This is a genomic window from Chryseobacterium angstadtii, from assembly GCF_001045465.1.
GTDB lineage: Bacteria > Bacteroidota > Bacteroidia > Flavobacteriales > Weeksellaceae > Chryseobacterium > Chryseobacterium angstadtii.
The window spans coordinates 634,386-749,728 of the sequence record NZ_LFND01000001.1; the positions used below are offsets into that span (position 1 = coordinate 634,386).

General features: G+C 38.5%; 113 protein-coding genes (1 of these 113 only partly in view). 43 read left to right on the top strand and 70 right to left on the bottom strand.

What is annotated here, in order from left to right; translation table 11 throughout:
* The 17 genes from ACM46_RS02725 to ACM46_RS02785 form a co-directional block, all read right to left on the bottom strand.
* On the bottom strand, window positions 1-183 hold the beginning of the coding sequence (locus ACM46_RS02725) for an LpxL/LpxP family acyltransferase (RefSeq protein WP_048505066.1). Its footprint begins 867 nt before the window's first position; only the first 183 of its 1,050 coding nucleotides appear in the window; its start codon is at window positions 181-183; its stop codon lies beyond the left edge, outside the window.
* Window positions 173-925, bottom strand: coding sequence for an alpha/beta fold hydrolase (locus tag ACM46_RS02730; RefSeq protein WP_048505067.1), 753 nt, complete (start codon window positions 923-925; stop codon window positions 173-175). The genes ACM46_RS02725 and ACM46_RS02730 overlap by 11 nt, the downstream gene beginning before the upstream one ends.
* Complete coding sequence (locus ACM46_RS02735) at window positions 915-2,126, bottom strand: arginase family protein (protein ID WP_048505068.1); 1,212 nt, start codon at window positions 2,124-2,126, stop codon at window positions 915-917. The genes ACM46_RS02730 and ACM46_RS02735 overlap by 11 nt, the downstream gene beginning before the upstream one ends.
* A gap of 1 nt (window position 2,127) precedes the next feature.
* On the bottom strand, window positions 2,128-3,306 hold the full coding sequence (locus ACM46_RS02740) for a M50 family metallopeptidase (RefSeq protein WP_048505069.1): 1,179 nt from the start codon (window positions 3,304-3,306) through the stop codon (window positions 2,128-2,130).
* Between the two features lie 210 nt (window positions 3,307-3,516).
* Entirely contained in the window at window positions 3,517-3,654 is a 138-nt protein-coding gene (locus ACM46_RS23260) for a hypothetical protein (RefSeq protein ID WP_157859416.1), read from the bottom strand.
* A 67-nt stretch (window positions 3,655-3,721) separates the two neighbouring features.
* A complete protein-coding gene (locus ACM46_RS23265; RefSeq protein ID WP_157859417.1) occupies window positions 3,722-3,862 on the bottom strand; it encodes a hypothetical protein in 141 nt (46 codons plus the stop codon).
* A 59-nt stretch (window positions 3,863-3,921) separates the two neighbouring features.
* Window positions 3,922-4,059, bottom strand: a complete 138-nt coding sequence (locus ACM46_RS23270) for a hypothetical protein (protein WP_157859418.1) — start codon at window positions 4,057-4,059, stop codon at window positions 3,922-3,924.
* A 59-nt stretch (window positions 4,060-4,118) separates the two neighbouring features.
* Window positions 4,119-4,256 carry a hypothetical protein gene (locus ACM46_RS23275; RefSeq protein ID WP_157859419.1) on the bottom strand — a complete coding sequence of 46 codons (138 nt, stop codon included), beginning with the start codon at window positions 4,254-4,256 and terminating at the stop codon, window positions 4,119-4,121.
* Between the two features lie 252 nt (window positions 4,257-4,508).
* The gene (locus tag ACM46_RS02745) at window positions 4,509-4,802 is read right to left on the bottom strand and encodes an acyl carrier protein (protein WP_048505070.1); all 294 of its coding nucleotides are present in this window, start codon (window positions 4,800-4,802) and stop codon (window positions 4,509-4,511) included.
* Between the two features lie 4 nt (window positions 4,803-4,806).
* Window positions 4,807-6,024 carry a beta-ketoacyl-[acyl-carrier-protein] synthase family protein gene (locus ACM46_RS02750; protein WP_173426462.1) on the bottom strand — a complete coding sequence of 406 codons (1,218 nt, stop codon included), beginning with the start codon at window positions 6,022-6,024 and terminating at the stop codon, window positions 4,807-4,809.
* Between the two features lie 46 nt (window positions 6,025-6,070).
* Window positions 6,071-6,817 (bottom strand): SDR family NAD(P)-dependent oxidoreductase, encoded by a 747-nt coding sequence (locus ACM46_RS02755; protein ID WP_048505072.1) that lies wholly within the window; start codon window positions 6,815-6,817, stop codon window positions 6,071-6,073.
* Entirely contained in the window at window positions 6,814-7,998 is a 1,185-nt protein-coding gene (locus tag ACM46_RS02760; RefSeq protein WP_048505073.1) for a beta-ketoacyl synthase N-terminal-like domain-containing protein, read from the bottom strand. Before ACM46_RS02760 ends, ACM46_RS02755 begins: the two co-directional genes overlap by 4 nt.
* A gap of 7 nt (window positions 7,999-8,005) precedes the next feature.
* The gene (locus ACM46_RS02765; protein ID WP_083997320.1) at window positions 8,006-8,434 is read right to left on the bottom strand and encodes a 3-hydroxyacyl-ACP dehydratase FabZ family protein; all 429 of its coding nucleotides are present in this window, start codon (window positions 8,432-8,434) and stop codon (window positions 8,006-8,008) included.
* Between the two features lie 31 nt (window positions 8,435-8,465).
* Complete coding sequence (locus ACM46_RS02770; protein WP_048505075.1) at window positions 8,466-8,930, bottom strand: 4'-phosphopantetheinyl transferase family protein; 465 nt, start codon at window positions 8,928-8,930, stop codon at window positions 8,466-8,468.
* Complete coding sequence (locus ACM46_RS02775; protein WP_048505076.1) at window positions 8,905-10,293, bottom strand: AMP-binding protein; 1,389 nt, start codon at window positions 10,291-10,293, stop codon at window positions 8,905-8,907. The genes ACM46_RS02770 and ACM46_RS02775 overlap by 26 nt, the downstream gene beginning before the upstream one ends.
* Complete coding sequence (locus ACM46_RS02780) at window positions 10,293-10,706, bottom strand: hypothetical protein (protein WP_131707529.1); 414 nt, start codon at window positions 10,704-10,706, stop codon at window positions 10,293-10,295. Before ACM46_RS02780 ends, ACM46_RS02775 begins: the two co-directional genes overlap by 1 nt.
* 358 nt (window positions 10,707-11,064) lie before the next feature.
* Entirely contained in the window at window positions 11,065-12,834 is a 1,770-nt protein-coding gene (locus ACM46_RS02785) for a helix-turn-helix domain-containing protein (RefSeq protein WP_048505078.1), read from the bottom strand.
* A 386-nt stretch (window positions 12,835-13,220) separates the two neighbouring features.
* On the opposite strand from ACM46_RS02785, the gene ACM46_RS02790 reads away from it, so the two are divergent.
* The 6 genes from ACM46_RS02790 (at window position 13,221) to ACM46_RS02815 (ending at window position 24,201) form a co-directional block, all read left to right on the top strand.
* Window positions 13,221-15,398, top strand: coding sequence for a prolyl oligopeptidase family serine peptidase (locus ACM46_RS02790; RefSeq protein WP_048505079.1), 2,178 nt, complete (start codon window positions 13,221-13,223; stop codon window positions 15,396-15,398).
* A complete protein-coding gene (locus ACM46_RS02795; protein ID WP_048505080.1) occupies window positions 15,399-17,633 on the top strand; it encodes a lantibiotic dehydratase family protein in 2,235 nt (744 codons plus the stop codon).
* On the top strand, window positions 17,630-18,475 hold the full coding sequence (locus ACM46_RS02800) for a thiopeptide-type bacteriocin biosynthesis protein (protein WP_048505081.1): 846 nt from the start codon (window positions 17,630-17,632) through the stop codon (window positions 18,473-18,475). The genes ACM46_RS02795 and ACM46_RS02800 overlap by 4 nt, the downstream gene beginning before the upstream one ends.
* Before the next feature lie 472 nt (window positions 18,476-18,947).
* The gene (locus tag ACM46_RS02805) at window positions 18,948-21,770 is read left to right on the top strand and encodes a hypothetical protein (protein ID WP_131707530.1); all 2,823 of its coding nucleotides are present in this window, start codon (window positions 18,948-18,950) and stop codon (window positions 21,768-21,770) included.
* A gap of 5 nt (window positions 21,771-21,775) precedes the next feature.
* On the top strand, window positions 21,776-22,768 hold the full coding sequence (locus ACM46_RS02810; protein ID WP_048505083.1) for a hypothetical protein: 993 nt from the start codon (window positions 21,776-21,778) through the stop codon (window positions 22,766-22,768).
* 1,052 nt (window positions 22,769-23,820) lie between these two features.
* Window positions 23,821-24,201 carry a group III truncated hemoglobin gene (locus ACM46_RS02815; RefSeq protein ID WP_048505084.1) on the top strand — a complete coding sequence of 127 codons (381 nt, stop codon included), beginning with the start codon at window positions 23,821-23,823 and terminating at the stop codon, window positions 24,199-24,201.
* A 60-nt stretch (window positions 24,202-24,261) separates the two neighbouring features.
* On the opposite strand, the gene ACM46_RS02820 is transcribed toward ACM46_RS02815, so the two are convergent.
* The 9 genes from ACM46_RS02820 to hflX form a co-directional block, all read right to left on the bottom strand.
* Window positions 24,262-25,332, bottom strand: coding sequence for a calcium:cation antiporter (locus tag ACM46_RS02820; RefSeq protein WP_048505085.1), 1,071 nt, complete (start codon window positions 25,330-25,332; stop codon window positions 24,262-24,264).
* 386 nt (window positions 25,333-25,718) lie between these two features.
* A complete protein-coding gene (locus ACM46_RS02825) occupies window positions 25,719-26,057 on the bottom strand; it encodes a DUF6122 family protein (RefSeq protein ID WP_048505086.1) in 339 nt (112 codons plus the stop codon).
* 31 nt (window positions 26,058-26,088) lie between these two features.
* The gene (locus ACM46_RS02830; protein WP_048505087.1) at window positions 26,089-27,327 is read right to left on the bottom strand and encodes a hypothetical protein; all 1,239 of its coding nucleotides are present in this window, start codon (window positions 27,325-27,327) and stop codon (window positions 26,089-26,091) included.
* On the bottom strand, window positions 27,328-29,349 hold the full coding sequence (locus tag ACM46_RS02835) for a hypothetical protein (protein ID WP_048505088.1): 2,022 nt from the start codon (window positions 29,347-29,349) through the stop codon (window positions 27,328-27,330).
* 16 nt (window positions 29,350-29,365) lie between these two features.
* Window positions 29,366-30,034, bottom strand: coding sequence for a hypothetical protein (locus ACM46_RS02840; RefSeq protein ID WP_048505089.1), 669 nt, complete (start codon window positions 30,032-30,034; stop codon window positions 29,366-29,368).
* 88 nt (window positions 30,035-30,122) lie between these two features.
* Window positions 30,123-30,842, bottom strand: coding sequence for a DNA alkylation repair protein (locus ACM46_RS02845; RefSeq protein WP_048505090.1), 720 nt, complete (start codon window positions 30,840-30,842; stop codon window positions 30,123-30,125).
* An 18-nt stretch (window positions 30,843-30,860) separates the two neighbouring features.
* Window positions 30,861-32,147: a cation:proton antiporter gene (locus tag ACM46_RS02850; RefSeq protein ID WP_048505091.1), complete on the bottom strand. Its 1,287-nt coding sequence runs from the start codon at window positions 32,145-32,147 to the stop codon at window positions 30,861-30,863.
* 16 nt (window positions 32,148-32,163) lie between these two features.
* The gene (locus ACM46_RS02855) at window positions 32,164-32,799 is read right to left on the bottom strand and encodes a DUF4919 domain-containing protein (RefSeq protein WP_048505092.1); all 636 of its coding nucleotides are present in this window, start codon (window positions 32,797-32,799) and stop codon (window positions 32,164-32,166) included.
* Window positions 32,799-34,025 carry a GTPase HflX gene (gene hflX / locus ACM46_RS02860; protein ID WP_048505093.1) on the bottom strand — a complete coding sequence of 409 codons (1,227 nt, stop codon included), beginning with the start codon at window positions 34,023-34,025 and terminating at the stop codon, window positions 32,799-32,801. Before hflX ends, ACM46_RS02855 begins: the two co-directional genes overlap by 1 nt.
* A 206-nt stretch (window positions 34,026-34,231) precedes the next feature.
* Here hflX and ACM46_RS02865 point away from each other — a divergent pair, with 206 nt between their 5' ends.
* The 4 genes from ACM46_RS02865 (at window position 34,232) to ACM46_RS02880 (ending at window position 38,556) form a co-directional block, all read left to right on the top strand.
* On the top strand, window positions 34,232-34,939 hold the full coding sequence (locus ACM46_RS02865) for a LytR/AlgR family response regulator transcription factor (RefSeq protein ID WP_048505094.1): 708 nt from the start codon (window positions 34,232-34,234) through the stop codon (window positions 34,937-34,939).
* A 160-nt stretch (window positions 34,940-35,099) separates the two neighbouring features.
* Window positions 35,100-35,582: a T9SS type A sorting domain-containing protein gene (locus ACM46_RS02870; RefSeq protein WP_048505095.1), complete on the top strand. Its 483-nt coding sequence runs from the start codon at window positions 35,100-35,102 to the stop codon at window positions 35,580-35,582.
* A gap of 4 nt (window positions 35,583-35,586) precedes the next feature.
* On the top strand, window positions 35,587-38,133 hold the full coding sequence (locus tag ACM46_RS02875) for a beta strand repeat-containing protein (protein WP_048505096.1): 2,547 nt from the start codon (window positions 35,587-35,589) through the stop codon (window positions 38,131-38,133).
* Window positions 38,134-38,139: 6 nt separating this feature from the next.
* Window positions 38,140-38,556: a hypothetical protein gene (locus ACM46_RS02880; protein ID WP_048505097.1), complete on the top strand. Its 417-nt coding sequence runs from the start codon at window positions 38,140-38,142 to the stop codon at window positions 38,554-38,556.
* Window positions 38,557-38,633: 77 nt separating this feature from the next.
* On the opposite strand, the gene ACM46_RS02885 is transcribed toward ACM46_RS02880, so the two are convergent.
* Complete coding sequence (locus ACM46_RS02885; RefSeq protein WP_083997321.1) at window positions 38,634-39,068, bottom strand: META domain-containing protein; 435 nt, start codon at window positions 39,066-39,068, stop codon at window positions 38,634-38,636.
* An 86-nt stretch (window positions 39,069-39,154) separates the two neighbouring features.
* On the opposite strand from ACM46_RS02885, the gene ACM46_RS02890 reads away from it, so the two are divergent.
* Both ACM46_RS02890 and ACM46_RS02895 read left to right on the top strand, forming a co-directional pair.
* A complete protein-coding gene (locus tag ACM46_RS02890; RefSeq protein ID WP_048505098.1) occupies window positions 39,155-41,365 on the top strand; it encodes a S46 family peptidase in 2,211 nt (736 codons plus the stop codon).
* Between the two features lie 78 nt (window positions 41,366-41,443).
* Entirely contained in the window at window positions 41,444-41,914 is a 471-nt protein-coding gene (locus ACM46_RS02895) for a YdeI/OmpD-associated family protein (RefSeq protein WP_083997322.1), read from the top strand.
* A gap of 51 nt (window positions 41,915-41,965) precedes the next feature.
* Here the strand turns inward: ACM46_RS02895 and ACM46_RS22765 are convergent, their stop codons facing one another.
* The 10 genes from ACM46_RS22765 to ACM46_RS02940 all read right to left on the bottom strand — a co-directional run bounded on the left by ACM46_RS22765 (window position 41,966) and on the right by ACM46_RS02940 (window position 50,320).
* A complete protein-coding gene (locus ACM46_RS22765) occupies window positions 41,966-42,787 on the bottom strand; it encodes a hypothetical protein (protein WP_131707531.1) in 822 nt (273 codons plus the stop codon).
* Between the two features lie 78 nt (window positions 42,788-42,865).
* Window positions 42,866-43,441, bottom strand: coding sequence for a Crp/Fnr family transcriptional regulator (locus ACM46_RS02905; RefSeq protein WP_048505100.1), 576 nt, complete (start codon window positions 43,439-43,441; stop codon window positions 42,866-42,868).
* A gap of 148 nt (window positions 43,442-43,589) precedes the next feature.
* Entirely contained in the window at window positions 43,590-43,790 is a 201-nt protein-coding gene (locus tag ACM46_RS23175; RefSeq protein WP_131707532.1) for a bacteriocin-like protein, read from the bottom strand.
* Window positions 43,791-43,929: 139 nt separating this feature from the next.
* Complete coding sequence (locus ACM46_RS02910) at window positions 43,930-45,951, bottom strand: hypothetical protein (protein WP_131707533.1); 2,022 nt, start codon at window positions 45,949-45,951, stop codon at window positions 43,930-43,932.
* A 192-nt stretch (window positions 45,952-46,143) separates the two neighbouring features.
* Entirely contained in the window at window positions 46,144-47,190 is a 1,047-nt protein-coding gene (locus ACM46_RS02915) for an ATP-grasp domain-containing protein (protein WP_048505102.1), read from the bottom strand.
* Window positions 47,168-47,878: an NRDE family protein gene (locus tag ACM46_RS02920; RefSeq protein ID WP_048505103.1), complete on the bottom strand. Its 711-nt coding sequence runs from the start codon at window positions 47,876-47,878 to the stop codon at window positions 47,168-47,170. Before ACM46_RS02920 ends, ACM46_RS02915 begins: the two co-directional genes overlap by 23 nt.
* Complete coding sequence (locus ACM46_RS02925; protein ID WP_048505104.1) at window positions 47,866-48,354, bottom strand: DinB family protein; 489 nt, start codon at window positions 48,352-48,354, stop codon at window positions 47,866-47,868. The genes ACM46_RS02920 and ACM46_RS02925 overlap by 13 nt, the downstream gene beginning before the upstream one ends.
* Entirely contained in the window at window positions 48,355-48,747 is a 393-nt protein-coding gene (locus ACM46_RS02930) for a DoxX family protein (protein ID WP_048505105.1), read from the bottom strand.
* Window positions 48,748-48,961: 214 nt separating this feature from the next.
* Window positions 48,962-49,411 carry a YHS domain-containing (seleno)protein gene (locus ACM46_RS02935; RefSeq protein ID WP_053082661.1) on the bottom strand — a complete coding sequence of 150 codons (450 nt, stop codon included), beginning with the start codon at window positions 49,409-49,411 and terminating at the stop codon, window positions 48,962-48,964.
* Window positions 49,412-49,729: 318 nt separating this feature from the next.
* Window positions 49,730-50,320, bottom strand: coding sequence for a sigma-70 family RNA polymerase sigma factor (locus ACM46_RS02940; protein WP_048505106.1), 591 nt, complete (start codon window positions 50,318-50,320; stop codon window positions 49,730-49,732).
* A 380-nt stretch (window positions 50,321-50,700) separates the two neighbouring features.
* Between ACM46_RS02940 and ACM46_RS02945 the strand changes: the two genes are divergently transcribed.
* Window positions 50,701-51,924, top strand: a complete 1,224-nt coding sequence (locus ACM46_RS02945; RefSeq protein ID WP_048505107.1) for a spondin domain-containing protein — start codon at window positions 50,701-50,703, stop codon at window positions 51,922-51,924.
* Window positions 51,925-52,282: 358 nt separating this feature from the next.
* Here ACM46_RS02945 and ACM46_RS02950 read toward each other — a convergent pair whose 3' ends face one another.
* The 7 genes from ACM46_RS02950 to ACM46_RS02980 form a co-directional block, all read right to left on the bottom strand.
* Window positions 52,283-53,647 (bottom strand): T9SS type A sorting domain-containing protein, encoded by a 1,365-nt coding sequence (locus ACM46_RS02950; RefSeq protein WP_048505582.1) that lies wholly within the window; start codon window positions 53,645-53,647, stop codon window positions 52,283-52,285.
* A 2-nt stretch (window positions 53,648-53,649) separates the two neighbouring features.
* Window positions 53,650-54,147, bottom strand: coding sequence for a hypothetical protein (locus ACM46_RS02955; protein WP_048505108.1), 498 nt, complete (start codon window positions 54,145-54,147; stop codon window positions 53,650-53,652).
* A 381-nt stretch (window positions 54,148-54,528) separates the two neighbouring features.
* On the bottom strand, window positions 54,529-56,064 hold the full coding sequence (locus ACM46_RS02960; RefSeq protein ID WP_048505109.1) for a YifB family Mg chelatase-like AAA ATPase: 1,536 nt from the start codon (window positions 56,062-56,064) through the stop codon (window positions 54,529-54,531).
* 177 nt (window positions 56,065-56,241) lie between these two features.
* Window positions 56,242-57,204: a T9SS type A sorting domain-containing protein gene (locus tag ACM46_RS02965; protein ID WP_048505110.1), complete on the bottom strand. Its 963-nt coding sequence runs from the start codon at window positions 57,202-57,204 to the stop codon at window positions 56,242-56,244.
* A 40-nt stretch (window positions 57,205-57,244) separates the two neighbouring features.
* Window positions 57,245-58,636, bottom strand: coding sequence for an outer membrane beta-barrel protein (locus ACM46_RS02970; RefSeq protein ID WP_048505111.1), 1,392 nt, complete (start codon window positions 58,634-58,636; stop codon window positions 57,245-57,247).
* Complete coding sequence (locus ACM46_RS02975) at window positions 58,629-59,195, bottom strand: RNA polymerase sigma factor (protein WP_048505112.1); 567 nt, start codon at window positions 59,193-59,195, stop codon at window positions 58,629-58,631. Before ACM46_RS02975 ends, ACM46_RS02970 begins: the two co-directional genes overlap by 8 nt.
* Window positions 59,196-59,292: 97 nt before the next feature.
* Entirely contained in the window at window positions 59,293-59,868 is a 576-nt protein-coding gene (locus ACM46_RS02980) for a DUF4840 domain-containing protein (RefSeq protein ID WP_048505113.1), read from the bottom strand.
* 289 nt (window positions 59,869-60,157) lie between these two features.
* Here ACM46_RS02980 and ACM46_RS02985 point away from each other — a divergent pair, with 289 nt between their 5' ends.
* A complete protein-coding gene (locus tag ACM46_RS02985) occupies window positions 60,158-60,988 on the top strand; it encodes an AraC family transcriptional regulator (RefSeq protein ID WP_048505114.1) in 831 nt (276 codons plus the stop codon).
* A 64-nt stretch (window positions 60,989-61,052) separates the two neighbouring features.
* Window positions 61,053-61,682, top strand: a complete 630-nt coding sequence (locus ACM46_RS02990; RefSeq protein ID WP_048505115.1) for a DUF417 family protein — start codon at window positions 61,053-61,055, stop codon at window positions 61,680-61,682.
* 147 nt (window positions 61,683-61,829) lie between these two features.
* On the opposite strand, the gene ACM46_RS02995 is transcribed toward ACM46_RS02990, so the two are convergent.
* Window positions 61,830-63,311, bottom strand: a complete 1,482-nt coding sequence (locus ACM46_RS02995) for a hypothetical protein (RefSeq protein ID WP_048505116.1) — start codon at window positions 63,309-63,311, stop codon at window positions 61,830-61,832.
* 424 nt (window positions 63,312-63,735) lie between these two features.
* Here ACM46_RS02995 and ACM46_RS03000 point away from each other — a divergent pair, with 424 nt between their 5' ends.
* The 12 genes from ACM46_RS03000 to ACM46_RS03055 all read left to right on the top strand — a co-directional run bounded on the left by ACM46_RS03000 (window position 63,736) and on the right by ACM46_RS03055 (window position 73,400).
* Window positions 63,736-64,236: a hypothetical protein gene (locus ACM46_RS03000; RefSeq protein ID WP_048505117.1), complete on the top strand. Its 501-nt coding sequence runs from the start codon at window positions 63,736-63,738 to the stop codon at window positions 64,234-64,236.
* Between the two features lie 12 nt (window positions 64,237-64,248).
* Complete coding sequence (locus ACM46_RS03005) at window positions 64,249-64,893, top strand: hypothetical protein (protein ID WP_131707534.1); 645 nt, start codon at window positions 64,249-64,251, stop codon at window positions 64,891-64,893.
* A gap of 15 nt (window positions 64,894-64,908) precedes the next feature.
* On the top strand, window positions 64,909-65,682 hold the full coding sequence (locus ACM46_RS03010; RefSeq protein WP_048505119.1) for a sensor histidine kinase: 774 nt from the start codon (window positions 64,909-64,911) through the stop codon (window positions 65,680-65,682).
* Window positions 65,679-66,323 (top strand): response regulator transcription factor, encoded by a 645-nt coding sequence (locus ACM46_RS03015; RefSeq protein ID WP_048505120.1) that lies wholly within the window; start codon window positions 65,679-65,681, stop codon window positions 66,321-66,323. Before ACM46_RS03010 ends, ACM46_RS03015 begins: the two co-directional genes overlap by 4 nt.
* Before the next feature lie 783 nt (window positions 66,324-67,106).
* Complete coding sequence (locus ACM46_RS03020; protein WP_048505121.1) at window positions 67,107-67,952, top strand: caspase family protein; 846 nt, start codon at window positions 67,107-67,109, stop codon at window positions 67,950-67,952.
* A gap of 65 nt (window positions 67,953-68,017) precedes the next feature.
* Complete coding sequence (locus ACM46_RS03025) at window positions 68,018-69,028, top strand: trypsin-like serine peptidase (protein WP_048505122.1); 1,011 nt, start codon at window positions 68,018-68,020, stop codon at window positions 69,026-69,028.
* 184 nt (window positions 69,029-69,212) lie between these two features.
* Window positions 69,213-70,226, top strand: a complete 1,014-nt coding sequence (locus tag ACM46_RS03030; RefSeq protein WP_048505123.1) for a phosphotransferase — start codon at window positions 69,213-69,215, stop codon at window positions 70,224-70,226.
* Window positions 70,227-70,344: 118 nt separating this feature from the next.
* Window positions 70,345-71,382, top strand: coding sequence for an alpha/beta fold hydrolase (locus ACM46_RS03035; RefSeq protein ID WP_048505124.1), 1,038 nt, complete (start codon window positions 70,345-70,347; stop codon window positions 71,380-71,382).
* 117 nt (window positions 71,383-71,499) lie between these two features.
* Window positions 71,500-72,009 carry a hypothetical protein gene (locus tag ACM46_RS03040; RefSeq protein ID WP_048505125.1) on the top strand — a complete coding sequence of 170 codons (510 nt, stop codon included), beginning with the start codon at window positions 71,500-71,502 and terminating at the stop codon, window positions 72,007-72,009.
* Window positions 72,006-72,353, top strand: coding sequence for a tRNA-binding protein (locus tag ACM46_RS03045; RefSeq protein ID WP_048505126.1), 348 nt, complete (start codon window positions 72,006-72,008; stop codon window positions 72,351-72,353). Before ACM46_RS03040 ends, ACM46_RS03045 begins: the two co-directional genes overlap by 4 nt.
* Window positions 72,354-72,368: 15 nt before the next feature.
* The gene (locus ACM46_RS03050; protein ID WP_048505127.1) at window positions 72,369-73,070 is read left to right on the top strand and encodes a 3'-5' exonuclease; all 702 of its coding nucleotides are present in this window, start codon (window positions 72,369-72,371) and stop codon (window positions 73,068-73,070) included.
* A gap of 3 nt (window positions 73,071-73,073) precedes the next feature.
* A complete protein-coding gene (locus tag ACM46_RS03055; protein WP_048505128.1) occupies window positions 73,074-73,400 on the top strand; it encodes an SUF system Fe-S cluster assembly protein in 327 nt (108 codons plus the stop codon).
* Window positions 73,401-73,772: 372 nt separating this feature from the next.
* On the opposite strand, the gene ACM46_RS03060 is transcribed toward ACM46_RS03055, so the two are convergent.
* From ACM46_RS03060 to ACM46_RS03120, 13 genes are all read right to left on the bottom strand, one after another.
* The gene (locus tag ACM46_RS03060) at window positions 73,773-74,609 is read right to left on the bottom strand and encodes a sulfurtransferase (protein WP_048505129.1); all 837 of its coding nucleotides are present in this window, start codon (window positions 74,607-74,609) and stop codon (window positions 73,773-73,775) included.
* Window positions 74,610-74,805: 196 nt separating this feature from the next.
* Window positions 74,806-75,654 (bottom strand): hydroxymethylglutaryl-CoA lyase, encoded by an 849-nt coding sequence (locus ACM46_RS03065; RefSeq protein ID WP_048505130.1) that lies wholly within the window; start codon window positions 75,652-75,654, stop codon window positions 74,806-74,808.
* A gap of 387 nt (window positions 75,655-76,041) precedes the next feature.
* The gene (locus ACM46_RS03070; protein WP_048505131.1) at window positions 76,042-77,565 is read right to left on the bottom strand and encodes a TSUP family transporter; all 1,524 of its coding nucleotides are present in this window, start codon (window positions 77,563-77,565) and stop codon (window positions 76,042-76,044) included.
* Between the two features lie 6 nt (window positions 77,566-77,571).
* Entirely contained in the window at window positions 77,572-80,445 is a 2,874-nt protein-coding gene (locus ACM46_RS03075; protein WP_083997323.1) for a TonB-dependent receptor, read from the bottom strand.
* 138 nt (window positions 80,446-80,583) lie between these two features.
* Window positions 80,584-82,257: an NADPH-dependent assimilatory sulfite reductase hemoprotein subunit gene (locus ACM46_RS03080; RefSeq protein ID WP_048505132.1), complete on the bottom strand. Its 1,674-nt coding sequence runs from the start codon at window positions 82,255-82,257 to the stop codon at window positions 80,584-80,586.
* A gap of 21 nt (window positions 82,258-82,278) precedes the next feature.
* On the bottom strand, window positions 82,279-83,985 hold the full coding sequence (locus ACM46_RS03085) for a diflavin oxidoreductase (RefSeq protein WP_048505133.1): 1,707 nt from the start codon (window positions 83,983-83,985) through the stop codon (window positions 82,279-82,281).
* Entirely contained in the window at window positions 83,975-84,820 is an 846-nt protein-coding gene (gene cobA, locus ACM46_RS03090) for a uroporphyrinogen-III C-methyltransferase (protein WP_048505134.1), read from the bottom strand. The genes ACM46_RS03085 and cobA overlap by 11 nt, the downstream gene beginning before the upstream one ends.
* Before the next feature lie 23 nt (window positions 84,821-84,843).
* Window positions 84,844-85,755 carry a cysteine synthase A gene (cysK, locus tag ACM46_RS03095; RefSeq protein ID WP_048505135.1) on the bottom strand — a complete coding sequence of 304 codons (912 nt, stop codon included), beginning with the start codon at window positions 85,753-85,755 and terminating at the stop codon, window positions 84,844-84,846.
* 30 nt (window positions 85,756-85,785) lie between these two features.
* Window positions 85,786-86,616, bottom strand: a complete 831-nt coding sequence (epsC, locus tag ACM46_RS03100) for a serine O-acetyltransferase EpsC (protein ID WP_048505136.1) — start codon at window positions 86,614-86,616, stop codon at window positions 85,786-85,788.
* Between the two features lie 3 nt (window positions 86,617-86,619).
* Window positions 86,620-87,858, bottom strand: a complete 1,239-nt coding sequence (locus tag ACM46_RS03105; RefSeq protein WP_048505137.1) for a sulfate adenylyltransferase subunit 1 — start codon at window positions 87,856-87,858, stop codon at window positions 86,620-86,622.
* A 106-nt stretch (window positions 87,859-87,964) separates the two neighbouring features.
* Complete coding sequence (cysD, locus tag ACM46_RS03110; RefSeq protein WP_048505584.1) at window positions 87,965-88,873, bottom strand: sulfate adenylyltransferase subunit CysD; 909 nt, start codon at window positions 88,871-88,873, stop codon at window positions 87,965-87,967.
* A gap of 10 nt (window positions 88,874-88,883) precedes the next feature.
* Window positions 88,884-89,597, bottom strand: a complete 714-nt coding sequence (locus tag ACM46_RS03115; RefSeq protein ID WP_048505138.1) for a phosphoadenylyl-sulfate reductase — start codon at window positions 89,595-89,597, stop codon at window positions 88,884-88,886.
* An 81-nt stretch (window positions 89,598-89,678) separates the two neighbouring features.
* Window positions 89,679-90,098: an RrF2 family transcriptional regulator gene (locus tag ACM46_RS03120; RefSeq protein WP_048505139.1), complete on the bottom strand. Its 420-nt coding sequence runs from the start codon at window positions 90,096-90,098 to the stop codon at window positions 89,679-89,681.
* Window positions 90,099-90,254: 156 nt separating this feature from the next.
* On the opposite strand from ACM46_RS03120, the gene pepT reads away from it, so the two are divergent.
* The 6 genes from pepT to ACM46_RS03150 all read left to right on the top strand — a co-directional run bounded on the left by pepT (window position 90,255) and on the right by ACM46_RS03150 (window position 95,138).
* A complete protein-coding gene (gene pepT / locus ACM46_RS03125; protein ID WP_048505140.1) occupies window positions 90,255-91,502 on the top strand; it encodes a peptidase T in 1,248 nt (415 codons plus the stop codon).
* Between the two features lie 5 nt (window positions 91,503-91,507).
* Window positions 91,508-92,077, top strand: coding sequence for a hypothetical protein (locus ACM46_RS03130; protein WP_048505141.1), 570 nt, complete (start codon window positions 91,508-91,510; stop codon window positions 92,075-92,077).
* Window positions 92,078-92,250: 173 nt separating this feature from the next.
* Window positions 92,251-92,529 (top strand): hypothetical protein, encoded by a 279-nt coding sequence (locus ACM46_RS23550; protein ID WP_131707535.1) that lies wholly within the window; start codon window positions 92,251-92,253, stop codon window positions 92,527-92,529.
* A 147-nt stretch (window positions 92,530-92,676) separates the two neighbouring features.
* Window positions 92,677-93,273 (top strand): porin family protein, encoded by a 597-nt coding sequence (locus ACM46_RS03140; RefSeq protein ID WP_048505143.1) that lies wholly within the window; start codon window positions 92,677-92,679, stop codon window positions 93,271-93,273.
* Window positions 93,274-93,352: 79 nt separating this feature from the next.
* Window positions 93,353-94,414 carry a sensor histidine kinase gene (locus tag ACM46_RS03145; protein WP_048505144.1) on the top strand — a complete coding sequence of 354 codons (1,062 nt, stop codon included), beginning with the start codon at window positions 93,353-93,355 and terminating at the stop codon, window positions 94,412-94,414.
* Window positions 94,404-95,138, top strand: coding sequence for a LytR/AlgR family response regulator transcription factor (locus ACM46_RS03150; protein ID WP_048505145.1), 735 nt, complete (start codon window positions 94,404-94,406; stop codon window positions 95,136-95,138). The genes ACM46_RS03145 and ACM46_RS03150 overlap by 11 nt, the downstream gene beginning before the upstream one ends.
* Window positions 95,139-95,209: 71 nt before the next feature.
* Here ACM46_RS03150 and ACM46_RS03155 read toward each other — a convergent pair whose 3' ends face one another.
* Complete coding sequence (locus ACM46_RS03155) at window positions 95,210-96,112, bottom strand: DUF6268 family outer membrane beta-barrel protein (protein ID WP_048505146.1); 903 nt, start codon at window positions 96,110-96,112, stop codon at window positions 95,210-95,212.
* A gap of 226 nt (window positions 96,113-96,338) precedes the next feature.
* Between ACM46_RS03155 and ACM46_RS03160 the strand changes: the two genes are divergently transcribed.
* The gene (locus tag ACM46_RS03160; protein WP_157859421.1) at window positions 96,339-97,913 is read left to right on the top strand and encodes a DUF3472 domain-containing protein; all 1,575 of its coding nucleotides are present in this window, start codon (window positions 96,339-96,341) and stop codon (window positions 97,911-97,913) included.
* Between the two features lie 65 nt (window positions 97,914-97,978).
* Here ACM46_RS03160 and ACM46_RS03165 read toward each other — a convergent pair whose 3' ends face one another.
* From ACM46_RS03165 to ACM46_RS03185, 5 genes are all read right to left on the bottom strand, one after another.
* A complete protein-coding gene (locus ACM46_RS03165; RefSeq protein WP_048505147.1) occupies window positions 97,979-99,172 on the bottom strand; it encodes a multidrug effflux MFS transporter in 1,194 nt (397 codons plus the stop codon).
* A 123-nt stretch (window positions 99,173-99,295) separates the two neighbouring features.
* Window positions 99,296-100,168 (bottom strand): helix-turn-helix domain-containing protein, encoded by an 873-nt coding sequence (locus ACM46_RS03170; RefSeq protein WP_048505148.1) that lies wholly within the window; start codon window positions 100,166-100,168, stop codon window positions 99,296-99,298.
* Entirely contained in the window at window positions 100,165-100,617 is a 453-nt protein-coding gene (locus ACM46_RS03175; RefSeq protein WP_048505149.1) for a hypothetical protein, read from the bottom strand. The genes ACM46_RS03170 and ACM46_RS03175 overlap by 4 nt, the downstream gene beginning before the upstream one ends.
* A 329-nt stretch (window positions 100,618-100,946) precedes the next feature.
* Window positions 100,947-102,011, bottom strand: coding sequence for a thiamine-phosphate kinase (thiL, locus tag ACM46_RS03180; protein WP_048505150.1), 1,065 nt, complete (start codon window positions 102,009-102,011; stop codon window positions 100,947-100,949).
* A gap of 68 nt (window positions 102,012-102,079) precedes the next feature.
* Entirely contained in the window at window positions 102,080-102,574 is a 495-nt protein-coding gene (locus ACM46_RS03185; RefSeq protein WP_048505151.1) for an acyl-CoA thioesterase, read from the bottom strand.
* Window positions 102,575-102,803: 229 nt separating this feature from the next.
* Here ACM46_RS03185 and ACM46_RS03190 point away from each other — a divergent pair, with 229 nt between their 5' ends.
* The 5 genes from ACM46_RS03190 to ACM46_RS03210 are packed head-to-tail and all read left to right on the top strand — an operon-like array spanning window position 102,804 to window position 106,424.
* The gene (locus ACM46_RS03190) at window positions 102,804-104,012 is read left to right on the top strand and encodes a BaiN/RdsA family NAD(P)/FAD-dependent oxidoreductase (RefSeq protein ID WP_048505152.1); all 1,209 of its coding nucleotides are present in this window, start codon (window positions 102,804-102,806) and stop codon (window positions 104,010-104,012) included.
* A complete protein-coding gene (locus tag ACM46_RS03195; protein WP_048505153.1) occupies window positions 104,009-104,422 on the top strand; it encodes an energy transducer TonB in 414 nt (137 codons plus the stop codon). The genes ACM46_RS03190 and ACM46_RS03195 overlap by 4 nt, the downstream gene beginning before the upstream one ends.
* A 28-nt stretch (window positions 104,423-104,450) precedes the next feature.
* Entirely contained in the window at window positions 104,451-105,089 is a 639-nt protein-coding gene (locus ACM46_RS03200; protein WP_048505154.1) for a DUF2306 domain-containing protein, read from the top strand.
* A complete protein-coding gene (locus ACM46_RS03205) occupies window positions 105,086-106,003 on the top strand; it encodes a YARHG domain-containing protein (protein ID WP_048505155.1) in 918 nt (305 codons plus the stop codon). Before ACM46_RS03200 ends, ACM46_RS03205 begins: the two co-directional genes overlap by 4 nt.
* Window positions 106,004-106,013: 10 nt before the next feature.
* Window positions 106,014-106,424, top strand: coding sequence for an energy transducer TonB (locus ACM46_RS03210; RefSeq protein ID WP_131707536.1), 411 nt, complete (start codon window positions 106,014-106,016; stop codon window positions 106,422-106,424).
* Here the strand turns inward: ACM46_RS03210 and ACM46_RS03215 are convergent.
* The 3 genes from ACM46_RS03215 to ACM46_RS03225 form a co-directional block, all read right to left on the bottom strand.
* Entirely contained in the window at window positions 106,414-106,803 is a 390-nt protein-coding gene (locus ACM46_RS03215; protein ID WP_048505157.1) for a ribosomal maturation YjgA family protein, read from the bottom strand. The two genes, ACM46_RS03210 and ACM46_RS03215, sit on opposite strands and share 11 nt — an antisense overlap.
* 246 nt (window positions 106,804-107,049) lie before the next feature.
* On the bottom strand, window positions 107,050-107,709 hold the full coding sequence (locus tag ACM46_RS03220; protein ID WP_048505158.1) for a thioredoxin family protein: 660 nt from the start codon (window positions 107,707-107,709) through the stop codon (window positions 107,050-107,052).
* Between the two features lie 7 nt (window positions 107,710-107,716).
* Entirely contained in the window at window positions 107,717-108,205 is a 489-nt protein-coding gene (locus ACM46_RS03225; protein WP_048505159.1) for a TlpA family protein disulfide reductase, read from the bottom strand.
* A 278-nt stretch (window positions 108,206-108,483) separates the two neighbouring features.
* Here ACM46_RS03225 and ACM46_RS23280 point away from each other — a divergent pair, with 278 nt between their 5' ends.
* Together ACM46_RS23280 and ACM46_RS23285 are read left to right on the top strand one after the other, a co-directional pair.
* A complete protein-coding gene (locus ACM46_RS23280; protein WP_157859422.1) occupies window positions 108,484-108,645 on the top strand; it encodes a hypothetical protein in 162 nt (53 codons plus the stop codon).
* Window positions 108,646-108,693: 48 nt separating this feature from the next.
* Window positions 108,694-108,858, top strand: coding sequence for a hypothetical protein (locus tag ACM46_RS23285; RefSeq protein ID WP_157859423.1), 165 nt, complete (start codon window positions 108,694-108,696; stop codon window positions 108,856-108,858).
* Window positions 108,859-109,080: 222 nt separating this feature from the next.
* Here the strand turns inward: ACM46_RS23285 and mutS are convergent, their stop codons facing one another.
* On the bottom strand, window positions 109,081-111,669 hold the full coding sequence (mutS, locus tag ACM46_RS03230) for a DNA mismatch repair protein MutS (RefSeq protein WP_048505160.1): 2,589 nt from the start codon (window positions 111,667-111,669) through the stop codon (window positions 109,081-109,083).
* Window positions 111,670-112,085: 416 nt separating this feature from the next.
* Between mutS and ACM46_RS03235 the strand changes: the two genes are divergently transcribed.
* The gene (locus ACM46_RS03235) at window positions 112,086-112,616 is read left to right on the top strand and encodes a GNAT family N-acetyltransferase (RefSeq protein ID WP_048505161.1); all 531 of its coding nucleotides are present in this window, start codon (window positions 112,086-112,088) and stop codon (window positions 112,614-112,616) included.
* Between the two features lie 109 nt (window positions 112,617-112,725).
* On the opposite strand, the gene ACM46_RS03240 is transcribed toward ACM46_RS03235, so the two are convergent.
* Complete coding sequence (locus ACM46_RS03240; protein ID WP_048505162.1) at window positions 112,726-113,595, bottom strand: cupin-like domain-containing protein; 870 nt, start codon at window positions 113,593-113,595, stop codon at window positions 112,726-112,728.
* Between the two features lie 224 nt (window positions 113,596-113,819).
* Between ACM46_RS03240 and ACM46_RS03245 the strand changes: the two genes are divergently transcribed.
* Entirely contained in the window at window positions 113,820-114,698 is an 879-nt protein-coding gene (locus ACM46_RS03245) for a bestrophin family protein (protein ID WP_048505163.1), read from the top strand.
* 12 nt (window positions 114,699-114,710) lie between these two features.
* On the opposite strand, the gene ACM46_RS03250 is transcribed toward ACM46_RS03245, so the two are convergent.
* Window positions 114,711-115,310, bottom strand: a complete 600-nt coding sequence (locus ACM46_RS03250; RefSeq protein ID WP_048505164.1) for a hypothetical protein — start codon at window positions 115,308-115,310, stop codon at window positions 114,711-114,713.
* Window positions 115,311-115,343: the final 33 nt, after the last annotated feature.

A 115,343-nucleotide genomic window follows, 5' to 3' on the forward strand; every position in this document is an offset into this window, starting at 1 on the left:
AATATCCAGATAAAGCTCCCAGTGATCTTCTTTTGGGATTTCGGGCATAAAGCGGCTTAAATTGGCGGACATAAAGTGAAAATCCTTCGTCTGTTCCTCTTCTCTCTTTTTGATTTCTTTTTGTGCGATGACATCTTTTATAGATTTCCTTACTTCGTATACCCGGTTTATATTATTGTTCATGGTGCAGTGTTTTTTTGATTATCTCTATTGCTTTAGGGTTATTGTTGAGTGTAAAATGTCCAAAATCTTCATATTCTTTAAAATGACAGGACGGATATATCCTCAATATTTTTTTTCTGTACTCTTTTTTCAGGGTGACATCCTGCTTTCCCACGATGACCAGGGGATGTAGTCTTTTATTCACGATCTGAGTGGTTTCCGTAAGGTGCTTCAGCTGTTTGATAATCACCTCTCTGAGATTATTTCTCTTCACATAAAACAGAAACATAATCGCCAGAAACGGATTCTCTTTTCTTTCTTTTTCCGTGTAACAGTATTCTATCAGTTTCACCGAAAACTCGTTCAGATCTTTGCGTAAAATTTCCGCAAGGGAACGATAATACCGTAAATCTTCTTCTTCTACGTTGGGTGGTGTACCAATGAGAATCAGGTTTTTGATGTCATAGATCTCAGCCAGATACATGGCGACTTTACCGCCGTAGCTGCAACCGATGAGGAAAGTTTCTTTTTGCTCAAGCTGTTCAAGTTCGGTTTTCAGATTATCTACGAGCGTTGAAAAAAGGTCTTCCGATGCTGTTTTATTATCCAGATATCCGGGATAATCAATTAAAACCAGTTCATATCCTTCAAATTCCTCTTTTACATGTACAGTATCTGTCCAGTAAGAGCTGTCCATTCCCATCGGATTCAGAAAGACAATCCTTTTTGTATGGTGGCTGTTGTATCTTTCTTTAATCAGCATTTTTGCGGATGCTATTAATCAGATCGAACATCATCTGACAAACGATCTGCGGAGACTGGTCGTTGCTGTCCGGATACACCTCAACAATATCACAGCCTACGATGTCCTTATCTGTGAGAATATCACGGATCAGTTTCTGACACTCGTCAAACGTTAACCCGTTAATAACCGGTGTAGACGTATTATTAAAGAAAGTGGGATCCAGCACATCAAAATCAAAGGTCACGTAGAATTTTTTACCTGCCGGTATATTGGCCAGCGGAAGATTATTTTTCAGAGCCTTTTTTATTTCATGGGCCCAGATGATGGTTTGCTTTTCATTTGAACCCTGACGGTTATTTACAAGACCGCGGATCCCGAACTGAAACGCATGCTTTAACCCATCCTCAAAACATTTTGTCATAAAGTTCCCGTGATGGTGTACCGTATCTGTATTTCTGATGGTATCGTAGCTGGAAGTATAGGTATCCGTATGGGCGTCAAAATGCAATACGCAAAGATCGTCTCCATATTTATCTATAGCTCCTTTGATAAGCGGATAGCTTATTGAATGATCTCCTCCGATAAAGAAAGGAACCAAATGATCTTTTTTGAAACAGGTTCTGGAAATTTCATAGATCTTTTCATACATAAAGCCCGGGGATTCATGGGTATTGAAAAATATATTTCCAAAGTCGAAAAGTTCTCCCTCTTGTATGGCGGTCATCAGCTGAAGATAGTCTTCGTGCGTTCCTCCGAAAACATCCGGTTTTACCTGTGAAGTTGCAGACAGATCCACACCGTATTTTTTGGTATATGCCCGTAAGGAATTGGCTAACTGAGAGGACTGAATATTTTCTTTGTTCCCGATTCCAAGAGGCACGCCGATGAAGCCAAATGATTTTTTTGCAAGAGGAGCGGCCATGCTTTTATACGGAAGATTGAACAAATGAGGAGTATGTGGAGTGATTTGGGTAACGATATCCTTATAGTTGTTATCCAGAACAATATAGCTTTTGGCCGTGAGTGTTTTCAGAATACCGCCCAGGTCATCATTGATGTCTTCGAATCTTTCTTCCAGCTCACTATAAGGCTTTGGCTTTTTCAGGAAATCTATAATTTCAAAAATACGGTCTCCGCAAAGAAGCTTTTCGCCGGTAATGGAATTCACCAATTTATTTTCTTCTTTATGAACGTATGGATTGGTATGGAGTGTTTTCATATCAGTATATTTTTGATCTTACGGTTTTGTATAATGTTTTAAGAAGTTTGGTAAAATAAATCATCAGCAGGGTCAGAATGGCAAATTTGTAGACCAGCTTGAGGATAGAACAGGCATCCATATTCCCTACTTTAAGAATACTTCCGAAAGTATTGATGTAAGTTCCCAGGAAATTGAAAATCGCCAGAGCCAGCATTACATTAACGCCCACTTTGAGCACTGAATAAATAATAAGCGGCAGGCTGTAGGGATTCATGTATTTCCGTTCATCTTCAATAAAGAAAGAGGAAAGAGGCCTGATGATTTTTTTCATCCAGAATCTGATGCACATCTGGTATTTTTTACTGAGGTTGGGCAGATTGAACAGGTCACTGTAAAGCCAGTAGCCGTCAAACTTGAAAAACGGAAATAAATTAACAAGCATCGTAATTCCGTTGATAATAAATACATTGTGCAGCACATGCAGGACCTGATCATTAAGATCCAAATAGGTATAAGAGCAAAACAGCAGTACACCCAATATAGACTGGAAAAAAATTCCACCCAGATTCACCACTACTCTTTTGTATCTGCTCAAGGCCCACACATTCGTTACATCCGCATAAAAAACAGGGAATATAAGGTAGAGTCCAAAGCCTATTGAATAGGTTTTCTGCTTAAAGAACTGTGTTGCGGTAACATGCCCCAGCTCATGGATGATAAGGATAAAAAATAAGCAGAGATAGGTAACAAAATATACGCCCAGGGTATTGGTACAGTACTCTCCATTCATATCATGCTGTGGCAAAAATGCCAGTTTATAGAGATTGAAAAGAAGAAAGACTACCAGAACCGGCCAGAATACATAAGGCTTGATCAGGAATCTCAGAGCATCTGCTATTTTCTTATAATGTTTCGGAAAAAGGAGATCTACTTTGTACCACATAAAGGACAGGTTGTTCGCCTTTTCTTTTTTGAGCAACGGTGTTACAATATCCGTTATACTTTTCTGAAGCTCTTCCGGGGTTGAGGTAATTTCATGCTCTTGATGAAGCAGCTCACTGATTTCATCAAAAGTATGGCCTTCCTTCACCTTCAGAAAGATGGTATAGGTTACTTCATTTATTTCGTAGTATTTCTCGTTGATAATCAACAGATATCTCCCGTTATCTTTTATGATATCAAAATCACTTGTATTCATGTAATCAACAACTAAAATTTAAGTCTGAATTTTTATAAGGCTATGTGATCCTGGTGTTATATCAATGATGATCTTATGAATTGCAGGTCACTCAAAACATTCTATCCGAAGTTTTTTTCAATCTTGTTATCTGTATCACCTATTATGACGAGGTAATGATGGTAGAAAATGTAAGGCGGAGCTTCAGCCCCACCTTACAATAGATAGGTCTTAAACAGCTGATACTTCTAGTCTAACATCTGCTCTGTTTCCATTGCATCTGTCAATATCCAAAGAAACAACAGAAGTTTCGAATCTTTCTTCTAGCTCAACGATAGAGATAGAGTTAGTTAAATTCTTGTTTTCCATGAGAATTGAATTTTAAGGGTTAATACTTAATTTTTTTAATTACAAACGACTTTCGTCAGGTCTTCAATTACTTGATAACTGAAGCCTCTAATCTTACATCTGCTCTGTTATCGTTGCATCTGTCCATGTCTAAAGAAACAACCGAAGTTTCGAATCTTTCTTCAAGCTCAACGATAGAGATAGAATTAGTTAAATTCTTGTTTTCCATGAGAATTTAAATTTTAAGGGTTAATACCAGTTTTTTTTAATCAGAAGATTATGCTCATCTTAAATAGCAGAAGCCTCCAATCTTACGTCCGCTGTGTTACGGCTGCATCTTTCAGCATCCAGAGAAACAACAGAAGTTTCGAATCTTTCTTCTAACTCAACGATAGAGATAGAATTAGATAAATTCTTGTTTTCCATGAGAATTTAAATTTTAAGGGTTAGTACCAGTTTTTTTTAATCAGAAGATTATGGTCATCTTAAACAACAGAAGCCTCTAATCTTACGTCTGCTGTGTTACGGCTGCATCTTTCAGCATCCAGAGAAACAACAGAAGTTTCGAATCTTTCTTCCAGCTCAACGATAGAGATAGAATTAGTTAAATTTTTGTTTTTCATAAGAAATTAAATTTAAATGGGGTTAATAATATTTTTAGAACCAAACATGACTTGCAATAAGTCCTTCAATGATTAAATTGATGCATATCTATATCCGTCCCATGCTTCAAAAGCATAGAGAAATACAATTCCTGAAATATAAATGAGGGTCGTTTCTGTCTGCAGAAACATTGAATTTTGAGTTTCCTTCTTCAGCTCAATGAGTACACTGAATCTTTTCCGGAAGGAAAGGGTAAGAAAAGCAGTTCCGGTTTAGTCTTCTACCTTTTCTTCTATCAGATTTCCTTTTTCTATGACCAAATCTGCCAGGGAATTAATGTTCATGAACGTCTGCTCATTAAATTCCGAAGGATCTATATTGTACTTTTCAGACAGCACGGTGGCTATTTCCAGTACAACCAGCGAATCCTGGATGATTCCGCTTTCCGGATCGTCTTCACTTCCAAAAAGGCTTTTTTCGTTGTCTATCTGATCCGGTGTAAGGTCCAGCTTCAACACATCAATGATAATCTCTTTAATTTCTTTTTTGATTAAATCTGTTTCCATATTCTTAATTTTTTTGTAATATTAAACTTGTCATACATCCACCGAATGCAAATGAATTAGAGATGGCTGTATTGATTTTTTCTTTTATAGCTTTGCGGGGGATCATCACATTTTCAGGGGTATCTATGATGACATGATCATCCGGAAGTAAGTTGGGTGGAACAAAGGAATTGTTCATGGCCAATATGGTAAGGGCAGCTTCCATAGCTCCGGCAGCTCCCAGGCAATGCCCGGTCTGGCTTTTTGTAGAACTGATGAACAGGGTATCTTTTTTATCTCCCTCATCCAGCAGCCTGCCGATCCCAAGAAGTTCGCTCCCGTCATTCGTAGGGGTTGCGGTACCGTGAGCATTGATATAATCTACCTCATCGATGGTGATTCCGCCTCTTTGCAGAGCGCCATCCATGCAATTGTACACTGTGCTTCCGTCAGCTTTTAAAGCGGTAGGATGATGCGCCTCATTCATAAAGTAATAAGACAGGACTTCCGCATAGATTTCTTTGTTGTTTTCTACAGCATGATCGTAATCTTCAAGAATCAAAAATACAGACCCGTCCCCCAGCATCAGCCCGTCCCTTGTTTTGGAAAAAGGCGTACAATGCGTTTTAGACAGGGCGTGAAGGCAGTTGAATCCTGAAAAAGCGAGTTCTGAAAAAATATCAACTCCTCCTGCGATCACCGTTTTATATTTTCCGGTTTTGATAAGATCCAGCCCTCTCCCGATGGAATTGGCGCTGGCCGAACAGGCAGTGGAAATGGTAGAAGACTGGCCTCTGATTCCGAAATGCTTGCAGATATCCCCGGTAATAGTCTGTACGGAATGGGATGACAGACTAAGCAGATCATAGGTAAGCTCCCGGGTCGCAATAAATTCTTTATAGTATTCTGTAAAACTATGTCCGGAGCCAATTGATGAGCCGACAACCAGGGCAGCATTCTTCAGATCTTCCTTTGTAAGTCCCGCGTCTTCCACAGCCTCATTGATACTGTGAACAGCACAGCTGAACTGAATGGTCTTATCGTCTTTTGAAATTTCACTCAGGTATTCCTGATCTATACAGAAAGCGGTATCGTTTCTGTAAAACTTATGATTGACATCAAACCTCTCTATATTTCTTGTACAAAGCTCGTTATCCGTCAGAGCATTAATGTGGTCTTCCTTATTCTTTCCTAAAGAACTCAGCATTCCGATCCCTGTAACTACAACTCTTTTTTTATTCATTTCGCTCATATGGTCATAATAAATAGATTACTTACCCGTCTTAATTTTATCCTGTAATTCCTCCATCTACAATGATTTCCTGTCCGGTAAGGTATTCCGGAGAAGAACTTCCCAGATAGTAGGTAACATCCGCAATTTCTTCCGGCATTCCCATTCTTTTATAGATGCTGTTGTCTATTCTCATCTTCAGGTATTTTTCCGGAACATCATCTGTGCTTTCCGTACTTACGAAGCCCGGTGCCACAGAGTTTACAATGATTCCCATGCTTCCCACCTCTTTTACAATGGATTTCGAGAAACCTATGATGGCTCCTTTCGAGGCTGCATAAGGTGAATGTCCCGGGTTGCCCTTTGTTCCCGCAATAGAAGTGATGTTTACAATACGCCCTCCTTTGTTCCGGATAAATATGGGCAGTACTTCTCTCACCGCATTGACTACCGACATGAGGTTCATACCCAATATTTCCTGGAAATAATCATTGCTGCAGAACATAAAAGGTTTCAGTTTTCCGTGGCCGCCTACGTTATTGATTAGGGCTGATACGGAAGAAAAGTCTTCTTTGTTCTCTTTAAAAAGTCTTTTAACATCCGCTGCATCTGCCATATCACATTTGTAGCTTTTAGCCGGTGGGCAGCTGTAGTTCTCATTAATATGATCTACAAGTTCAAGTGCTTCTTTGTCACTGTTCTTATAAGTAAACAACACCTCACATCCTTCCTGCGCAAATTTCAGGGCTATGCTTTTCCCTATTCCTCTGGACCCGCCAGATATCAGTACTTTTTTTGCTGTCATTGGTATTTTTTTAATAGTAAAACTGTATTATTTCCGCCTAAGGAATAGTTGTGAACCAGTGTAAAGCTGCTTTCGTGGTCGGGAGATACACCCAGTGAAATATTATGGGGAATATCTTCTACACTTACATATTCCAACGGTCTGTAAGGTTCGGTAACAAACGGAGCGATAACATTCAGGTTGCTGAAACCTGACATTCCTTCTCCCAAAAGCAATTTGATATTGCTGTAATTGAATTTGTAAGGAAGCGGTTTTAATGCCATAAATTCATATTTTTTTATTTGCCACGGGAGACACGATGTACCCAGTATATTAATGGAGTCTTCTTCTTTGATCTCGTTGTCCTGCAATATCTTCTCTATGTTGAACTCAAGCTGTTCCGCATCTCTTTCGAAAATAGTATACGAAGAGGTCGTATCCATATAAGAATGATAATCCAGTATTTCACCGTATATTTTGGCATTTCTCTTCAGAGCAGATTCCAGGGTTTCTATCACGACAAATCCGGCAGATTCGCTGAAAATATTTTTATTGTCGGCGTTAATGATGTCTTCCTGCATGGAATCACCACCTGCTGCCACCGCTTTCTTTTTCTTTTCGAGATTAAAAAGAGTCAATTCCTTGATCTCATCCACGCCTCCGCAGACTACGATATCACAATGCTCATTTCTGATGAGGTCTATTCCGTACACCACACTTTCTTCTCCGTATACGAAAGAACTTGGTCCTTTTATTTTAAATGCTCTTGAAACATCTCCCAAAACACTGTTGGATGTTGCTTTAGAAAAATTAAACGGACTGAGTCTATCCGGTCCTTTCGTAAAAAGGGTGGTCAGAAAGTTCTGGATCTCGGCACTGGGTCCCAGCGTATTGGTGATGATTAATCCGGTATTTTCCAGCAGCTCACTTTCATACAAATCCGCATCGTGCAGTGCATTGATGCAGGCTTTCATAGCAATACTTGAAAGCTGATTAGGAAACGGGGCCTTCATAGGCAGATATTTACTGATATCTATCGTGGGAATCTGCCCGAAATAAATATCTCCTATGTCATACGTGGACCAGGAATGGCCACCTGAAAACGAGAAAGCCTTATTGGATATGCTGTCTGCAAAATCCTGGTTCTCCAATCCTTTTGGAGTAACGGCTCCCCAACCTGTAATAACGATTCTCTTTTCCAAAATTCTATTATTTTAAAACTAACTCTGCAAGGCAGACTACTTTATCTTCTAAAATCACTTCACATTCAAAGGTGTAAAACCCCATAATGATGGTCTTTAACTTTGCGGAGATCCTTAATCTTTGCTCCGGGTACACTTCATGGTTAAATGTTGTGTTTTTAATTTTGATGGCTCTACCAAGAATGGCGCCCGGAACTTTTGAATATTCAAGATTAAGGCGAATAAATAATCCACAAGTCTGAAACATTGTCTCTACCAGTATAACTCCCGGAGTTATCGGGTTTCCTTCAAAATGCCCTTTAAAAAAATAGCTGTCTTCTTTAAAAAATGCCTCTGAAATCAGATGGGTATTGGGTTCAAATTCAACTATTTTTTCTACCAGCAGCATGGGCGGTCTGTGCGGCAATAGTTGCGAAGGTGAAGGAAAATTTTTCATATATATATAATGGTATTAATTTTTTATGTTTTTATTTTTTATGACAAACTGCACAGGCATACTCATCATCAATATTAATCTCTTCAAAATACACCGATCCGATATCTATTTCACTTTGGTAAGCGTTGATCAGTTTCAGTTGTAACATTTTCACCAGTGCTTCCAGCTTTACCCAGTCGTTCACATGATACACCGGCATGATATGGCCATAAAGTCTGTTTATAAAGGAATAACATTTCTCACCGATTTCTCTTTTCCATTCAATATCTACCCCAATCGGTTTCCGGGAAACAGCACAGATCACCAGGTGACGGGAATGGGAAATACTTATATAATATTCCGAATCTTTAATAAAAGGTTCTCCGTTTTTTCCTTTTTCAATAATGGTTTTCTTTCCGAAAAAAGAATTCGCTAAATCCTCTGCAACCCCATTTTTTGTTTCATCTGCATATGTATATAAGAGGTGAATATCATTTGGTAAACTGATGACTTTCATTGTGCAGCATTACTTCAATATTATTCAGCATCCCGGAATCCATTCGAGGTGATAAAATGGAGCTGAAATCGGTATTGGGAAAATCTCTTTTGGAATTCACTACCAAATTGATGGACAGCCGGTCATTTTTCATCGCCGTATTCACTTTAAGAAGGCTTGGAATGTTATTAAAGAACAGATCCTGTATTTCAAAATCCCAAATCTCAAACGGACTAAAGTAATCCGAGTTCCTTCCGATGATATAAAATTTATCGTTTTCCGTGTATACCAGATCCGAGGTGAGCACTTTGCTCAGGTCTCCGGTATATTCGTTCCCATTCAGATATCCGTTAAATACCGAAGGGGTATTGATCGTAAGACTGTAAATATCTTTCTGATGGTAGGTGGTTACAAAAGCCTCTTTTTCCAGGGAGATATTTTCCAGAGGAACTCCCAGATAATTCGGTTCAAAATCTTCTTTTTCCAAGTAACTTATCTTATAAGTAGCCACTCTTGGTCCCGCTTCCGAAGTTCCATAGGTTTTGTAGTAGGAAGGAACAGGAAAGTTTCCGGTAAATTTCAGAAAACATGTTTTTCCTACATAGCCCCCTCCTATACTTATAAATTCAAGCGTTTTTCCGGCGTTGCCAAGTTTCACATTGTAGGCCAGCAAAGTCCTCAAAAGTGTTGGCGTGATAAAAAAATTGGTCACACTGTATTTTTCGATGTACGAAACCAGATTCAGAGCAATAAATTTATAAGATGACAGAATGAGGTTTCCTCCTGACAGCAGATGCGAAAAGAACTGCGCCACCAAAGCATATGAATAATACAACGGAAGGCATACAATACTGGTGTGGCCGCTGTTTATTCCCAAAGAATTTACATTCGATCTGATATTCTGCAATATACTGTCCGAAGAATGCATAATATATTTCCTGATCTTTGTGGTTCCGGAGCTCGACAATACCACGGAAGTATTTTTAAGCGGCTGATCCATATAATCATTCCTTATTAATATATTCCCGTATGGACTTTTGTGTATATCATGCTCAAAATCAAAGGGAATACAGGAATTGTCCTGTGTAATGATTGCATAAAAGAACGGAATTCCTTCCAGGTTTTCTTTCGTGCATTCAATCAGGAGCGCACAGCCTCCTTTCTTCAGGATCAATAAATAAAGTATAATTAAATTTACTGTATTACCCTGATAATCGATCACAAACAGCTTGTCTTCAAAATCAGTCCCTGAAAAATTCTTTTCCAAAGATTCCACTTCCAATAATATTTCAGAATACGTCATCTTCTTATTATTAAAATCAAGAATCCAGGAACCTGAATGGGTCAGCAGGCTGTTATGAATTTCATTCCACAGAGATCTCATCACCCCAGTTTTTGAAGTACGTTGGTAATAAACTGCTTATACTCGCTGCTGAAAGCTTTCTGTTCAAGAGTTACAGCCTGTTCTTCCAGCTCTTTTTTGTCGTGAAGGATATTTTGGGAAAAACCCAGCCCTTTTGGAATATTACTTTCGATAAGGTATCTCAGAAATACAACTTCATATCTGTTTTCTGCGTCTGCACTTTCTACTGCAGACATGATCTCTTTATTGAAAGTGGCAAGATACTGTATCTTTTTCAGCGGACTGATAACGGTCTTCGCTCTATACGCATTGGCTACAGCATTAAATGAAGCATTTAAGCAGTTACCTTTATCCAGGTTTTCAGCCGAAGCAATAAATTTTTTGATTTCTTTTTTATTGCCTTCTCTACAATTCATTAATAGATCTCTGATCATACGTAGATATTTTAAAATTAGACATCTTTTACTTAAAGCAGGTGATTGGCTATTTGAGATTTTCCTGAAAAAGAACTTTCGTCATTAAAGGAGGCTTTCAAATTTTTCCGGAACTACTGTATTGATTTTTACAGTTTCGGGATCACCTATGCTGAGTTGCATTTTATATTTTTAAGTTTCCGTGTTGTTTCGATTGGAAAAGAAAAAATATTTGTGTGTTTCTCTGAGACAAACTTAGATAAGAATCGAACTCAAAAAAAACAATTGATGTCAGGATTTATAAATTCACGCTATGGATTTATAAATCTTTAAATTTTAAAACGTTGAATTACAGTGCATTATAGAATAAATGCAAAAATTAGGATGCCATTGCGTTTTCAATCTCTTTAATGTAAATTGAAGGTGTTGTACCCGTTTTTTTCTTGAATGCAGTCGCAAAAGCCTGGACATTATTATAGCCTAATTCGTCTGCAATGGCAGGAAGTTTATAAGATCTGAGCTTTTTGTCCTCCAATAACCTCTCTGAAACATAGTCTATACGCAGATCATTGAGGTAAGTGGTGAAGTTTTTTCCCTGTTGGGTATTGATTACTTCAGATAAATAGGCGGTATTGGTCTTTATTGTTTTTGCCAGACTGGCCAGTGTAATGCCTTTTTTAAGGAAATGTCCCTTGGATTCGAATGTATTGAGGTCTTTCAGGATAGATTTTGTAACGTCTTCAGATAAACTATTCCCGGATCTATCCCTCATTTCAACCAATATTTCCTCTGCTTCTTCTGCTTCCACTAATTCTTCTTCTTCCTCTTCTTCCTCTATCTGAGGCAGAATTTCTTCCCTCACAATTTCATGTTTCTGATTTTCAACAGATTCCATATGTTTTTTCTCAATGGAATGAATCAGATCCTGGGCTATTTTTCTATATTCCTTCTCGGTTTTCTTGGATTTATAGTACAGGTAGATAAATAGGATAAGAATTAATCCAAGTACGCTTATAGAGGCATAGAGACCTGTTTTATTATTATTCAGATCCTTAATAATATTTTCTTTTTCACGCAGAAGATTGGGGGTATCGTATTTCTTAGGAAGTTCCGTAGACAGGTATTTAAACTGCTCATCGAGCTTTTTATCCACCTTTAAAAACCGGTCTATATAATAAAGCTGCTTCTGCGTATCATTATTTTCCTTGTAGTAATCAATAAGAAAAGTATATACATCCCTCAGATCCGGGAATGTAATATTGGTTTTCTCTACGTTGGCATCCAGTTTAGTGAAATACTCTACTGTTTTCTTCTTATCGTTCAGCCCTTCATAGGACTTTCCCAGGCTGTAAAGGACATAGTTGGCATTATTATCCTCAATACTGGAGAAATAATCATAGGATTTTGAGAACTCCTGAATGGCCTGTTCGTATTTTTTCTGTTTTAAATAAGAAAATCCTGACAGATATAAATACTGGCTATTACTATATTTATTTTGATTCTTAGCAGAATAGTCCAGCCCTTCTTTAATTAAAACATTCACAGAATCCAGCTGATCACTTTCTATATAACAGTTAATCAGATTAATACGCGTCTGATTATGCTCACTTTCGGAAAGTTCTTTGGAATCATAATAGTGTCTGAACATCTTGGCCGCTTCCACATTTCGCCCGATATGGCTGTTGATATAGGCAATATTAAGGTTGGCATAGGCAATAAGCTTCTGATCTTTTTGCTTCTGAGCATGTTTTAAGCTTATAATATAGTTGTCCAGAGCTGCTTTGAGGTTATCATTTTTATAGTACAAATTCCCCTTCATCCTGTAAGCAATAGCTTCATAGGAGCTTTCTTTAGCATTTTTTGTAACAATAAAAACACTGTCTATATACTTCATGGCCTGTGGAAAATCTTCATTAAAATGAACCAGAATATATCCTTCTGCCATCTGAAGATTATTTCTTTCAAGCTTTGCTTTCAGTAAATAATATTTTGCAATGATTTTAGATTCCTGAATTTTATCATTTTCATCATAATCATTAAACTTCTTTTTCAGCTCAGCATAGCCGAATCTTTTCAAAGAGTCGGGTAATTGTTTCTGAGCGTAAAAAAAATTTGCTGAAAGCAATAAAAAAGTAAATATCAATCTCATCACAGTAGTAGTTTTATGCAAATTTACATATTTCTTCTTCAAAAAACCAGGATTGAAAAAAAAACAAACCAAGCTTGCAATTAATTGAAAATAAATTAATTACAAAACCCAACACCATCATGAATTTATAAATCTATACTACACAGGCATGGTTGGTTTAAAAAAATATTCTTTTATTTGCTACAGATTACTAAAAATAAATTTCTAATGAAAAAACAAGACAAACAAGAGAAAAAATTATCGTTAAAAAAAATGCAAATCATGAAAGTTAACGATATGAGAATCATCAACGGAGGAGCCAGTGCAGGTGTAAATTGTGGAGGTGACGAGCCTCTTCCTACTCCTTTAAGACATACTTTTATAACTTCTTTAAGATAAGGATTTACATGAAGTATTCAATATTTATCATTATCTGTTCTTTTTCTACTTCTCTATCTGCCCAAAAAAACAATCCTGCTCCGTCTAAGCCTTCTACAGACGACTATTTCGGAACCAAGATTGTGGATGCATACAGAAACCTGGAAAATCTGGAAGACCCTCAAACCCTCAACTGGATGAAAACCCAGACGGCCTATACCAATGCCGCTCTGGATCTGATTCCCAAAAGAAATTATTTTTCAGCAAAAATGCTTGAATTTGATCAGAGGCAGGGATACTCCATATCCAATTTGGAAATAACAGATAATGGTAAATATTTTTATTTAAAAAAGAACAGCAACGAAAAAGTTGCAAAACTCTATTATCGCAAAGGAATCTCCGGAAAAGAAGAATTGCTTTACGATCCTTCCCAATATAAGAAGTCGGAAAAAAATCATGAATTTGTTATTAACTACCTGAATCCAAGCTGGGACGGCAGCAAAGTAGCCATTTCATTAGCTGAAAAAGGACAGGAGCTGGCAGAAGCCATCATTATGGATGTTGATAAAAAATACATCCATCCGGAAATTATCACTCAGATTGAACCTGTAAGCGCAGGAGGAATCAAGTGGCTGGATGACAACAGTGGATTTATCTATCTCCATTACCCTACTACAGACTCTAAATCACTCGATTTTTATAAAAATACAAGAACTGTTTTATATAAAATCGGGACTGATCCTAAAAATATAACCGATCTTTTCTCTGCCAAGAACAATCCGGATCTGAACATCACAGAAGATATATTTCCCATGATCCTGGATTTTGATAAAGATGACCGCTACTACATCGGCATGCTGGTAGATTACAATACATACAGAAAAACATACATCATCTCTAAAAAAGATCTGTTAAGCGGAAAAAAGAACTGGAAACCTTTTTCAGACCCTGGAGATAAAACCAAATCATTAGAAGAATCCAACAGTGATGTCTTCTTTTTGTCGAGCTATAACTCTTCCCTTAACAGTCTTTGTAAAACCAGCATCAGTGATCCCCGGTTCAAAAATCCGGAAGTTCTGATCCCTGAAAAAAAGGATGAGATCATTAAAAGCTATAGAATTACCAAAGACGGCATCTACTATACCACCACCAAAAACGGGGTGGAAGCCAAATTACATTTACTGAAGAACGGAAAGGATACGGAAATTCAACTTCCTTATTCATCCGGAAGCGTCGTTCTCCAATCCAAAGGGAAGGGCTTTTCTGATATCTGGGTGATTTGTTCCGGTTGGGCCAATGATAACCAAAGATTCAAATATGATCTGAAAACCAATATTTTTAAGCCGGAAGATCTTACACCGGTTACAGAATATCCTGAGTTCAAAGATATTATTGTAAAAGAGATTACCGTAAAATCAAGAGACGGAGAAGAGATTCCCGTTTCCCTGATCTATAATAAGAACATTAAAAAAGACGGTAAAAATCTCACCATGATAGACAGCTATGGATCTTACGGATATTCCATCAATCCTTTCTTTGCAAAAAAATATCTGTTATGGATCAGCCAGGGAGGAATGGTAGCTGTTGCGCATGTAAGAGGGGGTTCGGAAAAAGGTGAAAAATGGCGCCTGGCAGGCTATAAGGAAACCAAACCCAATACCTGGAGAGATCTGATAGACTGTACCGAGTTCTTAATTAATGAAAAATATACTTCAAAAGATAAAGTCGCACTCTGGGGAGCCAGCGCAGGAGGAATTACCGTAGGAAGAGCCATGACGGAAAGACCGGATCTATTTAAAGTAGTAGTCGCTGAAGTAGGCGTTATGAACCCTCTGAGAGATGAGACCACTCCTAATGCACAGCCGAAAGAATTCGGGACAGTAAAGGATCCTAAAGAATTTAAAGCCCTTCTTGAGATGGACTCTTATCATCATGTGGAAAAAGGGGTAAAATATCCCGCTACTTTTATTACCGGCGGAATCAATGACCAAAGGGTTACCGTATGGGAACCTGTGAAATTTGCGGCTGCATTAACGGCTGCCAGCACTTCCGGACTTCCTGTGATGTTAAAAATAGATTATGAAGGAGGTCATGCAGGGAATGTTCCTGCAGCACATCGCTATGCCAACATAGGAGATATGTTTGCCTTCGCTCTATGGCAGCTGGGCCATCCGGATTATCAGCCAAAACAAAATACAAAAAAGTAAATGTCCCGTTTTCCTTATCTTTTTTTTGACGAATTTGTAGTTCGAACCCCTCTGTTTTCATGTACGGATTTCCGGAGACATATGGGAAAAGATGAGACTCCGGAGACCACATTAAAAGAACTATATGCCAATCCTGTTTTTCAGGAAGCTATTTATCTGGCCTCTCCTTTCCTGCATGGAGAGCTGGTGAAGTGGCTCAGCACAGAACATCAATACGCTGTAAAAGAAGACCAGAAGCTAAAAAATACCCTGCTGAAATATTTTTGCCGTATAAGCACGCGCAGTACTCCGTTCGGATTGTTCTCCGGTGTTGGCCTGGGAAAATTTTCAGCATCACCAGATCCGCTGGATAAGGGAAACCATACCCAAAATTCATTAACTGAAGCCTGGTTAAGAGACACTAAACTGGATATGCATTTTCTGGTGTCCCTTGCTCAGCATTTTGTAAAAACCAGGGAAATAAGAGACCAGTTGCTGTTTTATCCTAATAACAGTATTTATAAAATCGGAAACAGGATCCGTTATATAGAATATCAATACACTCACGGGAAAAGGGATTATATCATCTCATCTGCCCCGCTTTCGGAAGAACTGCAACAGGTTCTGGAATTTTCCCGATCCGGAAAAACCATACACGAGATTGCAGAGATCCTGGTTAATGAAGAAATAACCAAAGAAGAAGCTCTAGAGTTTATTGAAGAGCTCATCGACAATCAATTGCTGGTAAGCCAGCTTGAACCGAATGTATCAGGAGCTGATTTTCTGGACCTGTTAATTTCAGTTTTAACCAAAATAAATGCCGGCGATGCTGCAACCGTTCTGAAGAACATCAAAGATAAGCTGGACAAGCTGGATCTTCATATCGGAAATCCGGCCACTCTTTATGCTGAAACGGAAGATCTGATCAAATCCTTTAATACTGAGTATGACAAGAAATTTCTTTTTCAGACGGATCTCTATTTCAAAAATGAGTTCTGCCTTTCTCCACACTGGAAAAAGGAACTGAAAAAAGCGATCTGCTTTTTAAATAAAATCACATTACCTCAGACCGAAACCACCTTTCAAAAATTTAAACAGGCATTTTCTGAACGATTTGAAGCCGAAGAAGTGCCGCTCCTGTATGTTCTGGACGCCGAAGTAGGAATAGGATACAGACAAGGTGTTTCCTCAAAAGGTCTTCATCCTTATTTGAATGATCTGAAATTTCCGGCTTCTACCAAAAAGCCAACCCGTAGCATTCATTTTAACTCCGTTTTTACCATTCTGAACGAAAAGTTGCAGGATGCCTTGTTGTTTCAGCGTGAAAAAATTGAATTATCTGATCAGGATTTCGAATCCTTTGAGGAAAACTGGAACGATCTGCCTGATACCCAATCTTTTTTAACAGAAATAATTTCAGAAGATCATCAGGAGAAAATATTTATCAACAGCAGTACCACATGCAGCGCTGCTAATTTTTTGGGACGGTTTCATTCGGAAAAATCCGGGATCCGCGATCTGACAAAAGCGATTGCCCGTAAAGAAAATGAGCTGAATTCCGAATGTATTCTTGCGGAAATCATTCACCTGCCGGAAGCCAGAATAGGCAACATCATCCGGAGACCATCATTACGGGAGTATGAAATTCCGTACTTAGCACAGTCTGCTCTGCCCGTGGAAAACCAGATTTCAGTGGACGACCTTTATATTTCGCTGAAAAATGACCAAATTGTTTTGCGTTCCAAAAGGCTGAATAGAGAAGTAAAACCTTATCTGACCAATGCCCATAATTATGCTTTTGAGACGCTTCCTGCCTATCACTTTTTATCTGATCTGTATTCTCAGAATATCAGAACCGGGATGTATTTTGATTGGGGCGGGCTGGAACATATATACCGTTTCTTGCCAAGAGTGGAATACGGAAATATTATCCTTTCAAAGGCCAGATGGAAAATAACGGACAAGGATATTTCGCATCTGCTTCCCTTAATTTCGGATAAAAATCATTTTTTAGCTGAATTAACAAAATGGAGAACCCAAACGAAAATTCCTGCATGGATACAATGGGCGCACTTTGACAATACACTGACTCTGCATCTGGACAATTATGAGATGGCTCAAATGTTCGTACAGATTGTCAAAACTGAAAAATCATTGCCTGTGGAGGAATTTTTATACCATGAAACGAATGATCATAAGCAGGAATTCATCTTTTCGCTGTATAAAGCCGAAACCTTAAAAAAACCGGAAGCATGATGAAGAGAAAATTTATTCCCGGCACCGAATGGCTGTATCTGAAAATATATACCGGTGTAAAAACGGCTGATATTATTCTGGAGGAAGCCATAACTCCTTTAACCGAAGCTCTTCAGGAAAGAAATCTGATTGCAGAATGGTTCTTTATCCGGTATCTGGACCCGAAACCTCACATCCGTTTAAGATTCAGACTCCACAGTGTCACAGACCATAATTCCGTGACTGAACTGATCAACAAAGCCTTGCAGAGCTATCTGGAAAGCGGCGAGATTTCATTAATACTGCATGATACCTATACAAGGGAAATTGAGCGTTATGGAGAAAATACAATAGAAGATGCTGAAAAATTATTTCATAGCAACAGTGAGCTTTCTTCGCAGTGTCTGCATTTTGACGATGAACAAAAAATCATTATCAGTCTTTTTCTGATCGACACCTACTTAACAACACTAGGACTAAATATTCAGGAAAAACTGGACTGGATTAAAGATTTCAACGAAGATTTTAAAGCTGAATTTAATGCAGATAAAGTTCTCAACAGCCAACTTGATAAAAAATACCGGGAATTGAAGCCTCAGTTTCTGAATTTTAACTCCTCTGATGAATATGTAAGCGAAAGAGAATTTATTATTTTAAACATTGAAAAAGACCGGGCTGTATTGGAACATATTCAACATCACGACAAAAACCAATCTCTGGGAATGCCTCTGAGAATATTTTTCCAGAGTATTTTCCACCTGAATATCAACAGGATTTTCGTTTCCAGCCAAAGGACATTTGAAATGATTATCTACGACTATCTGTTGAGGTATTATAAAACGAATTTCTGGATTGGTAAATAAATTACTCATTCGAAGAACTCCAATTACTGAGTCTAAAAAATAAATTTCTCCTTCAAATTCTTCGAAAATAATTTGCTGATTCCTGTGTAAATTATACAATCCGCTTTGGGTTATACTTATCTTTTAATAAAGTCAGTGGCATTTCTTCAAATGTCCCTTCATTTCGCTTGTTTATTGGAAGAATCTAAAGCATCCACTACAAATTGTTGAAAATCAATCCATAAGCAGGATCTAAATAAAGATAATCTGCTGGAAAATATCTTTTAGAAACAGTGGAAATACCGGAATATTTAAGGTGTTTTTCCTTTCCCTGCCTTTTATGTTATATGGATATTTGATAGATGATAAGCCATGAAAATATTTTGATTTTCAAAACCATGTATCCTGACAATTTTGGAACTGAGTAAGCTTTTGCTGAGTTGTCAGAGGTGAAATTGAGATGCAAAATTCTAACAAACTAAAAACAAAAGCCATGTCAGAACTATTAAAAATCTTTACAAAAAGGCCGGTAGAGCTTCTGAGCGCCAGCGATATTCAATCCTTTGGAATACAGTCACATCCCGAAAATTATCAATCGGAAAGGTTTAAAAACTGGAAAAAACTATGCAAAGAAAACAATAAGACTCAGTTAAGTCTGGAAATAAAGGAGTTCTTACAAGGCCGGGAATCTATCAAAAAGATGGAGGATCTGGGGAAAGAATGGACCAAAGCTATAACCGATTTTAGGTTATTGGGAAACAAAATTGATAAAAACAAAGCTTTCAGTATTATTAAGGAAGCAAGACTGGATATTGTTTTTGAAAAAGAGAAAAGCCTCTATTTTTTACAGCGAACGGCCCTTGCTGATACCATTTTATCTTTGGTTCAGGTAAAAAACCTGCGCTACCCTACCAACATAGACTACCTCTCCATTCTTGCACAAATGGACTTTGTGGACAAGTATTACAAAGATAATATGAGCTTGCCTGATAAGAATATCTCCAGATATTTTGAGAGACGCGTCTTAATTCCGTCATGCTTTTCAAAACTGGATCAATGTGATACGGAAAGACATTCTGAATTTCCTTTTCTGGAGGTTGGAAACCCATTACTAGAAACTAAAATCCCAGGATGTATCAATGACAAATGCAGTTGTAAACCCAATAATAATTGTGTTCCGCAAAGCAAGTGTTGCGCCAGGCCAAGAATTGATATTATCGACTTAATGGTCGTGAAAGATTACACCAAATGCTATCAGGCAGGAGATTTATCCTATATAAAAAATGTATTGGAAGGTGAAGAGTTGACAACTAAGCACAGACGTTTTGAAAAAACAGAAGAGTATACCGAAACCGAAGAAGAAATAAAACAGTTTGAAGAAAAATACCTCCAGACTGAGGATAAAGCTTCTCTGCAAAAAGAAGTAGAAAATATAGTGAAGCAGGATTCCGCTTTTGAGGCAGGAGTTACTGCCAATGCAGACTGGGGAACCTATAAAATACAGGCAGACTCCAAATACAGCACCAACCAGTCGAAATCACTGACGAATAAAGAAATCATCAATACTTCAAGAGGAGTTATAGATCAGGCTACTAAAAGGGTAGAAGAAAAAGTAAGAACGCTAACTTTCACCCGAAGAATTTTTGAAACAGAAGAAACCAATGAACATTCTTTTAATAATGTAAATGGAGCCAACATTTCGGGACAATATTTATATGTCAATAAATTATCCAGAGCCCAGGTGTACAACTACGGAAGAAAAGCGGTTATAGAACTTACATTGCCGGAACCTGCAGCTTTGTATAAAAAGCTTTTTGAGTCTGATTTCCAGGGCGTCTTGCCTGTAAAGCCTGCTGCCCTTGATGTAACAGCCCCAATGATCACCCCTGAAAATTATAAATCTTTAATTTCCAAATACAATCTGAAAGATGTTCCCGCTCCACCCAATTTTTTTATAGAAATAACTGTTCCTCTGGAAGGAGAACCGGGAGATCCTAAGGGAAAAAATAATAAATCCGGTTCCTGGACCTCTTCATTTCCGTGTATCATTCCGGCCAACTACGCAGGAATCAGTATGCGGGTGGTAAATATCCGTCTTAATTATAATGAAGGCGGAGGAGTATCTATTAATGCCAGTTTAGGGCCCAACGGAGACAGCATGTGGCATCAGGACGGAGGGCTGAACAATCTGGGGAATGTTGTTTCCCTTCCTGCTATCGAAGGGAATCATTCTGTGAATGTACATGCCTGGGATGTTACCAATTTCAAATGGGACCTGATTGTAAGATGTAAATTAAAAGATGAGGCTAAAGAACAATGGCAAACATCTGTTTTCTCCAAAATTACAGAAGTGTATGATAAGGCAATGGAGAAATACAATAAAGAGTGGGCAGATTACCAGAAAGCCAAAGAAGAATTCGACAAAAAAGAGGAAGAACTGAAAAGGGAACGGTATAACCAAAATCCTTTTATTCACAGAGAAATTGAGAAAATAGAATTGAAAAGAATGGTGATCAGTTATATATCCTGCCAGTTTTTCGACGGATTTGATGCGATGAAAAATAGAGTTGAACCTTGCGGGCATCCTCAAATGAACATCAAAGAAGCAGAACAGCAGGGGAATTTTATTCAGTTTTTTGAACAGGCTTTCAACTGGAACCTGATGATCTATATTTTCTACCCTTATTTTTGGGGCAAGAAATGCAGCTGGGCAGATCAGATGAAAGAAGAATCCAATGATTTGATTTTTAAAAAATTTTTAGAGGCAGGAAGCTGTAGAGTACTGGTTCCGATCAGGGACGGTTATTTTGATTATGTTTCTTATTTTCTGTCTTCAGGAGAAATCTGGGGAGGTACAGGTATTCCGCCATTGCCTAACGATCCGCATTATGTTTCCATTGCTCAGGAAATCAAAGAACAGAAAGAAAATTTCTATTCAGACAGAGAAGGAAGTCTTACCGTAACCAATGCATCCAATACAGTAGTGCTGAACAATAGTGATTATTACTGGGATTATGGTACATCCACGGCAAGCAGCCTCAAGATCAATGCAGATACAGACAGAGAAATCATCATAGACTGTAAAGTATACAGAATCGTAAATATTGTGGAAGATACTTCGGTTTCTGCTCATACTTCATGGATCATTACTCTGGAAAGAAATTATGAAGCCGCTACAGCTACTGATCTGAAATGGTCTACAGGAGCCATTTTTGTAGGAGCACCCTGGGAATTTGTAACGCCAACGACTTTAACTTTCCTAAGGGATAAATCCAAGTGTCTGCCATGCTATCCTTTAAAAGACTGTAAAGAATAAATATCATGGGCTACGAAACATTTGCCAACCCAAAAGGAGGGTATTCTGAACCGCTAAATGCAGCTCCGACGTATCAGACGACGCCTCAACCCAAACCCATGATTCCTCCGCCAAGAGGAACAGAAGGGGAATTTGTAGAGAAAAAAGTATATGAAGGCGTTGGAAAATTTCACGGAAATCATTTCAGAGGCTATTTCAGCTATATTGCCAACCCTTCCCATAGCCAGATTGTTGCGATGAACAAGTATTTATTCGATAATTTTTGTGCCGTATTTGCTCTTGCCAATGTGACGAAAGCAACTTTGGGAAAATATAAGTTTAAATCAAAATCAACTGTAGAATTTCAGATGGGGGGAACCATTACTCTGTTGGAAAAATTCCCCCAGCTGGAATTTATAGGCGGGCTCATTCATTCAGACTGGATTTCTATAGAAAAATCAGCAGATTCTTTAAGTTTTTATGGTTCTACTCTGAAACGGGAATGGATTCATAAACAGGAACGTGAACTGTTTTCAGACTTAGGGAAAATTGCCGCGGCATTGAATATTATTGACGTGAAAAAAGCGTTCGAAATTGTACAAAATTTAATTGAGGCTAATCAACATCATTTTCTGGCAGGCAGAAGATCATGGGCCGTAGGGTTCGACCGTTCTGTCAATCTATGGTTTATTGAGACCGTCGCTTTTGAAAGAAGCTCCGTCTGTGAATACAGTTTGCTGGATAAGTATGGAAATCTAAGGCAGATGATCATGGATATATGGATCTATCAGATCAATAATTATTTCAGGGTTTTAAAAAATACCACAGGAATAATGGCTCATATTACAGGATTTCCGGCAAAAGTAAACGGGAAAGTGATCAGCGAATATGCAGATTACAATTACAGTAAAAATGTGTTGTATAAAATTATCGAAGAAAAATCGGCTCCGGTTTTACTGAATACGCCATGGTATTCGAAATGTCTGAGCAGGCACCCGGGACTTACCAAAGATTTATAAAGATTTTTGTCCCTATGAAGGTGAATAATCATCTTTATGAAATCTTGCACAACATAGATTGAATATCAACAGAGTGTATATTTGAATGGTCAAGAAAATAACGAATAAAGAATACATTTACTTTGGCTTGAGCAAGGTGCATTGCTTTTGAATGCTTTAAAGTGTAATATCCACTACTTGATCTAACACTCAAACTTTCAGATCAAGTAGTGGATATTGCAAACTAATCTAGAATTACTCCGGTATTCTTCACTTTTAGCCTGGAAATATATCAATTTAACTCGGTATTTAATTCCCAATAAGCTTTTTCATTTCTTAACAGAATCTTACTCGGGGTTTGCTAAGGAGTGGGAATGAGATTTGGAGCAACTGTCACAGCACCACTTAAGCCCCCCACCAGCAGCCGTTTGCGCATCTGACATACTAAGGCCGCATTGTGATATTTTCCAATCTGTCGTATGCCAGCAACAAGTACCTCCTCCCTGTATGCTTTTTAATTGCGATCTCGTAAGTACTTCATGTGTACCTAATTGTAATGTTCTTAATTTTTTCATGATTAATAAATTTTATTTGATTATGTAAATTGTTTTACTATTTACAATGAAGTTACTATTCTTTGAGTAGACACATAGCTCCCCTATATATTCCTTCAATTTAAAGCGAGATAGGCAGCAGTTCCGGAATTTCTACAGTAGGTATGTAGATGACATAAGCAATCAATTCTGAGGATGCCTTTGTATTGTTTTTTAGAGATTTTTTTACAAAATGAAACTCTTAAACTTACTGTCAATTCTTGTAAAAATAAACAATTAAAATTCATAATAAAATACCCCATATGGGTTATTTTATGACATTCTGCATCTAAATAAGTTGTAGTATAGAAGAAAATTAATTTTCAGTACTTTATTACAAAACACAATTTTATAAATACAAATGATAAATGAAAAAATATATTATTCTTTTAAGCACCTTGTTAAATATAATTATCAAAACCTAAATATTATCAGCCTGCGGAATGAATTTTTACTATGATTTTGCAGTACATTTGAGATATGAAAAAATTGGAATCAAGAGAGGACATTGAGCATCTCGTCAATTCATTTTATGCGAAAGTAGTTAAAGATGAGACGATTGGATTTTTCTTTAATGATGTTGCGAAAGTAGACTGGGACAAGCACCTTCCTAAAATGTATTCATTCTGGGAATCTGTTCTGTTCGGACAGATGAGCTACAAAGGAAATCCAATGGGTGTTCATTTTCCGATTAACGAAATCAAAGCTATGGAACAGAAACATTTTGACCGATGGCTTGAACTGTGGAGAACCACCATTGAAGAGAATTTTGCCGGAGAAAATGCCGATATGGCCATTTACAAATCCGAGAATATTGCCAAACTAATGGCTTTTAAAATGGAACTGGCCAGAAGACTGTGATTTTTTGTAAAAAGTCGAATAGGCAAAAGGGCAAATTTGCTTTTTAGTGTTTAAGCTTTTCTAAGGAACTATTACCGTAAAGATATAGGCTGCAAGATTCACCAATAAAACGGTTCCATAGAGGATATTGGTTTTTCCGCGGCTGAGAGAAAGCATAACAATAAATACCGACAGGGAAAGCAGGATAATATCTTTTTTATCAAGACCCAATACCAGCGGAATATCGTACATGATGCATACGGTAGACACTGCCGGAATTGTTAAGCCTATACTGGCCAGCGCAGATCCCAATGCGAGATTTAAACTGGATTGAATCTGATTACTTCTTGCAGCACGGATAGCCGCCACCCCTTCAGGAAGAAGCACCACTCCAGCAATGATAACTCCCACCAGAGACTTAGGAGCGCCAATACTCTGTACCATATCTTCAATGGTTCCCGAAAGCCCTTTAGCCATTAATACAACAATGACAAGGCATACGACAAGAAAACCAAAGCTTACCAGGGTTTTTTGCAATGAAGGAATATAATGTTCTTCCGGATGCTCGTCCGGAACGATGAAGTAACTTCTGTGACGCACTGTCTGAACCATCAGGAATACACCATAGATGACAAGACAGGCAATAGAAATAAAGATAAGCTGGGCTTCGTTATAGAAAGGCCCGTTCACACTTGAAGTAAAATTGGGAAGAACCAGGGTAAGCACCAAAATAGAAACAATACTTACCAGATAAGTAGTGGCAGAAGTTCTTGCAAAGAACTGTTCATGGTATTTTACGCCACCTACCAGGATACAAATCCCCAAAATTCCGTTCAGGATAATCATGACGGCAGCAAAAACGGTATCTCTGGCCAGCGTGATCGCCTGATCTCCGCCGGCCACCATGAGCGAGATGATGAGCGCAACTTCAATGATCGTGATACAAAGGGCAAGGATAATGGTTCCGAAAGGCTCCCCTACTTTATGAGCCACCATTTCTGCGTGATGTACTGCGGATAAGACACTTCCGGTGAGCAGAATCCCTGCAATAATATCATAGAAAACCCCGCTTCCCATCAGTCCGGAAAAATAATATCCTACCGCCAGAACAGGAAAAATATACGTATAATGTAAAAGTTCTTTTAATCTCATAAAGTGACTACAAAATACAAAAAATCTATGATGTTTTAAATATCAAAAGAAAATATTAATAATATTTTAATGTCGTAAAGCAGGAAATCAGAAGGGAGAAATTATTCCAGTGATAAAGAATAAATACTACCTTTTTTACTTTTAAATCCTACTCTATTAATTTTTAGGCTGAGGTAAAGGCTAAGACTAAGGAATGTCAATGGTCAATTTTGCTACGCAAGTGAAGTGTGAAACGTTCCAATCCTGCACCTCGCAATTCGTATCCCGAAACCCTCAAACTCTCCGGCTCTCAAACCCGTATCCCGTACCCTAAAATCCTCCGACTCTCAAACCCTCAAACTCTCAAACCTGTATCTCATAACTTCCCTCTCCCATCTTCCCTTCTCTTAGTGAATCCAAAGGTTAAAATCCAGAAAATCCGTCAGCATATGAAACAAAAGCCCAACGGCAATAATTCTTATGTTTCCTTTAAAAAACAGCAGCAAAAAATACACCGCAATGGCATAATAGGAATGTAAAATATGTAATCCGATGCTATTTCTTGACGGATCGAAAATAGGATTGGCAAAAAGATGATCCAGATCTACAAGCATCGTTGCCAGCATAATGAAGTAAGCTTTTTTCCAGTTTTCGCGAAAAAAGATCAGGGCGATAAAAACCGGAAAAACCAGATGTAAAAAATAATGGGTGCCTGTTTTCAGCAATGCAATTTCGGATGGGCTCATTCAATACATATTTATTTTAGAATTGAAGATTCTACCATCTTAAAATGAGCGGCAGATCTCCTTTCTTAGCTTTAATTTTCACCCAGTAACGGTCTGCTTTGTTTCCATAAAACAGATAGTCTATGTCAGCAAGAACGGCTTTTTCTGTTGGCGTTAAACTACTTAAAGAAGACAACAGCAACGGATTATTTTGGATGAATATATAGTTTGCTTTGAGTTTTGGGGATAATGCAATTGGCTTTCGGGTAGATTTCACGATTAAGCCTTCCTTATTTCCCTCTATTCGATTAGGCTGAAAAGGAATTGCGGTAAACTGTTCCTGGGCGTTGATCCATTTTTTATGCAGAAAATAGTCACGGAGTTGTTCAGGATTCTGGCTTTGCAGCGCTATCACATATCCGGGCTGGATAATTTTCTGAAGAGTCTTTTTCTCAATTTCATTAAATTGGTCATCATACTCATAGCTGATAATGGTATCATTCACCTGTTCAAGATCAGCCGTTGCTTTGAAATGACTGATCTGAGCTGAATCCGCCAGGTTTTTACTGAAAAACCGGGTATAGTTTTTTACTTGATGAGCATTCAGTTCCGCTTCTAAAAAATGATTTCTTTTCCGGATTCCGGCCACAACGGAAGCAAAAGTTCCGGTTTCTGCTGTATTTTTTATTTCTATTTCATCAGCATTCAGATCTATCGCAAAATTCTGAATCTTATCTCCGGAAATAAAGGAAATACTGCCTAAAGATCCATCAATAAACCGATCTGACGTTAAACTATTTTTTTCGGAAGATTGAAAAAGGGATTGATTGATATTCTCAAAAGCTAATGCGGAAGTTCCCAAGATGCATTTTTCACCTTCTATTGTAATGAAAATCTGGTCTTTCTGGAAAATATTCTTCCCTTTGCGGATAAATTGATGATTTTTTAAATACGCTGAAAATTTTTGCGGGTCTTTGAGCTCAACCACGCTGTACCAGTCTGAGAAACGGGTATCTTTAAGGTGAAAAATCTGCAGAAAATCCGGAATCCTAATCCCGGAATCCTGTAATGAGATCTCTTTTTTATCTTTGGTTTTGCTTCCTGACCACTTCGAAGGATGGGCAATCAGGCTTGAAATATATTGTCTCGTTAATTTTTTCACATCAATTAAAACCACGACATCTGCATTTTTAGGAACAAACTTTAAGGTTTTGCTTTTATAAAAAAATACAAAATAGATCGCAGCTGCGAGCAAAAGAATTAACGGGACAATAAGTTTCTTTTTATTCATTTATAATATCTGAGGCTTTTTCTCGGCTTCTTTTATTTTAAAAATCTCATCAAACAGATCAAAGAAATACATCAGACTGTTTTCTGAAGAGTTTTTAATATTATAATCTATTTCTGTTTCTACACTTCCTCCTTTCACTTCAGTTTTATAATAGACTTCGCCTACGTTTTTTCTGAAAAGATCCAGTGTTTTTCTTTCGGAAGGGGTTTTAAATTCTTTTTCCAAACCAATTAAAAGCTTCTGCATATCCAGTCTTCCCGATAAAGGGTATTTCGCTGAATCTTTGGCCCATTGTTTAGAAATATCCGACTGGTTCTGAGGAATAATATTCTCCGTGGCACTTGTAAGATAAACAATCCCGTCTTTTACGGTAAAGTACAGCTGATCCATATATCCATCTCCTTTTTCATCCTTAAAAGAATAAAAATCGCCGGTTTTGGAGAAATTTTTGGCTAATTTTTTATTGCTGGCCAATACATTGAAAACACGGTTCCAATAGCCTTCATTTTCCGTTGCAAATGCGAAGGTAAAATTAGGAACAGCTACATCTTTTGTTTTCTTAACCTCCTTTTCATTATAGTCGTCATCGTATTCGTAGTCGGTGTAATCTACCTTTTTGGACTTTAATTCGTTCAGGACAAAAATTCCGTTTCCTGGTGCTATTTTGGTGATGGCTTCTTCATCCAGAATAATTTTCATGGTTTCCATCATCAGCTCCATCTCTTTTTTATAGTCGCTGTCTCCTGTCTGCTGAAACAGTTCGTATACCATATCAAAAGTTTTGGATCCGTTGATATTCATTACGTAATAGCCAATGCTTTTTTCATTGATAAGCGCTGCCAGCTTTTTGTTTTTCTTTCCTTTATATACAGATTCAACCGTTTTCTGAATGTCCGGAGTTTTATGCTGATAATTATTAACCAGTTTTACCTTGTCTTTGTCAAAATACAGATTGTAATATGAATTGGAATTATATGCATTTTTAAAGAACTGCCCGAATTCAAAACGCATCATCATTTTCCCGTAGATCCCGTCGTTCATCATTTTTCCGTAATCTGTATAGACATAAGCATCAGAATTCGGATCTCTGAAGCTCAGCATTGCTTTGGGAACTTCAATTTCTAAATTTGAGTTGAAATACAGATCAAAACGGTCTTCTGCCAATTTTTTCACGATTTTGAAATTTTCGATACGCATGGAATCCAGTTCCTTCTGGTATGCCGTATCTACTTCTGCTTCTGCATATTCCTCTTCTTTCGGGTATACTTCAGTTTCCCCTTCAGAATGCTGTGTATCTACATTTTCTTGCGGGTATTTATGATTCTTTTCCAGATATTTAATGTCCTTCTGAATTCTGGCGATTTCCTTATTGTTATCTTTGATATTTTCCTTTAAATATTTAATATCATCTTTCAGGCTCAGTATTTCTTCCTTGTAATCAAAAGGCTTTTCCGGCTCTACCGCATACGCACTGTCTACCGCCACTGCGGCACTGTCTGCAACCGCTACAGCACTGTCTACGGCAACTTCATCCCATTCCAGGCTTTTATACGGTTTGGTATAATTTACGAGGCTTAAAACAGCACGGTCGTTGTTCCAGGCAACAAAAATATTATCGTCTATATCAACGTAAGAATAATTCTTTTTCTTTGAAATTTCCTGTCCTTTTTTCTTGGTGGAATTGATAAACTCCTGAAACTTTTCTTTGTTATCTACAATAAAATGAGTCGTGTAAGTCTGTATTGAATCATTAAAACTGGCATAATGATATTGGGTAGCATCGTATTTAATTCCCGTTTTGGAATAATCATTCCAGGAAGATTTCTCTTTGTTCTTTTTGCTTAATTCGTGCAATAACGGATTAAGTTTCTGCCAGTTGATTTTTTGATTGAGCTGTTTCCCGTTGATTTCCATATAAAATACAGCATCGTTGGGAAGCTTCATACTTTTCTGTGCGAAAACAAGCATAAAACCAAAAAGTACGAAGGTAATTGTTTGTGTTTTTAAAAATATAGATTTCATGGTTGAATATTAGAATTTATTGAAATAATATGGTGTTTTGTAGTTGTTTCTTTTGAAAAATAAGGTCCAGAATATCTGCTTCCAGTTTCACCGCTTTTTTATTCGGTGCCAGTACGTAGGAAGTATTGGTCTGGGATTTTACGGTGCTTTCAAACTGCATTACAGAGGTATATCTTGCATTATTGAAGATCTCTTTATCTGCTTTTCCCATCTTGTCGTAATCTGCTTTGAAGGTATTGACCTTATTTCTGGTAAGCGATTTTTTCTCAAGATTCTGGCTGTAAATCTGTGTAGGAATCATTTTCCCCAGGATATTTTTAGCTTTAAGCTGCTCCAGTCCGGCATTAATATTTTCAATTTTTTTAAAATTACAGCTTAATTTGATAATGTAATTGTCAAAATCCATGGACGTTTTTACATTACTGATTCCCGGCGTAGCTTTGAAAATTCTGGCCGCTTCATTAATTTTATTCTCAATTTCGGATTTTTTGGGAACTTTTTTACCGTTAATGGTTTCCATTTTAGAGATAGAAGCCAGTCTTGTTTTGCTTTTACTGGCATTAAGAATAATGGTGTATTCCCCGGTTCCATCGGCTTTTACATTTACTTTATCCAGAATATCAAAACAGCTGGTAAGCCATAATAAAGGAAAAAGCAGTAGTGACAGCCTCAGAAAGTTTTTCATAATTGAGTTTTTAAGAAAGACAAAATTACTTAATTCTGTCCTGAAAATACTCAATACGGTGAGATATTTGTAGACAAAAACCCTTTTTTTAAACTCTTCCCTTCAGATAATCCTGTCTTAGGTCTTCATCCAGCTTTTCTATCGCATACCTCAGGGAAGTTCTCGGCATTTCCTGGTAATGCTGATTCAGAAAAGAGATCAATTCCGCTTCGTTTTTTTCGCCCATTTCCCGAAGCAGCCAGCCGTTTGCTTTGTGCATCAGATCATGGGGATGTTTCAGATTTTTGATCACCAGCTCTTTGGTCAGTTCAAAAGAACCCTTTTTTACATAATGCATGGTTCCTACCACGGCAATTCTTTTGTGCCACATTTCTTCGGAATCAGAAAGGTTTCTGAGCAGCTCCTCCTTATTATTTTCAAAGGCATACCGACCCAGAATTTTATAACAGCTTGAATCCACCAGATCCCAGTTGTTCACATAGGCAAGGTGATCCAGATAAAATTGAACAATTTCCTCTCTGAATGCTTTGTCTTTTGTTTTCTCAAACTTGGAGATCAGCATGAAAAGTGCGGTAAGCCTGTGTTCATGGTATTTTGAAGAAAGCAAAGTGCTAAGTTCCTCTAAACTTATTTTCGGATAATATTCTTTGGCTACCGATCTCTGATCCGGAACTTTTACTCCTAAAAACAAATCTCCTTCTCCATATTCTCCTTTACCTGTTTTGAAGAATCTCGGAAAAAATTCCGCCTTTTCAGGAATGGACAGTACGGCCAGTGCTTCCTGTATTTCTTTGATTATTGTTTTCATCTGGTGTTTTATTAGTCATTAAGCGTGTTCATCCAAAACTACAGTTTCCTTCTCTTCTTCCTCTTTTGCAATCGCTTTAGGGTTGGCTACTTTAGCTATCGTAAGTCCCTGAACGATAATAGAGAATACCACTACACAATAGGTGATACTCAAAATGATTTCGCTGTATTCACTTTTAGGAATAGACATCGCCAATGCAATGGAAACTCCTCCACGAATTCCTCCCCAGACCAGAACTTTTACCGTCTGCGGGCTGAATCTTGTTCTTAAAGACATGAATCTCGTAGGTACCCAGATAGAGATCAGGCGGGCAATCAGAACGACTGCAATGGCTAATAATCCCGGAACCATGAAGTGCTTCAGATCTTTGATCATTAAAAGCTCAAACCCTATAAAAAGGAATAATACGGCATTCAGAATTTCGTCAATAAGTTCCCAGAACTTAATCAGATAATCCTGTGTCACAGATTTCATTTTGAACCTTACATTGAAATTACCCATGAATAAACCTGCTGCTACCATCGTAAGCGGTCCGGAAATATGCATTTGTCTGGCAATAAGATATCCTCCCATCACTACGGAAAGGGTTACCAGAACAGAGATAATATAATCATCCACTTCACGCATCAGTCTGGAAGTTACCCAACCCAATACTACCCCGAGCATAATACCGCCTCCGGCTTCTTTCATGAGGAGCAGGGCAATGCTTTCCACACCCAGATCCACTTCTTTTCCAATGGCCAGCTGCAATACAACGGTGAAAACCACGACAGCCATACCATCATTGAAAAGCGATTCTCCGGCTACTTTGGTTTCCAGTGATTTGGAAACTTTGGCCTGTTTAAGAATACTGAGTACGGCAACAGGATCGGTAGGAGAAATCAATGCTCCAAAAACCAGACAGTAAATGAAGGGAAGATGAATTCCTAAAAATGGAAGTAGGTAAAACATTCCGAAACCTACTACAAAAGTAGAAATAACGACCCCGGCTGTTGAAAATATGACTACAGGCCTGAACTGTTCCTTCAGGTCATTGATATTAATATGAATTCCCCCTGCAAAGAGCAGGAAGTTAAGCATTGCTCCCATCAGAACTTCTGTGAAATCTATACTGTTCATTAACTTATTGAGATGCCCAAAGGTTCTTGGGAGCACCGTTTCGCCAAACATGACCAGAAAAATAGAAACAACGATGGCAATCACCATAATCCCGATGGTACTCGGAAGTTTCAAAAATCTGTAATTAAGATAGGCAAAAATTGATGCTAATACGATTAAGGCTGAAAATGAATAATATAACTCCACTAAGTTCTTTTTGTGATTAATTTAATAGGTCTAAATACAATATTTTAATATAAATTTTATGTCCGTCTTTTTCCCAGATATCAAACATTCCGTCTTTCGCGGCTTTTGATCCTCTTACATAGTCTTTTCCGACATTCAGAATGTTCAGAAGGATGTATTCATCTCCAACAGAATTCACCAGATAAGCTGTTTTCTCCGAGGTTCCGTCTCCGGAATTCTTGATTCCTTCAGTAAGAGCGCGGAACTGGCTCAGATGGTGCATAAAATTGTTCCCGTCTTTCTTGGAATCATAGGCTCTCAAAAGAACCAGAAGAATGTCCAGATTGGTAGGATCTTTATCATAGAGAATTTTCCCCTGTCTGATGCATTCATCAAAATTACTCTCTTTGAAAGCATCTGCCAGGCTTTTGAAACTGTCGTCCGAAGTTGAGATTCTGTCACCTTTGAAGTTTCTGCCATAGTACAGATACTGGGCTTCAATACTGTCCAGAGACTTTGGATATCCTTTGTACTTAAAAATCAGTTTCTCGTAATTGTAAGGAGAATCGGGCTTTTTAAGACTTTTTTCAATAGCTTTTAAATCAATTTTTGATTTCTGGCAGAACCCAAAAACCGAAAATAAAACCAATAACAGAAAAAATTGATATTTCATTAATTGTTGTTTTCTTCTTCCTCATCATTATCGAAATATTCGAAAAGGAAATCGTTGTATGGGAATCTGGAAATATGGATTTTCATTACCTCATCGTAAATCATTTTCTTCATTTCCGGGAAGTTTTCCTTCGTTAAAGCAGAAATGAAAACGGTAGGGTATTTAGATTTACCCATCCAGGTTTTTTTCCATTCTTCCAGAGAAACATTCTTTTTTGTAGAAGGCGTAAGATCATCGTCATCCTTTTTCTCGTAGCTGAAATCATCAATTTTGTTAAAAACCATGATCATTGGCTTCTGATGGGCATTGATCTCCATTAACGTATGATTCACAGATTCTACCTGATCTTCAAAACTTTCATGAGAGATATCCACAACATGAATGAGAAGATCTGCTTCACGCACCTCATCCAAAGTAGACTTAAAGGATTCTACAAGCTGTGTAGGAAGTTTTCTGATAAATCCTACGGTATCTGTAAGCAAAAACGGTAAATTTCCGATAACGACTTTTCTTACCGTAGTATCCAATGTGGCAAACAGTTTGTTTTCTGCGAAAACTTCAGATTTGGACAGCGCATTCATCAGCGTAGACTTTCCTACGTTGGTATAGCCTACCAAAGCGGCACGAACCACTTTTCCACGGTTGTTACGCTGGGTAGCCATTTGTTTATCGATGGTTTTCAGTTTGTCTTTTAACAGGGAAATCCTGTCACGGATGATACGGCGGTCAGTTTCAATTTCTGTTTCCCCGGGACCTCTCATCCCGATTCCCCCTTTCTGACGCTCAAGGTGAGTCCACATTCTGGTAAGACGCGGAAGAAGATACTGGTACTGGGCAAGTTCTACCTGAGTTCTCGCATAAGAAGTCTGGGCTCTCTGAGCGAAAATATCAAGGATAAGATTGGTTCTGTCCAGAATTTTCACTTCTATTTCTCTTTCGAGATTTTTAAGCTGGGAAGGAGATAATTCGTCATCGAAAATGATGGTTCCGATCTCGTTTTCCTTTACATATTCTTTTATTTCCTGTGCCTTTCCGCTTCCTATGAAAGTTTTGGAATCCGGCTGAGTTAATTTTTGAGTAAAACGTTTTTGCACCGTGGCACCTGCCGTGAAGGCCAAAAACTCCAGTTCATCCATATATTCCGTAAGCTTGTCCTCATCCTGATTTTGAGTAATAACCCCCACCAAAACTGCTTTTTCGTAATTATGTTGTTTCTTATCTAGCATTAATTTCTGTCTATGTTTGTGATTTTCACAAGATACCAATTTTCAGGAAAAAAAACAAAATCATTTTTCAATCTTCAGCACATTTTAATGTTAATTTAAGTTTACAATATCTCTTTTTTACAAAAAATTAATAACTTTATAAAGCTGATTTATAATTAATAAACACTAAAAGCCGTAAATCTCATAAAAAAACTAAGATCCAGACCATGATAACCCGTATTAAATGTATGATCATTGATGATGATGAACTGGACAGGCTGGTTCTTCAGCATCATATCAGACAATATGATAATATAGAGATTATTGCGTCTTTCAACTCGGCGGAAAAGGCGGTTCCTTACCTTGAATTTCCAATTGATCTTCTGATCTGTGAAACCCAGCTCAATGGCGTGAGCGGTATGGAATTCAGAAAACTGGCCCACAAGATTCCGGTCTGTATTTTTGTAAGCTCCCATACCGAATCCGCTGCAGAAGCTTTTGAAATCGGTGCACTGGATTTTGTTTTGAAACCCCTTAAAACAGAACGATTTCATCATGCTATGGAGAAAGTTTTCAATTTTTTTGAAATGAAAGAAAAATGCGACTGCTTTGATGCTCTACTTGGCGAAAACTGCATAAAAATAAAGGAAAACGGAAACGTTTCTCAGATCAGGCTTACCGATATCCTTTACCTTGAGGCTTTAAAAGACTACACCAGACTCATCACCTACGACAAAAAGCACTGCATCTTAGATTCACTAGGAAATCTTCTTCATAAAAGCTTTTTCGATTCTTTTGTAAGGATACACCGAAGCTACGCCGTACCCCGGCATTTCATCCGGGGGAAAAGCAGCCACGAGATTGAACTCATCCACCAAATTAAGCTTCCCATAGGCAGAACCTATAAAGAAAACCTCTCTTTTCTTGATCCTTAGCAGCTGAATACCAACATTTTTACCCAAAAAGGCCATTGGTCGATTTTTTCTGCCGTTAGTCTATTTTCCGTTTATCCGGTTGTGATATGTGGTAATTTAGTGTTCTCAAATTTTCGTTTGAAAGTTGGGGTAACCTATTAATAACCACAAAACCATTAACATGAAAAGAACATCTATTCACTGCTTCTTTCTCATTCTGTTTTCCTTTTCCGTCAGTAGTCTGAATGCTCAGTCTGCCGTTCTGGCCACGGGAGCAAATGCATCGGGAAGCAACGGCTCGGCTACCTACAGTGTCGGCCAAACCACCTACCTGTACAAGGGGACTAATGCCCAGGTACTTGAAGGTGTACAGCAGGCTTATGAAATTACAACACTGTCTGTCAGCGAAACCACATCAAAACAGGAAGGCATCCTACTCTATCCCAATCCTGTCCGAGATTATCTGTACATAGATTTCACTTCTACTCCTTACAAAGGATCAGAATATCAGCTGTTTGACGCTCAGGGCAAGCTGATCAAAAAAGACGAGATCTCACAATCCAGGTCTGAGCTCAATTTTTCTTCTCTCCCTTCCGCTGTTTATATCATCCGGATCAATCAGAACGGGGAAAACCTAAAAACATTTAAAATCATAAAAAAATAACACCATGAAAAAAATATTACTCATGCTGGGGATTATGCTAGGCCTCTTCACAGGGCATGCGCAGGCTCCGGAAAAAATGAGCTACCAGGCCGTTATGAGAAACGGATCAGGACAGCTGTTAGTCAATCAAAGCATTGCTGTTAAAGTAAGTGTTCTGCAAGGTTCTCCTGCGGGAACTTTAGTTTATTCTGAACGTTTAACGGGAAACACGAACGCCAATGGGCTCATCAGTATGGAAATAGGAACCGGCACTGTACTCTCCGGAACATTTTCAACCATCAACTGGCCATCAGGAAGCTATTATTTAAAAACAGAGACCGATCCGGCCGGAGGTACCAACTATACGATTGCAGGAACCAGCCAGCTATTAAGTGTTCCTTATGCCATGTATGCTAAATCTGCAGGAGGAACCGGAGGAAACTTCACCATTCCTTATGCCAATACAGTAAACAATGCCACCACTTTATTCTCCCTCATTAATGATGGAGACGGAACTTCTGTGGAAGGTGTAAATAATACAACAACCTCCAGCATTGCTTCAGTTCGCGGAATCGTGAGCAATACAGCACCGGGCGGTTTTTCAAGTGCCGTAAGAGGTATCAATAACGGAACCGGAGGCCTGGGAATCGGGATTTGGGGAAGCCAGGCCGGAAGCGGCTGGGGCGTTTATGGGGTTACACCCAATGGTCTCGGAGTTTACGGGAACTCATCAGCCTCCGGAACAGGAGTTTATGCGAACAGTAATACGGGAACCGGTCTTACAGCGACCAGTAACAATGGTGTTGCAGCCAGTATATCCATCTTCAATAATGCCAACAACAATAGTGTTCTCAATGCCAATACGGTTGGGAACGGAACAGTCATCAATGTTACTTCTTCCGGAAACGGAGCCGGTGTTTTCAGTTCTACAGGAAGCGGTTTTGCGGTACACGGTATCACCAGTGCACAGACCTCTGCGGGAATTATAGGAGATAATAGCGGAGCCGGAGAAGCGGTGGTAGGAAGAACAACCAGCGATATTGCAGGAGCAGTCGTAGGCCGTAATGACGGCGGAGGGTATGGAGTAAGAGGTTTCGTGGCTACCAATACAACGGGGACTTCAGTAGGTGTTTTCGGGCAGGTAGGACTTAATACAGGAAAAGGACGTGCAGGAAGATTTGAAAACGTTAATTCATCAAATGACTTCAATGCTTTTGAAGTGGAAACCAATGGTGCTGGAAATATCCCGGATAATACGGAAGGTAATGCCTCTTCATTTCTCGTGAACAATACCAACAGTGTAGGTGCTGCAGTAAGAGGTGAAGTGAAAACCATTTTTGGAAATTTCGGGGCAGCGGGAATTTTTGGAGTTTCTTCGGGAACCGGAGGTTTTGCCGGTCTGTTTCATGCTTCCAATCCATCCGGAAACGGAGCTGCACTGGTATCAATTACGGACGGAAACGGAAATGCTATCACAGCAAACGCCGGTAAAAACGGAAATGGGGTAGAAACGAATATTGACGGAAACGGAAATGCCTTATACGCCTGGGTTCCTTCTTTTGCCACCGGAAGAGCTGGAAGATTTAACATTTTTAACGATGCTAATACGAGTGACGTAATCACTGTGACCACAATAGGTAACGGAACTGCCGGAAACTTTAAAGTGGACAGAGTAACCGGAACCTCTCCTGCCGTAAAAGGAGAAGTAACTTCTCAGTTTGCCAATTTCGGCACTGCCGGGGTTTATGGTCTGTCGTCCGGAACAGGTGGTTTTGGTGGACTTTTCTATGCCAGTAATCCTGCCGGAAACGGACCTGCATTATTAGCCATAGCAGATGGAAACGGAAACGGGATTACCGCCAACGCTTCTAATGGTGGAGATGGCGTGGAGGCCACTGCAGACGGAACAGGATCTGCAATTTATGGCTGGGTTCCCAATTTCGGGACAGGAAGAGCGGGACGGTTCACAAATTTCAATACAGCCAACGGTCAAACTGTTCTGGATGTCCGTAATGACGGAACGGGTTCAGCAGCCTTAATAGACCACAGAGGTGCTTCAGGAAATATTTTGGTGATGAGAAGCGTAGGAACCAATGTAGCCCGAGTGAATAAATCCGGAACCGGTTTTTTCAACGGAGGAACTCAAAACAGCGGGGCTGACGTTGCAGAAGCATTTGATGTGGAAGGAAACACTTCGGAATATGAGCCGGGAGATATTTTAACAATCTCAACAGATTCAGACCGTACCGTAGAAAAATCATCAAAACCTTACTCAAGCCTCGTGGCAGGAGTATATGCAACGAAACCGGGTGTTCTTTTAACAGAAGAAAATATTGATTCTGATCTTACCGGAAAAGTGCCGATGGGAGTCATTGGGGTCATTCCTACAAAAGTATGTCTTGAAGGCGGAAAAATTAAAAGAGGAGATCTTTTGGTTACTTCATCCAAATCCGGAACTGCCATGAAAGCGAATCCTAAAAAAGTAAAAATAGGTCAGGTGATTGGAAAAGCGCTTCAGGATTACGATCAAGACTCAGTGGGTAAAATTAAAGTATTGGTAAACATAAAATAAAAGATCATGAAATCACTATATATCATTGCATTTTTAGTAGCAAGCATAAGTATTTGTGCCCAGGAAAGTAAAAAAGCCACAGAACCTGAAGACCAGTCACAAGTTGTGAAACAGCTCAGGGAAAAGGAAGCCCAGTATGCAAAAACAGCTCAGGAAAGTACTTCTAAAAAGCAGACCACAACAACGCTGGCTTCAGAACAAGGGCTGGAAGTGAAAAAACAGGAAACAAAAGCCCAGTCTTCACATTCGAATAATTCTTCGGGAAAATTACTTGCTAATACGGCAACTTTAGCTGAAGTTAAAGCTTCTATTCCCAATCGTAAAGCAGCCAATCCTGTTTCTCAAAATAATGCTAAAAGTGTACAGGGACTGCCGAATACGGCCACTCTGGAAGAAATAAAAAAAACAATTCCAAAAAACTGATAACCAAACCAGATTTCAAAAAGAAAGTCCGCCAAGCGCGGACTTTTTATATTTTACGATTCCTTGAAACTGTATTCTCAGTCCCAATCTGCTGCGACAAACTTCATGGAATTTCCGCTGTCATCCGACAAGGTCAGGAAATGGCCTTCCACGGAATATTTTGTCATTTTATTAAATTTTTGGATAAAAGCAGTTTCCAGATCCATATTTTCACAAGCTTTCATGGTACTTCCTACTCCGGAAATATTCACTTTCCCGTCTTTTTTAAATTCCGAACTGAAAAACATATTGTTGCATCCCATATAAGCTCCGCCTTTGATTTTCCCTTTCTCCATTTCCCCCGTCAGGTTGATTTCCGCCTTATTTTTAATCAGTGCATCTTTAGAAAAATTTCCGAAAGAAATCAGCATCCATTGTCTCTGAATATTTGGATTTTTTTCAGGAACAGAAGAGCAATTGATCACGGCTCCCAAAAGCAAAACTGTAAAAAATGATATAAGTATTTTTTTCATGCGGATAATCCTCCCATTTTCGTACCATTCCGGGACAGAATATCGTAAAAATTAGTAAATTAGCGACACAAAAATTATTATATAAAATGAAAAGACTATTTCTACTGTTCACCTTCTTATTGGGCTTTGCTCAAATGAGGGCGGATGAGGGGATGTGGCTGTTAATGCTCATCAAAAGACTTAACGGGGTCGATATGCAAAAAGAAGGATTGCATTTGACACCTGAAGAAATTTATTCGGTAAATAATTCAAGCTTAAAAGATGCTATCGTAAGCTTCGGAGGGTTCTGTACCGGGGAAATTGTTTCTGACAAAGGACTTATTTTCACTAACCACCACTGTGGTTACGGTGCTGTTGCCGCTGCTTCTACTCCGGAAAAAGATTATCTGAAAAACGGATTCTGGGCTATGAAGCAGAAAGACGAATTCAATGCAAAAGATCTTTATGTAAGATTTTTAGTAAGAATGGATGACGCTACGCAGAGAATCAATTCTAAACTGAATAACAATATGACCGGAGCAGAGAGAAAAGCAGTTATTGATGCTGAAACAAAAGCAATCCAGACTGAAAACTCTGAAAACGGAAAATATACTGTTGTGGTAAGAGATTTCTTCAACGGAAATGAGTTTTATTATTTCGTATATCAGGATTACAAAGATATCAGATTGGTAGGTGCACCTCCTTCATCATTAGGAAAATTCGGAGGAGATACAGACAACTGGGAATGGCCAAGACATACTGCTGACTTTACAGTATTCAGAGTTTACGGAGATGCAGCAGGAAACCCTGCAGAGTATGCTCCTGGAAATGTTCCGTTGAAGCCTAAGCACTTCCTTCCTGTTTCTCTTAAAGGAATTAAGCCTGGAGATTTCTCTATGATCCTTGGATATCCTGGAAGAACGAACCGTTACCTTACGTCTTACGGAATCCAGCAGATGGTGAACAAAGACTATCCGGCCTGGGTAGAAGCTTCTAAACTGGCAATGGATGTTATGAAAAAGTATATGGACAAAGATAAAGCGACTCAGCTTAATTATGCGTCTCAATATGCTTCTGTAGCGAACTACTGGAAAAACAGACAGGGAACTATTGATGCCGTGGAAAAAAACGGAACAATCTCTGACAAACAAAAGATCGAGGAAACTTACAGAAAATGGTCTATGATGTCTGAAAATACTGCTTATGATGGGGTATTAGAAAACATTGAAATGTATTACAAGCAGGTTTCCGAAAGAAATGTGGAAAGAAATTATGCTTCCCAGTTCTCGAGAAATGCAAAATATATTTCACTTGCTCTTCAGGTAGGATCTGTACTGAAAGCGTATGCTGCACAGGATATGCAGGGAAGACTTGCTATGAAGGCTAAAACTGAGGCAGCTATTAAAGCGGCTTATGAAAACTTCAACCCATCTCTTGAAGGGGAAATGCTGGCTTCTATGGCTAATCTTTACCAAAGCAGAGTAAAAAATAAGGATGTGGCTTCTGCTACTATCTTAGGATTGGATTCTAAAAACCTTTCTAACGTAGCTTATTCTTCTATCTTCGCGAATAAGACTTCTGCTACGAATTTCTTATTGAATCCTGATGCATTGAAACTTGATGCAGATCCGCTTTGGAAAATTGCCAACGGAATTGTTGCTGATCAGAAAATGAGTGTAGAAAGATATGCTCAGGTTGATGACAACTTCAGCAAAAACAACCGTCTTTTCCTGGCAGGATTGATGAAAGCTATGCCTGAGAAAAAATTCTATCCGGATGCTAACTCTACGATGAGATTAACTTACGGAACAGTAGATAAACTTCCTGTAAGAGATGACAGAAACTACTTCGGAGTTACTGATAACTATTATACAGATATGACCGGCCTTGTTGGAAAATACAAGAAAGGTGATGAGGAATTCGATCTTCCGCAAAGAGTGATTGATCTTTACAACCTTAAAGATTTCGGACAGTATGCTGATGCTGCAGGATATATGCCTGTCAACTTCCTTTCCAACAATGATATTACAGGTGGTAACTCCGGTTCCCCGGTAATTGACGGAGACGGAAACCTTATCGGTATTGCATTCGACGGAAACAGCGAAGCATTAAGCGGTGATATCGTATTTGAGCAGGAGTGGCAGAAAACGATCAACGTAGATGTACGTTTCGTTCTTTGGACTATTGACAAATATGCCGGAGCAAGAAGACTGATCGACGAATTAAAGCTTGTAAGAGGAGAAAACACTCCTGCTGATACCAAGACTAAAAATTCGGGGACTACTGAATTGCCTAAGAAAACAAAAAGCAAAAAATAATCTTTTCTGATCTATTTTTTAAAACCGTGAATATACGTTCACGGTTTTTTTTATTTTTGAATCATCAAATCCTACATCATGAAACCTATAGAATTCACAGCAATTATACAGCAAAATGGTGAAATGAATGCCGCTTTTGTAGATTTTCCTTTCTCTACGGAGGAAGTATTCGGTAAAAAAGGACAGGTAAGAATTAAAGCCACTTTTGACGCTAAAGTAGAATACCGCGGAAGTCTCGTTAAAATGAAATCCGACTGTCATCTTTTAGGCCTTACCCAGGAAGTACGAAAGCAGCTTGGGAAAAGTTTCGGGGAAGAAGTTTTTGTTTCTCTTATGGAAGACAAAGAGGAAAGAACAGTTGAAATTGCGGATGATATTGCTATTGTTTTCAATGAAAACCCTGAAGCGAAATCTCTGTTCGACAAAATGAGTTATACCCACAGAAAGGAATACATCCGCTGGATTGAAGAAGCTAAGAAACCGGAAACAAGGGAAAACAGAAAAATCAGAATGATAGAAATGATTCTGGATGGAAAAAAGGGAATTTAGAACAAAATCTAAACTCCCCTTATTTATACATATTTCCTTATCAATGTATTTTTACTGTATCGGTACAGCGGAAATAATATTCTCACCCCAGTTGGAACCTCCTAAACGATCAAGATATACGGAGTCACTTGGATTTCCTATTACTTCGGAATCTCCTACAATCAGCCAATAGGTTTTGGGATTTGGGGATTGATTGTTGATAACCAGCTGGCCGTTGGCAATATTATACTTTAAGGCTCCGCCGGAAACAGACCCCTGAAGCATCCCGCTTACTTTATCTGCTGTTCCTATAATATCCGGGCTTTTATTCAGCATCCACTGCGAATCTGAAAAAGTAGATCTGAACCAGATATAATCATCTCCATCTAAAACAGCCTGCTGATTGTTTACAGCCAACATATTTACCGTTACCAGCCATTTACCCGGAGGAAGTATGATGTTTGATCCTGTCTGATAATACCTGAGATCTGCTTTAAAAGGAAGATTATATCCATTTCCCATAGTGCCTACAACCAATTCAAGGCTCTGTCTTTTCCATGAACCTACTCCATTCTCATCTGAGGTAAGAACTTTACTTTTTCCCTGTAGCCCATCCGTTATTTTAATTCCTGCAACCGGGGACGCTGGTGTGCCTGATGTAGATATATCAAATTTCACCGATGGTGACAGGGTTCCCACTCCCACATTACCGGTTTTGGTTACGATAAAATCGTCGGAAATCTGATCAGCAGAAGGAATTCCGGACTGAGAATTGTTTTTGTTTCCGTCTACGTGAAAAGTTCCTTGTGGATTAGGAGTATTTATCCCTACCTGAGCTAATACATTTGAACTGATAAAAAAGAAATAAATTCCAAAGTGTTTTAAAAATGTCATGTGTGTCTTTATATTTTTGTTATTAAAAAAATCGGGACAAAAATAGGCTGACATTCAAAAGTACACAATGAACAAATGTTAATAAATTTGTCTCCTGATTCTGCTCAGTGCCTGTGGAGTTATCCCCAGATATGATGCAATATATTTTTGAGGAATTTCCTGGATCAGCGTAGGGTTTTCTTTTAGTAAATTTTCATAACGTTCTTTTGCAGAGAATCTTAGAAAGGTGTATAGTCTGTGAGACCTTTCAAGAAACAGCCTTTCATGGGCAATTCTACCAATGCGGTCTGCGGTACCTGTTTTTTTATAGATATCCTGCAGATCATCATAAGTAAATTGGTAAAGAATTATATCTGACAAAGCTTCTATTCCATAAAGTGAAGGGGTTCTGGTAAGGAATGATTCATCTGCTGAGAAAAACTTTTTTTCAAACATGAAATCGTAAGTAATATCATTGTCTTTGTCTTCTTCTGTGGGAATAAAAAATCTCAGCATTCCTTTAGATAAAAATGAGAGTAGATTTTCCTGTTCTCCCGGCGCAAGGAGAATATCTTTTTTCTTAAACCTTTTTTCAACCATTTTTGAGGCTATAATTTCCCAATCTGCTTCCGTGATTTCGAAATTGGCTCTCAGATATTCATATGCTTCTTCCATATCCTATTTGTGTGGTACAAAATTAAAAAGTATTAATCAATTTTATATCAACTATTCAGATTTTCATAGAAAAAAGACTTAAATATTATTAAAATAAAAACTGCCCCAAGCCAAAAAGCAAGGGGCAGTCTTAAAAGATTTTTTTACATTATTTTGAGAATAACGATGTAGACGGAGCTGTTGTAGTGGTCGTGGTGGTAGTTGTCGTAGTACCCGTACTTACTCCACAAGCGCTAGCGCATGCAGAAACAGAAGTATATTCTCCTTTGTACACGCTACCGCAATAGCATGCAAATCCACCGTTTACAGATCTCATGTTTTCTCTTGTTAATTTTTTCAGATTTTTCATATTTAATTTATTAATTCTTTTGGTCCCTACTCTATTAGCTTTTCGGGATTCGCTTTATTTCCCTAAATATAGAAATAATTTAAAGAAAACCCAAATTATAGATTGATTTTAAACAACTTATCAATTATAATCTGCTATTTTATGCAAACGGAGGATTCATACTGTTGACAATATTGGATGGTAAGCCTGAAACGCCAGCATATTTAACATTATTAACCAGAGACACACTGCCTGCTGAAGGAAAAACATAATTACCGGTAAAAACACAATTTTGAAATAGAGCATGAGTCAGGTGATCAATACTTCCCCCTTTCCATTCTACATTTTTAAACTGAATGTTGCACGAAGAGAACAGAGCATCAGCATTGTCAGTATTAAAATGATTTATATCCCCTCCATCCATAATAAGTGTTTCCAGATTCGCCCCACTGAATACAATTCTTCCATATCCAAAACAATCGGTCAAATATATATTAACCCTGCGGCTATAGACAGTGTGATTTATCGAGCTTAAATATACACATGTGGTAGCAGTGGCATTTGTTGTCAGCCTCCCGCTAATTTCTACATTTGTATTGTATTCCAATTGGTTAATATTATCCTTAATGATCAGTACAGCAGTATAATCGGTTGTTGGTTTGGCATTTAAAATCGTATCTGTGATTTTCAGATTTTTAATGTTAACATACTTTCTATTTAAAACACCTAAGAAAAAGCCGCGCACGATATCAGCATCTGTATTAATAATTGGGTTAATAATATTCAGGCTTTCGGGCAAAGTGAGTTGAGCGGTATATTCCGGAAGGTCAGATTTCCCCCAGGGAGTGGTATATGAAAATAAGTAAATATCTTTTTTGTTGACAGTGCCATCAACATCGTTGGCTGTAAAAACCGGATTATTAATATTAACAATTCCACCTAAGCTTGGAGTATCCAGCCTGATTCCAAAAAATATTCTTGCACTTCCATGAACTACCGGAGAATTCAGGGTAACATCATTTCCTGCAAATTGAAATGCAGCCGCGCTCTTTCCCGTTTTTACAATGGTATTATTTGCTGTAAATCTATCTGTCCAGTGATCATCTATCCCGTCTTCCCAAACGCCTCTGTTGATGGTAACATCCACGCTGTTTCTGCCAGTATATCCGTGCCTGCATTGTATTACATTTCCATCATTAATGACAACACCTATTGATTCATAGTTCGCGATACCGTAGCCAACCCCATCTTTCTTAAATCCTTCTATAAAAGGACTGTTAATAATAATATCAGCGCCTACTTTTATTTCTAATGCAACAAGCCCTACATTATTGGTTTTATTAATAATTCTTGGATTATTAAGAGTAACATTGTCTCTGCTTATCCATAAATAGTGGCTTTCCACATTTAGATTCACATCTGTTTCAATACTCAGGTTGTCGATAGTAATAGAATCTTCCAGGATATATTTAGTAACTGTCAGCTTTGCTTTATCAGTATATTCACAAACCAAAGGAGTCGTTAATTTTCCATCATTACTTCTTACAAACTCTCTTTTGGTGTAGGGATCATTGGGCGCACCATCACGTTCGATCAGGATCTCTTTAGAATCAAAATGGAGATTTGCGAAGCCTTCGTTAATAAAACCAACATCCAAGCTTCCTCTTTTCATATTATTAGTATTCCACGAACTTATATCTACTACTTCCCCTTCATTTTCCCGGGCAATCTTTATAAATACATCTTTGTTCTGATTCCCAAGAATAAACCGTCCGTCACATCTTCCACTGGTTTTAATCTCAAAGGACTGTTTTACAATAATTTTAAACTTATTTGGGATTGTCCAAAACAGATTATTGGCATTAGTGTAATTAAAATAAGATAAAACAAACTGCGTATCATCGTCCGTTCCATTTCCTCTCACTCCAAAATATCTGACATCCAGATCATGAGAGAAATTATGCTCCAGTTTAATTCCTCCGGTTTCAATAATACTTCCTCCATCATCTGTCCCCAATGCAGAAGACAAATGGTAAATAACAGGCCCCGGAGTATCCCTTTTTTCATAATATCCTAAAAGGCAAACCCCTTTATAAATACCATTTTGAAGATCTGCAACTTCTGACACCGACAGGTTTCTCATTTCTGTCATCGTGTTCTTTACTATACATGTAAAACTCATAAAAATATTTTTTTTGGTTAATTTCAGGACAAGAGTTGCCCTTTCACATGTAGCAAAAATCGCACAGTACAGCGACAAAACCCGACGTGTTTTATTTAAAAAATAATTAAAGTTTATCCAGGGTTTATGAAAACCCAGAGACGAGAGAAAACAGAAAATCCGTTAAATAATTGACTTATAAAGGTATTCGTTTCATACCGCGAAAGGATTAAACTCTTTCAACAATATCCAGCAGTCTTTGGTATTTGTAAAGTGATGCCCCATTTCTTTATTAATACTAGCAATTCTATACATATAGCCCCAATGTTCCATGATTTTTTTAATTCCGAAAAAGTAAGAATGCTTGGGATCATATATAAACGTAGGTTCAGATGCTGCTCCGTTTAATTCTATAATTTTAAAATTTTTCCCTGCTTCCAGTTCTTCCCATGTATTGAATTTAATATCAAACCGTCCATAATAAAATCCATCCAGAGACGAACATATTTCGTTAAATACGTCATTCAGCTTTTGTGATGTTTTCTCCGAAGCGTCATAGAATGTTGATCCGCGGGCGTGGTTTCCTATACTGCTTAAAATGATCCGTTCATTATTCTCAGGAATATAGTCTTTGTTGTAAACTCCGTTTTGAAAAATCTCAGGATAAAATTGATGGTAGCGGAGATTGTAAGCTATAAGTTCAGTTAAGGTCTGTCTTCCGTCTCCTCTAACTTCAATTCCTTTTTTCTCTACAATTCCACTGATAAATCCTTTTTTTTCGTTGGGAAATCTCACATAGAAAATGCCAATCTCATTAGGATAATCAATATACTCTTCCAAAAGCAGATCTTCTTTTCTAAAATTCTGAAGATATTTTTTTATGCATTGCCGGCTGTGTATCAATTCCACATTCCTACCCCTGCAGCCATTGTTTGGTTTTAGAATAACCGGATACTTCAGGCCGCCTGCTGACATGATGCTTTCTATTTTCTCCAAATCTATATCATCCTGAAGGAGAAAAGATTTCGCCCTGTACTCTTGCGGTAAGAGCTTATTAATGAAATTTTTATCTTCCAAAGTCATTCCCCCATGAAGAATTCCGGGATTGACGGCGTTAAAGAAACCGAAAGACCTGGATTTTATGCTGATCCAGGCATAATAGAAGATACACGGCAAATAAATAGCCCACATTGGCCAGAATTCCCAATGCGTCAATCGATACCATTTGTATTTCAGTTTAAACCAGATTTTTCTTTCCAATTTCTTGCTTTTGTAAAGTATTGTCTATCAAATCATAATATCTAAGCTCCCTATTCTCTGTAATCACCAGTTGAGTAATGCTTACAGTAACAAACTTCTCTTTTATGATCTCATTAATACCCGGTTCTTTCTCTATCTGATGCTCTTTATGAAAATTGAGCACCTCTTCATATCCCATGTTTCCGACGCTTTGAAAGCGGTTAAAATCCTGGATTCTGTCATATTCAATTTTATCATCATAAAGTGTTTTGGAGGATAATAAATGATTTTTATTTTCGTCCAAAGAGACTTCATACTTTTCATTGCCGTCCCAAAATAATCTGAATAATTTCCGTTCAGAGTACACCAAGAGCTGAAAAGGTTCAATTCCAGATAAATCGTAATTCCGGAAAGCATTTAAAAGATCTTTGGTTTTCATGAGATCCAAAAGCACAATTCCTCTGCTCTTTTTATAAGGAGGTTTACTTTCGTGATTCTTAAAAGCTCCGTTCAAAAGAATAGCCACATTTCCGTACTGATCTGTTACGAACCAGGTACCCGATGCTTTTCTGTCTTTCGGAAAATATAAAATATTCCCTTCTTCCTCCAAAAAATTGGGAAAGACGGCTTTTTCTCTAACCCTTCTTTCATCTCTGTTTGACGTAAAAATTATAGAATCTTCTGTTCTAAAAAAGCTTACTGTGCACATGCTATACGAAATTTTATAGTAGAAGGTGCCACTCCGAAATTTTCAGGAATATCCTGCCATTTAAATTCTTTGAGAGCAACCTTTATTAATGCCTGATGATGGATTCCATGTTCAAAACAATATAATAACTCCCTGAAATAGGTAGTTCTAAGTTGTTGTTCATTATTTTCATTGTCATTTAAGACACAAATTAATTCTCTGTCTTCTTTTCTGATCTCAGAGCTTATCCGGTTGATCGTCGAAAGCATTTCTTCCACACTTTCTTCCAAAATCAGTCTTCTTTTTCTATGATCAAAAGAAAATTTGCCTGAGGAATATCCTGCCAATAAAACCTCATACATTTCCAGGATATGCCTGATATGCTGTCCTATAGAACTGCCAAAAAGGTACTGGCTCTTCCGGGTATACAATTCGGGGGAAACCGGACCTAATATACGGCATAATTCTTTTAGGTTTTCTTCTATGCTATTTATCATTTAGTTGTTAGTTTTACTTTTTAAAAATAAAGAAAAGATCTGCCTTCTGTAGATGACAATCAGTAAAGCACAAAACAGAGCCGTAATTATGGCCAGATAAAACAGTTTTCCACCATCATTCTGTACCTCAATTCCCAGGTCTGTCAAATGACATTTGATAGCCCCAATCATTAATGCCAATCCTAATAAAGCTCCATAAGAGGTGGTTCTTGGTATCAATATAAAGACAGATGCGATGAGTTCCAAAATACCCATTGATATTCTTCCACAGGGTTCCATTCCCAGCTTTGAGAAAATATAAACAGATTCCGGAGCCCCGGAAAATTTGAAATAAAGGGTTTGCAGCATAATGGCTACAGGTACTAGTTTGATAATCCAGCTGATTGTTTTCATACTTTTGATTATTATTACACTGTTGGCAGGCTGCTACAGTGTATTTACATAAACTTAAATCAGATATGGATCCGGCAAAGTGTACACCTGCCGTAGTTTACCTGTTTCAGTCTCCTGATGAAATAAAAAATTATACGGTTATTGTTTGCATATGGGATGCTCCGGGATAATCTCTATCAGATCTTCGTTGAGAATTTTTATCTGATCGTAGGATTTACATTCCGGTCAGTTTTTTCCAGTTTTTGTTTGCTTTAATGATGAGATTTTTCTCATCCTTATTCCAACTCGGTAAGGTATTCGTAAACCATTTATTGTAAAAAAGATAGAGTTTTCCGTCCGTAATTTTGTAGGTTTTGGGATTGATTTCCATCTTTTCGCCGGTGTCTCCCATAGCAAAGGCACAATACCCTCCATACTGGGGAAGGTATTTATTTGGGTCTTTTTGAAACGCGGCTTTGTTTTGAGAACTGGCAAAATAATATTCTGCTCCCATATGCTTTACCTTATTCTTGGAAGAGCCTTCCTGTGGCTTACCGGAAAAATAACTTACTACATCGTATCCGTAATTAGCAATTCCGTTCTTATGATTAAGATGTTGTAAAGATTGAGCAAAAAATAAGCTGTTAACCAGCAAAAGAATGGGGAATAAAATTTTTGTCTTCACTGCCTTTTTTAGGCTTGGACGAAACAAAACGATATTCCTTACAAAATTTTATAAATTTTTTAGATTTTCTTTTATCCTGTTTTTTAAATCAGGAGATGCCTGAATAAATTCATCCGGAGAATCAGAATGAAAATGAAAATGCAGGACTTTATCCATGATTTTCGTTTGTTTTTGAAAATTTCTGCAACATTTACAAAAAACAAGATGGAACTTCATCTTCAACCGGGTTGAAAATGAGAGTGAGATTTCTTCAGATTTAACGATATTGAGAGAAGTCTCTTCGCAGTTATGTAGATAGTTATTTAAAAAATTCATACGTTACAGAGTTATTTCGTTTTTTTCCAGGCAACTTCTTAACAGTGTTTTGGCACGAAAAAGAAGAACCCAATAGTTTGACGAAGTAATATCAAATTCCTTACATATTTTTTCTGCATCTTCATCCAGCATATATTTGGCCACAAAAACCGATTTTAATTTGAAAGGCATTTTTTGAAGACAAAAATCCATGATTTTATAAAATTCTTTGCTTAAAATATACTCATCGGCACTTTCTGAAATGTAGTTTTTATTAATATTTTGTTTCCATCTTCCATAATTGGCTTCATTAAAAAAAGTATTTTCAAATGATGCTTCTGTCTGTCCCAAATACTCATCATAGCTTTGATTGCTGTTCCCTTTCTTTCTATAATAATCTACAATTTTATTTTTCAGGATGCTCGTAAGCCATGTTTTTACAGAAGATCTGTTTTCAAACTTTTCAATATTTTTATAAGCCGCTAAAAAAGTTTCCTGTACCATATCTTCTGCGTCTTCTTTGGAGTTTACTCTCATTATGGCAAAGCGATAAAGGAAATCGGCAAATGCATCAACCCACTGTTCCGGATTTAAACCTGAATCTTCTTTTTTCATTATTTGAAGAATGTATGTGTGCCACAAATATAACAGAAAAAGATGGGTATCATAAAAAAAAATATTAAATCCGGCTGTTGACCCTCTCCGGAAAAACGGAAATTAAACCCTCACTATTTAAATAAAAACTCAACAAATTCCGAGCCGGTAATAGAGCTGTCTTTTTCAATACATACAAAATTCGTCAGATTATTTTTTCTTTCTATTCTTAAACAATATTACCCTGCATAAGAACAGAAACAGATTGAATCCACTTTTAATCACAAATAAAACACACTGTATTTCAATTAATTACACTAAATAAGTAAAGTTTTTGTAAGAATTTCTCCAAAACTCCGACAATGCTTATGTAACAAATAGTAACAACAAAAATTTTATTTATGAAAAAAAGCTTATTCAAAACAGCGTCATTAGCAGCCGGAATAATATCTGTATTTACTCTTGCCTCTTGTAGTGACAATGACGGCGATATGATGGTAAACACTTCGGTTCAAAGAACGATTACTTTTGAAAACGTAGTTACAGTAAAAGACTTTGTAGAAAGCGGAAGCTTTCAGGGAACAGGAACTCCTGTCATTATGCCCGGGCAGTCAGTCTCCTTTACGTTCAGTGCAGGAAAAGCTCAATCCCTTATGTTTGCCACCATGTACGGAGCTTCTAAAGACTGGTTTTTCGCTTCAAAACAACCGGGGATTAAATTGTTTAATGATAATGGAACCGCCGTTACCGGTGATGTTTCTTCACAGGTTTTATTGTGGGACAACGGAACAAAAGACGATACCACAGGCCAGGCAGAAAGCAAACCCATTGCACAGGTTCCAAATGTTACCGCTTCTCAATTGATGAAACTGAACCTTGCCTACAACGACGCTACCTCCGAATTTACGCTGACTATTTCCAACAATTCGGGTGGAACAGCCAATGAAACTCCTTTTTCTCCGGGGACATGGGCCGTTTCAAATTATAACGGTTCTCAGCTTATCAACAGTGCTCCGTTTTTCACACCCAATGCTTTATCCAATCCGGAAATTACAGATATTGCCCAAATGGGAAGCATCACGAAAATGGTAGCCAAACTAAATGCGAATACAGGAATTATGACCGGACTTTCTCCTGCGGTCGTTGTAGTATATACCGGTGATAAAAATCCAATTTATGAATTGGGGCAGATGGATGCAGGAAAAGGATTAAAAGAAATTTCACAGTTTGGAAATGGGGCAATGCTCCAGACCAGTCTGAAATCTCTACCGAATGTAAAAGGGGTTTATATGGCAGGCAGTGCACCTGTAGCTCCGGGAAGTAAAATATCTACCCAATTTATGGCATCTCCGGGAGATAAAATTGCCTACGTAACGATGTTTGGTTTTTCAAACGACTGGTTTTATGCTAATGAACCAAGTCTTGACGCTTATTCAAAAGGAGATCTTACATCCAAAACTACTCTGTTTGATTCTGGAACCGGTGTTGACCAATATCCGGGTGCCGGAAATAAGCAGGCTTTATTCGGAGGAACACCACAGAGCGAAAGCAAAGCTATTTCAAAAGTTGGAAATATTTTCCCTGTTCCTGCTGTACAAAATGTGATAAAAGTAACGATTGATTAGTGATTTAAGAGGCTTTATATTCAAGTAAGTAAGATACCAGGCATTAAAATTGTCTGGTATTTTTATGAATACACATGAGCAAAATGAATGAAAGGAATCTTCTAGGGAAGAGTTTCCTATAGATTTTAAGAATTTAAAAAGGCTGTCAGTATTTGATATTTATCTAAGTTTTTTGTGAAATAAGGTGAAAAAGCAGATTTTCAGGAGCTGCAGGAATTGTCATAAATTTCTGAGGAAATGAGCTTTTTCACCTTTATTTTTTAATTTTTTTTTATTTTAATACAAAATGTTAAGAAAAAAAAACTCTTTCTCTTTTACATCTAATTAAAACGGTCATTGAATAAAAGGGCTCAACTATTTATTCTCTAATGATTTTCTGTGAAATAATCAGGTTTTTGTTTTCTTTTACGTTTAACAGATAAGTCCCTGCCGGAAAGTTTTTGATATCAACCTTTATGGTTTCTGAATCTCTTATTTCAAATTTTCCTGGAATTTTTTTCCCTGACGCATCATATAATTCAACCTGAATATCCTTTGCAAAGTCCTTTTTCCCATGAATATAAAATTCTCCGTCTGTAGGATTCGGGTAAATACTGAAACGCCTTTCCTCCGCTTTCACTTCTGAAAGGCCAAGAGTAGATTTACTCAGCGTCCAGGATACATTGGTAACATGCAGTGTACTGTGGTTATCCACTTTCAAAAGCGGGCTGTCATCTACCACAGAAAGTGTCAACGTATTATTCCCGTTATTGAGCTGCCCCGGAGTAATGGTAACGGAATTTCCCGTTGCTCCCAGCACCGTTCCGTTTAAAGTCCATTTATTGATCAGTGTATTGGGGATAGGAAGAATTTCATTAGCCGTAAAAGTAACATTGGCTGTAGCATCTACCGAAGTATTATTGGCCGGCGTATAGGAATCTACAGGAGACACCAGAGAATGAATTTTCTCAACAATCCCTTCTTTACATACGGAACAAAACTGCTGATTAAGGTATCTCATTTCACAGCTTTCATGAGGCCTGAACCAAGTTGGGCTTTCAGCATGAGGGTACACGCCTACTCCATTCAGTCCAACCCAGTTTTTCCATTTTATGGTAGCCGGGTTTGCATTTTGTGTCTTATTTATCTTCTCTGTCTGCTGATTCGGATCCCAGTATTCATCTGCTAAATCTCCAAAGGAATGCCCCAATTCATGCACCACAAGTTCATTGGCCGCTGTATTTAATGAAGCAAAAGCATATGTCCCGCCGCCGCCGCCATATTCCGGAGAATTACATAGTATATACGTAATATCGTAATCAGGAACATTGGCTGCCAAAACCTGTTCAACCAAATTCGTCGTATAACTGTATATAAGTCTGTGATAATAGAAATCGAAAGTAGATCCAAAATAATTATTAGGATTAGATACAGGAATTAAGGGCTCGGTGACATCCGTTGCAGTTCCCGGATGCTTTACTCCGGATTCCAAAGAAATCACTTTTACAGCGTAAGCATTAAAGTAGTTTTTATATTCCGTGTAAGGACTTTTTGTAAAAAGATAATTGACTGTATTTTGCGCTGAGGTAATAAAATCACCTTGCTGTGCATCGGTAAATCCGTCACCCAATATAGCCATGACAATTCGTTTGCTGTTGTCTCCGTTTTGTAAAACCGGAACTTTTTCGAACACTTGCGAAAAACAGCAGCTACTTATACAAAGGGAAAGTAAAATTTTTTTCATCATTATAATTTTTGAGTGAATAATACTTGTAATCCATCATCAGTTGCCTTTTCAACTTTTACCATCTGAATATTTTCAGAGTAGGAAAACCGGGCACTGAATTCCGCACTCTGAAGAGATATTTTACGTTTTGAAATACCTTCTTTTTCAAACACTTCTAATTCAGGATTAAAAGGATCTTTTACAAGTCGTTTGGCCACTTCTTTACCACCGGATTCTTCCAGTGTGATAATTAAATCTCCTTTCTGGATCTCTTTTCTTTGAAAGATATTGGCACGCTTTAATTTACCTCCCGTAATTTGGGTATTCTGAAGGGCAATTTTGGGATTTGCAGAAGGATCTTTCTCAGCTTTAAAGAATAAGTAAATAATACGATCGTTATTTACCACTGTTTTTTCTGAAGGCGATTGCCTTTTCAAGGTTAATTCATTTTCTGTTTGAAAACTACAGAATAGAAAAATGGGGACAACGAATACATTCAATAGATTTTTCATATACATTTTCTTTGGTGTGATTAAAGTTTTAAAGGTAGATAACACAATTCAGTAACGGGAGTTAAATAATGATCATTAAGCAATACATCAATTTTTCAATTCGAATGCCTTTGTAGATCATTATGTTAAATCTATCATTTAATACGAAATAACATGAAATCATATGCAATTATATGAAAAACACACAATAAAACAATCAAATATTTAACAATATTTAAAACAAAAATCTAAAATACCCATTATTGCTTATGATACAGATGATTTATTTAAACAAAATTCAATAATCGTGTTTTTATATCCGAAATTTCAAAAAAATCTTTGCTGAAGTTCCAAAAATTTGGATGTTATTTTATGAGGAAAATCGAAATAATAAGTAGCTCGTCCAGCTTAGGCATTCCAAAACTCACGGTCCAGGCTTCTGTATTGTATGGCTTCTGAAATATGGTGGGAAAGTATATTTTCGGATCCTTCCAGATCGGCTGCTGTTCTGGCCACTTTAAGGATACGGTCGTAGGCACGTGCGGAAAGATTCAGCTTTTCCATGGCCTGTTTGATGAGGTTAAAAGAAGTTTCATCCAAACTGCAGAAGGCTTCAATTTCTTTGGGTCCAATCTGAGCATTATAACTGATATTCAAATATTTGTAGCGTTCATTCTGAATATTGCGTGCTTTGAGTACACGCGCTCTGATGTCTGAACTTTGCTCTCCTTTTCTTCTTTCGGTGAGCTGATCAAATTCTACTTTCTGAACTTCAATATGAATGTCTATCCTGTCTAACAAAGGGCCTGACAGCTTACTCATATACCGCTGCATTTCGTAAACAGAAGAAGTATTTCCCGGATCATCCGGAAAAAATCCGCTGGGACTGGGGTTCATGGAGGCTATCAGCATAAAGCTTGCGGGATAATTAACGGTAAATCTGGCTCTTGAAATGGTCACTTCGCGGTCTTCAAGCGGCTGTCTCATCACTTCCAGAACGGTTCTTTTAAATTCCGGCATTTCATCGAGGAACAAAACGCCATTGTGGGCCAGTGAAATTTCTCCGGGTTGGGGATAGCTTCCTCCGCCTACCAGAGCTACATCTGAAATGGTATGATGTGGTGAACGAAATGGGCGCACGGTCATAAGGGATGTTTCTGCTCCCATTTTCCCTGCCACAGAATGAATTTTGGTTGTTTCCAGGGCTTCTTTCAATGTTAATGGCGGTAAAATTCCGGGAACTCTTTTAGCCAGCATTGTTTTTCCGCTTCCGGGCGGCCCGATTAAAATGATATTATGTCCTCCTGCTGCGGCCACTTCCATGGCTCTTTTTGCTGTTTCCTGTCCTTTAACTTCAGAAAAATCGAAAGGAAAATCGTTTATTTTTTCCTGAAATTCTTTCCGGGTGTCCAATATTACCCTTTTAATGGGCTTTCCTTCATTAAAGAAATCAATGACTTCTTTTATATTTCCAGCTCCATATACTTCAAGCTGATCTACAATAGCCGCTTCCCGCGTATTCTGTATAGGAAGAATAATGCCTTTGAATCCTTCTTCTCTGGCCTGAATGGCTATGGGAAGCACTCCTTTGATCGGCTGCAGGCTCCCATCCAGCGACAGTTCACCCATAATGATGTAATCCTGAATGTTGTCTGCAAGAATCTGGTCTGAGGCGGCTAAAATTCCTATGGCTATGCTGAGATCGTAAGCAGAGCCTTCTTTCCGCAAATCGGCCGGCGCCATGTTGATGGTGATTTTCTTTCCGGGAATTTTAAATCCTACATTTCTCAGTGCTGCCGAAATTCTGTAACTGCTTTCTTTAATGGCGTTATCGGGCAACCCCACCAGATGATAACCTACTCCACCTGTGTCTACATTGACTTCAATAATGATTGTTTGTGCCGCAACTCCATGGATTGCGCTTCCATAAATTTTTACCAGCATGATTGTGTTTTCCGTAAAAATAGAGAATATATTATTTTAAAAAACCGGCGTTTCAATGGACATAATTCCATTCATCAACAGGTTTGAAAAAAATTATCCCTAAAATGACAAACCGATACAGACTGTCTCTGTACCGGCTTATCGCGATTAAAAAAAACTAACTCGGGATGTGTTCTATTACTTTTTGATGAACTTGTTTTTGTAAGTGTTTCCTTCCGCATCTTTGGAAAGAATGATATAATTTCCGGGAACCAGGCGGCTTACATCTATTGGTTCGCTAAAGTGATGGCTGTTTTTCTGCAGCGCCACTTTTCCGGACATATCCATGATGGTTACCTCTTTATATTTTTTATCTGAATCTTTTCCGATGTAAAGCAGCTGTGTTGTAGGATTCGGATATATTTTAAGGGTATTTTCCTTACGTTTGGTTTCGCCTGTTCCCAGGGTGCAGTATTCAAAGTTTCCGAAATTCAGTTTTACAAAACTTCCTGTCCCTAAAAATTGACACATATCCGGGCAATACTCCGTACAGGCATAAAATCCAAATACTCCGGAATCTGTTGCCGTATAAGAATCTCCCACTACTCCGTTGATCACACATGGATCTCCGGGTGAAGGCGGCGGGCTATTTGGAATACATCTGTACCATACATGATTTCCGTAAAGATCAGGAAATATATCATCAAATCTCACCGATGCTCCGGCACAGACATTATATTCTCCTGCTCCCAGGTCCTCAAAAGTTCCGGGCGTGAAAGTACTCATCATAGCAGGAAGAGAATAAGCAAACCCGTCTGCCATAACTGCCGGACTCTCCGCAGTGCAGTCTCCATCATGAACTTCTACCTTAAAATAATAAAGCTGATCATCATTTCCGTTAATCGTCAATGTCTGTGAAGTCGCCCCGGGAATTGCGGTCCACGGATTGTTATTAGGAGTCTGCCAGGTCCATTGCTGTTTATACCATTGATAACTTCCGAATGCCTGTGTAGAAAGCACCTCTGTTTCGGTTTCACAGAATACAATTTTATCCTGGTATTGCGCGCCCAGTCTGGGACTGGTAATTGTAGGATTACACTGTGCTTTTATGCTCAGGATGCCCATGAGTGTAAAAGCCAAAAAAATTAGTTTGGTTTTCATATTTAAATATTTAATGGTTGGGTTTAGTCTTTTTAAGTGGTCAGTCCAGAAGCAGTCTGATGCCGAACTTCATATTAAAATTTAAAGGTTTTTCTTTATAAATGGTATTGAGCTGGCTGTCATTTTTGAAATGATACCCGATTCCCGGTTCTGCATAAATCCCAATTTTATCCACAACTTTCACCTGCAGCCCAAGAGCTGTATTAAGTGAAACCTGTACCGGTTTGGTATCGAGGCGTTCTTCCTGGGTATCCTGTATTTCATTATTAACGATATAAGTTGTTTTCAACTTTGCGGCGACTGCTTTTTCAGCAAGAACGCCTCCGGTTACATAGCCTGTAAAACGCCCTTTCTGAACTACATTATAATTGATCTGTACAGGAATTCCGATATAATGAACACTCTGATCACCTTTTATATAATCTGAATTGCTCCCTGAATGAAGCTCTGAAGTCAGTTTTGTATAGTTCACACCTGTTCCTATTCCCCATCTTTTTCCGAGACTGTAATACATGGACAGCCCAAAAGTAACCGGAATTTTATGTCTGATCCTCGCTTCAACTTCTTTGCTCTGGTTGGCTAGCAATACTGCCGTAAGCGGATCATCTGTTGTCCCTGCGCTCCAAACATCACTGAAGGCCATCGGAGTTCCGCTGATAGAGGCATATCCAGGAAGCTTTTGTTCGGAAGAACCTGAAGAAAAATTTCCTGTAAGCATACTCAGCATCCATTTTTCAGCCGTCCTTTTCTGATGTTTAGAACGTGTATTATCAGCATATTTTTCAGGAAGTTTCGTTTCTTCCGGATTAATGATTTCTTCTGAATTTTCTTTCTCTTTTAATTTTTCAATATTGAATGGAGAGATCGATAGGATTGGATTTTTTTTCTTTATCAGGTCTAATTTTTTCTCTTTTCCAACAGACTCCAAAATCCCTTGATTATCATTGTCAATTGTCTTTCCAAGAATATTTTTAAAGAAGGCATCAATGCTTGTTTTACCTGTCCGTATATTTTCTGAACTGCTGTATTTTTCATCCCCATTCTTGTCTATTGGATCACTAACAGCTACTATCTCTTCATGCTCTGTTCTGTTTTTTTCTGTAGCTTTAATCGATGTTGGCTTTTCTGTCTCTTTTACAATAGGAGTTCCGGATTTTTCGGCATTCATGTCAAACATGATCTTTCCTGTAAAGAATAAAAGAGCGAGTCCGGCTGCAATGCCTCCAACACGGAACCAAAGGGATTTTCTTTCCGCAGAGATGGCTCTATTTTCAGTATGATCAGCAGCCTCAGTCATCACCACTCCGGCCATTCCCTTTTCCTCATCCTCAGAAAAAAGTTCATTCTTAATATCATCCCACAGCCCATCCGGAACATCCTCTTCGTGGTCTTCCATCTTCCTGTGCAGATCATTTAGCCACCGATTATTCATATTGTGCTTTTTTTGACATTTTATATTCTTTAATTTTCTGGACCAGAAGTCCTTTTGCCCGATGAAACTGAGAAGCTGAGGAGTTCTCTGCAATTCCCAAAAGCCCCGCAATCTCCTTATGACTCTTCTTCTCAAATACAAACAGGTTGAAAACCATTCTGTAACCATCCGGAAGCGACCTGATCATTTTCATAATAACCGTCTGGGGAATTTCTTCCAGATCCGGTTCTTCATCATTGGGAATATCAGGAAACTCGGTCAGGTAAATATCTGCCGCAGGAACGGAATGCTGTTTGATATGTTTCAGCGCTTCATTAACCACAATCCGGATCATCCATGCTTTTAAAGAGCCGCTGCCCCTGTATTCAAAAGTTTCTATGGACCGGAACATTTTGATAAAACTGTTCTGCAGAACATCATTAACATCATCTTTTGCAGGAAGATAACGGGCGCAGACTCCGGCAAGGTTTCCGGAATAGGTTCCGAAAAACTCTTTCCAGGCAGCTTCTTCCTTCGTGAGAAGGCGTCTTACCAAAATCTGCTCGTAGTTTTCTTCCATGTATGGGTAAAATCCGGTTTAACGCCCGGTTAAAATTTTAAAGCAAAAATAGACCGCATTGGGCAAAACACAATCTATTGTTCATATTATCTATCAATTAATTCTTTATACAAAACGGGAAATTATAATAAATGGGTTCAAAAGGATTGAGAACAACATCATTCACCGTAATTTTTTCTGCTGCCAGAACAAACCTCAAGGAATGATCCAGCCCTATGAAATAACCGGTCTGCTTTGCTACAATGGCAACTACCGCTTTCTTAACCGTTCCATCTACCGGAATCTGAAGCTCAAGCTCCTTTGGCGCAAAAGTAAGCTCTACCCAATTTTTATCTGCATTCAAAACGGATGTGTATTTGATATTATATTTCACTTTTCCCATTGCTGTTAAGGCCGCCTGAGTTTTCACAGGATCTTTCACAACTGCCGTTACAATTTCTTTGATCGGAAATTCCTGAAAGGTGAGGGTATCTTTTTTTATTTTAAAGTCTACGATTTTCTCAGATCTGAATTGCCCCTGCACAGTGATCAGCCGTCCTTTGTAATTCCCGTTTACATCTTCAAGTTTTACAGGCGGTACTTCTATCCTGTCCTCATTGATGCATGAGAACAGGGAGAAGATAATGGATATCACCAAAACAGCAGTAATCACAAGTACTATTAAATTTTTCATTTCATTATTTTTTTAACATTAAACATTCATTGGATTGAGTACTCATCTATAAAATCCTGTTTTTGGAAAATCTTGCATAGAATTTTGAAAAAAGAATGAAATAATTTTGTAATGCGCTGATTTTGTGGTGATCTTTTTTTCTTTGAAATAAAAAACAATGAGACTTTTCTAACTATTTGTTTTTATGATAAGCCATCTTATCTATATCCAACTAAAAAAACAGACTCTGCTAATATGATTTTTAATAATCAGAAAAAACCTGCTGCTGAATATTTCCTATATTTATTCCATGCTAGTGCAAATACAATCCTATCCTTCATCTCATTTTCTTTCAGACTTTAGTACTGAGAATTATGGTGTGGTTTTATTAAATGGTTCCGGGATTTTTTCGGTAGATCAGATTAATTATTCTTATGAAAATTCTACGGTTCTTTTTCTTACGCCTTACCAAAAGCTAAAACTGATTGCAGAAAAAGATGAGGAAATTATGATCCTTTTCTTTCACGGAGATTATTACTGCATTGAATATCATAAAGAGGAAGTGGCCTGCAACGGACTTTTGTTCAACAATATTTATTTAAATCCGGGGATACGGCTCCCTGGTGAGCAATACGATTATATTCGTGGAATTTTCAATCATATAGAACGTGAGCTTTCGGAAAAACATCTCTTTTCGGAATCTATCATTAAAACATATATTCAGTTGATTCTTGCGATCTGCAGCAAGCAAAAAAGTGGTAATCCCAACGATCAGATTTCAGGCGGGCGGCTTTCCAACAAAAACGCAGCAGAATTTCAAAAAATGCTGGAGCTTCATTTTAAAGAAGAAAAAGAGCTTTCCTTTTACAGCAGCAAACTTAATATTACCAACAGCACCCTGAGCAAAGCGGTTAAAAAAGAATTTAATAAAACACCAAGTCAGCTTATTAATGAAAGAGTGACTTTAGAAGGCAAAAGGCTTCTTCATTTAACCTATCTTTCTGTAAAAGAAATTGCATCCGGGCTAGGGTTTCACGATGAGTTTTACTTCAGCAGGTATTTTAAAAAATCGGTAGGATGTTCTCCTAAAAAATACAGAGAGAAGGTAGGCATTTCCATTGTGGCAAAAATATCCATGTAATGTCCTGATATCTCTATTTTTAAGCGCCCTGCATCGGTATACCTTTGTAAAAAATAAAAATCCTATGCAGAATAATGCGATACTTAACTGCCTTGTGCTCTTAGATTCTTACTTCCTTAATTTTTTAAGAATTTCAATATTCATCGTTATGGCCTGGATCGGAGGGCTTAAAGCTTTTCAATATGAAGCAGACGGAATTGTTCCTTTCATTGCCAACAGTCCGTTTATGAGCTTTTTTTATAAAAATGCAGACCGTAAAGTGATTAACGAAAATCAAAAATCAGTTTCAGAATACACTTTGTATAAAAATCCGGAAGGTAAGACGGTACAAAAGAATATAGACTGGCAAACGGCCAATGGCACTTATATATTTTCCTATGGATTAGGAACCGTGATTGTCATCATTTCCATTCTGGTTCTGCTGGGAATATGGTTTCCTACAATAGGAGCTGTGGGTGGCGCTTTAACTTTCATTATGTCTTTCGTTACGCTTTCTTTTCTGATCACCACTCCAGAGGTGTATGTTCCGGATTTAGGCGGAGACTTCCCTACACCGCAGTATGGATTTCCTTATCTATCAGGAGCCGGACGTTTGGTGTTAAAAGATATCATCATGATGGCAGCCGGACTGGTATTGTTTTCAGACAGTTTAAAAAAAGTGATAAAAAGCAAAATTGTCTTATCAAATCATTAAAACTAAACATTTAGTTTTCAAATAATTAAACAGACTGAATAATCCTTTTGCTTTAAATCTCTTAATTTTACACTTAAATTAATATCATGAGTAAGGCCCGGAAATTTCCGGGCCTTACTTATTTAAAGAATTAAGATATAAGGAGAATTACGGACAACCATATATAGTCTGTTTAAAGCTTCCGCTCACCCCATCCGAAGTTCCTACTTCATGCTGAACCGTAAAGGAAGACAATGCCGCTGTTGCACGGGTATTGGTATTGTACATTCCCATATGTCTTTCTACCCTTTTCTGATTGGTATTGGATCGGCATTCATAAACATCCGGAAGATAAATAGGATCCATGCAATAACTGGAGTTGAACGAAAGATCATACTGTCCCTGATACAGTGTACCCTGTAAAAATTTGACACAAAGGGTGGTGCTCTTATCTTTTCTTCTGTTCCAGTTTCCATTCTTGTCAATATGATGCAACTCTGTCCATCCGGCCAGGGACGATCTATTTCCTCCTAAACCAAAAGGAAAAGGAGACCAGTTATAATAATCTATTTTTCCACGAAGTACATTGGAAGAATTAATCACCATATCCTGTAATCCACCCTTTGTAGCCATCGAACAGGATTGTCCCCATCCTTTCACGTAGACGTTGTAGGTATGAACCACATTCCATGTGCTTGCATTACTGTATGGACTGATTGATTTTACTTTTACCGTAGGATGGTAAACGGTATTTGCACCCGGATACACATGCTCTACGGTCGGTAAAATGTACTGATTAGGAGCAAGTGTAAATTCAGCAGCAGCATTGGTTCCGTCATTAAATTCAATCCTGTATTTTGCCTGCTGAGGAACTAGCGCACGGCTCAATGTAAAACCTTCAAATTTTACTTTCCCGGGACTAGAGCAGGTAAACTCTTCATAAATGGTTCCGCTTAATCTGAAAAGCTGAACAGGCACCGGAGTTCCTCTTATCCCTTTGGCATTTGCAAAATCAATGGTTCCAAACTCTCTATAAATGTTTTTTGCGGAAGAAACAGAAATAATTTCCCGGACAGGATCCAGTGCTATGATTTGCTCTATTGAAGGATTGCTGCCAAGCAATTCCACTTTTTTCAACATTTCAGCCCGGTCGGCCTTTACGGAAACAATAAATTCGGGATTGAGATATTTTACCACATAATTTCCTACTTTCACCTCTCTGTTTACATTTAAAATGGAGCGTAAAATTGGGGATGTAATCCAGTGTTCCTCCGGAATTTCCTGATAGGAGCTCCAGCCTATAGCATTCTGCTGTTCAAATTTCGCAAAAGCCTCGGCCCGCAACGAATTTAAACCTAAATTTTGTTCTGCTTCCAGAAGAAGATCATCTTCACTTCTTTCATCATCAGGAGCCGCAGCTACTTCAGCCAGATAATCGTAGTAACAATAAAACTGGGCTTCGTCTTTGAAGTCAAGCATTCCATTATTGAGTGTTGGGCTGGAGCAAGACATTGATACCTTTGATGAGGCACTTTTTAAGGGTTGCTCATGATCTGTTTTTTTAGCCTGCTGAAGTTCATCTTCACAACCTGAGAGAAAAAACAATGAACACAGTACAATAAGATACTGCCTTTTTAAAATCTTTTTCATATAAAATATTCTTTTTGCCTGAAATTACTTTTTCGTACAGACAGCCGCAATCAGGAATTATTAAGTGTGTAAAGACTATGGATAAGTGTAAGGAAAATAAGGCTAGCCGTACTTATGCTTTTTTCTATTTTACAACAATAAAGCCTGTGTAAAGAGATTCATTACCCGCTAAAAGATTATTTTTTCACCAGATTTCCAGCAAAGAAGGCCATGAAAGGAGGTTGAACAAAAGAAGATATATCTTACTGAATACCAAAACAAATGTTGTAAATTTATTCAAAGTAAAAACAGTGTTTTCCCCCTTTTACAGAGTTGGACAGTTCCCTAATTTTGCTTTATAAAATTAAAAACTAAAAAAATGAAAACTCCCTTATTATTTAGAAATCTAAGTTCGCTTTTTGTCTTACTTATTTTAAGTTTTTGCATGTTAAGCTGCACACGCTGCTCCGAACCCCCTAAAGAACCCGTAAATGACAGTTATAAAAAGAAACTGATCAGCTACAAGGAAGGTAAAGTACTCTATGATGAATATTCCAGAACGAATAACATTATTCTTACCAAATACAGAAACGGGCAGCCCGATTCAAGATGGTACTGGTTTTCGGTGGATGAACTGGAAGGCTATATTAAATACGTAAAAGAAAACGCCAAAAAACAGAAGCTGAAAAACCCGGGAATCAGAATTTATATGGGAAAATATCCTGTGGACCATCCTAAAAGCAAAATGGCAAAACCCGAATATGCCGGATATCAGACTATATTCTTAGTTCCTACTGCCCAAAATGTAAAAAAAGACAGCACAAGAGTGATGTCCAGAGCAATGAGATCTACAGATGAAAACTCAGATGTAAAGGAGGGTATGCAATCTCTGAATATGACCAATCTGGCACCTCCTCCTAATGTATCCACCGCTTCCATGCAGTAAAAACAGAAAACCATGAACTGGAATATAGAAATCGGGAAACAAATATCCCTGGTCATACCCATTATAGTAATGGTTTTAATGGCTGTTAAATTCAGGAAAATAGGGAAAGAAAATTTCTTTTTCATCATAGGATATACTGTCCTTTCCCTGATTGATATTTTCTGCTATTTCTATTTCAGTTCTACCCATCGGTCTACGGATATCTTTTATGTGATCGGCTTTTTAATGATCGCGTTCTTTTTGTACCTTTTGTATTATTATCAATTGTTACACTGGCCGGTCCTTAAAAAAATACAGTCTGTTCTTCTGGTATTATTTGTAATTAATATCGGGGTGATGTTTTATATTGAGGACGATCTTCTGCATCATTTTTCATTTAATATGCTGTATGTTGATATTCTCCTGCTGATATTTTCCATTATTCTATTTTTATATCAAACCTTTAATTCAGATAAAGTACTGGAAATTACCAATTACCTGCCCTTTTGGATCTCGGTGGCTTTACTGATTCTTTTTATCGGAAGCATTCCGATCTTATATTTCAGAACGAAGGTCTCCCAGCCGATTTATTTCTTCATATTATTTATGTTGAATCTGATCAGTAATACCATACTTATGCTGGGGTTAATCTGGAATAAACAGGATAATCAGAAATAAATACCACTTTAAACTATGGAAGAAGAAAATAATTTAGTCATTACTTTTACCATTACTTTACTTATCGTTGTTTTGACAATGATTTTCATCTACGTGGTTTTTATCAAAAAGAAAACAACCCTTCTGATTGCCCAAAAAGAAAAAGATATGCGGTTCGAAAAAGAGCTCGCCACCTCGCAGGTTGAAATAAAAGAACAGACCCTGAACTATATCGGGCAGGAATTACATGATGATGTGGGCCAGAAGCTGTCTGTAGTCCGTTTACGCCAAAATCAACTCGTTTCCAAGCTGAAAAACTCGGAAAAGGAAGAGCTTAATGAACTGAGTGAATTATTGGGCGAATGCATTCAGGATATCAGAAATCTATCTAAAACACTGATTACCGAACAGATTATTCATTTTGGTCTGGTAGAATCCATTGAGAGGGAAGTACAGCGGATCCGGAAATTAAAGCTGTTAAAAATAGATTTCATCACCCAGAAACAGGATGTAGATATTACGCCCAAACACGGTCTTATTCTTTTCCGGATTATTCAGGAAAGTATCAACAATATACTGAAGCATTCCAGAGCAAAAAATGTATCTATCCGGATAGAAGATGATCATGATATTTTACGCATTCATATTTCCGATAACGGAAAAGGATTCAATACCAGCAAGATACAGGACGGATCTGGGTTAAAAAACATGGAGCTCAGGGCCAAGCTTATCCGTGCAGAATTTTCCATCCAGTCTGAACTCGACAAAGGAACACAAACCTCGATAATTTATTACAAACACTTACTATGAAAACAATTCCCATAGCTATTGTAGATGATCATACTTTAATGTCTAAAGCATTGGAAAACATGATCATGGAGAACCCTCAATACAGTGTGATCATGAATCATCCCAATGGTGAAGATTTCATTGCCGCACTGGAAAAAGCTTCAGAATTACCCGCTGTAGTCCTGATGGATATTAATATGCCTTATAAAAATGGTATAGAAACCACAGAATGGCTCACTGAGCACCACCCTAACATTAAAGTCATTGCCCTCACTATGGAAGATGACGAAAAAGTACTCATCAAAATGCTGAAAGCAGGCGCAAAAGGCTATCTTCTCAAAGATATGCAGCCTTCCATTCTCTTTCAGGCCATAGATACGGTATTTGATAAGGGTAGCTTTTATACGGATTTTGTCGCGCAGAAACTGTTGAAAGTAAAAACAGAAGATCTGAAAACTGCTTCTCTCCTTTCCGAACTAAAAGACAGGGAAAAAGAATTCATCAGACTGGCCTGCAGTGAACTCACCTATAAAGAAATAGCCGATAAAATGTGTCTGAGTCCCAAAACTATAGACGGTTACAGAGATTCCGTTTTCACAAAACTGGAAATAAAAAACAGGGTTGGTCTGGTTCTTTTTGCCCTGAAACATGATCTGTGCTGATCTGATTCTTTTAAAATTATTATAGTCCAAAACCATCATAACTCAATCACTTGTCCGGTAGATTTTTACAATTTACCGGATTTTTTGTTTTTCCTGCCTTAGTCTTTAAAAATAATTACAAAGGCAGAAGAAAAAAGCTTGACTATTTCTTCATGTTTAGCCCCATTCTAAATTAAATTCCGGATAAGAAGCAGCATTCAATAATTCATTTATTAAAACGCTATTATTTATCGCAAGGGCAGACAAAGGTTTTTACTTTTTTGAATGTTTTTTAAAGATAAACAAAGCCACTTCGTTTATTAAAGTAATACGAAATTGAGTATTATTTTAATCCTTAAAACCTGGCCAAGGATATTAAAGAGAACAATAGCTGCTCAGCTTCAGCTTCCACCCGCAATCTATTCATTTTCTTACCCTAAACACATAGAAACATCAACGCAATCATCCGTGTCAATTTGCGGTAATCTATAAAACGCTCTATTCATCAATAGGAGCGGGCTTCAGCCCGCTTACATAAGAATCCGTATTCATCCGGCTTTAGCCAAACCTTAAATTTGATACGAATCTCACAAATAACACAATCATCTGTGAAAATCTGCGTATTCCGTGATTAAAAAATCCATTCAACATCCCACAAAAGGTGTTTTTCCTACCACAGAATTAGGCTTTTGCCTCTGTTTTCATTGTCCTGAATAGCAGAATTTTGTCCTGTAAAAATAACCCATGAAGGCCGAACCCGAAAAGCCAAGAAAAGAGTAGGGAAAACTTAAAAAACTAATAGAAATGAAAAAAGCACTTGTAGTAGGGATTAACGACTATGCTCCTATCGGATCCGGAGGACCGGACTTAAATGGATGTGTAAACGATGCCCGAGATATGGCCAACACGCTGGTAATTTGCGGATTTACACCTGCAAAAATTAGAATCCTTACCAATCAGAATGCCACCAGAGCCAATATATTAAATTATCTGAAAACATTGGTAAACAGTAGTGTAAAAGGAGATTCACTGGTCTTTTATTATTCAGGGCACGGAACAAGAGTGGCCAATATAGGAACAGATCTGGAAATAGACGGCCTGGATGAAGCCATTTGCCCACACGATTATGCAAGCGCAGGCGTGATCCGTGATGACGATTTTAAAGCGGTACTCAGCAAGTTGAAAGCCGGCGTGAACCTGGAAGTGATTTTCGATTGCTGCCATTCAGGTACCGGAACCAGAAAAATGGATCTTGGGCTGGATCTGGAGCTTTCTTACGAAGCTGCCCGTTTCATTCCGCCTATGCTGGAGGATGAATTTTATATGACTTATGCCAGTGAAATGCAGACTTCTAAAAGTGCTAAAAAATCGGCCGCCCTTACGAAAGCGTTGGTTCCCGTTACCGGAATGAATCATACGTTGTGGGCTGCGTCCAAAGACAATCAGGTATCTATGGAAGGAAACATGAATGGCCAGATAAGAGGCTATTTTACCTACCATTTCTGTAAAATCCTTCGGGCAACCAACGGCAATATTGTCAGAAAAACACTCGACAAACAGATTGCGACAGCCTTAGCTGCGATGGGAGCTGCCCAAATCAACCAGACAGAAAGCATGACAGCAGAATTCTCTCAAAAGATATTCTCCTAAACAATACTGGCGGAATCCGAAAAGCCATCCAAAGAGTAGGAAAAACTGACTAAAAACTAATCATCATGTCTAAAACTGAAAGTAATCAACCTATGACGGCAGAAGAAGTATCAAGACTTAAAACCGTTAAAGCAAAATCAACCGAAAAATTGGCAAATGCCGAAAAACAAGCCAGCCAGGGCCCTGCCATGGAAACCATTGACGGACGTTCTTTCCCTAAAGGAATGAAATCCATCGGAATGCCGGCCAACGAAAAATCTGCGGAAGCAAAAGTTCTTCAGACCGATCACTTCTACCCTACCCATTCCGATTTTGAATATCAGCCTAAACTGGAGCCTAAGAAAAACCGTAAACCCAAGTTTATCGAAAGAGACTCTTTTCTGACGACTGAAGGAATAAAAACCATATTCGGAGCAGATCAGAGAAAGGTATATAATTCTACGGCTTACCCGTGGCGATGCGTGGGCAGAGTAGAAAGCGCACTGGGATCCGGAAGCGGAGTTATGATTGGGCCGAGACACCTTCTTACCTGCTCTCACATTGTAGACTGGCAAGCTAATAACAATACAGGATGGCTAAAATTCACGCCTATGTATTATAATGGAAGCGCCCCTTACGGAAGCGCGTGGGGTACCCTGACCTATTATAAATACAAAGTGGCAGGCCCTTCTATAGACTCTACAGAAATTCAATATGACTATGTCGTGATTGTCTTAGACAGACCTATCGGAAACAGCACAGGCTGGATGGGCGCAAAATCATATACAGATTCATGGGATGGAGGAGCTTACTGGACTCACGCAGGATATCCGGGAGATTTAACGGGTACGCAAAGACCAACTTACCAGACCGGAATTGCTTTGGACGGTGATTTCTGGAGTGCCGACGACAACGAAAGCATGAGCCACAAAGCTGATATCTGGCCAGGACAAAGCGGCGGCCCGTTCTGGGGATACTGGGATGGAGCTCCTTATGCTGTAGCAACCCAAAGTGCCCATAACCCAAGTGAAAATTTTGCAAGTGGCGGTTCAGATCTCGTCAATCTCGTTATCAGAGCCCGAAACGAACATCCTTAACCAATTTTATTATATTAAACCGAAGAGCCTGGCTGAAAAGTCGGGCTCTTTTATGTAATCGATAAAGTTAATTGCTTACAAAAAATGGTGGGTAAAAAGAAAAAATATATAGATAACATGTGTAAAACTGAAAAATGTTAACGAAATTGCACATACTTTATGACCAACCTCGAACTAATAACTGATGACAGAGAAATTTCCGGCAATAAACAGTACACTTTCACCCAATAAACTTGGTCAGCTTATTCAACAAAAATATGGACTTACCGACAAAACGGAATGTCATATATTTCGACTTGCCATGAATCATTTATATATTGTTCATGATAACGAAAATAAATACGTTTTTAGAGTTTATACACATCATTGGCGGACTAAATCAGAAATTGAAGAAGAATTAAGACTTTTAATTCTTTTAAAAGAAGCAGGCCGACAAGTTGCTTTTCCAATAGCTGATAAATCAAACAAATTCATTCAAGAAATTGAAGCTCCGGAAGGGACAAGATTCGGTGTTTTATTTTCGTATGCTAAAGGCATAAAGACGGCAAAATTTTCACCCCAAACAAGCTTCTTAATCGGGCAGGCATTAGCAAAAGTTCATCAATCCACAGAAAATATCGGACTGATGAGAATGTCTTACAATGTTGAAAACCTCCTCAAAAAACCTATTTTAAAAACAAAAGAATTTTACCGTAAAAATAGCTGTGAAATTGAATTTCTAGAAACTCTTTCTGCTTTTTTAACGCTAAAAATGGAAAACACAGGCAAACAGAAAATGAGGTATGGAGCTGTTCATCTTGATGTTTGGTTTGACAATTTGCATATTGATAATGAAAAAGAGATAACATTTTTTGACTTTGATTTTTGTGGTAACGGTTATTTATGTCTTGACATTTCTTATTTCCTATTTCAGTTATTTACAACCCATTTGGACGAAGAGGAATTTCAAATAAAAGCAGATAGCTTCATAAAAGGTTACGAAAAAGTAACTAAAATTAATGACGAAGAAAAAAAGTTTTTACCCTACGCATGTTTAGCAATTATGACCTATTACATAAGTGTTCAGTGCGACAGATTTGAATATTGGACCAATATTTTCCTGAATGAAGATCATTTAAAAAGAATGGTTGGCAATTTGAAGCGATGGATGACTTACAACAAAATTGAGATTAGTAACGAACTAAAACCTATTCTCTAGAAAAACAATGAATAATCATTTAAACGATGACAGAAGACTTATTATGATTGAAAGATTTTGCTCCGAAATTCCGGCCATCCTCAAGCCTCAAAACTTCTTATAAAGCTTAAAAATAACCATGAAATTCATTTTAAAAACATTTAAGTTTATTGGTAAACTTATACTGGGAATTCTAATAGTATTGTTGTTCCTGGGCGGATGCTACCGATTATTCAGTTCAAAATCAGTTCCACCGGGTAAATTAGTTAATGTGAATGGCACCAACATTCATGTAAGAGCAGAAGGTGAAAAGAAATCTTTACCTACCATTATTATTGAAGCTGGTGCCCATAGTAATACAGATATGTTGCATTGGCTGGCAGAAGGTTTGAAAAATAAGACAAGAGTTATACGCTATGACAGAGATGGAAAATGGTTTAGTGAATTGAGTAATGGTGATGGCAGATCTCCTGAGTTTTATGCCCGTCAGCTTCATGAATTATTAGAAAAAATAGGAGAAAAACCACCTTACATTTTGGTGGGTCATTCTATGGGAGGGCCTTATACCAGAATATTCAGGGATCTTTATCCAAATGAAGTGGAAGGAATTGTTTTCATAGATTCAAGCCATCCTGAACAATGGAAGCGATTAGCTCAAAAAGAACTGGTTACTAAAGGGCAGGCAAGACTTTTAAAAATAGGATCCGTACTTGCCGATTTAGGTATTTTGGGTATTTATGAGAATACACTTAGTAAGCCAGTGTATCAAGGCGATGGTTTACCCCAAGAAGTACATAGCCGTTCACGATCATTAACTTCCAATTCCGGAGAAGTTTACCGTATGTTTTTAAGAGAGAATGAGTTAACTAATAAAGTACTAATGCGTGCGGGTCAGGCAAAGGACTTGGATTCATTACCTGTCCTGGTATTTACAGCTACTGAACAGTATAAGGAATCCCAAAAAGAGCGATACCGAAAAGATGGAATTGACCCTGAAAAGCAAGTTCAATTATGGTTTGACATGCAAAAAGAACTAAAAGAACTCTCTTCTAATGGAAAGCAAATTATTATGAATGCAAGTCATGGTACTATTATTACGAAAAAAGAAAATGCAAATTTAATAAACAACGAAATTCTTTTACTCTCTGAAAAGATTGGAAAGAAAAATTATAAATAAAAGGTCATACAACATCAGTTTTGCAAGTGATGAAAATAGTATCCTTAGTCTAAAATTCTAACAATAGAAATCAAGCACTACAAATATTTTAATACATTTGTTTAAAACATATTCTGAATGAATTTTGAACAGATCAATCTGCACCTTGAGGCTTATAAAGAACACGATCAGATTCTGGATGCCGCGAAATACCTGATCCATTCATTCGATCTGGAGCATGAGAACTTTGCAGGATTCGGATTCAGGGAAGAGCTTTCTCCCACTTCAATGCTTTTGACCGCAGAAGGGGAACTGGGAGGCCCACAAACGGTAATGATACCCAGAAATCTATTCGATTTTGATCTGAATCTTGTCCTGAACATGGTTGCTCATGAAATGCTCCATGTACGGCAAAAAGCACCCGGACAGGTAGTGGAAGACAAAAACGAGCGGGAATTTCAGGCCTATTATGAAATGCTTTTCCACAAAGTCTTTCCACAGGTTCCGGAAGTGTCGGATTTTCATAAAAAATTCTTTGGAAACAAAGCGTTGGAATATTACAGAAGAATGGGCGAAGGCTCCGATCTTCAACAGAAATACGCGGTAGAAAAAACAGAAGTAGAACAGTTAATCAATTCATTATCATGATTATAAAACCGGAAATAACCTGGACAGACTTTGAAAAAATAGATATGAGATGCGGAACCATTATTGCCGTAAACGATTTTGAGAAAGCCAGAAATCCATCATATCAGCTTGACATAGATTTCGGAGATCTGGGAATCAAAAAATCATCCGCACAGATTACCTCTCTTTACAGTAAAGAAGAACTTATAGGAAAGCAGGTAATGGCTGTCGTTAATTTTCCCAAAAAACAGATCGCCAATTTCTTCAGCGAGTGTCTGGTAATGGGAGTTTATGGAGAAGAAAAAAAAGATGTCACTCTTTTAACACCTACTCTGCCTGTTAAAAACGGAATGCCGATAGGATAAAAAACACAAACACATATGATACAGCACATTCCAATAGAAAAAGTTTTATTCCTTGATATTGAGACGGTTCCGGGATCAGGTTCATGGGATGAGCTTCCTGAAGCAGAACAGAAACTTTGGGACAAAAAGACAAGATTTCAGCGAAAAGAAGAGGTTACGGCCGAAGAATTTTACGACCGGGCAGGTATTATGGCCGAATTCGGAAAGATCATCTGCATTACCATCGGAATGGTGGAAAAGAATGATACTCTGAAGATTAAAAGCTTTTCCGGTCATGATGAAAAGAAAATGCTCACAGAATTCGGAGAAATATTTAACAGCCCAAGACTAAATAATGTAATTCTGTGTGCCCACAACGGAAAGGAATTTGATTTTCCGTGGATCGCCAGAAGATATTTAATCAATGGAATGCAGCCTCCGGTTCCTTTTCAGATGTTTGGAAAAAAACCGTGGGAAATTCCACATATTGATACCATGGAGCTCTGGAAATTCGGGGATTATAAAAGCTTTGTTTCTCTGGAATTACTGGCTCATGTCTTTGGAATTCCCACGCCTAAAGACGATATAGACGGCTCAATGGTTTCATCAATCTACTACATAGAAAAAGACTTGCAGAGAATTGTAGACTATTGTGAAAAAGATGTCTTAACTTTGGCAAATGTTTTCCGGCGGATGCGTCAGGAAGATTTGTTGAAAAGGAATATCAATCTAGATTAAAAAATGAAATTTACAGACGATCAAATTGCTGACATTGGTGAGGAAATCATCAAGGTCTTAAAATCCGTATACGACCCAGAAATTCCGGTAGATATTTACGAATTAGGTCTGATATATGACGTACAGATCTCCGAAGATGGCGATGTAAAAATTATAATGACCCTTACGACTCCTAACTGTCCTGTTGCAGAAACACTTCCACAAGAAGTAAAAGACAAGGTAGGAGATGTAGAAGGTGTAAAAAGTGTAGATTTAGAGCTTACTTTTGAACCAAGCTGGAATAAGGATATGATGAGTGAAGAAGCCAAGTTTGAATTGGGAATGCTTTAAATTCAGGTAAGGAAAAGGGAGAATGGAAGTTTTTAGAGCCATCAATCAATTTCTTACTCTTTTCTTTCATCCATCAGGAATAATATAAAACCCGGAAAGTTTCCGGGTTCTCTTGTTTTAGTCTGTTTTGGTTTTAATAAATACAGATGAAGTTTTTTAAAATTTCACGCAGATGAATCAGATGAGGCAGATTCTTACCTCTTTAATCTGCTCAATCCGCATGATCCGCGAGGGTAAAAAAGAAATCGTCATAAAGTTTAAATGATACGAAGCCTACTTTTAAATTCCAATATATGACAAAATTTTTAAGATAAGTCTAACAGCAATAATAAGCCTCCCTATAATCTAGCCTCCTGCTCCGTCTTCCAGCCTTTAAATCTCTTTCGCAATCTCTTTTTCTTCTCTTCTGCTCCATTCACTCCAGGATCCCACATACAGGTCAGGAATCGGGAAACCTGCATAATTCAAAGCTAGAATGGTATGGCATGCCGTAACTCCTGAACCGCAATGAATGATTAAATGCTGAGGTTTATTGTTTAAAAGTTGAGTATATTTTTCTTTTAAAAGTTCTGGTTTAAGAAAGTTTCCATTTTCGTCAAGGTTTTCAGAAAAGGGAATATTAATCGCTCCCGGAATATGTCCGGCAACCAGATCAATAGGTTCAGATTCTCCTTTATAACGGTAAGCATCTCTCACATCAACCACTGTAGACAAATTGTTTATCAACTCATTTTCAACATCTTCCAGCGGCTTTACCGGAAGAAGCCATTTTTCCTGATGAATCACAGAAGTCTTCTCAAATGTTTCTTCACCGGATGAAAATTCTAGCCCTTCTTTTTCAGCAGCCTGAAATCCGCCGTCAAGAACCTGTACCTTTTTCAATCCAAAAGATTTTAACATCCACCATGCTCTGGCGGCCGCATTGGCTCCATTTTTATCATCATATACAACCACATGAGCATTTTCCGATATGCCAAGATCTGAAAGTGTTTCAGCAAATTTAGCAACATCAGGGAGCGGGTGTCTTCCTCCAAAAGCGGCATCTTCTCCTATTTCAGCCAGATCTTTATCCAGATCTATAAAACGGGCTTCTTTGATGTGTTTTTCAAGATAGGTTTGATAGACCTCTTTCCCTACTCTGGCATCAAGGATGATAAGATTTTCAGTGGGAAGATTTTTTAAATCGGATGGGGAGATTATCGGTGACATTTTTGTTGATTTTGGGTTTAAATGATCTATTTTGGCTAAAGCCGATTGAGTTTTTAATATAGGAAAGCGGGTTAAAACCCGCCCCTATTGATATTTATTCTGCCATTTAGATTTTACAGATTGTATCTATTTTTGTGCTTTTTAAAGCAATTCAATCTGCTTTATCAGCCTGATCTGCGCGAGTATTATTTCTTATTTAAAAATGAAAAATATCCTTCGCTTTATTGTATGAACTTTCAAAATTCAGCAGATTCAGTTTGTGTTCTGCTTTTTCTACACTCATAAAATTGATCACCTGTTCTGTAGGCATATTTCCTACCAGGTCATCTTTGGCCATAGGACATCCTCCGATGCCTTTAATAGCACTGTCGAATCTTCTGCAGCCTTTATCATAAGCAGCTTTCAGTTTTGAATAAGAATCTTCGTAGCGGTTATGAAAGTGTCCTCCGAAATTGATCTCCGGATATTTTGACGGAATTTTTTCGAATAAAAGAGCAATGGTTTCAGGGGTTGCCACCCCTGTGGTATCAGACAGAAGAACATCTTTGATTCCAATCTCTGAAAATCTTTTGGCCCAGAAATCTACATCTTCCCATTTCCACATTTCTCCGTAAGGATTTCCGAAAGCCATGGAAAAATAGATATTCAGCTGTTTTTCTTCACTTTTAACCAGTTCAAGCATTTTGATGATCTCATTAAAAGCCTCTTCCTGGTTTTTGTTGGTATTCCTGTGTTGAAAAGTCTCCGAAATAGAGAACGGAAAGCCTAAAATATCTACACTCTGATGTTTCAGCGCTTTTTCTGCCCCTCTGTAATTTCCGATGATGGCAGAAACTTTGGTATTGGATAAAGATGTATCAATATTTTCAGCCACCTCATCAGAATCGGCCATCTGTGGAATTGCTTTGGGGGAAACAAAACTCAGACAGTCCAGCACATCAAAACCAACCTCCATCAGTGAGTTGATGTAATCTATTTTTTTTGCAGTAGGGATAAATTCTCCCCAACCCTGCATGGCATCTCTAGGACATTCTGTAAGAAACATTTTTACTTTTTGATTTTCTCAAATATAATAAAACTAAATAATTTATATACCAGGCATACAAATCTAACATTATTTTGATTTTCAAAGATTTACAAACGATTTAAAATTTCAATAACTGATATATGCCGCCGGATAAACTATTCAAGAAGTAAAAACGGCTGTTTTGTAAAGTTGGAATCGAGAGTCAAGAACCAAGACTTCAGATTTCTAGATTAGGGCTAAGACTAAGGCTGAGACTGAGACTGAGGAATGTCAATGGTCAATTTTGCTTTGCAAGTGAAATGTGAAACTCTCCAATCCCGCACACCCCTCTAACCTCGTATCCCGAAACCCTCAAACTCTCAAACTCTCCGACTCTCAAACCCGTATCCCACACTTTCCATTCAGCTACGTTAATGACTTTACAATGGTTATCAAACTCATAATAATCACCACAACGCCTACAATGGCAAACATCTTCTTAGCGGGTAGTCTGGATGTAAACATCGCGGAAAAAGGAGCCGTAAAAACCCCACCTAAAAGAAGCCCCAACACAATATTCCAGTGATGGATCCCTATCGTAAAAATAAAGGTGACTGCACTAACTACAGTCAGTAAAAACTTAGCCAGAGTAGAGCTTCCTACCACATACCGTGGTGTTCTTCCTTCTTTGATGAGTGTTCCGGTAACCAAAGGGCCCCAGCCTCCTCCGGCAAAAGAATCAATAAATCCTCCGGCCAGTCCTAATATTCTCAGATTCGTTCTTTTTTTAAACCTGTTTCCGGATCTTTTTTCTTTTCCTTTAAAAGCGTTTCTAAGAATATTCACTCCCAGATACAGCGTATAGCATGCAATGACAGGTTTCACGATATGGGCATAGTATTCTCCGAAATGAGACAGAGCAAATGCCCCGATAAAAGCACCTACAGCAGCCACGGGAAACAGAATCCACACCATTTTTTTATTGACGTTTCCTAATTTGTAATGGCTTATACTTCCTGCCGCGGAGGTAAAAGATTCCGCTGAGTGAATACTTGCACTCACTACCGGAGGCGGAACATTCAACAACAGAAGAATCGTTGTACAGATCACTCCATAGCCCATTCCCATTGATCCCGCTACAATTTCTGCCAGAAAACCCGCCAGCAGCATCCAGTAAAAAATATGTCCGTCTTTGCTCAGGAAATTCTGAATATCTCCTGACAGATCAAACTGGTAAATAATACCTCCCAAAACGCCTACAAGGATGAGAACCCCAATAATTCCAAGATAAATATTAGCTCTTCTCTGTACCGCTTTGGTAATGGTAATCAGTTTTTGTATTTCGGGATTGATTTCTGCCGATTGATTGTTTTTTTCATTCAGATAACTGGTTGTCAATCTGTTTAATTCTTTTACTTTATAGGTAAAATCTCCTTTCAGCTGGTTCCTGATATGTTGCATATTCACCAGGAGGCCATCCATTTCATCCTCCGGAATGGTTTCCGTTAAAATCTCGCGCAACCGTTTGGCAACCGTAGGAGACTTTCCGTTGGTGGAAATACCAATTTTAAGATCTCCTTTTTTTACAATGGATCCTAAGTAGAAATCACACAAATCCGGCTTATCAGCAATATTCACCAGTATATTATGCTCATGGGCCCTGCTGCAGATGCGTTCTGCCAAAGAAATATCATTAACCGCCACAATCGCAACGTCGGCACTGTTAAAATCATTATCGGTATAGGATCTTTCATGCAGGGTAAGATTAGGATAATTCTGCTTCAGATCTTTAATCTGATCACTGATTTCCTTTGCGACCAGTTTAATGCGTGCGGCGGGAGAATTGGCCAGAACAGACTGTAGTTTTTCAAGCGCAATGTTCCCTCCACCAATGATAAGCAGCGACAGTTCTTCCAGTTTTAAAAATATAGGATATAGCGAGTTACTCATTTTTACTTAAAGTTTTAGATCATATGTAAAAGACATGTAGTACAGCCCTCCTATCTCGGGCCCTGCGGCATACTGAAAATAGCGGCGGTTCAGCAGGTTGGTTGCACCTATCTTAACGTTTGCTCTGATTTCAGGGATTCTCCACGTAGCCTGTGCATCAATGGTGTAATAGGCCGGAATTTTTCCTGATGCCAGCGGACTCTCCCATAAAAAGCTATCCTGCCATCTTGCTGCAACGGTAAATCCTACATTTTTAATAATTTCTCTATTACCCAGACTTACATTCACAGCCCATTTCGGTGTGTTGAAAGCCGTGATAAACAGATCTGAAGTATTGGATGAAATAAGATCGTTAAATGACACATTCACATTGACATTATAGTTTTTCACCAGATTATAACGGATGCCCAAAGCAGTCCCGAAACTTTTGTAGGTACTGTTACTGTTGGTATACACCCTGTATCGGTCTTGCTTCGTTCTGTCGAGCATAGCCAAAACAGAATTATCACTTCCTATTTTTTCGTTTTTAGGAACGGCTACTTCCACCTGCCCCAAAAATCCTTCATAAATATTGTAATAAAAATCCCAGTCGATTACAAGTTTGCTGTTCAATAAAGCGGCTTTATATCCTACTTCAAAAGAATTGACCTTTTCAGGCTGAAGTTTCGGAAGATTGGCTGCTGTGAGCAGGTTTCTATTTTTCAGGGCGGCCTGATTTTGGCTTTCTCCTCCATCTACCTCCTTATTTACGGCGGCTACGAACTGATCAATAGAAGCCAGCGTGTACGAATTTTCAAGATAACCCAATCCATCATTCGCTTTTGAAAGCCCTCCTACTCTTCTTACGTTCCCGTTGTTAACGAACGACAAAGCTTCAAACAGAGAAGGAAAACGATATCCATTTTGAAAAGATGCTCTGAAATTATGCTGATTCACTGGAGAATAGACAACGCTCACTCTCGGATTAAATTTCGTATCAAATTCAGGATTCCGGTCTGCACGCAGAGCCAGATTAAGTTTTAATTTATCCTCAAAAAACAGCTTTGTCACCTGAACAAATGCCCCATACTTCTGATAAATGACATCTTTTCCAAAAGTTCCGTCTGCAAGGCGGATATTCCGTTCACTGACCGGTCTGTCGAAATCAACAAAATTATTCCCGTCCGGTGTGATGCTGTACAATCGGTAATCTGCTCCGGCCAGAAGGCTGAATACTTTCACCAGCCTGCTGAAATCATACGTAATTTCCCCCTGGTAAAAACGGGATTTCTGTTCAAGCTTGGCCCCTCCTGTAGCCGGAGCTCCTGCAATTCCTGCATTGGCAGAATCCCAGTTATTGATTCCGATAATTGTATTTTTCAGCTGTTCAAAAGCAGTTGTTCCAGGGCGGACTCTGTTTCTGTCTGCTTCCTGGCGTGCTGCAATAAAAGCATCATTCAGGTTGATCCCCGCATTCAGTCTGTCCTGAAGAACGTTCTGAAAGATATTTTTCCAGTTATTGTTGGAAAGATTGGTAAGATCCAGATTGTCTGCCAACGGTTTCAGATTATAAGAATCTCCCGTATTTTCTATGGACATATACGCTCTGAATGTCAACTCTTTACCTGTGAGCTCTACTTTATGATTCTGGACTGTGGCATTCTGCAGCCGGATCTTATTTCCTCTCTGAAATGTTCCGTCCAAAAGCCCATAGCGGTATACGTAGGAAGTTTTCCACTGGTCTCCGAAACGGTAATACAGCCCTGCATCAAATTTTACATTTTTCACTTCCGGACTGATCAGGTCTTTTTCATAGTATCCTGTTCTGGCTACATTGAAGGTCGTAGGTTTTCCATTATAACTGACTTTCACCGTGGTTCGGTTGTTTCTTTCGTCTCCGTATTTGTTCCAGAGATCTTCCGCAGGATTATTAGTGAGAGAAAAGTTCGGATTGGCCGTAACGAACGAATTGGGGTTTTGATCAGTGTGATTATCAGAGATCCAATCTACTCCGCTGAAGTAAGACGCATTGATCTTAAAAGCCAGATTTTTATTGATCAGTTTAGCAATTCTTACGGCACTTTCGCCTAATGCCGCTGTCTTGTGGCTGATATTGTCTACATGATTAACCCCGCCCCGGAAATAAAGACTCACTCCTTCTGAAGTAAACGGATCTTTAGTCTGAAGGCTGGCGAGCCCGTTGACAGCATTCATCCCGTAAAGAGCAGATGCCGCTCCGGGCGTAATTTCCATCGACTGGATATCGAGTTCTGTAGGGCCAATAGCATTTCCCAAAGGAACTCCCAACGTAGCAGACTGCACATCCACACCGTCTACCAGCTGCATAAACCGGAAGTTGTTCGGAGAATTGAACCCTCTTGAATTGGGCACTTTTAATGTTAAACTTGAAGTCAGCAGCTGCAATCCTTTTACGTTTTCAAGTGTTTCATAAAAAGAGGCGGCGGGGCTTTCCCGGATGGTCTTAATATCAATTTTCTCAATCGCAATGGGTGACCTCATCACTTTCTCGGGCACACGGGAAGCGGAAATCACCACTTCATTGATAATGGTATTCTGAGGATTGAGTTCTATTGCGATTTTATTGGACAGTGAAAGAATTTCTGCGGTATGCTTTGCAAAACCTTCTTTAGCCACTACAATTCTGAAAGGGATTTTCACCCTTGTTCTCAGGCTAAAGTTTCCATTCTCATCGGTAACTGCAGTATCTGTAGTGTTCTCTACATTAATATGCACCTCTGCTAGACCTTTATGCGTATCTGTATGCTGAATGGTCCCGCTTACTTCGATAAGCTGCTGTGCCTGGGCAAAGCCTGCAAACGCTAAGATAAATACAATAAAACTTATTTTTTTCTGAAAATATTTTTTTGGTATGGATTTCACTGGGGTTAAATTTTAGGGTTAATGAATAGGTGATGTATTGATCGTCAATAAACAGCACATACACATTCGTATCCCTAAAAGATGATGGTTATTTTTCCGGACTTTTGCCTTTTGATAAAGGAGATTGATCATATTATTTTATTTTGCGGTTTGTAAATAGCGGTAAGAGAAATCACCAAATGTATCCTCATCCGTTTTTGTTTTGGAATAGATTCCGAAAAGTTCATCAAGTGTCTGCAGGATCTCTTCTTCGTCTATATTTTCTTTAAATTTTGTATTCAGACGCATTCCCAGACGATCTCCTCCGATGTGAAGGTTGTATCTGCCGTACGCCGTACCTACCAAACCAATTTCTGCATTGGGAGACCTTCCGCAGCCATTCGGGCAGCCTGTCATCCGGATGGTGATATCTTCGTTCTGAAGTCCGTATTTTTCCAGAACAGGTTCTATTTTCGTGACCAAAACCGGGAGATAACGCTGTCCTTCTGCTAAAGCCAATGAGCAGGTATTCAAAGCTACACAAGCCACGGAGTTTTTACGCAGAGGACTTGCCTCTTCCGTATATGAGGAAATTCCATGTTCTTTAAGGATGCTTTCGATTTCAGATTTATCTTCTTCCAGAATATCGGACAGAATCAGATTCTGATTACAGGTGAACCTGAAATTCGCTTTTCCGGTCTCTGCAATTTTTAACAATCCTGATTTTAACGGATAATCTTCTGTATCCAGGACTCTTCCATGTTCTACAAAAACGGTAAAGAACCATTTTCCTTCATGATTCTGCACCCAGCCATAGCGGTCTTTTCGCTGTTCAAAAGTAAATTCCCGGGCTTCTTCAAAACTAAAGCCTGTTCTTTTCTCTACTTCTTCACGATAGCCATCAATCCCGAGCTTATCGATCGTATATTTTAATCTCGACAGTTTCCTGTCGCTTCTGTTTCCAAAGTCACGCTGTACCGTAATAATTTCATAGACTGCCTTCAGAGCCTTTTCTTCTGTGTCTACAAAACCCAGAACAGATGCCAGACGGGCGTAGGTGGCATCATTTCCGTGAGTGGCACCCATTCCGCCTCCTGCGGCAATATTATACCCTGAAATCTTACCGTTTTCGATAACAGCAATCAGGGCGATATCATTGATAAAGACATCAACATCGTTGTTGGGAGGAACAGCAATTCCAATTTTCAGTTTACGGGGCAGATATCTGTCCTGATACAGTGGATCTTCTTCCGCTTTACGGTCAATCACCATTTCTTCATCAATCCACAGATCATAATAGGATTTTGTTTTGGGCAGACACATTTCACTAATTTTTCCTGCCAATTCATAGACTTCCTGATGCAGTGGAGATTCGGAAGGATTGGAAGTACAGGTCACATTTCTGTTGACATCCCCACATGCCGCAATAGAATCCAGATGCTGGAGATTGAACTGCTGAATGGTAGGTTTTACATGTGATTTTAAAATCCCGTGCAGCTGAATGGTCTGGCGGGTCGTAATTTTGATAACCCCTGTGGAATGATCTCCTGCAATTTCATGAAGTCCTGCCCATTGTTCAGGCGTTAAAAAACCTCCCGGAAGCCTTAGGCGGATCATGTAGGAATACAGCCATTCCAGTTTTTTCTTTACTCTTTCTTCCCTTCTGTCCCTGTCATCCTGCTGATACATTCCATGGAATTTGATAAGGGTTTGGTCATCTTCTCTGATAGCTCCGGTGAAATCATCCAGAAGGCTTTCCTTCAGGGTTCCTCTGAGCCCGTTGCTGCCGGTTTTTATCCGTTCTACCGGCGAAAGGTTATTCTTATCGGTCATATTTTCTATCCTTTTTCGTTTTTAATACACATCTTTAACATATCTTCCGCTGAGTTCCAGTTCTTCCAGGTAGGCAAGAGCCGATTCCTGACTGTGCTTTCCTTTTTCCTGAATAATGTTCAGAAGGGTTTTCTCCACATCTCTGCTCATAGGATCTCTGGTTCCGCAGACGTAAAGGGATGCTCCTCCTTCAATCCAGTGATAGACTTCCTGGGCTTTCTGCTCCAACCGATGCTGAACATATATTTTTTCGTCAGTATCTCTGGAAAAAGCAAGATCCAGATGGGTTAAAGTTCCTGTCTTGAGAAAATCCTGCAGTTCGGACTGGTACAGAAAATCTGAGACAAAATTCCGGTCTCCGAAAAAGAGCCAGTTTCTTCCTTCAGCCCCCGCAGCATCTCTTTCATAAAGGAAGGATCTGAAAGGAGCAATCCCGGTTCCGGGCCCTATCATGATAATGTCTTTTTCCGGCTCCGGAAGTCTGAAATGTTTGGCTTCCTGAATGTAGAATTCCAGGGTTTCTCCTTCTTTAAATTCAGCCAGAAAACCGCTGCATAATCCGTTCTGTTTTTTATCATTAATGAAAAATTCAGACTTGGCTACGGTAATATGAATTTCAGAATCTCCATGCGCTTCCAGTGATGAAGAAATTGAATATAAACGTGGAGACTGTCCGGTTAAAACAGCAATCACCTGTTCAAAATCGTCCGCATTTTTTACGGGATAGATTTTAAGCAGATCAAGAAGGCCCAGGCGTACTTCAGGAATGTGATGTCCCGTAATTTGTGCATACTGAGCGACTGTTGTTTTCAGCAGATAACTGATATTGAGATGCCTGTACAAAAGTTCTTCTGCACTTGCCGTAATTTTAGCGGTGGTAATCTGTTTTCCGGGATTAATTCCGGTCAGGCTGATAATTTCGTCCACCTCTGCTTTTGAATTGACTGCAATAACGCCTAATGCATCTCCCGGGCTGTAGACCAGCGGATCTTCCGTTTCAATTTCGATGTGATACGTTTCTTTTCCGGAGCCGATATCATTGAGATTAATAATAGAAGCCACAGTTCCTTTGTATTTTCTGCGTCCTGTTGCAGTTTTGGGTGCACTGCTTATTTTCTGACCTATTTCAGCCGTTTTATGAACTACATTGATAATATGTTCTGCCCAGGCATGGGATTCCTGTTCATAATCTATATCACATTTCTTCAAAGGAATAATTCGCTGCGCTCCCAGTAATTCAAATCTGGAATCTACATCTTCCCCCGTTTTACAGAATAGCGGATAACTGCTGTCTCCTAAAGCCAGAACTCCGAATTTCAAGCTAGAAAGATCCGGATCATTTTCATGAAGATAATCGTAGAATTTCTTGGCCAGAATCGGAGGTTCTCCTTCTCCCTGTGTACTTATGATGATAAAGAAAAGCCCTTCTTTGGCAAGATCTTTTGTTTTATATTGGGAAAGATCCGCCAGCTTCACCTGAACGCCTTTCTTTTTGATGATTCCCGCCAGTTCTACCGCCAACTTTTTACTGTTTCCGGTTTCTGTTCCGTAAGCCAGTGTTATTTTGCTTACCGAAATGGCTTCCGGTGCTGCGATGGAAGAAAGAGACGGAGTATTGACGGATGCTCCTGCGATTCCTGCGAGAAAACCGCTTGCCCAGACGGCCTCATCCCGTGAAAAACCGCCGGATATTTCTTTAAGGGCGTTTAATTTTGTTTCAGACAGCATATTCGAATAGATTTTGAATGTTTGACACTAAGCTTCCGTTCGTTACAGATTTAAAGTAAATCCCTTCCTGTATAGGCTCCTGTAACCAGGAAAATTCTTCATGAAGATTAACCACCTTACCCACCACAACAAGCGACGGAGATACAAATTCTTTATGTTCAAAATTTTGGTGAAAATCTTCCAGAGAAGAGGTATAAACTTTCTGGTAAGGTGTCGTTGCCTGTTCAATCACGGCAATTTTTTTACCTTCCGTTTTTCCCAATGCCAGAAACTTGGCTACCAGTCCGTTCAGATTTCCTTTGGACATGTAGAATACCAGCGTATCTTCTGAGGTGCCAAGTTCTTTCCAGTACTCATCACTGAGAATTTCAGTTTTGTAGTAGGTCAGGAATCGTACGGACGTTGCGTAGCCTCTCGCGGTCAAAGGCATTCCTGCATAAGCTGCGGCTCCGGATGCTGCTGTGATTCCGGGAACAATTTCATAAGGAATGCGATATTCTTTCAGAGCTTTCAGTTCATCCAAAACATTGGAGAAGAAGGAAATATCACCTCCTTTAAGTCTTACCACTGTTTTTCCCTGCTCAGCAAGTTCTACAATCAGTGTATTGATATGTGACTGGGGTGTAGATGCATTTTTACTGCATTCTTTTCCCACATAGATAATCTCTGTATTTTTATTGGCATAACGGCTGATGATGTCCGGACTCACAAGGCGGTCACACAAAATGACATCGGCTGCGGCAATGGCTTTTACGGCTTTTACGGTGATGAGATCAGGGTCGCCGGGCCCTGCACCGACAAGATAAACCTGCGGCGTACTGCTATATTTTTTCATTGTAAAATCTTATTTAGTGACGCTTAGAAAAGCCCTTCTACGGAGAGATATCTTTCGCCGGTGTCATAATTAATGGTTAAAACAGTAGATCCGGCAGGTATTTCAGATAATTTGTTGGCCACCGCTGCCAGCGCAGCTCCTGTGGAAATCCCTACAAAAAGTCCTTCTTTTCTTCCTGCTTCTTTGGTATATTCAAAAGCCTGATCTTTTCCGACCTGAACAATTTCATCGAGAATTCCGGTATCAAGAATTGACGGGATAAATCCTGCGCCCAAGCCCTGCAGAGGATGTGGAGAAGGAGATCCGCCACTGAGAACGGGAGAAAGTTCCGGTTCTACAGCAATCACTTTAATATCAGGAAATTTCTCTTTCAGCACCTGTGAGATTCCGGTGATATGGCCTCCGGTTCCTACTCCTGTAATCAGATAGTCCAGGCCGTTGGGAAAATCTTTAAGAATCTCCTGAGCGGTAGTTTCTGTATGTATTTTTACATTGGCAGGATTGTCAAACTGTCTCGGAATCCAGAAATTCGGGGTTTCCTGAGCAAGCTCTTCTGCTTTTTCAATGGCTCCTTTCATTCCTTTTTCTCTTGGGGTCAACACAAATTCGGCTCCATATGATTCCATAATTTTCCGACGCTCCAGACTCATGCTTTCAGGCATGACAAGAATAAGCTTATAGTTTTTTACAGCAGCCACCAAGGCAAGTCCTATTCCCGTATTTCCACTGGTCGGCTCTATAATAACACTGTCTTTGTTTAGCAGCCCTTTAGCTTCAGCATCCTCGATCATTGATAAAGCGATTCTGTCTTTAATGCTTCCGCCGGGGTTGGCTTTTTCGAGTTTGATCCAGACTTCATGCTCGGAACCGAAAAGCTTATTAATTCTGACTATTGGGGTATTTCCAATAGTTTCTAGTGCGTTTTGGAATTTCATACCGATTCAATTTTATGTTGTTTTTTATTTTTATATCACAAATGTTAAAGACTCAGGAAGGATTCCGTTGTCTTTTATTCTTATTTCACTTTTGTTGTACACCAGAGAGTTGGAAGGAACGTTTTGGGTGATCCATACATTTCCACCAATAATACTGTCTCTGCCTATGGTTGTATTGCCTCCTAAAATAGTGGCTCCGGAATAGATGATGACGTGGTCTTCAATATTGGGATGCCTTTTCTCGTTGGCTTTTTCTTTGGAAACGTTCAGTGCCCCAAGCGTAACGCCCTGGTATATTTTCACATGGTTTCCGATTACTGTTGTTTCCCCGATTACAATTCCGGTTCCGTGATCTATAAAGAAATGCTTTCCGATAACGGCTCCCGGATGAATGTCTATGCCTGTTCTGCTGTGTGCATATTCCGAAATCACGCGGGGCAGTGTTTTCACTTTCTGATTCCACAGCTGATGGGAAATTCTGTACACATACGTAGCAAAAAATCCGGGATACGAGAGGAGGATTTCTTCCAGTGATTCTGTAGCGGGATCAAATTTTAAAACAGATTCGGCATCCAGAATCAGATGGCTGTAAATATCCGGTAACACATGAAAAAAACGGTCTGTCTTTTCTAAAGCCGAAACCTCATCTTCCCCTGTGTTTTTAAGCAGATCCAAAAGGATTGTATGCAGTTCTTCAAACTCTTTCTGAAGCTGATCTCCCGTATTGACAGGCTGCTGAAGAAACAGAATATGATAGAGTTCCGTCACAAAAATCTCCATCCGCTCTTTGTCAAAAAAACCTGAAGAGCTGAGTTTTTTCTGATCAATAATCTTTTTAATAAAATGATCTGAGACTTTCATTTTCTATTGAATTATGCAGGCTGCTACGGTTGCGTTTGAGGTTTCATCCACCAAAATTGCCGACCCTGTTTTTTTATTATTGATAAAATCATCAAATACCAGTGGCTGTGCAGTTTTAATAGTCACTTTCGCTACTTCATTAAGTTTGATATCTCCTTCCGCTTCTTCTTTTTCCAGGGTATTGACGTTGATTTTGTACTCCACGTTTCTTACTACTGCTTTCAACAGTCTGCTGTGGTGTTGAAGCAGGTATTTATTTCCCGGCTGCAACGCTTTATGATCAAGCCAGCACAATAAAACCTCGATCTCTTTTTCAACATGCGGAAGGTCTTCTGCCGCCGCAAAAAGATCTCCCCTGCTGATGTCTATATCTTCTATAATCTGAATTAAAACAGGCTGTCCTTCAAACGCTTCCTGAACCTCTGATCCGTTGACTTCAATGGAGGCTATTTCTGTAATAATTCCTGCCGGAAGTACTGCAATCTTATCTCCTTTCTTAAAGCTCCCGCTGATGATCTGACCGGCATAACCTCTGTAATCATGCAGTTCTTCTGTCTGTGGACGGATTACATATTGTACCTGGAAACGGCTTCCGCTGTTCTGTTCCCTGCTTAGTTCCACTCCTTCAAGGTATTCGAGAAGGGAACTTCCTTTGTACCATTCTGTACGGGATGATAATGAAACGATATTATCTCCTTTCAATGCGGAAATAGGGAAATAAGTAACATCATCTAAGCTTAGGCTGTCCGCTATTTTTGAATATTCCTCTTTGATCTCTTCAAAAACATCTTCGGAATAATCTACCATATCCATTTTATTGATGGCCACCGCTACTTTTTTAAGTTTCAGCAGAGATGCGATAATGGAATGTCTTCTTGTCTGCTCAATAACTCCTTTGCGGGCATCAATGAGAATTACCATCAGATCTGAATTGGAGGCTCCGGTAATCATATTCCGCGTATACTGAACATGGCCCGGAGCATCGGCAATAATAAATTTTCTTTTTGATGTAGAAAAATAACGGTAAGCTACATCAATGGTGATTCCCTGCTCTCTTTCCGCACGGAGTCCGTCGGTTAAAAGTGCCAGATCTACACCGTCTTCATTTTTGTTTTTAGAATGTTTCTCCAGCACTTCCAGCTGGTCCTGCAAAATGCTCTTGCTATCGTAAAGCAGTCTTCCGATAAGGGTACTTTTACCGTCATCTACGCTTCCTGCTGTTATAAATCTTAGTATATCCACGTCGTTTTGTTATAAGTTATAAATGATGAATGATGAGTAATAAGTAATTGGTAATGAGTAATACTCCGTATCGTATAATTGCTTATTACCCATTGCTCATTACCCATTAAAAATAGCCTCCTTTTTTCCGGTCTTCCATAGCGGCTTCCGTTACCCGGTCATCTATTCTGGTTTCACCTCTTTCGGAGATTCTGGTAGCTACAATTTCCTCGATAACCCGGTCTATTGTTGTCGCATCGGATTCTACAGCGGCTGTACAAGTCATATCTCCTACCGTACGATAGCGGATTCTTTTTGTTGTTACAATATCATTTTCTTCCAGAACTGCAAACTCAGAATTCGCGATCCATTGTCCGTTGAGATTTACCACTTCTCTTTCGTGCGAAAAATAGATGGATGGAAGCCCTATGTTTTCTCTGCGGATATAGTTCCAGATATCAAGCTCTGTCCAGTTGCTGATTGGAAAAATTCTTACATTTTCTCCTTTATGGATTTTACCATTGAAAATATTCCAAAGCTCGGGACGCTGAAGTTTTGGGTCCCACTGCCCGAATTCATCACGTACGGAGAATATTCTTTCTTTAGCGCGGGCTTTTTCCTCGTCTCTTCTCGCTCCTCCGATGCAGGCATCAAATTCGAATTCTTCAATGGTATCCAGAAGGGTAAAGGTTTGCAGCCAGTTTCTGCTGGGAAACTTTCCTTTAGGCTCTGTAAGCTTTCTTTTGTTGATGGTGTCTTCCACTTTTCGAACCACCAGATTCGCATCCAGTTCAGCGGCAAGGTGATCTCTAAAGTTCAGAACTTCGGAAAAATTGTGCCCGGTATCAATATGGACAAATGTGAAAGGAATCTTCCCATATGGAAATGCCTTTGCAGCCAGATGAGCCAGTACAATACTGTCTTTTCCTCCACTGAAAAGTAAAGCCGGACGTTCAAACTGTCCTGCCACTTCTCTCAGAATATAAATGGATTCTGACTCTAACTGATCTAAATAATTTAAATGATATACTGACATATTGTTTTTTTTATTGATGAACATGTAAGCCGCATTCTTTTTTATCGGCATCTTCCCACCACCATCTTCCTGCTCTGAAATCTTCTCCTTCTTTTATGGCTCTGGTACAAGGCGCGCATCCGATGCTTACAAATCCTTGTTTATGCAGATAGTTATAGGGTAACTGATTTATTTTAACGTAGTCCGTGACTTCCTGTGTTGTCCAGTGAAGGATGGGATGGTATTTAATGATCTCATGATCCGGATCCCATTCCAGCTGGGGCATATTCTTTCTGTTGACGGAATGTTCTGCCCTTAATCCGGTGATCCATACTTTATATCCCTGAAGCGCTTTTTTCAATGGAATCACTTTTCTGATATTACAGCAGGCTTTTCTCTGCTCTACGGACTGATAAAAGGAATCCGGACCGTTTTCCGAAACAAACTGCTGTAAGGCTTCCGGATCGGGATACCAGGCTTTGATCTCTTTTTTGAAAAACGCTCGGGATGAAGTCCAGGTTTCATAAGTCTGTTCAAAAAGTCGTCCCGTATCCAGGGTGAAAATGTCAATATCAAGGTTTTTTATCAAATGAGTGATCACCTGATCTTCATAACTGAAACTGGTAGAAAAGATCAGTCCGCCCGGAAATCTGTCAGACAGATTCTGCAGAAAATCGGTGCCGGAAGAAGCTTCAGAGGCTTTATCCAGCAGGTTTTTAAATTCTATTTTCAGAGTATTTTCCATTTCAATTTGAAATTAACTTCTGCAAATATATATTAAATTCTATTAATCCTACCAAATTAGTAGGAATTAATAATAAAAAAATTATTCTGCCTTTTTCAGAAAGGAAGTTAATGTAGCTTCCATCATGCTTTTCCTGGTTTTTTCTCTGACAATAATTAATTCATTTCTAAGATTACAGGTGGCTTCATCCACACAATCGTCACAAGGTTCATAGAAATTTAAAGAAATACAGGGCGTTAAAGCGATGGGACCTTCGAAAATACGGTAAATATCCGCAAGAGAAATTTCGTCAGGAGACTTTAAAAGATAATATCCTCCAACTTTTCCTTGTTTGCTGTTGACAAGCCTGGCTCTTTTCAGTTCGAGGAGAATGGCTTCCAAAAACTTTTTAGGAATATGCTCATCCTCTGCAATAATTGCAGTTGACAAAAACCCCTGATTGTAGTTTTTTGCCAGCCTGATCATTGCTTTTAAAGCATATTTGCAGCGTTTGGACATCATAATTGATGCAAGTTATAACAATTTATCCGATTAACGAAATCGCGTATCCATATTAAAAAAAACAAGGATCTTCCCACTACGGAAAGGTGCAGAAAGATGGGCTAAAATCAAATTTTGAAGAATTTACATTGTATCTTTGTTGAAATTTTATGATCAATGAGTACAATTGAATTCAACGAATTGTGGAAAGAGAAATTACTGAACCGTTTTCTCACTTATGTAAAAATATATTCAACCAGCGATGCAGAAAGTGAAACAACTCCTTCTACTTCCAGACAGTGGGACATTGCAAAATATATGGCTGAAGAGCTGAAAACGCTTGGATTATCTGATGTTTCTATTGACGACAACGGGTATATCATGGGGTATGTTCCTTCTAATCTGGAGAATGACGACAGACCTACCATCGGCTTTATCTCTCATTATGATACTTCACCGGATTTCAGCGGTGAAAATGTAAACCCTCAGGTTTGGGAAAACTATGACGGGAGCGATCTTGTTTTAAACCAGACTACAGGATTTACCTTATCTCCTTCAAAATTCGAAAGTTTAAAAAAATATATAGGACAAACACTGATCACCACAGACGGGACTACTCTTCTGGGAGCAGACGACAAAGCGGGATGTGCAGAGATCGTTACGGCAGCAGAATACCTTCTTGCCCACCCTGAGATTAAGCACGGAAGAATTGCTGTAGGATTTACCCCTGATGAAGAAATCGGAAGAGGCGCTCATAAATTTGATGTGGCTAAATTCGGTGCTGAATGGGCTTACACGATGGACGGCGGTGAAGTAGGTGAACTGGAGTACGAAAATTTCAACGCGGCAGGAGCTGTTGTAAAAATCCACGGACTGAGTGTTCACCCGGGCTATGCTTACGGAAAAATGATCAATGCAGCACTTCTTGCTTCTGAATTTGCCCAGATGCTACCTGCTAATGAAACTCCGGCAACTACAAAAGGTTTTGACGGGTTTTATCATTTAATGGATATCAATGCAGATATTTCCGAAGCCAAGCTTCAATACATTATCCGTGATCATGACGCTGAGAAATTTGAAGCCAGAAAAAAATTCATGGAGGAAAAAATTGCTGAATTCAATGCTAAACACGGTGAAGGAACCGCTGAAGTAGAAATCAAGGAGCAATACAGAAATATGAAGCAGCAGTTTGAAGGGAAAATGCATATCGTAGATCTTGCTGCAAAAGCAATGCAGGAAGCGGGTATTGAACCCAAAATCAAAGCGATCAGAGGCGGTACTGATGGTGCCCAGCTTTCTTATATGGGACTTCCATGTCCTAACATTTTTGCAGGAGGAATCAATTTCCATGGTCCTTACGAATATGTAGCTTTGGAAAGCATGGAAAAAGCAACTGAAGTGATTATTAATATCGTAAAAGCTTAATACTGATGAAAAGACTTTCAGCATTAGCCTTTATTCTGGTCTTTGCAATCAGTGGTGCACAGGTTTCTGAGTTTCAGAAAGCGGACTCACGATACGAGAGGAAAATAAAGTCTCTGTACAAAAAATATCCAAAGCCTAATGATGAAAGAACCAAGCAGGAGTGGCTTCTGACGGAAGAAAAAATATCGAAGTATAAAGATGCTTTAGAGAAAATTTCTGAGGAGGAGAAGAAGATGATAACGGATGTTCCCCCACCAATGGCTCCTAAAATCAGTAAAGAAGCGGAATACGAGACGGGAAAAGCCTCTTTTCAGAAGCTTTTGAATGAAGCGGTAGATCTTTCTTTCCTGAATTTTGCCGTGAATCCTTATAAGATTACTTTAAAATTCACTGTAGATTCTAAAGGGAATGTATATAGAGCCCGCGTAAAGGGAAATAACGAAGATGTGAATGCCTTTATAGAAGCCGGTTTTTACCGCATTAAAGATAAAGGGAAATGGAAGCCTGCGGAATCGGGCGGCCGTCCTGTCCTCTCAGTGGTCAGCCTTCCTTTACAATTAAATTTCAGTAAATAAATAGATAAACCGTTGTTTTATACAGCGGTTTGTTTTTTTCACCCATAATAAAATATGATTGTTTAATTAACAAAACTTTAACCATATATTTCCCACAACAATGAAAAGATTTCGTTTTTTTTAGTACATTTACTTAAATATCAAACTTTTAACCTCAAATTATCATGAAAAAAATGAAAAAACTATTGAGAAAAGATCTCACCCACATTCTTGGTGGAATCATCGTTGGCTGCCACATGAATGGAGACTCAGCGCAATGCTGGAGTGACTGCGACTGTACTTTCGGAAGCGGCTGTGAAATGTATGATAGCGGAAGCGCAGGAACCTGCATCGCTTTAGGTGGCGGCGGAGGTGGAACCGGTGGAGGTACCGGCGGCGGAACTGGCGGTGGTGGAACTGGCGGCGGAGGATGTCGTCCATTTCCTTTTTGTGAAGATGAACAACCTTTTTAACGAACATGTATCGGAAGTATTCCTTCCGATTTTTTTGTTTTTCAGTTGAAAACAGATCCTTGTCAACACATCTCTGCCATTCATCAAATAAAGTTTTATTCCGATTATCATAGTTGTTGTTTTGCACCAGATTATTAACAGCAATTTATGAAAAACCAATTTTTAGCACTCAGCTCATTTTTATTATGCATCACCTGTTCTGTTGAGACCAAAGCTCAGCAAACCCCAGCTTTTCACATTGGAATAAAAGCGGGTACGAGTTATACCAAAACCTCTTCGGAATCTTCCTCTCTGGAAGGGAAATACGGCTTCGGTTATCAGGGAGGAATCATGACGAGAATAGATATCGGGAGTCTTTACGTACAGGGAGAAGCTTTATTCAACAAAAGAAAAACATCTTATGACACCCAGAACGGAACCTCAGCAAAACTAAGCTGGAATTCTGTTGATATTCCGGTAGTTATAGGTTATAAATTCATTAACAGCAGTGATTTCAATGTAAGGGCGTTTGCTGGAGGTGTTTACAGCTATGCATTCAAGAATGATCTGTCTGCTTCACAAGCATTTCAGGAAGGATATAAAAAGTTTGATAAATCCAATATTGGAGTCACAGGAGGCATAGGTGTGGATTATAAAAATTTCACCATAGATTTAAGATATGAAAGAGGGCTTTCCGATATCAGTAAGGGCTTTAAATCGAAGCCGCACAGCTTTACCCTCGGAATCGGATATTTCCTATTCTAAAAACTTAAATTACCTTTACTCATTAGAAACTGTGCACCCGCAGTTTCTAATTTTTTATAAACCTACTTTAGTTTTATCCATGACCAAACCCATTATTTTAAGAGAATATATTTTCGTCACTCTGTTTTGGTTTGTTTTTGCAACGGCTGTATACATTAATTTTCAGGCTGGTTCTAACAAACTTACGGCTCTTTTCCAATCTGTCGTGCTTGCTGTAACTTCATTTATTTTCACTCATTTTCTTACAACGAAGCTTCTTCCCAGCGCCTTGCGGGCAAAAAAAATGAAATTGTTTCTTATTCAGGCAACCGGAATGATTCTCCTATTGAGTTTTATTTATTCTTTAATCTTCACTTATATTGAGGTCAACTCAAAAAATCAGCTCCCTCACGATTTTGCTGATCATCTTCCTTTTTTATGGAAAGGTTTTTACCTCGCCCTTCCTGCCTCTTTTCTCATTAACGGTTCTGCATGCGGAATCAAATTTTATCAGGAACACGGAAGAATAGAACGAGATCATATTCTTCTTCAGCAGGCGCATTTGGAAAATCAGCTGAAACTTCTTCAGGATCAGATCAACCCTCATGTGGTTTTCAACATTCTGAACCATATTCATATTCTCATGAAATCTGATACACAGCTTGCCGGTTATCTTTTGCTTAAATTTTCTGATATCCTGCGTTATCAGCTATATCACTGCAACCAGAACCAAGTTCCGCTGACGCAGGATATTGAGCATCTTCAGAATCTTGTGGAAGTGGAAAAACTGCGATGGGGGAATGAACTGGACGTGATTACCGAATGGAAGATCGGGAACAAAAGAACATATATTGCCCCACTCCTTCTGGTTTCATTTATTGAAAATGCATTTAAATACGTCTGCAGGCTTCCGGGACATAAAGGCTATGTAAAGATTTCCTGTGTGGAAAAAAACGGTTCTCTTTTCTTCTATGCAGAAAATTCTTATTCTGATATAACGGTCCACAGCAAGAAAAATGAAACCGGCGGAATTGGTCTTCAGAATGTACAAAAGCGATTGAAGCTCCAGTATCCGGATACCCATCATCTTAAAATTGAGTCCGAAAATAATGTATACAAAGTCACTTTAACCTTAGAATTATCAGACAACCATGAGCAATAACATCCCCAAAATGAAATGTCTTATTATAGACGATGAGCCTCTGGCAAGATTCCACCTTAAAGAAATGGCAGACCAGATTGATTTTTTATCCGTTGAAGGGACCTGTGCCACAGCATTGGAAGCTGACTCTAAAGTCAAGGAAAGTGAAATTGATCTTCTTTTTCTGGACATTAATATGCCTTATTTAACTGGGCTTGAATTTCTGGAACAGCTTGAAAACCCTCCGCTATGTATTCTGACAACGGCTTACTCCGAGTATGCACTGGAAGGATTCCGCCTGCAGGTGGTAGACTATCTCCTGAAACCCATTGCTTTCAACCGTTTTTATCAAGCTGTCAATAAAGCGCAACAACAGTTTATCGTTTCCGAGAAAATAAAAAAGAACTCCCCGTTTGAGGATCCTTTCCTGTATGTAAGGCAGTCTGATACCTTCATAAAGGTTTCCTGGGTAGATATTTTATATATTGAAAGTATGCAGAATTATACGAAGCTTCATTTTAAGGATAAATCCCTGGTGATTCACCAAACCATGAAAGCTATTGAAGAATCTCTGCCGTCTGAACATTTTTTCAGAATTCATAAATCTTTCCTGATCAACATTCTCCATATCGATATGATTTCCGGAGGACGCCTGTTTATCAATAAAACCGAACTTCCTATTTCCCGTATCCGAAAAGAGGAACTTTTGAATCAGGTGGTCTATAAAAAACTGATCAGTAAATAAAAGGAAAGGAAGAAAGATGTAGGAAAGGGCAATTGTATTTTTCCCAAGTCTCTCTTCTTTTCCTTCTGATTTTAAGGTAGATTCCATCGTAATGATACCGCAGCATAAAATGTGCTGGCAAATCTCGGATCCTGTATTTTTTTGTCTTTGAAAATACTTTTAATTTTCCTGTCGTTCTCTGAGAAGCTTCTCAACAGAGCGGTTCCTCCTGTAAGACGCAGGCTGAGTTTATCATTAAGTTTTATTTCCGGTCTTAATCCGGCTGTGATCTGCTGATATCCCAGGAGAAAAGATTTTCCGTCTTTATTTCTTTCCACCGTCATTCCGCTGAGGTTTACCACTGCTTTCAGAGCAAATTTATCTGAAAACAGGTATCCGGCCTCCATTCCTTCCGGGAAATTGATATTAAATTTAATTTTTCCGTTGGTTTTCCAGTCAAAATAAATCCACGGAAGAATCATGGGAACCCCAAAAGCGGTAGTCAGCACAGGCCCTACCCCAAGAGCCAGATTAGGATTAAAGTGTCTGATGAACAACATTCCTCCCTGCCCCAGAACATCATCTGAACTTATTTGCTCCAGATCGGTATAAACTCCTACTGAAGCAGTGATCATCATGCTCCATTTCTTTCCTAAGGGTCTCATATGGAGAATTCCTGCCTGGGCATTCAGCATCTGATCCGGGAAAAGCTGTTTTTCATACTCTTTGTGATTCATTTTTGCATACGATCCACTAAGGAGGAGTGACCAGGCTTTTACTCTTCCGCTGCTGTCTTTTTTCATCGACAACGGAATACTGAAATTAAGATCTGCTCTTTTAAAGTCGCTTTTAGAGTTTGTTTTCGTACTGTCTTCAGGGCGGATGTAGCTGGAAAAAGGGATGTACTCCGTTTTCAGTTCTGCAGATATTCCGGATTGTGCACAAGCCCAATATCCTAATAGAGAGCAGGCAGCGGCCAAAAGATTTCTCTTCATAATTTAAATTTTTACAAAGAGATGCCTTTGAAAGCTGCTTACAAAAAATACTTGATTAAGTGTACGGATTCTATGACCACAAGGGAAAATAGCAGGACAAAATAATTTTCGATGTTATAAGGTTAAATAAAAATTAAAACAAATAATTCACACTAAATAGAATTTTTATTTATTTTTATTCTTCTTATTGATTTCGAAGGCTATAAACTAATATAAAATTCACATCATGAACACAAAACGATTTATTTTTGCACTCATCGCATTTTTTTGCTGCCATAATCTGGCTACGGCATCCATAAATGCTTTTCCTTATTCCTTTTACAAACTGGCCAATGAAGTTCCTTTGGCCGGAAACGCCTTTATTACAACGGCAGCAAGCGGCAGCACAGAAGTGATCAATAATAATGGTCTTGCGAACTGGACAAAGGCCAATACTGTCATCAGCACCTACTTTAAGGTGGGTAATTCCGGAGCCCTTAGTATCAGTCTGAAAGCAAAGGTTCCTTCGGGAAACAGTACCATCAAAGTTACCGTGAACGGAGTTTCTAAAAACATTACGATTACCGGTTCTTCTTTTAACACCCATTCCGTAGGAAACTTCAATGTAAATTCAGGATATGTAAAAGTAGATTTACAGGGCATTTCAAAGACAGGAGGCTATTTTGCAGATGTATCTCACGTGATCTTCGATGGTGCGGCGGCTTCAGGAACCAATATTTTCAGTAATGATCCGAGCTATTACTATTGGGCAAGAAGAGGTCCTTCCTGTCATTTAGGTTATACCATCCCAACCACCGACAATATTTTATATTATTACAACGAGGTTACCGTTCCTACCGGGCAGGATAAAATAGGCTCTTATTTTATGGCCAACGGATTTAAGGAGGGATATTTTGGATTCCAGGTGAATTCAGCAACAGAAAGAAGGATTCTTTTCTCTGTATGGAGTCCGTTTGAAACGGATGACCCCAACAATATTCCGGAAGATCATAAAATCAAGCTGAACTGCAAAGGTGCTAATGTGACTACCGGTGAATTCGGGAATGAAGGATCGGGAGGACAGAGTTATCTGCGCTACAGCTGGAAGGCTGGAGTAACGTATAAGTTTCTTTTAAAAGGAGAGCCAGACGGAACTGGAAAAACAGATTATACCGCATGGTTTTTTGCTCCCGAAACAGGTGCCTGGAAGCTTATTGCCAGCTGGAAAAGACCTCAGACCAATACCTATTTAAAGTCATTTTATAGCTTTGTAGAGAACTTTTCTCCCGAAAATGGTTACCAGGCAAGAAAAGCTGAGTTTGGAAATCAATGGGTAAAAACAGTACAGGGGCAGTGGCTTCCCGTATCACAGGCCAAATTTACGGCAGATGCAACGTATACTGCCAATCAAAGAGTGGATGCTTCCGGAGGCGTTTCTGCCAATAAATTCTTCCTGAGAAACGGAGGTTTTACCAATGAGCAAACTGCATTGAATTCAACGCTTACCGTAACAGCTCCGACGCAGGCTCCTGTTATCAATGCCAGTGATCTTCAGCTATGCGGTACCTCAGCAGCAAAAAGTTCTAAAGCTCAGAGTACATTAAGCCTTTATCCTAATCCTGCCCAAAATTTCATCAAAATAAACGGATTGAAAAATAAACTTATATACAGGATTTTCAACATCAACGGGAAAATGATGAAAGAAGGAGAAACCAATGGTGCAGATATTCAGGTAGACCATTTATTAAAAGGGACCTATGTTTTGAATCTGTATGATTATGATGATAAAATGCAGAATTCTATTAAATTTATCAAAGATTAAAAGAGTCTGAAAACCAAATAACAAAGCCGAAATGTCTTCTATTTCGGCTTTATTTTTATGATATATTATTCTACAGAGAGGTTTTTGCTTTTAAAGGCCTTGTAGGCAAACCACACAGCAATCAGAGCAATTCCGGCGCGCATGGTCACCATCGGAATAATAGAATCTGCCTCTAAAAAACCGGACAATCCGGACAGTAGAAAAGTGACCATCAACTGCATAAACCCCATCAAAGCAGCCGCTGTTCCACGTCCTTCTTTAAAAGGAGAAAGCGCATGAGCTGAAGTGATAGGAAACAGTATTCCTATGGCCAGCAGGGAGAGATACAGCATGGCAATTTCCAATGCAACGGAGAGGTTTTGGGCTGCAATCAGGATATGGAGACTGCATACAACCAGTAAAAGAACCGTTGCCATTAATAAAAGCTTTGTGTCTTTTATTCTTTTGATCAGTTTTGGGGTAAGGTATGCGGCTGTTATTAATGCTAATGAATTGAATCCAAATATAATACTGAATACACCGCCGGAAAACCCGTGGATATTCATGAATAAGAAAGGAGCATTTGAAATGTAAATAATGAGTGAAGCAAAGGCAATACTCCCAATCATAGTATTACTGATAAAATCTTTATTGGACAAAATCATTTTGAGCTGATCTCCAAGTCCCTTTCCGGAAGCGGCACTGTCAGGGTTTATTTTTCTGGAATTGGTTTCAGGGACATACTGATACACCATAAAAAGGGTAAGAAGTCCCATGATGCTCAGGAAAGCGAAAGAACTGTTCCAGCCCCAGAATTTAAGAAATACACTTCCCAAAAGCGGAGCTACAATAGGAGCAATACCACTGATCTGCGACTGCTGGGAAAAAATGGACACCGATTTCTGCTTATCATAAAGGTCGATTACTATAGCCCGCCCAATAACAATTCCGGCACTTCCTCCGAAAGCCTGCAGAAAACGCATGATCCAAAGCACAAAAATATTCTCAGTAAAAAAGATGGCTACCGCTCCAATAATAAAAAGCAGGAGCCCACAGTAAAGCATCGGCTTGCGTCCGGTCTTATCAGATAAAGGTCCCCATAAGAGCTGCCCGAAGGCAAATCCTGCGAAAAACACAGAAATAGAGATCTGGATGTGCCCTATATCGGTCTGAAAAATCCGGGCCATGCTGGGGAAAGCAGGGAGATACAGATCGATACTTAGAGATTCCAAGGTGTTGAGCAGTGCCAGAATAAACACTACAATACTTAAATTTTTCATAAACAAACGTCATTAAATGAAACCGGTTGTGCGGTTTTTTCTCCATGCAAAATTCTTACAAAAAGAAACATCTATCCATACAGCAACTGAAGGAAGACCAGCACAAACTGAGGATTTCTCTTTTTAAGAACATGCTTTGGAACATACTCCCTCCTGTTTAAATGGATATTCCGGAGATAATTCTTTTGTGTTTTTAAATCTGTCCGGATTCTGCCCGGTGTGTTTTTTGAAGAAACGGGAAAAATAGGAGGCATCACTGAATCCTAGCTTAAAGGCAATTTCTTTAACTGTCAAGGCTCCAAAACTAAGTTCTCTTTTGGCTTCCAGAACAAGTCTTTGGGCAATCATCTTTTTCACGGTTGTTCCTCTGGAGAGACGGACAATATCATTAAGGTGATGCGTGCTGATGCCTATCTGTTCTGCATAAAAGCCTGTCTCTCTCTGAACAAGATAGTTTTCTTCAATGAGACTCACCAAATCTTCAATGCGCTGCCTTCCATTAATTGAAGAATCCTGCCTGTTGATCTGGTCTGTAATCATAATACAGAATGCTCTGAGGTATGTTTTTAAAAGCCCGATCCTTGAAGGGCCTTCATATTCTTTTTCTATCAGCGATATGACTGTATTACAAGCTTCTACACTTTGAAGATCTAGCGTAAAAGGAATAGTGCCTGCGGTAAGAATCATCTCGATGTCACAGGCTTCTTTAAAAATTTCCCGGCTCACCGCAAGAACATACCCCTTCTCTCCTTTCAGCTTCATATTGAATACCTGTCCCGGCGCAATGATGCAAATCTGATTATTGTGAAGATGATGATTTTCAAAATCCAGCTCTACCCTGCTATTTTCATGAACCCGGATAAACCATATGATTTCAAAGAAATTATGCCTGTGAATATCATTGAATTTTTCCGGATGCCCGGTCTCCAGTGTCGTGAACTGAAAATTTTCTGAAGTCAGATGATGGATGGGAATTTGTTTCTCGGGAACATTCATTTTTTTTCGATTTTAAATAGGGTATTCTCTTTTACAAAATTAATATCCGAAGCGTCTGTGATGATGTAAACTTCTCCCTGGTCTTCCGTATTTTTTCCTTTGTAGTCAATAATTTGTTTGTCGGATATTAATTTTACATGATCTCCAATCTGTCTTCCCACATAGATCGGTAAATAAATTTCAGCCTTTTTATCTTTAATCCGGTATGGATATATTCCCTGTTTCGGTTGTTCTGAAAATTCTTTAACCGTTGAATGAATTACATTGATTCTCAATATACCAAAGCTATGATTGTTAGATCTTTTGATATCAATGACAGTTCCTTCAAAGACCACTCCATTTTTTAAAATGCTGTTTTCATCAGCATATTCTTTCGCTCCTGTTTTTGTTACATACAGAACCAATCCAATAAAAACAATAAATAAAATGACAAATTTCGCGTATTTCATAGTTATTCTATCAAGGAAATTAAAGGTTGCAATGTATTATATTCAGGCAAATAATAATTGGTTTTTAAAATTTTTTATTTATCGCAAGGACACACAAGGTTTTTTACTTTTTTGAGTGTATTTAAAGATAAACAAGCGCACTTCGTTTATTAAAGTAATACAAACAGGGCATTACTTCTATCAATTTCCATCTCTTTATATATTTAAAATCAGAATATTAAATCTTTTTTATGATAAAAAGACTCTATTTTTCACCTCCTTTGAGTAAACAAAAACCACAGCAAAAAAAGTGCTGCGGTTTTCTACAATATTCAAAATTAAATATAATTTTATCCGTTCTGCTGGTTCCCCAAGAAAGCATCCCAGCCTTGTGCCGTAAGCGGAACAAGCTGATTAGATCCTCTGGCTATCATAAAGTTTCCGTCTTCTTTTTCCACCGCGTGGCCAATGATGGTAAAATCAGGGTGATTTTTAATTTTATCAAAATCGTTCGGGGAAATAGTGAATAGCAATTCATAGTCTTCACCACCACTCAATGCAGTCATAGACGGATTAAGGTTCATTTCATCTGCTGTAGATATGGTAAGGCTGTCCATCGGGATTTTTTCTTCATACAGTCTGAACCCTGTTTGTGACTGATCTGAAAGGTGCAGAATCTCAGAAGCCAAGCCGTCAGAAATATCAATCATTGAAGTAGGTTTGATGTCCAATTCTTTTAAAATTGTTTTAACATCGGTTCTTGCTTCAGGTTTCAATTGTCTTTCCAGAATATAATCATAGCCTTCCATTTCCGGCTGCATATTGGGATCTGCCAGGAAAACAGCGTGCTCTCTTTCAAGAATCTGAAGTCCCATATAAGCCCCTCCAAGATCTCCGGTTACCACTAAAAGGTCATTAGGCTTTGCACCGCTTCTTTTTACAATATTCTCTTCGTCTTCGATTCCTACAGCCGTGATGCTCATTACCAGTCCGGAATTGGAGCTTGTGGTATCTCCTCCGATCAAGTCTACTTTATATCTCGCACATGCCGCCTGAATTCCGGAGTAAATTTCCTCTAATGCTTCTACCGGAAAACGGCTGGAAACGGCAAGGGAAACCAGAATCTGTGTAGGAACAGCATTCATAGCTGCAACATCGCTCAAATTTACGACTACTGCTTTGTAACCCAGATGTTTTAAAGGCACGTAGCCCAAGTTGAAGTGAACCCCTTCTGCCAGAACATCGGTAGTAAGAACCACTTTTTTATTTCCAGGATTAATAACTGCTGCATCATCTCCCACTCCAAGTTCCGAAGATTCGTTGGACAGTGGAAAATATTCTGTCAGGTGTTTTATAAGACCAAATTCTCCTAATTTGGAGATTGGGGTCAGTTCCTGTGATTTATCTTCAAACATAATTTTTTCTTTTTTTTAAAGGCTCAATATAAAATGTATTCATGAATCTGAACATTCAACGCTGAGTCTTATTTTGTGAATTCTGCCGGATCTACATTATCCGGACGGAAAGGAAGCTTTTTGAAATCTTCTCTGGTCATCACAATGGTTTCAGGGCTTTTGTATTTATTCATGGCTTCTATCACATCATCAGGAGGGGTCGTCATTTTTCTCAGCATCATATCAATCCATACTCCTGTAGCTTCCGCAGTAGCGCAGTGTACTCCGTCCGGTGTATAAAATTTATGAACAAATCTGTAGATGGATGAATCTTCTGAACATCCGTCAATTTCCAGGCTTACAATCACGGTCTGGTCTGCATAGATCTCTTTGAAGAAAGAATATCTTTCGTGCATGATCACAGGCCCGATTCCCCATCTGCTTAGCTGGGTAACGCCCATTTTTTCTTTGGTCATAAAGGCCATTCTGGATTGTGCACAGTATTGTACATAGGATGAATTGGCTAAGTGCTTGTTGGCATCAAGATCACTCCAGCGTACTTCGAATTTATGGTAAAAAATCATTTAAATACGTTTTAAATATGTTCTTATAAAGTTTTCATTTTTTTAACCACAACTCTGTTCTGTAAACTCTTTCAACAAGCCTTAAACGCAAGATAATCTTTTGTGACTTTTGTGGTTGATCTTTAAACTTTAAAGTTCAAAAATTATATTCTGCAAAATTACTCAAATAAGATGGTTTATAAAAATTGTACTTTTGAAAAAATAATCTTCCGCATAGGATTACGCATACATGAAACAGATCATTATAATCGGAGGCGGTGCCGCAGGTTTTTTCTGCGCATCGAACCTTGACGAAAAAAAATACAGGATTACCATTCTGGAACAGAATTCGGATGTACTTCAGAAAGTAAAAATTTCCGGCGGCGGGCGCTGCAATGTCACGCATGCCTGCTTCGATCCCAGAGAACTGGTTCAGTTTTATCCGCGGGGAAACAAAGAGCTGTTAAGTGTTTTCACCAAATTTCAGCCGGGAGATACGATGGAATGGTTTGATCAGCGCAATGTTCCTCTGAAAATAGAGAACGACAACCGGGTTTTTCCGGAAAGCAATTCTTCACAGACGATTATCAATACTTTTCTGAATGAGATTCGAAATAAAAAAGCAGAGATTAAAACCAAATGTTCTGTCAAAGAAATTGAAAAACAGGGTGAACAATATCTGGTAAAAACGAGTCTTGGAGATTTTCAGGCTGATTATATTGTTTATACGACAGGAAGTTCTCCAAAATCATTAAAAATCATTGAGAATCTGGGTCATAAGATTGTTGATCTTGTTCCATCGCTTTTTACCTTCAATATAAAAGATCAGCTGTTGCAGGATATTCCGGGAACCAGTTTTGAAAATGCAGAGATATCAATTCCGAAATTAAAAACAGAAGAAAGCGGGCCTTTACTGATTACCCATTGGGGGCTTTCTGGTCCTGCAGTTCTGAAAATTTCTGCCTGGGAAGCTATAAGTCTTGCCCAATCAAAGTATCATTTTGAAATTGAGGTGAATTTCATTTCAAGATCTGTGGATGATGCAGAGGAAATATTTCAGAGTTTCAGACAGGCTCATCCGAAAAAAACCATTGGACAGTCTAAGATTTTTGACATCACAAACAGATTCTGGCAGAAGATCCTGGAGGTTTCAAAAGTTGATCTGAATAAACAGATTTCCAATATTTCAGGGAAAGAAATACAAAATATTCTTGAAAACCTTTGCCGGAAAAAGCTTCAGGTCACAGGAAAGTCAACCTTTAAAGATGAGTTTGTAACCGCGGGAGGCATTGATTTAAAGGAAATTAACTTCAAAAACATGTCTTCCAAAATTTTACCCAATTTCTATATTGCGGGGGAAGTTCTGAATATTGATGCTGTGACGGGAGGGTTCAATTTCCAGGCATGCTGGAGTGAAGGATGGCTTATTTCGCAGGATTTAAATAACTTAGAGATATGAAAAAAATAATAGTCCTTGCCTTTCTTCTCATATCTGTGACTGTTTTTTCACAGACGCAGCCAAAAGAAGATTCAAAAGATCAGAAAGTATCTACTACAGACACACAGAAGCCTATCCAAACTGACGTTGCGGCTGAGTTTCCGGGTGGAATGGATGCCCTCAGAAGGCATATCAGCTCTCAATTTGATTCCTCAAAAATCAATGATTCAGGAGTTTTTAAATCCGTCACTAAGTTTTTGATTCATACTGACGGTAGTATGAGCTCTATTTCAACCACTGGAAATAATCCTGCTATGAATAAAGAAATGACCCGCGTAATTAAAGCAATTAAAAACAAATGGAAACCTGCTACGCGTGATGGTCAGCCTGTTGAAACATGGTACACAATTCCCATGACCATAAATATTTAAAAAAATCAACCAGTTTCGGTTCAATAAAATGCTTACGGCGAAAAAAAATATCCCTTTTCTTTTAAAAGTTCTGCTGATTGCAGGATTTGGATATTTCTTTTGGCTGATGCTAAAAATTACGCTAGAGTATATTCCCTTCAATCCGAATGTAAGCTTTCTGATGATTAAGCAGACTGAAGTTCAGGACAGACCGGAATATCTTTCTTTTTTTTATACGCATGTGTATACCAGTATTTTTGTGTTGCTTTTCGGATTTCTGGCTATTCTCAGAAAAGATTTCGGACTCAAAAATTTTCACAGAAATATGGGTAAGCTTTATATTTTTTTAATTCTGATTCTCGCTGCGCCTTCCGGAATTTATATGGGAATTTTTGCCAACGGAGGTTTTCTTTCCAAAATTTCATTCGTTATTTTGGGTTCTCTCTGGTGGTTTACGACTTATAAAGCTTATCAGCTGGCGAGAAAAAAACACTTCCGGGAGCACAAGCAATGGATGTGGCGAAGTTTTGCACTCAGTGTATCTGCTCTTACCCTTCGTATCTGGAAAGTAATTATTGTATATTTATTCCACCCAAATCCTATGGATGTTTATCAGATCATCGCATGGCTGGGCTGGATTCCCAATATCCTTTTGATAGAATATTTAATCACAAAAAAACTCATATGAAAATTTTAAATTACACCCTTATTTCTTTGCTTGCAGCTTCTTTGCTGAGCTGTAAAAAAGAAGGAAAGACCATCGCGACAGACAAAGATTCTGTGATCGCTAAAAAAGATTCTGTTGTGGTTCCGGAGATTTATAAGGAATATTACGGAATCTATACCGGAGATTTTGCCGGAAAAGAAATGAATAAGTACGAAGATGGCGAGGAATACGAAGATTACGTCAATAAAAAGCTTTCCCTGAAGATTAACAGAATCACTAAAGACAGTGTTTACGGGCAAAGTATTGTGAACGGAAACCAGCGTCCTTTCAGAGGTATTTTTAATGAAAGCACCCGGTCTTTCGTTCTGGATGAGCCTGGAAATGACAAAACAGACGGAAGATTTGAAGTGAAGCTGAACGGCGACAGCATTACCGGAAAATGGAATGCTTTTAATAAATCTGCCGTAAAATCTCCTTTAAAAACCATTAAACTATCTAAAAGGGATTTTGTGTACAATCCGAATTTTATGCTGAATAAGGACTCTGATCTGGTAGATTGGTCTAATCCTAAAGATTTTGTAGAGAAATATACCAATGAAGACACCGGAAAGACGGAAAGCTATACCACATCCAAAAACAGAGTGGCTTCGGAAGCTATTTTCACATTGAATGCCTCCAAGCAGAAACTGACGGAGAAAGAGCTTAAAAATTTACGAAAACTGGACCTTGAAATTATCAAAAATTCCGTTTTTGCCAGACACGGATATTCTTTCAAAAAAGAAACATACCGGTATTTCTTTGAGCAGACGGACTGGTATATTCCGGTTTCCAATAATGTAGATAAAGAACTTTCGCCTATGGAAAAGGAAAATGTAGCTTTGCTTAACCGTTTCATCAAATATGCGGAGGATAAATATGACAGCTTCGGAAGGTAATATTCAGGGTATGAAAAAGTATATTTTCTTTATTTTACTATTTTGGACAGCCACAGTTGCTGCTCAGAAAGATTCTGCAGTGACTCCGGCTCACCAACCATCGGCAGATGTGAAAGCAGGCCCTGTAAAAGACGCCGAGTTTCCGGGCGGACACAAGGCTTTTGTCGCGGAGATCCTGAAATATTTCCGGACCTCTCCATTGGTAAAAGCAGACATCATGAGTGCAAAAGCAATTGCTTCTTTTATAGTAGATACGGAAGGAAACATGGTGAACATCAAAATAGAATCTTATGAACACACATTGGTAAAAGATGAGTTTCTAAGAGCGCTGAAAATGATTAAAACCCGATGGATTCCGGCAGAACAGGATGGCAAAAAAGTCAGAAGCTTTATGAAACAGCCTTTGGTATTCAACCTGTAATGGGTTTTTCCGGATTCAGCTTTACCCAAAAGAAAAGCAGCAAACATCCTGCGGCGTAACACAGAATATCAATCCAGGAGAAAGAATTTCCGATCACAATATACATCAGGCTTCCAGGACGGAAGCCTAATTTTTCGGCTATATTAAAGTATTGCGCCAGCTCTACAAGACAGGAAAAAGCAAAAATTCCAAGAATAAGTTTTTCATTATTCATTGTAACAAAACTCCTGACAAAGGTATATAGCAACATTACGACAATGACATCTCCCAGATAGGCTCTTACAAAGAAGATATCTTCCAGTTTTGTCGCAATCAGAACTTCTATGAGGAAAATGAAGATGGTGAGCAGGAAGTATTTCAGGTTAAATTTCAGTTTCATCTTTAATATTTATGTTTTGGCTAAAGCCTTTTGAGTTTTGGTTATTGTTTAAGCGGGCTAAAGCCCGCTCCTATTGAATTGAATATATTTTCAAATAATCATTTCAACAAGGTCAGTCTCTTTTTAAGCTGCTATTGAATTGAACCCTTTTTCAAACAATCATTTCAAAAGGGCAGGTTCTTTTTAAGCCATAAAAAATCGGTATCCAGAGAATACCGATCGTTTATCAAATTTAAGGCAAATATATTATTTCTTTACTTTAATTGTGCATCCTATAGCCACTGTTTTTGTCATTTTTACGGGTTCGTTTTTAATCAATGCATTTACGGCATCCTGAACATAATATTCGGATACATCATTCGGGTTTTCGTAGTTGTTGTCTATGGCACCGATGTATTTTACGATATTCTTTCCGTTTTCTTTCTGCAACACAAAGACGTGAGGTGTTTTTGTAGCTCCATACAGCGGATAGACTTTTTGTCCTTCATCTACCAGATACGGGAAGGTAAAGCCTTTTTGTTTCGCTCTTTCGATCATTTGTTTATAGCCGTCTTCGGGCTGTACATTCGGATCATTGGGATTAACGGCAATAACCGGATAGCCCTGATTTTTGAATTTTTTATCAAGTTCTACAATTCTGTCTTCATATTTTTTGGCATAGGGGCAGTGGTTGCAGGTGAAAACGACTATAAATCCTTTTGCGCTTTTAAAATCGCTTAAAGACACCATTTTTCCGTCAATATTTTTCAGTTTAAAATCTGCGGCTTCGTCTCCAACCTCGTACCCTTTTGCGGAAGCGGAAGCTGTTGTTTTCGAAGTTTTGTTTTTCTCATGATCTGTGGATGTAAAGCTCAACAGTCCGAGTCCGGCAATAAATGCCGCCAATAAAATTTTCAGGTTTTTCATATTTATATTATTGTAAATTATCTTTAATTGTCTTTTCCAGATCTTCTTTGCTCATTTCACCGTCGTTGAAATGTACTTTTTCGCCGTTTTTATAGAATAGGGTTATGGGAATATTTCCGTCCCAGTTCTTTTCAAATTTCGGAATCCAGGTATTCATTCTTTTTACATCATCCAGCAGAATGACTTCGGCGGTAAGGTTTTTGTTTTTGATGAATTTAATCACTCTTTCTTTGTCTACAAGTCTGTCCAGTGAAACCAGAATCATTTTAAATTTGGGATTATCTTTATACTGATTATTGAGTTCCATAAAATGAGGAAGCTCTTTCACGCAGGGAGCACAGGTGGTTGCCCAGAAGTTGACAATCAACAATTTATCATTTTCCTTCTGAATTCTTTTTTCAAGATCTTCATATTTCATGGAAGGGACTTCTGTTTGTTGGGCATTAAAAGTGGCCAGACAAAGAAATACGGTTAATATACTCAGGATATTCTTCATATTCAAAAATAGTCATTAATTGTCATTCAGATTTTAGGTCTGCTTTTGTCTTTTTGTTTGGATAAAAAGTATCGGAGAAAGTTAATTTTAATGGTAAAAAAAGTCAAAAGAAAATAAAGATCAGAAGTATTGAAAACAATACGGTCTTTGCTGAATATTCACCAATAAAAGCTAAGTATCTTATATTCAATACCAATTTTAACATTATTTTATTAATCACCTCCTATTGAATTATAAAAATTAAATGTAAATTAGCTTAGAATCAAATCAAAATTATCATGAAAAAATCAAACATTCTATCTAAGAAACTGACCAAAAAAGAACTGAAAGAAATCAAAGGAGCAAGACCTTTCTGCTTTATTGTAATGAGCTGCTTTGATCCGAACACTGGTGAAGAGCAATACGGAGTTCCGGGCCACCAGGATGGAAACTGCTGTTAATGACCTGATTTTTCAAAAAAAATTATTCTAAAACTTAATTCAAATTTTATGAAAAAATCAAATTTTCAACCAAGAAAACTTTCTAAGAAAGAACTGAAAGGAATTAAAGGAGGAGCAAGACCTATCTGCTTTATTGTAATTAGCTGTTATGATCCGGCTACCGGTGAAGAGCAATATGGAGTTCCAGGCCATCAGGATGGAAATTGCTGCTAAACAGGGATCACCATTTAACTTAAAATGTATGAAAAACTCAAGCATTCAAAGCAGAAAGCTCATGAAAAAAGAGCTAAAGGAGATCAACGGAGGCGCTTCATGTGCTGAAGAGGTCTGTGTAAACTGAGAGGCGTAAGCAACCACTTCATGATCATTGGGCCGAGAGGCAAAGACGGATACTGCTGTTAATCTTCAGATATAATCAACAAAAAAATGATTGGCTTAACCGCCAATCATTTTTTTTATCGAATTCAGTTTCATTAAAGCCTCAATAGGCGTCAATGTATTGATATCTATTTTTGTGAGTTCTTCGCGGATATTCTCCAGAACAGGGTCGTCCAGCTGGAAAAAAGAGAGCTGCATATTTTCTTCGGTAACTCTTTTGATGCTTTCAGAAGTACTTGTGCTTTGTGTACGGCTTGCTTCAAGGGTTTTGAGAATTTCATTGGCTCTGTTGACCACTTTTGCAGGCATTCCTGCCAGTTTAGCCACATGAATCCCGAAACTGTGCTCGCTGCCTCCGGGAACCAGTTTTCTTAAAAAGATAATATTTCCTTTATTTTCCTGGATGGAAACATGAAAGTTTTTCACTCTTTCAAAATTCACGGTCATCTCATTCAGCTCGTGGTAGTGTGTAGCAAAAAGCGTTTTGGCCTGTGTAGGATGCTGATGAAGGTATTCCGCAATGGCCCAAGCAATAGAAACTCCATCATAGGTAGAAGTTCCTCTTCCAATTTCATCCAGCAGAATAAGGCTTCGTTCTGAAATATTATTGAGAATATTGGCAGCTTCATTCATTTCCACCATAAAAGTAGATTCTCCGGCAGAAATGTTGTCCGTAGCCCCTACCCTTGTGAAAATCTTGTCTAAAACGCCAATTTCAGCGTGTTTAGCAGGCACAAAGCTTCCGATCTGAGCCAATAGACAGACAATTGCCGTCTGGCGAAGAATGGCTGATTTACCGGCCATGTTTGGTCCGGTAACCATAATAATCTGTTGAGAATCTTTATCTAAAAAAATATCGTTTGGAATATATTTTTCTCCTAAAGGAAGAGCGTTTTCTATAATCGGATGTCTTGCTTCTTTAAGATCTATCGCATACCCCTGATTAAGAACGGGCTTTGTATAACTTTCAGAAACAGCCAGTTCCGATAATCCTGCCGCCACATCAAGCTGAGCAATGATATTGGAATTCCCCTGAATCTGATCCATATAAACCATAGTCTCCGCACATATATTTCTGTACAGCTCATTTTCCAGGACTCCTATTTTTTCTTCGGCTCCAAGAATCTGGCTTTCGTACTCTTTCAGTTCTTCCGTAATGTAACGTTCGGCATTCACCAAAGTCTGTTTTCTGAGCCAGTCGCCCGGAACTTTGTCTCTATGAGCGTTTCTTACTTCTATATAGTACCCGAAAACATTATTAAAATCAATTTTAAGACTTGAAATTCCTGTTCTTTCTATTTCTCTCTGGCACATTTCATCCAGAAAACCACGGCCTTTGCTCTGGAGATTTCTCAATCGGTCCAGTTCTTCAGAAATACCTTCTTTAATGATATTTCCTTTTGAAATATTGACAGGAAGCTCTTCATTCAGATGATTTTGTAAAAACTTGATCAGCTCTTCCATATCAAAAAGCGGCTCCAGCCAGGCCAATACATCAGCGTGTGGATGAAGCAGGGCTTTTATCTGATGAATATTGATCATACTCTGGCGCAGATACCCCAATTCTTTTGGAGAAATTTTTTCGGCCGCCAGTTTTCCCATCAATCGGTCAAGATCCGAGATGGATTTCAGCAGCTGGCAGATTTCGTATTTAAGAGGATCATTTTCATTCAGGAAATCAATCAGAGAAAGCCTTCTCATAATTTCATCCACAGATTTTAAAGGAAGAATAATTCTTCTTCTCAATAACCTTCCCCCCATCGGGGTAGAGGTTTTATCAATAATATCCAGCAGCGATTTTCCCTGTGGATTACTTGGATACACAATTTCCAGATTTCTCAACGTAAAATTGTCCATCATCAAATAATCATCCTGCGGAATGATCTGAAGTTTTGTGATATGGGCCAGTAAGTTGTGGTGGGTGTCTTCCACCAGATAAGCGAAAATGGCTCCTGCAGCTGTAATAGCCAGCGGAAGGTTTTCAATCCCGAATCCTTTTAAAGAATTCGTTTTAAAATGAGAGGTCAGTTTCTCATAGGCAAAATTATACTGGAAAGCCCAGTCTTCCAGCTTAAAAGCGCTTTTATTTTTAAGCTGTTCCGGCAGCTGGACACTTCTCTGAAAAACAATTTCACTGGGATCAAAAGTATTGACGATATGAAGAAGTTTTTCCAAATTTCCTTCACTTACCAAAAACTCTCCTGTAGAAACGTCTACCAGAGCTATCCCATATTTTTCTTTTTCTTTATGGAGGGAAAGCAGGAAGTTATTCTTTTTTGAGTTCAGTACCTGATCATTGAATGTAACTCCCGGTGTTACCAATTCTGTAACGCCTCTTTTTACAATTCCCTTCACCATTTTAGGGTCTTCCAGCTGGTCACAGATAGCGACTCTCATTCCGGCTCTTACCAGCTTAGGAAGATAAGAATCCACAGAATGATGTGGAAACCCGGCGAGTTCTATATGCCCTTCTCCATTGGCTCTTTTGGTCAATACAATACCCAGGATCTGGGATGTTCTTACGGCATCCTGCCCGAAAGTTTCATAAAAATCACCAACCCGGAACAACAGCAGTGCATCAGGGTATTTAGCCTTGATGGTATTGTACTGCGTCATAAGCGGGGTTTCCTTCTTCGATTTTGCCATAATAAAAAATGAGCCCCAAATTTAAATAAAATAACCTGAGTTCGGGGTATGAAAATTAAGATTGGGGTGCTGAAAGTTGTGAGGTGGTTTTTTAAGGTGCGGGATTCGAGATGCGGGGTATGGGTTTCGGGTTTGAGAGTCGGAGGGTTTTAAGGGTGGAGAGTTTCACATTTCATTTGCCAAGCAAAATTGATTATTGATATTTCTCAACCTTAGCCTTCACTTCAGCCTAAAAAACTGACATCTTTTAAAAGTTGACCATTTACTTGTGTAGCAAAATTGACCATTGACATTCCTCAACCTTAACCTTCACCTCAGCCTAAAAACCCACCATTCAAGCTTTTTAACTTTAGTTCAGGTAATTTATATATTTTCAGAACAAAATAATTATCGTATTTTTCACTAAAATAAATGATATGATTTATCCGGTTTTAGAAACTGAAAGACTTCTTTTAAGACAGCTGACCCCTCAGGATGCAGAAGACCTTTTCGAATATTTCTCTCTGGATGAAGTCATGGAATATTATGATCTGGATACTTTCAAAACCCTTGAAGATGCTCAAAATATCATCTCTCACTTCAATGGTGAGTTTGAAAAAGGGAAGGGTTTCCGCTGGGCGATAGAGTTAAAATCGGAAAAGAAAGTCATTGGAACCTGTGGTTATCACAACTGGTACCGCGAGCATTCCAGAGCAGAAATCGGCTATGAGCTCAATCCTAAATTCTGGAGAAATTCCTATATGAAAGAAGCGGTTCTTCCTATTCTTATATTCGGATTTGAAACGATGGCGCTTCACCGGGTAGATGCCTTCATAGATCCGTCCAATATCTCTTCTGAGAAACTTTTACTTTCTTTAAACTTTAAGGAGGAAGGAATGCTCCGTGATTATTTCTTTGAAAAAGGAAAGTTTGTAGATGCTAAAATCTTCGGGCTTATTAATGAGTGAAATAGAAGTTATTGAAAACTGAACTTTAGTCTCAACGAATCCTTGTCAAGGTTTTGAACCTTGACAAGGATTGCAAAAGAACTTTCAGTCTTCTTTCTTTAAATCCCCCCTACTTTTTTTTCTTTTCAAATGCTTCCGAACCTTTCTCGTAAGCCCATTTCTGTTTGTAATTCACCCATTTAGCTTTAAAAATTTTACGCAGAAGCTTATCTGTATACCTCATGATAAAGACATGATACAGCATATTGGCAAAAACATTGGGTTTATTGGGAAGTGCTCTGAGCGACAAGGAAAATCCGGGTTCCAGGTATCTGTTAAAATGCCAGAAAGCTCCGGGAATAAAAAGTGCGTCTCCATGTTCCATGAAAATCTCGTAGCCTTTCGCATATTTTAAAGCCGGAAACTTTTCATAATCAGGGTTTTCATAGTCTATATCGTAGACGGTATGTACAGAAAGGGGTACTTTATATAAAAAGGCAGACTGCTTCTGATCGAATAAAAGAATTCTCTTTTTGCCTTCAAAATGGATGTGAAGAAAATCTCCCAAATCCACATCGTAATGCATTAAAACATGCGCCTCACTTCCCCCGAAAAAAAGCGTGGGAAGCCTTTTAAAAAATTTAATTCCCAGATCAGGATAAGTGAAGTTTTTCAGCAGCTCCGGAAGCCTGTCTGTAATGATATAGAAAAAGATTCGCAGGTCTGACGGTCCGCTTTTTATTCTGTCGATATAATCCTTCATTTTCATATTCGTAACGGGAGCATCTGAACTTTTGGAAGCATCTGCCGGTTTATTATCATACAGAGGAACGTCCTGATCGCCTGCTTTTTCTCTGATGTAGGCAAGATTCCACTTGTCGAAAGCATCCCACTGGCTCGCAAAATTTTTAATCAAAAGCGGCTTATGCTTTTTGAAATAATTCTTTTGAAAATCTTCTTTACTAATATCGTTAACTACATCTACGTTTTCGAGGATCATCTTAATTGTATTATGTTAGTGCGAAATAAAAATAGTGTTTTTTTGAAATCTGTGAAAATTAAAAAATGGTTACAGATTGTTGCTGAGGATTATTCTTTGTTTTACTGACTGATTGTGTTGGGGCTTCGGGAGCCCTATTTTTCATTTATTTTAAAATTATTTTAAGGCTTCCGATAAAGCAGAGCTCAACTGAAAAAATTATATTTGTAAGACTAAGTGAATTTATGAGAGCCTACAATACCAAGCATTTTCTGAAAATCCTGTTCAGTATGCACAAAAGCGATACCATGAAGATCCTTTTTCCAACCATGATTCTTGTGGGTCTTTATTCCTGGGGTATTCAGTATCTGGAAGTGGAATACCTTCATCTTACTGCAAAATCAGGAGTGAGTAATGTAGGAATGATTCATTCATTGTTGGGTTTTGTTCTTTCCCTTCTGTTGGTTTTCAGAACCAATACGGCATATGACAGATGGTGGGAAGGCAGAAAACTATGGGGAAAACTGGTAAATGATACGCGAAATTTTGCCGTAAAGATCAATACCATTCTGGAGGATAACCGTCAGGATGCGGAACAGATCGCAAGATATCTCAAATATTTTCCTCATTTTTTAGCTAAACATTTATCCAAAGAATCTACAAGGCTTGCTTTGGATGAAGATTATTCCGAAATTGAAAAATCCCTGAAGCATCATGGCCCCAGCGAAATTGTTATTCTTTTAACCCATAAACTGCATCAGCTGAAAAAAGAAGGCAAGATTTCCGATATTGAAATGGTATACCTGGATACTCAGCTTTCCGGTTTTCTGGATGTCTGCGGAGGCTGCGAGCGGATTAAAAACACGCCTATCCCTTATTCCTATTCTTCTTTCGTAAAAAAATTCATCATTCTGTATGTTCTTGCTTTGCCTGTTGCTTATGTTATTACAATCGGGCTTCTGATGATTCCGCTTACGGTATTTGTATATTATGTCCTGATGAGTCTGGAACTTATCGCAGAAGAAATTGAGGATCCTTTTAATAATGATGAAAATGATATTCCTATGGAGGCATTAGCCCAGAATATTGAAAAAAATGTACATCAGATTATGATCAGAAAATAAAAAATCAACCTTTTAAAGGTTGATTTCTTTTAGTTCGCCGTCTGCTTTGATTTCTACAAACTTGCTTTCCCTGTTGGCAGCATCATATCCGTAAAAAAATGTACTATATATCGGGGTGGAATACAAATAGTTTCCATAACCGTTAAAGGTATTTGTGGTTCCTGTCTGTTCCTGATAACTTGCCGTTGCTGTAAAGTTCACGATGGTTTCAAGATAGTATTTACCCGGTTTCAGCTTTTCAAATTTAAAGCGGCCATGATCGTCGGTTAATGCTTCCACTCTATATTTGAATGCCTCTTCAGACATATATACCGTTGTCTTTCTGTTTTCATATTTCTTTCTCATACTGTAGAACTCCTCAAAGTAAGGGGTTACAGGGAAAAGCATGACAACAGTTCCTTTAGGGGCATAATGTTTAGCGCCAAGCAAAGGTTTGATTCCCCAGTTGTTTTTCTGTTTTGTAGAAGCTACTCCTTCAATGGTAGAGTTTCCAAAGCCAAGCATATCTCTCGCTAATTTCTTATCAAAAAAAGCCTGTGGGTAATAGGTATTTTGTGCCTGTATATATATAAAGGAGAATACCAACAGCAGCAAAATGGATATTTTTTTCATATTATATTTTATTTCAAATATAAGTATTTTGCT

Bases quoted from the DNA above. Each gene is read 5' to 3' on its own strand.
- ACM46_RS02870 (WP_048505095.1), top strand. From the start codon at position 35,100: ATGAAAAGAACATCTATTCACTGCTTCTTTCTCATTCTGTTTTCCTTT.
- ACM46_RS02730 (WP_048505067.1), bottom strand. From the start codon at position 925: ATGCTGATTAAAGAAAGATACAACAGCCACCATACAAAAAGGATTGTC.
- ACM46_RS03045 (WP_048505126.1), top strand. From the start codon at position 72,006: ATGATTATAAAACCGGAAATAACCTGGACAGACTTTGAAAAAATAGAT.
- cobA (WP_048505134.1), bottom strand. From the start codon at position 84,820: ATGAAAAAATATAGCAGTACGCCGCAGGTTTATCTTGTCGGTGCAGGG.
- ACM46_RS02795 (WP_048505080.1), top strand. From the start codon at position 15,399: ATGTCCCGTTTTCCTTATCTTTTTTTTGACGAATTTGTAGTTCGAACC.
- ACM46_RS02840 (WP_048505089.1), bottom strand. From the start codon at position 30,034: ATGAAAAACTTTCTGAGGCTGTCACTACTGCTTTTTCCTTTATTATGG.
- ACM46_RS02845 (WP_048505090.1), bottom strand. From the start codon at position 30,842: ATGAAAACAATAATCAAAGAAATACAGGAAGCACTGGCCGTACTGTCC.
- ACM46_RS02765 (WP_083997320.1), bottom strand. From the start codon at position 8,434: ATGAAAAATTTTCCTTCACCTTCGCAACTATTGCCGCACAGACCGCCC.
- ACM46_RS03070 (WP_048505131.1), bottom strand. From the start codon at position 77,565: ATGAGTAACTCGCTATATCCTATATTTTTAAAACTGGAAGAACTGTCG.
- ACM46_RS23280 (WP_157859422.1), top strand. From the start codon at position 108,484: ATGAAAAAATCAAACATTCTATCTAAGAAACTGACCAAAAAAGAACTG.
- ACM46_RS03150 (WP_048505145.1), top strand. From the start codon at position 94,404: ATGAGCAATAACATCCCCAAAATGAAATGTCTTATTATAGACGATGAG.
- ACM46_RS03005 (WP_131707534.1), top strand. From the start codon at position 64,249: ATGAACTGGAATATAGAAATCGGGAAACAAATATCCCTGGTCATACCC.
- ACM46_RS03225 (WP_048505159.1), bottom strand. From the start codon at position 108,205: ATGAAGAATATCCTGAGTATATTAACCGTATTTCTTTGTCTGGCCACT.
- ACM46_RS02830 (WP_048505087.1), bottom strand. From the start codon at position 27,327: ATGAATAAAAAGAAACTTATTGTCCCGTTAATTCTTTTGCTCGCAGCT.
- ACM46_RS02805 (WP_131707530.1), top strand. From the start codon at position 18,948: ATGTCAGAACTATTAAAAATCTTTACAAAAAGGCCGGTAGAGCTTCTG.
- ACM46_RS03120 (WP_048505139.1), bottom strand. From the start codon at position 90,098: ATGATGTCCAAACGCTGCAAATATGCTTTAAAAGCAATGATCAGGCTG.
- ACM46_RS03040 (WP_048505125.1), top strand. From the start codon at position 71,500: ATGAATTTTGAACAGATCAATCTGCACCTTGAGGCTTATAAAGAACAC.
- ACM46_RS02980 (WP_048505113.1), bottom strand. From the start codon at position 59,868: ATGAAAAATTTAATAGTACTTGTGATTACTGCTGTTTTGGTGATATCC.
- ACM46_RS03140 (WP_048505143.1), top strand. From the start codon at position 92,677: ATGAAAAACCAATTTTTAGCACTCAGCTCATTTTTATTATGCATCACC.
- ACM46_RS02815 (WP_048505084.1), top strand. From the start codon at position 23,821: ATGAAAAAATTGGAATCAAGAGAGGACATTGAGCATCTCGTCAATTCA.
- ACM46_RS02770 (WP_048505075.1), bottom strand. From the start codon at position 8,930: ATGAAAGTCATCAGTTTACCAAATGATATTCACCTCTTATATACATAT.
- ACM46_RS02940 (WP_048505106.1), bottom strand. From the start codon at position 50,320: ATGAAAAAAGAAGATTCAGGTTTAAATCCGGAACAGTGGGTTGATGCA.
- ACM46_RS03200 (WP_048505154.1), top strand. From the start codon at position 104,451: ATGCTTACGGCGAAAAAAAATATCCCTTTTCTTTTAAAAGTTCTGCTG.
- ACM46_RS02890 (WP_048505098.1), top strand. From the start codon at position 39,155: ATGAAAAGACTATTTCTACTGTTCACCTTCTTATTGGGCTTTGCTCAA.
- ACM46_RS03035 (WP_048505124.1), top strand. From the start codon at position 70,345: ATGAAATTCATTTTAAAAACATTTAAGTTTATTGGTAAACTTATACTG.
- ACM46_RS02865 (WP_048505094.1), top strand. From the start codon at position 34,232: ATGATAACCCGTATTAAATGTATGATCATTGATGATGATGAACTGGAC.
- ACM46_RS23270 (WP_157859418.1), bottom strand. From the start codon at position 4,059: ATGGAAAACAAGAATTTATCTAATTCTATCTCTATCGTTGAGTTAGAA.
- ACM46_RS02790 (WP_048505079.1), top strand. From the start codon at position 13,221: ATGAAGTATTCAATATTTATCATTATCTGTTCTTTTTCTACTTCTCTA.
- ACM46_RS03085 (WP_048505133.1), bottom strand. From the start codon at position 83,985: ATGCTGTCTGAAACAAAATTAAACGCCCTTAAAGAAATATCCGGCGGT.
- ACM46_RS02855 (WP_048505092.1), bottom strand. From the start codon at position 32,799: ATGAAATATCAATTTTTTCTGTTATTGGTTTTATTTTCGGTTTTTGGG.
- ACM46_RS02950 (WP_048505582.1), bottom strand. From the start codon at position 53,647: ATGAAAAAAATTTTACTTTCCCTTTGTATAAGTAGCTGCTGTTTTTCG.
- ACM46_RS03250 (WP_048505164.1), bottom strand. From the start codon at position 115,310: ATGAAAAAAATATCCATTTTGCTGCTGTTGGTATTCTCCTTTATATAT.
- ACM46_RS03185 (WP_048505151.1), bottom strand. From the start codon at position 102,574: ATGATTTTTTACCATAAATTCGAAGTACGCTGGAGTGATCTTGATGCC.
- ACM46_RS23265 (WP_157859417.1), bottom strand. From the start codon at position 3,862: ATGGAAAACAAGAATTTAACTAATTCTATCTCTATCGTTGAGCTTGAA.
- ACM46_RS03160 (WP_157859421.1), top strand. From the start codon at position 96,339: ATGAACACAAAACGATTTATTTTTGCACTCATCGCATTTTTTTGCTGC.
- ACM46_RS02895 (WP_083997322.1), top strand. From the start codon at position 41,444: ATGAAACCTATAGAATTCACAGCAATTATACAGCAAAATGGTGAAATG.
- ACM46_RS03240 (WP_048505162.1), bottom strand. From the start codon at position 113,595: ATGATCCTCGAAAACGTAGATGTAGTTAACGATATTAGTAAAGAAGAT.
- ACM46_RS03010 (WP_048505119.1), top strand. From the start codon at position 64,909: ATGGAAGAAGAAAATAATTTAGTCATTACTTTTACCATTACTTTACTT.
- ACM46_RS03205 (WP_048505155.1), top strand. From the start codon at position 105,086: ATGAAAATTTTAAATTACACCCTTATTTCTTTGCTTGCAGCTTCTTTG.
- ACM46_RS02970 (WP_048505111.1), bottom strand. From the start codon at position 58,636: ATGAATAATCGGTGGCTAAATGATCTGCACAGGAAGATGGAAGACCAC.
- ACM46_RS03145 (WP_048505144.1), top strand. From the start codon at position 93,353: ATGACCAAACCCATTATTTTAAGAGAATATATTTTCGTCACTCTGTTT.
- ACM46_RS02835 (WP_048505088.1), bottom strand. From the start codon at position 29,349: ATGAAATCTATATTTTTAAAAACACAAACAATTACCTTCGTACTTTTT.
- ACM46_RS02785 (WP_048505078.1), bottom strand. From the start codon at position 12,834: ATGAGATTGATATTTACTTTTTTATTGCTTTCAGCAAATTTTTTTTAC.
- ACM46_RS02945 (WP_048505107.1), top strand. From the start codon at position 50,701: ATGAAAAAAAGCTTATTCAAAACAGCGTCATTAGCAGCCGGAATAATA.
- ACM46_RS02925 (WP_048505104.1), bottom strand. From the start codon at position 48,354: ATGATAAATAGCATAGAAGAAAACCTAAAAGAATTATGCCGTATATTA.
- ACM46_RS03015 (WP_048505120.1), top strand. From the start codon at position 65,679: ATGAAAACAATTCCCATAGCTATTGTAGATGATCATACTTTAATGTCT.
- ACM46_RS03175 (WP_048505149.1), bottom strand. From the start codon at position 100,617: ATGAAATACGCGAAATTTGTCATTTTATTTATTGTTTTTATTGGATTG.
- ACM46_RS02820 (WP_048505085.1), bottom strand. From the start codon at position 25,332: ATGAGATTAAAAGAACTTTTACATTATACGTATATTTTTCCTGTTCTG.
- ACM46_RS02875 (WP_048505096.1), top strand. From the start codon at position 35,587: ATGAAAAAAATATTACTCATGCTGGGGATTATGCTAGGCCTCTTCACA.
- cysK (WP_048505135.1), bottom strand. From the start codon at position 85,755: ATGAAATTCCAAAACGCACTAGAAACTATTGGAAATACCCCAATAGTC.
- ACM46_RS23275 (WP_157859419.1), bottom strand. From the start codon at position 4,256: ATGAAAAACAAAAATTTAACTAATTCTATCTCTATCGTTGAGCTGGAA.
- ACM46_RS03155 (WP_048505146.1), bottom strand. From the start codon at position 96,112: ATGAAGAGAAATCTTTTGGCCGCTGCCTGCTCTCTATTAGGATATTGG.
- ACM46_RS02800 (WP_048505081.1), top strand. From the start codon at position 17,630: ATGATGAAGAGAAAATTTATTCCCGGCACCGAATGGCTGTATCTGAAA.
- ACM46_RS23285 (WP_157859423.1), top strand. From the start codon at position 108,694: ATGAAAAAATCAAATTTTCAACCAAGAAAACTTTCTAAGAAAGAACTG.
- ACM46_RS23550 (WP_131707535.1), top strand. From the start codon at position 92,251: ATGAAAAAACTATTGAGAAAAGATCTCACCCACATTCTTGGTGGAATC.
- mutS (WP_048505160.1), bottom strand. From the start codon at position 111,669: ATGGCAAAATCGAAGAAGGAAACCCCGCTTATGACGCAGTACAATACC.
- ACM46_RS02990 (WP_048505115.1), top strand. From the start codon at position 61,053: ATGCAGAATAATGCGATACTTAACTGCCTTGTGCTCTTAGATTCTTAC.
- ACM46_RS02810 (WP_048505083.1), top strand. From the start codon at position 21,776: ATGGGCTACGAAACATTTGCCAACCCAAAAGGAGGGTATTCTGAACCG.
- ACM46_RS02965 (WP_048505110.1), bottom strand. From the start codon at position 57,204: ATGAAAACCAAACTAATTTTTTTGGCTTTTACACTCATGGGCATCCTG.
- ACM46_RS02960 (WP_048505109.1), bottom strand. From the start codon at position 56,064: ATGCTGGTAAAAATTTATGGAAGCGCAATCCATGGAGTTGCGGCACAA.
- ACM46_RS02740 (WP_048505069.1), bottom strand. From the start codon at position 3,306: ATGAATACAAGTGATTTTGATATCATAAAAGATAACGGGAGATATCTG.
- epsC (WP_048505136.1), bottom strand. From the start codon at position 86,616: ATGAAAGTCTCAGATCATTTTATTAAAAAGATTATTGATCAGAAAAAA.
- ACM46_RS03000 (WP_048505117.1), top strand. From the start codon at position 63,736: ATGTTAAGCTGCACACGCTGCTCCGAACCCCCTAAAGAACCCGTAAAT.
- pepT (WP_048505140.1), top strand. From the start codon at position 90,255: ATGAGTACAATTGAATTCAACGAATTGTGGAAAGAGAAATTACTGAAC.
- ACM46_RS02930 (WP_048505105.1), bottom strand. From the start codon at position 48,747: ATGAAAACAATCAGCTGGATTATCAAACTAGTACCTGTAGCCATTATG.
- ACM46_RS03235 (WP_048505161.1), top strand. From the start codon at position 112,086: ATGATTTATCCGGTTTTAGAAACTGAAAGACTTCTTTTAAGACAGCTG.
- ACM46_RS02745 (WP_048505070.1), bottom strand. From the start codon at position 4,802: ATGGAAACAGATTTAATCAAAAAAGAAATTAAAGAGATTATCATTGAT.
- ACM46_RS02735 (WP_048505068.1), bottom strand. From the start codon at position 2,126: ATGAAAACACTCCATACCAATCCATACGTTCATAAAGAAGAAAATAAA.
- ACM46_RS23175 (WP_131707532.1), bottom strand. From the start codon at position 43,790: ATGAAAAATCTGAAAAAATTAACAAGAGAAAACATGAGATCTGTAAAC.
- ACM46_RS03245 (WP_048505163.1), top strand. From the start codon at position 113,820: ATGAGAGCCTACAATACCAAGCATTTTCTGAAAATCCTGTTCAGTATG.
- ACM46_RS02955 (WP_048505108.1), bottom strand. From the start codon at position 54,147: ATGTATATGAAAAATCTATTGAATGTATTCGTTGTCCCCATTTTTCTA.
- ACM46_RS03195 (WP_048505153.1), top strand. From the start codon at position 104,009: ATGAAAAAAATAATAGTCCTTGCCTTTCTTCTCATATCTGTGACTGTT.
- ACM46_RS03210 (WP_131707536.1), top strand. From the start codon at position 106,014: ATGAAAAAGTATATTTTCTTTATTTTACTATTTTGGACAGCCACAGTT.
- ACM46_RS23260 (WP_157859416.1), bottom strand. From the start codon at position 3,654: ATGGAAAACAAGAATTTAACTAACTCTATCTCTATCGTTGAGCTAGAA.
- ACM46_RS02995 (WP_048505116.1), bottom strand. From the start codon at position 63,311: ATGAAAAAGATTTTAAAAAGGCAGTATCTTATTGTACTGTGTTCATTG.
- ACM46_RS02885 (WP_083997321.1), bottom strand. From the start codon at position 39,068: ATGAAAAAAATACTTATATCATTTTTTACAGTTTTGCTTTTGGGAGCC.
- ACM46_RS03060 (WP_048505129.1), bottom strand. From the start codon at position 74,609: ATGTCACCGATAATCTCCCCATCCGATTTAAAAAATCTTCCCACTGAA.
- ACM46_RS03030 (WP_048505123.1), top strand. From the start codon at position 69,213: ATGACAGAGAAATTTCCGGCAATAAACAGTACACTTTCACCCAATAAA.
- ACM46_RS03025 (WP_048505122.1), top strand. From the start codon at position 68,018: ATGTCTAAAACTGAAAGTAATCAACCTATGACGGCAGAAGAAGTATCA.
- ACM46_RS02880 (WP_048505097.1), top strand. From the start codon at position 38,140: ATGAAATCACTATATATCATTGCATTTTTAGTAGCAAGCATAAGTATT.
- ACM46_RS02905 (WP_048505100.1), bottom strand. From the start codon at position 43,441: ATGGAAGAAGCATATGAATATCTGAGAGCCAATTTCGAAATCACGGAA.
- ACM46_RS03080 (WP_048505132.1), bottom strand. From the start codon at position 82,257: ATGACCGATAAGAATAACCTTTCGCCGGTAGAACGGATAAAAACCGGC.
- thiL (WP_048505150.1), bottom strand. From the start codon at position 102,011: ATGTTTGAAGATAAATCACAGGAACTGACCCCAATCTCCAAATTAGGA.
- ACM46_RS03215 (WP_048505157.1), bottom strand. From the start codon at position 106,803: ATGAAACTGAAATTTAACCTGAAATACTTCCTGCTCACCATCTTCATT.
- ACM46_RS03055 (WP_048505128.1), top strand. From the start codon at position 73,074: ATGAAATTTACAGACGATCAAATTGCTGACATTGGTGAGGAAATCATC.
- ACM46_RS02920 (WP_048505103.1), bottom strand. From the start codon at position 47,878: ATGTGCACAGTAAGCTTTTTTAGAACAGAAGATTCTATAATTTTTACG.
- ACM46_RS02775 (WP_048505076.1), bottom strand. From the start codon at position 10,293: ATGAGATCTCTGTGGAATGAAATTCATAACAGCCTGCTGACCCATTCA.
- ACM46_RS22765 (WP_131707531.1), bottom strand. From the start codon at position 42,787: ATGACATTTTTAAAACACTTTGGAATTTATTTCTTTTTTATCAGTTCA.
- ACM46_RS03170 (WP_048505148.1), bottom strand. From the start codon at position 100,168: ATGAATGTTCCCGAGAAACAAATTCCCATCCATCATCTGACTTCAGAA.
- ACM46_RS03065 (WP_048505130.1), bottom strand. From the start codon at position 75,654: ATGTTTCTTACAGAATGTCCTAGAGATGCCATGCAGGGTTGGGGAGAA.
- ACM46_RS02750 (WP_173426462.1), bottom strand. From the start codon at position 6,024: ATGAATAAAAAAAGAGTTGTAGTTACAGGGATCGGAATGCTGAGTTCT.
- ACM46_RS02755 (WP_048505072.1), bottom strand. From the start codon at position 6,817: ATGACAGCAAAAAAAGTACTGATATCTGGCGGGTCCAGAGGAATAGGG.
- hflX (WP_048505093.1), bottom strand. From the start codon at position 34,025: ATGCTAGATAAGAAACAACATAATTACGAAAAAGCAGTTTTGGTGGGG.
- ACM46_RS03165 (WP_048505147.1), bottom strand. From the start codon at position 99,172: ATGAAAAATTTAAGTATTGTAGTGTTTATTCTGGCACTGCTCAACACC.
- ACM46_RS02780 (WP_131707529.1), bottom strand. From the start codon at position 10,706: ATGATCAGAGATCTATTAATGAATTGTAGAGAAGGCAATAAAAAAGAA.
- ACM46_RS03130 (WP_048505141.1), top strand. From the start codon at position 91,508: ATGAAAAGACTTTCAGCATTAGCCTTTATTCTGGTCTTTGCAATCAGT.
- ACM46_RS03115 (WP_048505138.1), bottom strand. From the start codon at position 89,597: ATGGAAAATACTCTGAAAATAGAATTTAAAAACCTGCTGGATAAAGCC.
- ACM46_RS03020 (WP_048505121.1), top strand. From the start codon at position 67,107: ATGAAAAAAGCACTTGTAGTAGGGATTAACGACTATGCTCCTATCGGA.
- ACM46_RS02825 (WP_048505086.1), bottom strand. From the start codon at position 26,057: ATGAGCCCATCCGAAATTGCATTGCTGAAAACAGGCACCCATTATTTT.
- ACM46_RS02975 (WP_048505112.1), bottom strand. From the start codon at position 59,195: ATGGAAGAAAACTACGAGCAGATTTTGGTAAGACGCCTTCTCACGAAG.
- ACM46_RS03050 (WP_048505127.1), top strand. From the start codon at position 72,369: ATGATACAGCACATTCCAATAGAAAAAGTTTTATTCCTTGATATTGAG.
- ACM46_RS03190 (WP_048505152.1), top strand. From the start codon at position 102,804: ATGAAACAGATCATTATAATCGGAGGCGGTGCCGCAGGTTTTTTCTGC.
- ACM46_RS03220 (WP_048505158.1), bottom strand. From the start codon at position 107,709: ATGAAAAACCTGAAAATTTTATTGGCGGCATTTATTGCCGGACTCGGA.
- ACM46_RS02910 (WP_131707533.1), bottom strand. From the start codon at position 45,951: ATGAGTTTTACATGTATAGTAAAGAACACGATGACAGAAATGAGAAAC.
- cysD (WP_048505584.1), bottom strand. From the start codon at position 88,873: ATGTCAGTATATCATTTAAATTATTTAGATCAGTTAGAGTCAGAATCC.
- ACM46_RS02985 (WP_048505114.1), top strand. From the start codon at position 60,158: ATGCTAGTGCAAATACAATCCTATCCTTCATCTCATTTTCTTTCAGAC.